Source organism: Marivita sp. NO-S04, assembly GCF_059070475.1.
In genome coordinates this window covers 1-108,559 of record NZ_JBKAEE010000004.1, presented here as the reverse complement: position 1 = coordinate 108,559, position 108,559 = coordinate 1, and the positions used below count along the sequence as shown (strand labels likewise).

The 108,559-nt window shown below is 61.8% G+C and carries 89 protein-coding genes, 6 pseudogenes and 4 other annotated features; of the genes and pseudogenes, 40 read left to right on the top strand and 55 right to left on the bottom strand.

What is annotated here, in order from left to right; all coding sequences use genetic code 11:
• Nucleotides 1–109: 109 nt before the first annotated feature.
• The 3 genes from ACK3EW_RS24315 to ACK3EW_RS24305 form a co-directional block, all read right to left on the bottom strand.
• Nucleotides 110–1,519, bottom strand: a complete 1,410-nt coding sequence (locus ACK3EW_RS24315) for a glycosyltransferase family 4 protein (RefSeq protein ID WP_493809947.1) — start codon at nt 1,517–1,519, stop codon at nt 110–112.
• Nucleotides 1,519–2,556, bottom strand: coding sequence for a hypothetical protein (locus ACK3EW_RS24310; RefSeq protein WP_493809946.1), 1,038 nt, complete (start codon nt 2,554–2,556; stop codon nt 1,519–1,521). The genes ACK3EW_RS24315 and ACK3EW_RS24310 overlap by 1 nt, the downstream gene beginning before the upstream one ends.
• 158 nt (nt 2,557–2,714) lie before the next feature.
• Complete coding sequence (locus ACK3EW_RS24305) at nt 2,715–3,683, bottom strand: hypothetical protein (RefSeq protein ID WP_493809945.1); 969 nt, start codon at nt 3,681–3,683, stop codon at nt 2,715–2,717.
• A 149-nt stretch (nt 3,684–3,832) separates the two neighbouring features.
• Here ACK3EW_RS24305 and ACK3EW_RS24300 point away from each other — a divergent pair, with 149 nt between their 5' ends.
• Nucleotides 3,833–6,268 carry a fasciclin domain-containing protein gene (locus ACK3EW_RS24300; protein ID WP_493809944.1) on the top strand — a complete coding sequence of 812 codons (2,436 nt, stop codon included), beginning with the start codon at nt 3,833–3,835 and terminating at the stop codon, nt 6,266–6,268.
• Nucleotides 6,269–6,428: 160 nt separating this feature from the next.
• Nucleotides 6,429–6,887 (top strand): hypothetical protein, encoded by a 459-nt coding sequence (locus ACK3EW_RS24295; protein ID WP_439119522.1) that lies wholly within the window; start codon nt 6,429–6,431, stop codon nt 6,885–6,887.
• 59 nt (nt 6,888–6,946) lie between these two features.
• Here ACK3EW_RS24295 and ACK3EW_RS24290 read toward each other — a convergent pair whose 3' ends face one another.
• Nucleotides 6,947–7,135: a PLDc N-terminal domain-containing protein gene (locus ACK3EW_RS24290; RefSeq protein WP_493809943.1), complete on the bottom strand. Its 189-nt coding sequence runs from the start codon at nt 7,133–7,135 to the stop codon at nt 6,947–6,949.
• Between the two features lie 114 nt (nt 7,136–7,249).
• Between ACK3EW_RS24290 and ACK3EW_RS24285 the strand changes: the two genes are divergently transcribed.
• From ACK3EW_RS24285 to ACK3EW_RS24275, 3 genes and pseudogenes are all read left to right on the top strand, one after another.
• A complete protein-coding gene (locus ACK3EW_RS24285; RefSeq protein WP_439119524.1) occupies nt 7,250–8,251 on the top strand; it encodes an arginase family protein in 1,002 nt (333 codons plus the stop codon).
• A gap of 12 nt (nt 8,252–8,263) precedes the next feature.
• Complete coding sequence (locus tag ACK3EW_RS24280; RefSeq protein ID WP_493809942.1) at nt 8,264–8,800, top strand: hypothetical protein; 537 nt, start codon at nt 8,264–8,266, stop codon at nt 8,798–8,800.
• A 1,141-nt stretch (nt 8,801–9,941) separates the two neighbouring features.
• Nucleotides 9,942–11,012 (top strand): annotated as a pseudogene (locus ACK3EW_RS24275) (ISNCY family transposase); the annotation flags it as partial.
• A gap of 40 nt (nt 11,013–11,052) precedes the next feature.
• On the opposite strand, the gene ACK3EW_RS24270 reads toward ACK3EW_RS24275, so the two are convergent.
• The 4 genes and pseudogenes from ACK3EW_RS24270 to ACK3EW_RS24255 form a co-directional block, all read right to left on the bottom strand.
• Nucleotides 11,053–12,287 (bottom strand): IS3 family transposase gene (locus ACK3EW_RS24270; protein ID WP_493808251.1). Its coding sequence is split into 2 segments (ribosomal slippage): nt 11,053–11,987 and nt 11,987–12,287, totalling 1,236 coding nucleotides; the frame shifts between segments, so codons are not numbered across the junction.
• Nucleotides 11,884–12,000: a sequence feature (AL1L pseudoknot), on the bottom strand. Its footprint overlaps the gene before it by 117 nt.
• 437 nt (nt 12,288–12,724) lie before the next feature.
• A complete protein-coding gene (gene istB / locus ACK3EW_RS24265; RefSeq protein ID WP_493806540.1) occupies nt 12,725–13,492 on the bottom strand; it encodes an IS21-like element helper ATPase IstB in 768 nt (255 codons plus the stop codon).
• A pseudogene (locus ACK3EW_RS24260) lies at nt 13,489–14,529 on the bottom strand (IS21/IS408/IS1162 family transposase); the annotation flags it as partial. The pseudogene ACK3EW_RS24260 and the gene istB (ACK3EW_RS24265), both read right to left, overlap by 4 nt.
• Before the next feature lie 76 nt (nt 14,530–14,605).
• On the bottom strand, nt 14,606–17,620 hold the full coding sequence (locus ACK3EW_RS24255; protein WP_493809913.1) for a Tn3 family transposase: 3,015 nt from the start codon (nt 17,618–17,620) through the stop codon (nt 14,606–14,608).
• A 108-nt stretch (nt 17,621–17,728) separates the two neighbouring features.
• On the opposite strand from ACK3EW_RS24255, the gene ACK3EW_RS24250 reads away from it, so the two are divergent.
• Nucleotides 17,729–18,304, top strand: a complete 576-nt coding sequence (locus ACK3EW_RS24250; RefSeq protein ID WP_493809912.1) for a recombinase family protein — start codon at nt 17,729–17,731, stop codon at nt 18,302–18,304.
• 108 nt (nt 18,305–18,412) lie between these two features.
• Here ACK3EW_RS24250 and ACK3EW_RS24245 read toward each other — a convergent pair.
• Nucleotides 18,413–18,892: pseudogene (locus ACK3EW_RS24245) on the bottom strand (IS21 family transposase); the annotation flags it as partial.
• Nucleotides 18,893–19,059: 167 nt separating this feature from the next.
• Here ACK3EW_RS24245 and ACK3EW_RS24240 point away from each other — a divergent pair.
• Together ACK3EW_RS24240 and ACK3EW_RS24235 are read left to right on the top strand one after the other, a co-directional pair.
• Nucleotides 19,060–19,356 (top strand): hypothetical protein, encoded by a 297-nt coding sequence (locus ACK3EW_RS24240; protein ID WP_493809941.1) that lies wholly within the window; start codon nt 19,060–19,062, stop codon nt 19,354–19,356.
• Nucleotides 19,353–19,577, top strand: a complete 225-nt coding sequence (locus tag ACK3EW_RS24235) for a hypothetical protein (RefSeq protein WP_493809940.1) — start codon at nt 19,353–19,355, stop codon at nt 19,575–19,577. The genes ACK3EW_RS24240 and ACK3EW_RS24235 overlap by 4 nt, the downstream gene beginning before the upstream one ends.
• A gap of 6 nt (nt 19,578–19,583) precedes the next feature.
• On the opposite strand, the gene ACK3EW_RS24230 is transcribed toward ACK3EW_RS24235, so the two are convergent.
• The 9 genes from ACK3EW_RS24230 to ACK3EW_RS24190 all read right to left on the bottom strand — a co-directional run bounded on the left by ACK3EW_RS24230 (nt 19,584) and on the right by ACK3EW_RS24190 (nt 28,648).
• On the bottom strand, nt 19,584–21,548 hold the full coding sequence (locus ACK3EW_RS24230; protein WP_493809939.1) for an ATP-binding response regulator: 1,965 nt from the start codon (nt 21,546–21,548) through the stop codon (nt 19,584–19,586).
• Complete coding sequence (locus ACK3EW_RS24225; protein WP_493809938.1) at nt 21,545–22,045, bottom strand: methanogen output domain 1-containing protein; 501 nt, start codon at nt 22,043–22,045, stop codon at nt 21,545–21,547. The genes ACK3EW_RS24230 and ACK3EW_RS24225 overlap by 4 nt, the downstream gene beginning before the upstream one ends.
• Before the next feature lie 345 nt (nt 22,046–22,390).
• Complete coding sequence (locus ACK3EW_RS24220; protein ID WP_493809937.1) at nt 22,391–23,491, bottom strand: sigma-54 interaction domain-containing protein; 1,101 nt, start codon at nt 23,489–23,491, stop codon at nt 22,391–22,393.
• A gap of 355 nt (nt 23,492–23,846) precedes the next feature.
• The gene (kdsA, locus tag ACK3EW_RS24215; RefSeq protein ID WP_493809936.1) at nt 23,847–24,665 is read right to left on the bottom strand and encodes a 3-deoxy-8-phosphooctulonate synthase; all 819 of its coding nucleotides are present in this window, start codon (nt 24,663–24,665) and stop codon (nt 23,847–23,849) included.
• Entirely contained in the window at nt 24,662–25,447 is a 786-nt protein-coding gene (locus tag ACK3EW_RS24210) for a 3-deoxy-manno-octulosonate cytidylyltransferase (protein ID WP_493809935.1), read from the bottom strand. Before ACK3EW_RS24210 ends, kdsA (ACK3EW_RS24215) begins: the two co-directional genes overlap by 4 nt.
• A complete protein-coding gene (locus ACK3EW_RS24205) occupies nt 25,444–26,394 on the bottom strand; it encodes a KpsF/GutQ family sugar-phosphate isomerase (protein WP_493809934.1) in 951 nt (316 codons plus the stop codon). The genes ACK3EW_RS24210 and ACK3EW_RS24205 overlap by 4 nt, the downstream gene beginning before the upstream one ends.
• A 134-nt stretch (nt 26,395–26,528) precedes the next feature.
• A complete protein-coding gene (locus ACK3EW_RS24200; RefSeq protein WP_493809933.1) occupies nt 26,529–27,395 on the bottom strand; it encodes a glycosyltransferase family 2 protein in 867 nt (288 codons plus the stop codon).
• Nucleotides 27,396–27,501: 106 nt separating this feature from the next.
• The gene (locus tag ACK3EW_RS24195; protein ID WP_493809932.1) at nt 27,502–28,428 is read right to left on the bottom strand and encodes a glycosyltransferase; all 927 of its coding nucleotides are present in this window, start codon (nt 28,426–28,428) and stop codon (nt 27,502–27,504) included.
• A 70-nt stretch (nt 28,429–28,498) separates the two neighbouring features.
• Nucleotides 28,499–28,648: a hypothetical protein gene (locus ACK3EW_RS24190; protein ID WP_493809931.1), complete on the bottom strand. Its 150-nt coding sequence runs from the start codon at nt 28,646–28,648 to the stop codon at nt 28,499–28,501.
• A gap of 173 nt (nt 28,649–28,821) precedes the next feature.
• Here ACK3EW_RS24190 and gmd (ACK3EW_RS24185) point away from each other — a divergent pair, with 173 nt between their 5' ends.
• The 4 genes from gmd (ACK3EW_RS24185) to ACK3EW_RS24170 are packed head-to-tail and all read left to right on the top strand — an operon-like array spanning nt 28,822 to nt 34,618.
• On the top strand, nt 28,822–29,910 hold the full coding sequence (gene gmd / locus ACK3EW_RS24185) for a GDP-mannose 4,6-dehydratase (protein ID WP_493809930.1): 1,089 nt from the start codon (nt 28,822–28,824) through the stop codon (nt 29,908–29,910).
• Nucleotides 29,897–32,344, top strand: coding sequence for a glycosyltransferase (locus ACK3EW_RS24180; protein WP_493809929.1), 2,448 nt, complete (start codon nt 29,897–29,899; stop codon nt 32,342–32,344). The genes gmd (ACK3EW_RS24185) and ACK3EW_RS24180 overlap by 14 nt, the downstream gene beginning before the upstream one ends.
• A complete protein-coding gene (locus ACK3EW_RS24175; protein ID WP_493809928.1) occupies nt 32,341–33,168 on the top strand; it encodes a hypothetical protein in 828 nt (275 codons plus the stop codon). The genes ACK3EW_RS24180 and ACK3EW_RS24175 overlap by 4 nt, the downstream gene beginning before the upstream one ends.
• Before the next feature lie 22 nt (nt 33,169–33,190).
• Nucleotides 33,191–34,618: a mannose-1-phosphate guanylyltransferase/mannose-6-phosphate isomerase gene (locus ACK3EW_RS24170; protein ID WP_493809927.1), complete on the top strand. Its 1,428-nt coding sequence runs from the start codon at nt 33,191–33,193 to the stop codon at nt 34,616–34,618.
• A gap of 26 nt (nt 34,619–34,644) precedes the next feature.
• Here the strand turns inward: ACK3EW_RS24170 and ACK3EW_RS24165 are convergent, their stop codons facing one another.
• Nucleotides 34,645–36,021 carry a phosphomannomutase gene (locus ACK3EW_RS24165; RefSeq protein WP_493809926.1) on the bottom strand — a complete coding sequence of 459 codons (1,377 nt, stop codon included), beginning with the start codon at nt 36,019–36,021 and terminating at the stop codon, nt 34,645–34,647.
• Nucleotides 36,022–36,297: 276 nt separating this feature from the next.
• On the opposite strand from ACK3EW_RS24165, the gene ACK3EW_RS24160 reads away from it, so the two are divergent.
• Nucleotides 36,298–37,371 carry a DUF2793 domain-containing protein gene (locus ACK3EW_RS24160; protein WP_493809925.1) on the top strand — a complete coding sequence of 358 codons (1,074 nt, stop codon included), beginning with the start codon at nt 36,298–36,300 and terminating at the stop codon, nt 37,369–37,371.
• 148 nt (nt 37,372–37,519) lie between these two features.
• Here ACK3EW_RS24160 and rfbA (ACK3EW_RS24155) read toward each other — a convergent pair whose 3' ends face one another.
• From rfbA (ACK3EW_RS24155) to ACK3EW_RS24135, 5 genes are all read right to left on the bottom strand, one after another.
• Nucleotides 37,520–38,329 carry a glucose-1-phosphate thymidylyltransferase RfbA gene (gene rfbA / locus ACK3EW_RS24155; RefSeq protein WP_493809952.1) on the bottom strand — a complete coding sequence of 270 codons (810 nt, stop codon included), beginning with the start codon at nt 38,327–38,329 and terminating at the stop codon, nt 37,520–37,522.
• An 83-nt stretch (nt 38,330–38,412) separates the two neighbouring features.
• A complete protein-coding gene (rfbD, locus tag ACK3EW_RS24150) occupies nt 38,413–39,252 on the bottom strand; it encodes a dTDP-4-dehydrorhamnose reductase (RefSeq protein ID WP_493809924.1) in 840 nt (279 codons plus the stop codon).
• A gap of 70 nt (nt 39,253–39,322) precedes the next feature.
• The gene (gene rfbB / locus ACK3EW_RS24145) at nt 39,323–40,363 is read right to left on the bottom strand and encodes a dTDP-glucose 4,6-dehydratase (protein ID WP_493809923.1); all 1,041 of its coding nucleotides are present in this window, start codon (nt 40,361–40,363) and stop codon (nt 39,323–39,325) included.
• A complete protein-coding gene (gene rfbC / locus ACK3EW_RS24140; RefSeq protein ID WP_493809951.1) occupies nt 40,360–40,920 on the bottom strand; it encodes a dTDP-4-dehydrorhamnose 3,5-epimerase in 561 nt (186 codons plus the stop codon). The genes rfbB (ACK3EW_RS24145) and rfbC (ACK3EW_RS24140) overlap by 4 nt, the downstream gene beginning before the upstream one ends.
• Before the next feature lie 2 nt (nt 40,921–40,922).
• Nucleotides 40,923–41,927, bottom strand: coding sequence for a replication initiator protein A (locus tag ACK3EW_RS24135; RefSeq protein WP_493809922.1), 1,005 nt, complete (start codon nt 41,925–41,927; stop codon nt 40,923–40,925).
• Between the two features lie 469 nt (nt 41,928–42,396).
• On the opposite strand from ACK3EW_RS24135, the gene ACK3EW_RS24130 reads away from it, so the two are divergent.
• From ACK3EW_RS24130 to ACK3EW_RS24120, 3 genes are all read left to right on the top strand, one after another.
• The gene (locus ACK3EW_RS24130; RefSeq protein ID WP_439119511.1) at nt 42,397–43,782 is read left to right on the top strand and encodes an AAA family ATPase; all 1,386 of its coding nucleotides are present in this window, start codon (nt 42,397–42,399) and stop codon (nt 43,780–43,782) included.
• A 146-nt stretch (nt 43,783–43,928) separates the two neighbouring features.
• A complete protein-coding gene (locus tag ACK3EW_RS24125; protein WP_493809921.1) occupies nt 43,929–44,954 on the top strand; it encodes a ParB/RepB/Spo0J family partition protein in 1,026 nt (341 codons plus the stop codon).
• Between the two features lie 194 nt (nt 44,955–45,148).
• Nucleotides 45,149–45,796: a hypothetical protein gene (locus ACK3EW_RS24120; protein WP_493809920.1), complete on the top strand. Its 648-nt coding sequence runs from the start codon at nt 45,149–45,151 to the stop codon at nt 45,794–45,796.
• Here ACK3EW_RS24120 and ACK3EW_RS24115 read toward each other — a convergent pair.
• Nucleotides 45,797–47,031 (bottom strand): IS3 family transposase gene (locus ACK3EW_RS24115; protein WP_493808251.1). Its coding sequence is split into 2 segments (ribosomal slippage): nt 45,797–46,731 and nt 46,731–47,031, totalling 1,236 coding nucleotides; the frame shifts between segments, so codons are not numbered across the junction.
• Nucleotides 46,628–46,744, bottom strand: a sequence feature (AL1L pseudoknot). It overlaps the preceding gene by 117 nt.
• A gap of 16 nt (nt 47,032–47,047) precedes the next feature.
• On the opposite strand from ACK3EW_RS24115, the gene ACK3EW_RS24110 reads away from it, so the two are divergent.
• Nucleotides 47,048–48,841 (top strand): glycosyltransferase, encoded by a 1,794-nt coding sequence (locus tag ACK3EW_RS24110; protein ID WP_493809919.1) that lies wholly within the window; start codon nt 47,048–47,050, stop codon nt 48,839–48,841.
• Between the two features lie 80 nt (nt 48,842–48,921).
• On the opposite strand, the gene ACK3EW_RS24105 is transcribed toward ACK3EW_RS24110, so the two are convergent.
• Complete coding sequence (locus ACK3EW_RS24105) at nt 48,922–49,653, bottom strand: ABC transporter permease (protein WP_493809950.1); 732 nt, start codon at nt 49,651–49,653, stop codon at nt 48,922–48,924.
• Nucleotides 49,654–49,748: 95 nt separating this feature from the next.
• On the opposite strand from ACK3EW_RS24105, the gene ACK3EW_RS24100 reads away from it, so the two are divergent.
• Together ACK3EW_RS24100 and ACK3EW_RS24095 are read left to right on the top strand one after the other, a co-directional pair.
• Complete coding sequence (locus tag ACK3EW_RS24100; RefSeq protein WP_493809918.1) at nt 49,749–50,969, top strand: KpsE/RkpR family capsule polysaccharide export protein; 1,221 nt, start codon at nt 49,749–49,751, stop codon at nt 50,967–50,969.
• Entirely contained in the window at nt 50,966–51,664 is a 699-nt protein-coding gene (locus tag ACK3EW_RS24095; protein ID WP_493809917.1) for an ABC transporter ATP-binding protein, read from the top strand. Before ACK3EW_RS24100 ends, ACK3EW_RS24095 begins: the two co-directional genes overlap by 4 nt.
• On the opposite strand, the gene ACK3EW_RS24090 is transcribed toward ACK3EW_RS24095, so the two are convergent.
• A complete protein-coding gene (locus tag ACK3EW_RS24090) occupies nt 51,609–52,505 on the bottom strand; it encodes a glycosyltransferase (RefSeq protein ID WP_493809916.1) in 897 nt (298 codons plus the stop codon). The two genes, ACK3EW_RS24095 and ACK3EW_RS24090, sit on opposite strands and share 56 nt — an antisense overlap.
• Before the next feature lie 222 nt (nt 52,506–52,727).
• Between ACK3EW_RS24090 and ACK3EW_RS24085 the strand changes: the two genes are divergently transcribed.
• Complete coding sequence (locus tag ACK3EW_RS24085; RefSeq protein WP_439119536.1) at nt 52,728–53,459, top strand: glycosyltransferase family 25 protein; 732 nt, start codon at nt 52,728–52,730, stop codon at nt 53,457–53,459.
• Between the two features lie 49 nt (nt 53,460–53,508).
• On the opposite strand, the gene ACK3EW_RS24080 is transcribed toward ACK3EW_RS24085, so the two are convergent.
• The 3 genes from ACK3EW_RS24080 to ACK3EW_RS24070 all read right to left on the bottom strand — a co-directional run bounded on the left by ACK3EW_RS24080 (nt 53,509) and on the right by ACK3EW_RS24070 (nt 57,964).
• Nucleotides 53,509–55,800, bottom strand: a complete 2,292-nt coding sequence (locus ACK3EW_RS24080) for a glycosyltransferase family 4 protein (protein WP_493809949.1) — start codon at nt 55,798–55,800, stop codon at nt 53,509–53,511.
• Entirely contained in the window at nt 55,800–56,837 is a 1,038-nt protein-coding gene (locus ACK3EW_RS24075; RefSeq protein WP_493809946.1) for a hypothetical protein, read from the bottom strand. Before ACK3EW_RS24075 ends, ACK3EW_RS24080 begins: the two co-directional genes overlap by 1 nt.
• Before the next feature lie 158 nt (nt 56,838–56,995).
• A complete protein-coding gene (locus ACK3EW_RS24070; protein ID WP_493809945.1) occupies nt 56,996–57,964 on the bottom strand; it encodes a hypothetical protein in 969 nt (322 codons plus the stop codon).
• Between the two features lie 149 nt (nt 57,965–58,113).
• Here ACK3EW_RS24070 and ACK3EW_RS24065 point away from each other — a divergent pair, with 149 nt between their 5' ends.
• Together ACK3EW_RS24065 and ACK3EW_RS24060 are read left to right on the top strand one after the other, a co-directional pair.
• A complete protein-coding gene (locus tag ACK3EW_RS24065; protein WP_493809944.1) occupies nt 58,114–60,549 on the top strand; it encodes a fasciclin domain-containing protein in 2,436 nt (811 codons plus the stop codon).
• 160 nt (nt 60,550–60,709) lie between these two features.
• Nucleotides 60,710–61,168 (top strand): hypothetical protein, encoded by a 459-nt coding sequence (locus ACK3EW_RS24060; RefSeq protein WP_439119522.1) that lies wholly within the window; start codon nt 60,710–60,712, stop codon nt 61,166–61,168.
• A 59-nt stretch (nt 61,169–61,227) separates the two neighbouring features.
• Here ACK3EW_RS24060 and ACK3EW_RS24055 read toward each other — a convergent pair whose 3' ends face one another.
• Nucleotides 61,228–61,416 carry a PLDc N-terminal domain-containing protein gene (locus ACK3EW_RS24055; protein ID WP_493809943.1) on the bottom strand — a complete coding sequence of 63 codons (189 nt, stop codon included), beginning with the start codon at nt 61,414–61,416 and terminating at the stop codon, nt 61,228–61,230.
• Between the two features lie 114 nt (nt 61,417–61,530).
• Between ACK3EW_RS24055 and ACK3EW_RS24050 the strand changes: the two genes are divergently transcribed.
• From ACK3EW_RS24050 to ACK3EW_RS24040, 3 genes and pseudogenes are all read left to right on the top strand, one after another.
• A complete protein-coding gene (locus tag ACK3EW_RS24050; protein ID WP_439119524.1) occupies nt 61,531–62,532 on the top strand; it encodes an arginase family protein in 1,002 nt (333 codons plus the stop codon).
• Between the two features lie 12 nt (nt 62,533–62,544).
• Nucleotides 62,545–63,081, top strand: a complete 537-nt coding sequence (locus ACK3EW_RS24045) for a hypothetical protein (protein ID WP_493809942.1) — start codon at nt 62,545–62,547, stop codon at nt 63,079–63,081.
• A 1,141-nt stretch (nt 63,082–64,222) separates the two neighbouring features.
• A pseudogene (locus tag ACK3EW_RS24040) lies at nt 64,223–65,293 on the top strand (ISNCY family transposase); the annotation flags it as partial.
• Nucleotides 65,294–65,333: 40 nt separating this feature from the next.
• On the opposite strand, the gene ACK3EW_RS24035 reads toward ACK3EW_RS24040, so the two are convergent.
• The 4 genes and pseudogenes from ACK3EW_RS24035 to ACK3EW_RS24020 form a co-directional block, all read right to left on the bottom strand.
• Nucleotides 65,334–66,568 (bottom strand): IS3 family transposase gene (locus tag ACK3EW_RS24035; protein ID WP_493808251.1). Its coding sequence is split into 2 segments (ribosomal slippage): nt 65,334–66,268 and nt 66,268–66,568, totalling 1,236 coding nucleotides; the frame shifts between segments, so codons are not numbered across the junction.
• Nucleotides 66,165–66,281 (bottom strand) — a sequence feature (AL1L pseudoknot). It overlaps the preceding gene by 117 nt.
• Before the next feature lie 437 nt (nt 66,569–67,005).
• Nucleotides 67,006–67,773, bottom strand: coding sequence for an IS21-like element helper ATPase IstB (istB, locus tag ACK3EW_RS24030; protein ID WP_493806540.1), 768 nt, complete (start codon nt 67,771–67,773; stop codon nt 67,006–67,008).
• A pseudogene (locus ACK3EW_RS24025) lies at nt 67,770–68,810 on the bottom strand (IS21/IS408/IS1162 family transposase); the annotation flags it as partial. The gene istB (ACK3EW_RS24030) and the pseudogene ACK3EW_RS24025, both read right to left, overlap by 4 nt.
• 76 nt (nt 68,811–68,886) lie before the next feature.
• Nucleotides 68,887–71,901 carry a Tn3 family transposase gene (locus ACK3EW_RS24020; RefSeq protein WP_493809913.1) on the bottom strand — a complete coding sequence of 1,005 codons (3,015 nt, stop codon included), beginning with the start codon at nt 71,899–71,901 and terminating at the stop codon, nt 68,887–68,889.
• Nucleotides 71,902–72,009: 108 nt separating this feature from the next.
• Between ACK3EW_RS24020 and ACK3EW_RS24015 the strand changes: the two genes are divergently transcribed.
• Nucleotides 72,010–72,585, top strand: coding sequence for a recombinase family protein (locus ACK3EW_RS24015; RefSeq protein WP_493809912.1), 576 nt, complete (start codon nt 72,010–72,012; stop codon nt 72,583–72,585).
• 108 nt (nt 72,586–72,693) lie between these two features.
• Here the strand turns inward: ACK3EW_RS24015 and ACK3EW_RS24010 are convergent.
• Nucleotides 72,694–73,173, bottom strand: a pseudogene (locus ACK3EW_RS24010) (IS21 family transposase); the annotation flags it as partial.
• Between the two features lie 167 nt (nt 73,174–73,340).
• Between ACK3EW_RS24010 and ACK3EW_RS24005 the strand changes: the two are divergent.
• A complete protein-coding gene (locus tag ACK3EW_RS24005) occupies nt 73,341–73,637 on the top strand; it encodes a hypothetical protein (RefSeq protein WP_493809941.1) in 297 nt (98 codons plus the stop codon).
• Nucleotides 73,634–73,858 carry a hypothetical protein gene (locus ACK3EW_RS24000; protein WP_493809940.1) on the top strand — a complete coding sequence of 75 codons (225 nt, stop codon included), beginning with the start codon at nt 73,634–73,636 and terminating at the stop codon, nt 73,856–73,858. Before ACK3EW_RS24005 ends, ACK3EW_RS24000 begins: the two co-directional genes overlap by 4 nt.
• 6 nt (nt 73,859–73,864) lie before the next feature.
• Here ACK3EW_RS24000 and ACK3EW_RS23995 read toward each other — a convergent pair whose 3' ends face one another.
• The 9 genes from ACK3EW_RS23995 to ACK3EW_RS23955 all read right to left on the bottom strand — a co-directional run bounded on the left by ACK3EW_RS23995 (nt 73,865) and on the right by ACK3EW_RS23955 (nt 82,929).
• Nucleotides 73,865–75,829 carry an ATP-binding response regulator gene (locus tag ACK3EW_RS23995; protein ID WP_493809939.1) on the bottom strand — a complete coding sequence of 655 codons (1,965 nt, stop codon included), beginning with the start codon at nt 75,827–75,829 and terminating at the stop codon, nt 73,865–73,867.
• Nucleotides 75,826–76,326, bottom strand: coding sequence for a methanogen output domain 1-containing protein (locus ACK3EW_RS23990; RefSeq protein WP_493809938.1), 501 nt, complete (start codon nt 76,324–76,326; stop codon nt 75,826–75,828). The genes ACK3EW_RS23995 and ACK3EW_RS23990 overlap by 4 nt, the downstream gene beginning before the upstream one ends.
• 345 nt (nt 76,327–76,671) lie before the next feature.
• Nucleotides 76,672–77,772: a sigma-54 interaction domain-containing protein gene (locus ACK3EW_RS23985; protein ID WP_493809937.1), complete on the bottom strand. Its 1,101-nt coding sequence runs from the start codon at nt 77,770–77,772 to the stop codon at nt 76,672–76,674.
• A gap of 355 nt (nt 77,773–78,127) precedes the next feature.
• Nucleotides 78,128–78,946, bottom strand: coding sequence for a 3-deoxy-8-phosphooctulonate synthase (kdsA, locus tag ACK3EW_RS23980; protein WP_493809936.1), 819 nt, complete (start codon nt 78,944–78,946; stop codon nt 78,128–78,130).
• The gene (locus ACK3EW_RS23975) at nt 78,943–79,728 is read right to left on the bottom strand and encodes a 3-deoxy-manno-octulosonate cytidylyltransferase (RefSeq protein WP_493809935.1); all 786 of its coding nucleotides are present in this window, start codon (nt 79,726–79,728) and stop codon (nt 78,943–78,945) included. Before ACK3EW_RS23975 ends, kdsA (ACK3EW_RS23980) begins: the two co-directional genes overlap by 4 nt.
• Nucleotides 79,725–80,675, bottom strand: a complete 951-nt coding sequence (locus tag ACK3EW_RS23970) for a KpsF/GutQ family sugar-phosphate isomerase (protein ID WP_493809934.1) — start codon at nt 80,673–80,675, stop codon at nt 79,725–79,727. Before ACK3EW_RS23970 ends, ACK3EW_RS23975 begins: the two co-directional genes overlap by 4 nt.
• Nucleotides 80,676–80,809: 134 nt before the next feature.
• Entirely contained in the window at nt 80,810–81,676 is an 867-nt protein-coding gene (locus tag ACK3EW_RS23965) for a glycosyltransferase family 2 protein (RefSeq protein WP_493809933.1), read from the bottom strand.
• Nucleotides 81,677–81,782: 106 nt separating this feature from the next.
• The gene (locus tag ACK3EW_RS23960) at nt 81,783–82,709 is read right to left on the bottom strand and encodes a glycosyltransferase (RefSeq protein ID WP_493809932.1); all 927 of its coding nucleotides are present in this window, start codon (nt 82,707–82,709) and stop codon (nt 81,783–81,785) included.
• A 70-nt stretch (nt 82,710–82,779) separates the two neighbouring features.
• Nucleotides 82,780–82,929, bottom strand: a complete 150-nt coding sequence (locus tag ACK3EW_RS23955) for a hypothetical protein (protein WP_493809931.1) — start codon at nt 82,927–82,929, stop codon at nt 82,780–82,782.
• Nucleotides 82,930–83,102: 173 nt separating this feature from the next.
• Between ACK3EW_RS23955 and gmd (ACK3EW_RS23950) the strand changes: the two genes are divergently transcribed.
• From gmd (ACK3EW_RS23950) to ACK3EW_RS23935, 4 genes are read left to right on the top strand one after another with little or no spacing between them, the layout of a single operon-like run.
• Nucleotides 83,103–84,191, top strand: coding sequence for a GDP-mannose 4,6-dehydratase (gmd, locus tag ACK3EW_RS23950; RefSeq protein ID WP_493809930.1), 1,089 nt, complete (start codon nt 83,103–83,105; stop codon nt 84,189–84,191).
• Nucleotides 84,178–86,625, top strand: coding sequence for a glycosyltransferase (locus ACK3EW_RS23945; RefSeq protein WP_493809929.1), 2,448 nt, complete (start codon nt 84,178–84,180; stop codon nt 86,623–86,625). The genes gmd (ACK3EW_RS23950) and ACK3EW_RS23945 overlap by 14 nt, the downstream gene beginning before the upstream one ends.
• A complete protein-coding gene (locus ACK3EW_RS23940; RefSeq protein WP_493809928.1) occupies nt 86,622–87,449 on the top strand; it encodes a hypothetical protein in 828 nt (275 codons plus the stop codon). Before ACK3EW_RS23945 ends, ACK3EW_RS23940 begins: the two co-directional genes overlap by 4 nt.
• A gap of 22 nt (nt 87,450–87,471) precedes the next feature.
• Nucleotides 87,472–88,899 carry a mannose-1-phosphate guanylyltransferase/mannose-6-phosphate isomerase gene (locus ACK3EW_RS23935; RefSeq protein WP_493809927.1) on the top strand — a complete coding sequence of 476 codons (1,428 nt, stop codon included), beginning with the start codon at nt 87,472–87,474 and terminating at the stop codon, nt 88,897–88,899.
• Between the two features lie 26 nt (nt 88,900–88,925).
• Here the strand turns inward: ACK3EW_RS23935 and ACK3EW_RS23930 are convergent, their stop codons facing one another.
• Nucleotides 88,926–90,302: a phosphomannomutase gene (locus ACK3EW_RS23930; protein WP_493809926.1), complete on the bottom strand. Its 1,377-nt coding sequence runs from the start codon at nt 90,300–90,302 to the stop codon at nt 88,926–88,928.
• Between the two features lie 276 nt (nt 90,303–90,578).
• Between ACK3EW_RS23930 and ACK3EW_RS23925 the strand changes: the two genes are divergently transcribed.
• Entirely contained in the window at nt 90,579–91,652 is a 1,074-nt protein-coding gene (locus ACK3EW_RS23925) for a DUF2793 domain-containing protein (protein ID WP_493809925.1), read from the top strand.
• A 148-nt stretch (nt 91,653–91,800) separates the two neighbouring features.
• Here ACK3EW_RS23925 and rfbA (ACK3EW_RS23920) read toward each other — a convergent pair whose 3' ends face one another.
• The 5 genes from rfbA (ACK3EW_RS23920) to ACK3EW_RS23900 form a co-directional block, all read right to left on the bottom strand.
• The gene (rfbA, locus tag ACK3EW_RS23920; protein ID WP_493809952.1) at nt 91,801–92,610 is read right to left on the bottom strand and encodes a glucose-1-phosphate thymidylyltransferase RfbA; all 810 of its coding nucleotides are present in this window, start codon (nt 92,608–92,610) and stop codon (nt 91,801–91,803) included.
• An 83-nt stretch (nt 92,611–92,693) separates the two neighbouring features.
• Complete coding sequence (gene rfbD, locus ACK3EW_RS23915; RefSeq protein ID WP_493809924.1) at nt 92,694–93,533, bottom strand: dTDP-4-dehydrorhamnose reductase; 840 nt, start codon at nt 93,531–93,533, stop codon at nt 92,694–92,696.
• 70 nt (nt 93,534–93,603) lie between these two features.
• On the bottom strand, nt 93,604–94,644 hold the full coding sequence (gene rfbB / locus ACK3EW_RS23910; RefSeq protein WP_493809923.1) for a dTDP-glucose 4,6-dehydratase: 1,041 nt from the start codon (nt 94,642–94,644) through the stop codon (nt 93,604–93,606).
• Nucleotides 94,641–95,201, bottom strand: coding sequence for a dTDP-4-dehydrorhamnose 3,5-epimerase (gene rfbC, locus ACK3EW_RS23905; RefSeq protein WP_493809951.1), 561 nt, complete (start codon nt 95,199–95,201; stop codon nt 94,641–94,643). The genes rfbB (ACK3EW_RS23910) and rfbC (ACK3EW_RS23905) overlap by 4 nt, the downstream gene beginning before the upstream one ends.
• A gap of 2 nt (nt 95,202–95,203) precedes the next feature.
• Nucleotides 95,204–96,208, bottom strand: coding sequence for a replication initiator protein A (locus ACK3EW_RS23900; protein ID WP_493809922.1), 1,005 nt, complete (start codon nt 96,206–96,208; stop codon nt 95,204–95,206).
• 469 nt (nt 96,209–96,677) lie between these two features.
• Between ACK3EW_RS23900 and ACK3EW_RS23895 the strand changes: the two genes are divergently transcribed.
• The 3 genes from ACK3EW_RS23895 to ACK3EW_RS23885 all read left to right on the top strand — a co-directional run bounded on the left by ACK3EW_RS23895 (nt 96,678) and on the right by ACK3EW_RS23885 (nt 100,077).
• Entirely contained in the window at nt 96,678–98,063 is a 1,386-nt protein-coding gene (locus ACK3EW_RS23895; protein WP_439119511.1) for an AAA family ATPase, read from the top strand.
• Nucleotides 98,064–98,209: 146 nt separating this feature from the next.
• On the top strand, nt 98,210–99,235 hold the full coding sequence (locus ACK3EW_RS23890; RefSeq protein WP_493809921.1) for a ParB/RepB/Spo0J family partition protein: 1,026 nt from the start codon (nt 98,210–98,212) through the stop codon (nt 99,233–99,235).
• Nucleotides 99,236–99,429: 194 nt separating this feature from the next.
• Entirely contained in the window at nt 99,430–100,077 is a 648-nt protein-coding gene (locus ACK3EW_RS23885; RefSeq protein ID WP_493809920.1) for a hypothetical protein, read from the top strand.
• Here the strand turns inward: ACK3EW_RS23885 and ACK3EW_RS23880 are convergent.
• A protein-coding gene (locus ACK3EW_RS23880; protein ID WP_493808251.1) for an IS3 family transposase occupies nt 100,078–101,312 on the bottom strand; the annotation gives its coding sequence in 2 pieces (ribosomal slippage) (nt 100,078–101,012 and nt 101,012–101,312; 1,236 coding nt in all). It abuts the gene before it with no gap.
• Nucleotides 100,909–101,025, bottom strand: a sequence feature (AL1L pseudoknot). Its footprint overlaps the gene before it by 117 nt.
• Before the next feature lie 16 nt (nt 101,313–101,328).
• Here ACK3EW_RS23880 and ACK3EW_RS23875 point away from each other — a divergent pair.
• Nucleotides 101,329–103,122, top strand: coding sequence for a glycosyltransferase (locus ACK3EW_RS23875; RefSeq protein ID WP_493809919.1), 1,794 nt, complete (start codon nt 101,329–101,331; stop codon nt 103,120–103,122).
• Between the two features lie 80 nt (nt 103,123–103,202).
• On the opposite strand, the gene ACK3EW_RS23870 is transcribed toward ACK3EW_RS23875, so the two are convergent.
• Nucleotides 103,203–103,934, bottom strand: a complete 732-nt coding sequence (locus ACK3EW_RS23870; protein WP_493809950.1) for an ABC transporter permease — start codon at nt 103,932–103,934, stop codon at nt 103,203–103,205.
• Nucleotides 103,935–104,029: 95 nt separating this feature from the next.
• On the opposite strand from ACK3EW_RS23870, the gene ACK3EW_RS23865 reads away from it, so the two are divergent.
• Both ACK3EW_RS23865 and ACK3EW_RS23860 read left to right on the top strand, forming a co-directional pair.
• Nucleotides 104,030–105,250, top strand: coding sequence for a KpsE/RkpR family capsule polysaccharide export protein (locus ACK3EW_RS23865; RefSeq protein ID WP_493809918.1), 1,221 nt, complete (start codon nt 104,030–104,032; stop codon nt 105,248–105,250).
• The gene (locus tag ACK3EW_RS23860; RefSeq protein ID WP_493809917.1) at nt 105,247–105,945 is read left to right on the top strand and encodes an ABC transporter ATP-binding protein; all 699 of its coding nucleotides are present in this window, start codon (nt 105,247–105,249) and stop codon (nt 105,943–105,945) included. Before ACK3EW_RS23865 ends, ACK3EW_RS23860 begins: the two co-directional genes overlap by 4 nt.
• On the opposite strand, the gene ACK3EW_RS23855 is transcribed toward ACK3EW_RS23860, so the two are convergent.
• The gene (locus tag ACK3EW_RS23855; protein WP_493809916.1) at nt 105,890–106,786 is read right to left on the bottom strand and encodes a glycosyltransferase; all 897 of its coding nucleotides are present in this window, start codon (nt 106,784–106,786) and stop codon (nt 105,890–105,892) included. The two genes, ACK3EW_RS23860 and ACK3EW_RS23855, sit on opposite strands and share 56 nt — an antisense overlap.
• 222 nt (nt 106,787–107,008) lie before the next feature.
• Here ACK3EW_RS23855 and ACK3EW_RS23850 point away from each other — a divergent pair, with 222 nt between their 5' ends.
• Nucleotides 107,009–107,740, top strand: coding sequence for a glycosyltransferase family 25 protein (locus ACK3EW_RS23850; protein WP_439119536.1), 732 nt, complete (start codon nt 107,009–107,011; stop codon nt 107,738–107,740).
• Between the two features lie 49 nt (nt 107,741–107,789).
• Here ACK3EW_RS23850 and ACK3EW_RS23845 read toward each other — a convergent pair whose 3' ends face one another.
• Nucleotides 107,790–108,500 carry a hypothetical protein gene (locus ACK3EW_RS23845; RefSeq protein ID WP_493809948.1) on the bottom strand — a complete coding sequence of 237 codons (711 nt, stop codon included), beginning with the start codon at nt 108,498–108,500 and terminating at the stop codon, nt 107,790–107,792.
• Nucleotides 108,501–108,559: the final 59 nt, after the last annotated feature.

Here is a 108,559-nt window from a genome sequence, read left to right as displayed (position 1 = left end):
CTGTGGCTGTGCGCTGAGGTGCGGGCCAGCAGCAGTCGGAGAAGACCCCAGCCGTTCGGTGGCCTTGAGTGGCCCGCCCTGTGCCAAGGCCCGGCCCAGATGTGTGGGTTCAGAAACAGCCGTGTTCAGCAAGTTTAGAGATACATATTGGGCCATTTCGCGCTCTGTGCAGGACCAGAGATCGGGAGGCATCAGCCCGCGCCCGGCCATCAGCCCAGCCATCACGCCGCGCACCAGCCTCAGGTACCAGTCGCGATCCTGCGGTTCCGCGCCTGGCGCTGCGGCTGTAGGCGAGGGCAGCGCGGCGGGTCATGCGAGCCTGTCCGGCATAGAGAAAGCGGGCCAGCCCGTCGGCATAGGCGGCGGCATCGCGCGGGCTCATGACGCGGGCGGCGGCGGTGCCGCGCCGGGTGATCTCGCGCGGGTCTTGGGCGATGGAGCGCAGGATGTCTGCCAATGCCTCGGTCCCGCTGCCTTGGGGCAGGTGCCAGCCGCAGGTGTCAGGCATTTCGGCAAAGCAGCCCGAGTTCTGCACGATGGCGGGTCGCCCGCTTGAGAGCTGTTCGGCCAGCGACAGAGATGCGCCTTCGGTGTTGGGGTGGCGCAGGTTGAGAAAGAGGTCGGCGTCCTGCATGACCGATGCAAAGCCCGATGCATCCGGGTCTGGCAGAAGGCGGAGTGTTTCTCCGAGGCCTTGCGCGCTGATCCGCCCTTCGAGCATCTGTAGATAGGTGGCATCGCTTGCATGGCCCGCAATGGTGACACGGTAGCGCTGCGCAAGATCGGGGGCGCTGGCCAGCGCGTCGATCAGCACCTCCAGCCCCTTTGTGGGGCCGATATGGCCTGTTGCCGCCAGCCGAAGTCGCGCGCCGGGACCGGGGCTGCGATCGGGCGGATCGACGGGCACATCGGGGCGGGGCATGAAAAGCGTCGTGCTGCTGCCGGGGTACTGCGCCCCGATGGCACGGGCGGCGAAGTCGGAATGGGTGACCACTCCGGTGGCCAGCCGCGCCAACACATCCGAGAGCGGCACCTGCGCGGCCCAGCTGCTTTCCCACGGCACATAAGACACCGCAGAGCTGGCCCGCAGCACGCCGCTGGCGGCGAGGTAGTCAAAGCCCGCAGCCCCTGACACAGCATGGATCAGCGCGCCGAAACCGGGGGCAGGTGCTATGCCGTCATGGTGCAGCCCCGCCAGCATGTGTTGGTACACATGGTCATGCAACACCACCGGACCGGGATGGGCCATCAGCGCCCGCAGGATCAACCCGTGATGTTGGTCGTTGTTGCCCATGTGGTAGAGCATCAGATCGAACATCTCGGGCAGGTCGGAGTCTATGAGCGCATCCGACAGCGGCAGGGTGGGGCAGGGCATGGGCAACCGGTCGACCTTGGGGCAGGGCGGGTGCAGCACCGTGACCTCAATCCCCTTGCGGCGGGTGAGGGCGCGCAGCACCGACCCGGCATAGGAGCCGACCCCTGTGCGTGACGAGATCGGGCAGACCCAGGCCAGGCGCATCAGGCGGCCTCGGCCGTGGGCAAGGGCGCGTCGAGCACGGCGTCGAAGCGTTTGAGTGCCTCGGCCCGCGCGCCTGCATTGGCGGCGGCAAAGCGGGCGCGTTCGGGGTTCTGGTCCATATTTTGGCCCGTATTTTGGCCTGTGCCTGTGCCTGTGCCTGTGCCTGCGGCGTGGATGGCGGTGAGCCTGTCCAGCATGGCGCGGGCGCGGGTTTCCAGCTCAGAGAGGCTGGGGGCCAGATCGCCATAGGAGCGCGCGGCACAGAGTGCACGCAACGCCTTGCCCGCGCCATGCCCCGGTGCGGGCAGGATCAGCGTATAGGCCCCTGAAAGCAGGCTGTCGGTGGGCGAAAGCCCCGCCACCGGACGGTCTGCCCCGTAGCCCAGATGCAGGTGCAGATCGGCGCTTGGTGCGGTGTCTGTGGGGGCGCTGTCATGGGTGATGCTGAGCAGGGGCAGGCCCAGTGCCTGTAGCGCCCGGCGCAGCACTTCTGCCTGACCTGTAGGGGCACCGTGATCAAGGATCAGGATGCGGGTGTCCGAGGTTGGGTTGGGGGCGTCTACCGGAAAGCCATCAGCCAGCGCCAGCGGCAGCCACGGGGCGAAACCAACGGAGGCTGCGACATCGGCCCGGTCTGTGAGAAGGGCGCGGGCATAGCCTTGCAGGACAAGTGGCAGAGTTCCTGCCGTCTCCCACGCGCCGGGGCCACCAAACGTCTCTAACGCAGCCGAAAGTGGCTGTGTGAGCAGCAGCGTGGCGGGGCCGTATTGCAGGGCGTGGGGCAGTCCGAGGCCCAAGGATGCGACTTGGGGCGCATGGGGCCGGGGTGGCAGAGCGGCAAGGGTTGCGGTGTCGGCAACCGCCTGTGGCCCGGTCTGGCAGGGCACGCAGGGCAGCAATATGTCACCGCGCCGTTGCAGATGGGCCCTCAGGGCCCGGTCGAGCAGCTGCCCGCGCAAGGTCAGGCTTTGGCTGTCTTGGGTGGGCAGGTGGATCAGCATGGGATGCGGGCTTTCCGGGATGGGCGTCCCGGTCATGTTTGCTTCATCAAGGTTAATGAAGGGTTACGAGCGGGAAGACGCGGTTGCGCGTTCGGAGTTTTCGTCGACGAAAACTCGGCACCTGGACGGTGTATCGGTGTGAGGGGTGGGACTGTGGTGTTTGCATATTTGTGAAAAGAAGAAGCAGGGGCGTGTCACTTGGGCCAGACCGGCAGGCGCTTTGCGTAGGGCAGGAAGGCCTTGTTGGTCTCGAGCGCCACTTGGGCGATCCGCGCCACGTCGGATTGCAGCGTGTCGAGGTTGGGGCAGGGCTGGCCCATGACACGCTCGGGCACCGGGCCGAGGTCGAGCCCGCGGGCCGTGAGGGCGGTGCGGTCGTGGGCGAAGAGTTTGGCCACCAGCGCTGCGGTGTCGGGTCCGGTTTCGAAGCGACCGCGAAAGCTGTCCTGCAGCTCGGCATAGGCGCCGAACTCATCGGGGATGGGGTGGGCATGGGCCTCGTCGTAGGTCATCACGTGGTTCAGCATGCGTTTGAAGAAGAGCAGATTGCCGGAGATCGTCAGGTTGCTGTCGGCTTTGGGCATGTCGATCCCGGCCACGCCTCCCATCTGCGCCAGCATGTCCTGTCGGATGTCGCCGCCGGGGAAGGCGTCGCGGCGGAAGGGGCGCAGGGTGATGGCAGCTGCCCCGTAGACCGCCTCCCAGCGTTTGAGGAAGCCTTCAAAAGGCTGCGGGAAGAGGCGGATGTAGTCGTCGAAACTGGCGGTCAGGTTCCGTTCCTGCACCGCTTGGGCGTACCAGCTGGCGAGATAGGACAGGTGTTCGCGCAGATAGAGCACGATACGGGTCTGATCCGGCGGAAAGAGCGTGGCGGCGGCCTCTGGCGGGACATTGCGGAAGAACAGTTCCGAGGAGATGACGTAAGCCATGCCGGGGTCGGCGGTTGCCTGTGCGAAGGCGGTGCGCCAGCCATCGGGTACGCCCCGCGTCGGATGCCCCGCCAGCGCATAGGCGAGCGGATGATGGGCGCAGTGGCTCAGGTGAAAATGTGGATAGACCCAGCCCGCGCAGGCCAGCGCTGGGGCGTTTGTGGCCAGCATGCGTTGGATCGAGGAGGTGCCGGTCTTGTTGGCACCGATATGGAGCAGGAACCGAGGAGCCATGGCGGGCAGGATAGCCGCTTAGCCTGTGGCATTCACTTCGCCGGATCGGGGGATAACGCGCGCTCACATTCATGTCAGGCGCTTGTCAGATTGGCATCCGGTTGGGAGCGCCCCCCGTAGCCTTGTCATGACCACAGGGAGTACTTGTAATGAATATTGTCGATATCGCCGCCGGATCCGAGGATTTCAGCATCCTCGTCACTGCGCTCAACACGGCTGGCCTGACCGATACGGTCCGGGCGGCTGATGACATCACTGTCTTTGCCCCGACCAATGCCGCCTTTGCCGCGCTGGCGACAGATCTGGGGTTTGACGGCGACCCGACCGATGCGGACGCGGTCTTTGGCTTTATTGCCGGGGCGCTGACCGATCTGGGGGGCGGAGACCCGATCCCGCTTCTGACGGATATCCTGCTTTATCACGTGGCGCCGGGCGCGCGCACCGAGCCGACGATCACCGGATCGGAGGGGATTGCGACGCTGCTCGAGGGGGTCGAAATTGCCCCATCCGACGGGGCTTTGGGCGATCTGGAGCCTGATCTGGCCAACCCGAGGATCGTCGCCCCGGACATCGCGGCGGACAATGGCATTATTCAGGGCATCGACCGCGTGCTTTTGCCGATCGATATTCCCGGCAACACCCCGCCCGAGGCTCCGAACATTGTCGATATCGCCGCGGGGTCGGATGATTTTGATATTCTGGTGATGGCGCTCAACACAGCCGGCCTGACCGATACGGTCCGCACCAGCACCGATATCACGGTGTTTGCCCCCACCGATGCGGCGTTTACCGCCCTGGCGGTGGATCTGGGCTTTGACGGGGATCAGACCGACGAGTCGGCGGTCTTTGGCTTCATTGCGCAGGCGCTGACCGATCTGGGCGGCGGCGATCCGATCCCGCTTTTGACCGATATCCTGCTCTATCACGTGTCGGGTGGGGCGAAATCCGAGGCCGATATCACTGCGGTGGGGTCTGTCGCCACGCTTCTGACGGGGGCAACCATCGCGCCTTCGGCAGGGGCGCTGGTGGATGGTGAGCCCGATCTTCTGGATCCGGTGATCGTGGTGTCGGATGTGGCGGCGTCGAACGGCACCATTCAGGGCATCGACCGGGTGTTGCTGCCCATCGATATCGCGGGCAATGACCGGGCCACGATTGCCGGGATCGTGGCTGAGAGCGGTGGCACCTTCGACAGCGATGCCAGTGATTTCGATCTGCTGCTGAACGCGTTGCAGGCGGCGGGGCTGGTGGGGGCGCTGGACAACCCCGACAGCAACCTGACGGTCTTTGCACCCAATGACGCGGCCTTTGTCGCCGCGGCACAGGCGCTGGGATATGAGGGCAGCGACGAGGCCGGGGCGTTCGAATATATTGTCGATGCGGTGACCTTGCTCAGCTTTGGCCGCGATCCGGTGCCGCTTTTGTCGGATATCCTGCTCTATCACGTGGCGCCCGGTGCGCTGGATTCGGGGGATGTTCTGGGATCGGCCAGCATCGACACGCTGCTGGGTGCGGCTCTGGGTGTCGACGGGGCGGCGCTGGTGGATGGCGAGCCGGACCTGCCCGATGCCAATATCATCGCCACCGACATCGCCGCATCGAACGGGTTTGTGCATGTCATCGACGGGGTGCTGGTGCCGGTTGACCTTTTGCCGTCGAACGGGGCCGAGGATGCGGTGGCCTTCGTGATCGGGGATGACACTGCCGAGACCTTCACGCTGGGCGACAATGACGATTACGTGTCGGCCGGTGGCGGGGATGACACGATCCTCGGTGATGATGGCAGCGATGTGATCCTGGGCGGGGACGGGGAAGACACCGCCGTGATTTCCGGGGATTTCAATGATTTCGAGTTTCTGTTCGGGCCGAACGGGGTGGCCGCCACCGACAAGACCGATGTCGCCGAAGGAACGGATTTCCTCAAGGATGTGGAATTCGTGCGGTTCGACGATGGCACGCTGGACCTGTCGGTGCTCACCGGGGCGGCGCAGCTTGCGCCGGACCAGCTGCAGATTCTGACCGAGCTTTACATTGCTTATTTCGACCGCGCCCCGGATGCGGGTGGGCTGCTCTTCTGGGGCACGTCGCTGGCCAATGGGGTGAGCCTGCCGGAGATTGCCGCGCTGTTCTTCGAGCAGCAGGAGACCCACGAGGCGCTGCCCGAGGATCTGACATCCGAGGCGTTTGTCACGCAGGCCTATAACAACTTCCTCGAACGCGACCCGGATGCCGAAGGTCTGAACTTCTGGGTCTCTGTTCTGGAGGCGGGTACGGTCACGCGGCCCGAATTCATGCTGGCGCTGATCGAAGGGGCGCGGGCGGATACCGGGTCACCGGACGATGTGCGCACGATTGAGGACAAGGGCGACATTGGCGTGTCCTTCGCGCTGATCAACGGTCTGAACAACGTGGATGACGCCGGGGCGGTGATGGCGGCCTATATGCTGGAGGACCGTGCTGCGGGTCTGGCCGAGGCGCAGAGTTTGATCGCCGAGGCGGCTGCGGATGCCAATGGTGCGGATGGCAGCACCGAGTTCACCTTCCAGCTGGTCGGTGTGATCGATGATCCGTTTGCGGTGGCCTGACTGTGTGAACCGACGGGCCGGGCAGTTCTGTCCGGCCTGTGACACGGGAGTGCGGCGCGCGCCGCCAGTCAGGAAAAACCAGTCTTGCCGGATGGGGGAGATTCGGGTGATCATGGACAGGTCTGTTTTGACGGACGATTGAATGGAGTGATGGGTCTCCATGTCATTGGATTGCGCTGCCGAAGATATTGCGGAACACGTGCTTTTTGAGACGGGCAAGTCCCTGTTCTCGGGCGATTTCGATCATTTTGCCGCCTATTTCTGCTTTCCGAATGTGATCGAGACTGCCGATAGCCGGACTGTGATCCGCGATCCTAAGGCGCTGCGGGCGGTGTTTGACGACATGCGTTGCTATTATCGGCAGATGCAGGTGATCGACATGGTGCGTGCGGTGGTAGATGCGCAGTTTCTCGATTCCGACACGGTGGCTGCGACCCATGTGACCAGCATGGTGCATGCCGATGGCGTGTCCCGGCGCAATCCCTATCCGATCTATTCGGTGCTTCGCCGGCATGATCCGCTGGAGTGGAAGTTCCAGTCGAGCCTTTATGTCATCCTCGATTGCGAGACCCACAATGCCATGCTGTCACCAAACGCGGGCTCGACGATCCGTATGTGAGGATGTGATCTCGGACGACACAGGCCGGGCTTTCGGGGCCCGGCCTGTTTTGGGGAGTGTTATGCGCTAACGCGGCCTGCACCTTTGGGGCCTGCGATGAACCAGATGATGAAGCCCAGCACGGGCAGCACGAGGATCAGCAGGGTCCAGAGCAGTTTCGCGCCAGTGGAGGCGCCGCTTTGCCAGGTTTTGACCAATGCGTAGATGTCCGCGATCAGGACGATGAGTCCAAGAAGTCCATATTCCATGTGAGGGTCGCCTTTCCTGTGTGTCTGACAAGGAAACCCCGGATCACGCGATATTGTTCCCGCGCCCTTCTGCGCCCTAGACTGGGGTGAAACCGCTCGGCAGAAAGGTGCCCCATGTCCGATCCCTATCAGGCCTCGATGATGCAGAACCTCTATTGGTGGGGGATTCCGACGCTGTTCCGCTGTCCCAACGAAGGGCCTGAGGGGGCGGATATCGCCTTGGTCGGCGTGCCGCATTCGACGGGAAATGGCACCACCGAGCGGGATCAGCATCTGGGGCCGCGCGCGCTGCGCAACGTGTCTTGCGTGCAGCGGCGGGTGCATGGGGGGTTCCAGCTTGATCCGTGGGAGGCGGCGCGGATCGTCGATGTGGGGGATGTGCCTTTGCCGCGGGCGAATGACAACGAGGCCTGCATTGCCGACATCACCGAGTTCTACAAAGGCATCGATGCAGCAGGGGCGCGGCCGATCTCCATCGGTGGCGACCATTCGATCACTGGTGGCATCGTGCAGGCTTTGGGCAAGGGGCAGATCACGCAAGGTGAGCCGGTCTGTTTTCTGCATCTGGATGCCCATACGGATGTGTTCACCAAGGTGGATCACTTTCTGGGGGCCAAGAAATCGGCGGCGCATTGGGGGGCCTATCTGGCCGATCAGGGACAGGTGGACCCGACCCGGTCGATGCAGATCGGGTTGCGCGGCCATCCGCGCACGCTGGACTGGCTGCAGCCGTCTTACGACTACGGCTACAACGTGGTGACGATGAAGGAGTTTCGGCAGCGTGGCCTCGCGGATGTGGTGGCGCAGGCGCGCGAGGTGCTGGCGGGACGGCCGGTCTATATCACCTTCGATCTGGATTGCCTCGATCCCACCATTGCGCCCGGTGTGTCGAACCTCGAGCCCGGTGAAAAGGGCTTTGACATCGACGAGGCGGTGGGGCTTTTGCACAGCGTGCGGGGGATGAACATCGTCGGCGCGGATGTGGTCTGCATGATGCCCACCAAGGACGCGCCCAACCAGATCACCGCGCTGACGGCGGCGGCGGTGATGTTCGAGATGATCTCTATGATGGCCGAAGGGGTGGGACAGGTTCGGACGTCGCTTACCGCAGGGTAAGGAAAACCTGTCTTGCCGGATGACGCGAAACGCGTGATTTTGATCAATGTCATTAGACGGGCGATGGAATGGGGTACGTATATCGCCATGTCACAGGATTGTGCCGCGGAAGAAATCGCTGATCTGTTGTTGTTCGAGACAGGAACAGCTTTGCTTGCCGGAGATTTTGATCGGTTCTCGGCCTGCTTCGGCTTGCCCCATGTGATCGAGACCGCCGACACACGCTCTGTGATCCGCGATCTGACCGGGCTGCGCAAAACGTTTGATGAACTGCGCCGCTATTACCGCGACACGCAGGTGGTCGACGTGGTGCGCACCGTGGTCGAGGCCCGCTTTATCGATTGCGACACGGTGGGGTCGACTCATGTGGCCAGCATCGTCCATGCCGACGGCGTGACCCGCCGCAAGCCCTACCCGGTCTACTCGGTGATCCGGCGGCATGATCCCTTGGACTGGAGGATCATGTCGAGCCTCTATGTCATCCTCGACAGCGAGACCCATAATGACGTGCTCTCGGTCTCCCTGCGGCCCTCGGAGGTGTCGGCGTAGGGGGTAGTGGTTTTGGCGAGGGGTTTTGACCGCGGTAAAGTGTTGGTTCTGTTGGGATAGACTCGTGGGATCAATAGGGGCCGTTTTTGACCCACCAGTTCTTGCGCTGCAAGCTAAGCTCAGTGATAAGATGCGCGACTGCTTGAAAGCCAAAGCTGCTCACATGAATTCGTTAACTCGACTCATTCGAAAGCTACTATGGGTTAATGCGATCTTTGCGATCTTATTGGTGGTGTTCATGCTGAGCGGGTTAGCCTCAAATCAAGCAATTTCCACGTTGGCAGTCGCTTTGAGCATGAGTCTGACTGTACTAGTCGCATTCAGAGTGGTGGAGTTCTTCATCCCAAAATAGGGAAATTATTTTGCATAGCGGAATATTATGCAAAGTATCCTGAGGTTAAAAAATGATCACTGATTGGGCCCAGTTCATTCTTGTCGCGTTTTGCCTGGTAGCTTTACCATTGAAGGGATCAGCGTCTAACCTCGAAGACGCTCAGGACACAATTGAAGCAATCCTTTCCAAGAACGATAGTAACAAGACTACCAAAGCTTCCCTTAACGGATGTATCCTTGAAATCGTAACGGACTACCATAAACCATGTATCGAACGATCTGAGTTCTCAGCTAAACGTGTAACAGAAGTTATTGAGTTGGAAACGGTACACCGAGTTACTGCAACAAGTTCAGACAGGACCACATTTATCCGTTTTTGGCCTGAGCGCCCTTCTGTGTTGAATTTTTTTACGCAAAGTACAGTGAGATCTGATACTTACATTCTCTACTGCAGCGGTGAAGAACATTCATCATCAAGTGTCGATAGCCCAAACATACATATACCCGGAAAAGTTTTCGATAGTGAAATCAATGCGCTAAACTATGCGCTTTCACATGCGTGTTAAATTCTGCTGATTTTCAGGAAGCTTTCATGAATGATCGCATATCCCTCAAGCAAGCGTAGGGTACATGCTCGCACGCACCACCCGACATACGAAAAAGGTGCGTGAGATCACGCACCCTACGGTAATGAAATTACATAAAACGCATTATGCGCAACTTAGATGTACGCGCAAAGCGATAATGTCACCCATGAGCAATTCAGGAATGTCACTCTCCTCGCAAACTGATGAGAGGATGAGCGGACATGGGATGGGTATTGATGAGCGAGCGCGAGTTGAACCGGGTTGAGGTTTTGGCGCAGGTCGATGACGGTCGGCTGAGCGTCGACAATGCGGCGAACATGTTGGACCTGACGCGTCGGCAGATATTCCGACTGTTGAAGCGGTATCGTCAGGACGGAGCTTCAGCGCTCCGGCACAAGTCGCGGGGGCGTTCGCCAAACAATCAAATCCACGCGGCTAAACGCGACTATGCTTTGAGCGTCATCAAAGAACAGTATCCTGACTTCGGGCCGACGCTTGCGGCTGAGATGCTGTCCGAACATCACGGGCTCACAGTCTCGCGCGAGACTGTGCGCAAGTGGATGGTTGAGGATGGCCTTTGGCTGTCCCGCAAACAGCGCCGCCAGTTTCATCGACCGCGCCTGCGCCGGGAATGCTATGGCGAGTTGATTCAGATCGATGGCTCGGATCATCGTTGGTTTGAAGACCGCGCGCCGCCTTGCACTCTACTGGTTTTTATTGACGACGCGACCAGCACCTTGATGGAGCTGCGGTTCGTGAAGTCGGAAAGTACATTCAGCTATTTCGAGGCTTTGGAGCGCTATCTGCAAACCCATGGGCGCCCTGTTGCATTCTATTCCGACAAGCACACGGTATTTCGCGTGGCCAAGGAAGACGCTAAGGGCGGCGCGCGAATGACCCAGTTTGGGCGCGCCTTGAGCGAGTTGAACATTGAGATTCTGTGCGCCAATTCGAGCCAAGCCAAAGGTCGTGTCGAGCGCGCGAACCGAACATTGCAGGACAGGTTGGTCAAGGAGCTCCGCCTGGCGGATATTTCTGACATGGAGGCTGGAAACGCCTATCTGCAGGGGTTCAAAGAGCGTCACAACGCCAAATTCGCCAAAGCTCCGGCCAAATCAGACAATCTGCACCGTGCTCTTAACGTAGAACCGGATCGTCTTGCGGACGTTTTGTGCTGGCGTGAGAACCGCTATGTCGGCAAGCAGTTGACGTTTTCCTATGAGCGCAAGCGCATCATGCTCGAAGAGAACGACCTCACGCGCGGTCTGGTCGGCAAATATGTGGACACCTATGAACCGCCCCGGGTTTACCGGAGAGTTTCTGGTTCAATAGTTAGGCTGCTTTTTCGTCAGCGTTCAAGCTTGCGTAGAATGCCTCCTCTGCTTCTTGTGGCGTGATGTAACCGACGGCGCTGTGAAGGCGGGTGTTGTTATACCAGTCGACCCATTTCAGAGTTTCCCATTCGACCTGACCGACCGACTTCCAGGGGCCGAGGAACTTGATGACCTCGGTCTTGAACAGGCCGATGATGCTTTCGGCGAGGGCATTATCATAGGAATCGCCGACGCTTCCGACCGAGGTATCGATGCCGGCCTCTGCGAGCCGCTCGGTGTATCGGATCGACAGGTATTGGCTGCCACGATCACTGTGATGGATCAATTTGTCAGCCTCAGACGGCGCCCTCTGGCAGATGGCCTGGTTCAGGGCATCCAAGACGAAACCAGTCGTCATCGAGGTCGAGACCCGCCAGCCAACGATCTTGCGGGCGAAGACGTCGATGATGAAAGCCACGTAGACCATTCCTTGCCAGCTGGAAACATAGGTGAAGTCGCTGACCCAAAGCTGGTTTGGCATGTCCGCCACGAAGGCTCGGTTTACCTTATCGTGCGGGCAAGGTTGTGCCGTATCGGGGTTGGTGGTGATCACCTTCTTGCCCCGCACAACGCCTTGTAATCCCATGACCTGCATCAACCTCTCCACCGTGCAGCGGGCGATATCATGGCCACTGCGGCGTAGCTGGTGCCAGACCTTGCGCGCGCCATATCGGCCCCGGCTGCCCTCGAAGGCCTGCTTGATCGCAGCCATGTCCAGCTGATCCTGCCTGGCCCGGTCCGATGCCAGATCCGGATCACGCTCCACGGCCTTGAAGGCGTAATAAGTCGATGGTGCGATCCCCAGAACCCGGCAGATCGGCCCGACACCATGGACACAACGGTGATCATCAATGAACGCGATCATTTGCGGAATGGGCGGTCGAGCTCCGCCGCTGCGAAATATGCGCTGGCCTTCTTCAGGATCTCGTTGGCCTGGCGCAGTTCACGGACCTCACGCTCAAGTTCCTTGATCCGATCCTTCTCGGCACTTGTCAGACCGGCCCGCTGCCCGGCATCGCGTTCGGCCTGCTGACACCAGACCCGCAGACTGTCCGGCGAACAGCCAAGCTTCGGCGCGATGGCCTTATAGGCGGCCGTATCGCTGGAATAATCGGTACGGTTCTCTCGAAACATCCGAACACCGCGTTCGCGAAGCTCGGCCGGATAGGCGGGGGTGAATCTCTGCTTTGTCATAGGGCTCATCCTTTGAGTGTTTTACTCTCCGGTAAACCCGGGGCGGTTCACTTTCACTGATCGCCGCAAGGCTTTTCAGCCCTGCGATAGTTGAAGTCTCCGGGCTCAAAAGCCTTGCTCCCCTCAGCGCATTTGGTGACATTTCTACTTTGCAAAACCGGTGACATTTCTACTTGGTTGCAACATTAGATGTACGCGCAAAGCGATAATGTCACCCATGAGCAATTCAGGAATGTCACTCTCCTCGCAAACTGATGAGAGGATGAGCGGAACTGTCAACGGCGGAGTAAAATTAGGCCACGGGGCGGCGCAAAACTGGGCCACTTTGGGTTTACGCGGGACGCGGGTGATGAGCGGCGGCCAGTCAGCCGCGCTCTCCATGTAGCTGGCGGGTGACTGGCCGCCTTGGACCGTCAGGTCCAAGTCTGGGCTTTGGATCAGTTGATGTTTTCGCCGGGCTTGCGTGCGCGGCTTTGCGCGAGGCGATAGCTTTCGCCGTTCATCTCGAGGATGTTGACGTGGTGGGTCAACCGGTCGAGGAGCGCGCCGGTCAGCCGCTCGGTGCCGAAGGTCTCGGTCCATTCATCGAAGGGCAGATTGCTGGTGATCAGCGTGGCGCCGCGCTCGTAGCGCTGGGAGATCATCTCAAAAAGCAGCTCGGCGCCGGTCTTGGACAGGGGCACGAATCCGAGCTCGTCGATGATCAGCAGCTTCACGGCAGCCATCTGCTTCTGGACGCGCAGCAGCCGACGTTCGTCTCGCGCCTCCATCAGCTCGTTGACCAGCGCGGCGGCGGTGGTGAAGCTGACAGACATGCCCTTCTGGCAGGCTGCCAGTCCCAAGCCCAGTGCAATGTGGGTTTTGCCGGTTCCGCTGGGCCCGAGGGCGATCACGTTCTCACGCCGGTCGATCCATTCGCAACGCCCCAGTTCCAGCACCTGCATCTTGTTCAGCTTCGGGATCGCCTTGAAGTCGAAGCTGTCGAGGCTTTTGGTGGCCGGGAACTTCGCGGCCTTGATGCGGCGCTCGACCATCCGCCGCTCGCGGTCAATGAGTTCCAGTTCCACGAGGCGCGACAGGAACTGGACATGGTCCAGTCCTTCGGCGGCGCATTGACGCGCAACCTTCTCGTGCTCCCGCAAGAATGTGGGCAGCTTCAGCGTCTTCAGATGGTGGGCAAGCAGGATCTTCGGGGCCTCGGTCATTCCGCCGCCTCCGACATCAAGGCCATGTAGCTGGCCGCCCGCGTCGTCTCGACATTCGCCCGCGGCAAGTAGGGGTAGACATCGAGATCAAGCCTCGGGGGGCGCTTCTCCACCTGACAAAGCACGAGGTGCTTCACGGCGTCGAAGCCGACCGCGCCCAGCTTCAGGGCCTTCTTCACGGCGGCATGCAGGTCATCCATCTCGAAGGTCTCGAGCAGACGCAGCACCTGCACATACTCGCGGCGCCCCATCTTGAGCATGCGCGCCTCCATCAGGCGGCGCAAAGTCTGGAACTCTTCGGGCAGGTCCCATTCCGCCAAGGGTGCGGCCTGGTCCAAGGCATTGATCTTGCGCTCGATCAGCGGGAGGTAGTGAACCGGATCAAAGATCATGTCCTCGCGATCGTAACAGCGCGGGTGTCGGGCGATCACCTCCCCGCGACAGCCGATCACGACCTCATCGACATAGCCGCGGATCCAGACATCCTGGTGGCCATAGGCGACCGGGACCGAGTAATCGTTGGTGTCATAGCGCACGAGAGACTGCGAGCTGACCCTGCCGCCCGCTTGGTCGCAGGCGTCGAACGGGGCGGCAGGCAGGGGGCGCATCGCGACCAGATCGCGCTGCAACCTCTCACCGATCGTCTCCTTGTGACCCCGAAGAATGCGCGTCAGGCGTGCGCGGCACTGCCCTTCAAGGTCTGCGTTGAAATCGTCCCAACTGGCAAAGTGGGGGATCGGCACCATGTGGTTGCGGCGGGCGTAGCCGACCATCCCCTCGACAGCGCCCTTGTCGTTCCCCTTCCCGGGCCGACCATAGCGATCCCGAAACAGGTAATGCGACTGCAAGCCGCTGAACAGCGCGGCGCGGATGCGCGTGCCGTCCGGTTGGATCTTCGACACCAGGCAGCGGTCGTTGTCGTAGAGCACCGACTGCGGCACCCCGCCGAAGAAGTCAAACGCGCGGACATGGCCGTCTATCCAGGCCTCCGCCGTCGCCGCTGGATAGGGGGTTCGTCGGCATAAAGGAACGTCTGGTCCCACAGGGATCGGTATAGGCGGCTAATTTATTGTGATTTTTCCTGTTTTATGTCCCCCTGATTTTGGCGATCTGTCATGCGGCTGATTTCAGGGGAAGGATTCCGAGCGCGTCACGGAGTTTGTCATCAGAGAAGTCGTATTCGCCGAGCATGTTGATGTGTGCCCAGGCCATTGGGGCGTGTGCGGCGATGACGCGTTTGAGTTCCTTCCTGGCTTCCTCGTCCGGTGCCGTTTGGAGTTGGTGAGCGAGGTAGAGATAATTCCAGCAGATGATGGAGTTCTTGATCAGCCGGTTGCAGGCTTCGGCGATCTCCTGTTCTTCCTTTTCGGCTTGGGTGAACTCGCGGGGATTGCCGACGGCGACGGCGCGGGTGAAGCGGTTGGCGAGTTCGACCTTGTTCAACTGGCGTTCGATGGCCTGACGCAGGGGAAGGTCATCGACATAGCGCAGGATGAACAGCGATTTGATGATCTGTCCGAAGGCCTTCAGAGTCTGATAGAGCGCATGTTGGCGGGAATAGGAATTGAGTCGCCGGAAGATGTCGGACGCGGTGTTTTCCTTGAGTTTGATGGTGGCGACGAGGCGCAGAAGCGCATCCCAGTTCTCGCGGATCAGGGTCTCATTGATGGTTTTGTCCGGGGCGATGATCCAATCATGATCCCTTGGCCGGTCCGGCTTGAAGATGTAGAGGGTCTGTTTTCCAATACCTTTGATCCGTGGGGCGAAGGAAAAGCCCAGCAGATGCGTCATCCCAAAGATGGCTTCATTATAGCCGTGGCTGTCGGTGGAATGAATGTTGCTCTTGACGACGTCATTGCACATGAGGCCGTCGATCACGAACGCGCTTTCCCGGTCGGCAGCGCTGATCATAAGGGAATGCCAGAGGATGTGGCGTTCATCGGCGAATGTGTAGGCGCTGACGCCTTGCCCCTGGCCAAAATACTTAAACGACCGGCTGGCAGCGAGGCTTTCGCCGCGCACCTCGAACTTTTGTCCATCACTGGCGGTATGCAGCTTGTCCGCCTCGTTTCGATAGATATTGGGCAGGTCCATCTCATCCATGGCTTTGACCACAGCGTCGTTCGCGGCGCGGATATTGTCGAGAGAAAACCGCCAATTGACGACATGTTCCAGTTCGCCCTCGGTCACGCGAGACGAGATCCTTGCCATTTTGCGAACGCCGATTCCACATCCAAGGCCCATGATCCCGGCCAGGAGTGCGGGGCGGGGTACAGCCTGACGGATGTGGGTCTGCTGCCAGTGTTCGAAAGCGCCGAGCATCCCGCAGTGATTATTGATCGTCTCAAGTACTTGTGCCAGTGGTACATCGTGCCGTTGAGGGAACAGTTCATTGGTTGGGCTGATGCCATCAGCCCCGGCTGCCGGGGTAGCGATGTGGAAGGTGCCATCGGCACGTAGCTTCAAGTGTGGATTGGCAGCAGCATTGGCGTTCGTACGCTGATATTGTTGTGTCAGCGCCTTCCGGAGGGTTGCCAGAACGGGTTCCGGGTCGGCAAACTCGGCCAATCCGGCCCGTTCCAACAGCTCCGGCTTCTCTCGCCTCCACCTGTCCGGATCAATCAGATAGGCGTCCATGGGGCGGTATTTATAGGACTGCGAGAGGTTGAGATCGCCGGATTTGATGGCGGCGGCAACATGCTGGAACAGAAAGACCTTGTAGAGCGAGGTTCGGAATGTTCCGTCACTGCGGATCAGTACTGCCCGCTCGTCTGTGTTGAGGAATTCCGTTGGCGCCCCTAGCCCGACCACGCCATCGTTGTGTTTGAACCGGTCGATGGCGGTGATGAGACTGGCGGCCCGGTTGTTCCGGTCGAACATGATCGCGCGAAGGATGGGACTAAGGCGATTTTGTAGTCGCAAGGACCCTGCCTCAAGCACATCGAACCAGCTTTCATCCCGCGCGGTTGCGGAAAGATCATCCTTCAGCTGCTCGAATGCGCTGAACCGACCTTTATCCAGCAAGGCTCGGATTGTGCTGACTTTCTGGGTGTCCGATATTCCATCCGCCTTGGTCACGCCGCGAATGTCGCGCAACAGGCCAAACACAGATGTGTCCAGGTCATTGATGACAGACTTGATCTGCTTTTGTTGTGCTGACCGGTTCTCCAGCAGCCAATCATTGTGATCGCGCGTCGCCTTTGCGTGAAAGGTCGCCGTGACGCTGAGCCAGAGATCGATCAGGTTGTCGTGCGTGCGGTAAAGCTGATGGGCAACAAAAGCAGCGGCATGGATACGCCGGTCATTGTCTGCGCGTTGCTTGAGCTGAAACAACCGTGAGCGCTGAACGCTGCCCGCGAAATATCGAATGCCGGCAGCCCCCAAATCGAGCGCCGATAGAGGGTCGGAAAGCTGGCCATGCAAATCGGCGAGCGTCTCAAAGTCAGTGATGGCTTCCTTAATCTTCGTCGGTCTTGCCGACTGCGACAGCTTCTTCAACAGGGTCAGGCGATACCGGTTCTGATCGTCTGGGGTCGTGAAGAGTTCGTCCAGCAAGGCGCGCGCGTCATCGGTGAGATGTGCATTCATCAGCGCGATGAGTTCTACTTTGCGGATCTGCAATCCGGATCGGATCAACTCAAGCAAAACACCCGATCTGGGAACCTGGATGCGCCGCTGGATCAAATAATCCACGCATCGATCAAAGATCAGGTGCGGCTTCAGATATGTTCGCGCCATCGTCGCAATCTCGGCGATCAGGTCTTTCCTGGCTTTCCGCCCGAATGGCATGAAGCCATAGAAATCCAGAATGAGATTACGATGGCGCGCGCGGGTCTGTTTGGGGTAGGCTGCTGGCGAGAACTCCGATCCTGTGAGCCCGGGAAGCTTTGCTGCCGCCTCAATATCCGGGGCGTGAAAATCGCGAGGATCGTAGAACGTCTTCGCCGCTTTGAAGTAAGCGCACATCACCAGAAAGCCGATCTGGCTGGCGGGTGAACGCAACTTGGTTGCGATGTCCAACAAGGGTTTTGGCAAATCGAAACATCGTTTGCGCTCGCGGAAGTCGAATACCGGCGGCTTGTCAAACGCCTTTTGCTCGGAGGATGACAGGATTTGCATTCGGGGCATGAGGCTCTCCGTCATAGTGGTGTCCGGGAAACGGTCGTTTGACGGCCCCGTGTTTTGTTGTCCGGCAATATGGCTTGACAACGGAATGTCGGACAAGATGATTGACGGATGGAAAAACGGACAAAGACTGCAGAATTAGTTGCGCCGATCGGATACGCGCGCATCTCAACGGCCGATCAATCGCTGGCCCCACAGGTTGACGCTCTGAAGGCTGCCGGTTGCGCCGAAATATTTGAAGACTGTGTATCTGGAGCCAAAACGGATCGGCCTGGACTAAATGAAGCGCTCGATCACCTACGTTCCGGCGACACTCTGATTGTCTGGAAGCTCGACCGTCTCGGGCGCAGCATGAGCCACCTGATTGATACGGTTCGCGATCTTGACCAGCGCGGCGTCGGATTCAGATCTCTGACTGAAGGCATCGACACGACAACGAGCGGGGGCACACTCGTCTTTCATTTGTTCGGTGCCCTTGCCCAGTTCGAACGCGACCTCATCCGAGAGAGAACGCGCGCTGGCCTGAGTGCCGCTGCCGCGCGCGGAAGAAAAGGCGGACGCAAGGCTGTCGTCACTCCTGAAAAACTGGCGCGGGCGAAAATGCTGATCGAAAAAGGCCTGACGGTTCGAGAGGCCGCGGCCCGCATCAAAGTTGGCAAAACCGCACTTTATGACGCGATCAAGTAGGAAACCTCACGAACCACGCCAGACTGATCCGTCGCCCCCCAAATTCAAAGGGACCGAAAACACGAACATTCCTATGGGACCTCACGTACCTTTATGCCGATAGACCCGATAGGCCCGGACGAAATAGGCATCGCTGTGCGGCAGGTCCATGACGAAGAAGTGCGCCTTCTGCTCGACACCGCCGATGACGACAACCGCTTCGCCAAAATCGGCCTGAGCATGGCCCGGCGGATGAGCCAGCGGCACAAACATCTCCCGGGTCCGCCGCTCGCGATCACGCACGTAATCCTTGACGATCGTATAGCCTCCGGTGAAGCCGTGCTCGGCCTGAAGCCGTTCCCATATCCGCTTGGCCGTATGACGCTGCTTGCGATGCACGACCTTGTCGGCTTCAAGCCAGGCGTCAATGAACTCGGTGAACCCGTCCAGCTTCGGCCGCCTGATCGGCTTGTCCCGCCGGTAGCCAGGCGGCACCGAAAAGGCCAACATCTTATCAACCGTCCCACGCGAAATGTTGAAATGCTTCGCCGCCGCCCGCGCGCTCATGCCCTCGGAACACGCCAAGCGAACCTTCTTGTAAAGTTCCACGGTATAGATCTCCCCGCCCTCCCTGCCGATGCAAGAAGGGAAAAGTGGCAGGATTTTACTCCGCCCGCAGCGAGACTATCCCGCCGCTACCATGGCCTAATTTTGCACCGCCGTTTCCAGATGGCCTCTGAATGACGGCACCTCACAATCATATGACGGATCCAGGCATGGCTGCCCGGATGAATCGATTGATCGCCAATCTGGACTCGGCCATCGAAGCCGATGACCTGTCGCGGATCGCCGGTGCAGACCACGCCCTGCGCAACGAAGTGATCGCGCTTATCGGCGGCACCGACCTGATGCAGGGCGACGCCTCCGAGCGGGTGGTCGTGCTCAATGATGCGCTGCTGGCCGTCCGACGGGCCATCGACGTGCTGTTGGACCGATCTGCCAAGCAGGCGGTGCAGAAAAAGGCGAAACTGATCTATCTGAACACCGAACGCGCCCGGAAACGGCCGGTATGATCGGCCAGACCGCATCGCGATGCAGCACATGCAGCAGGCTGCGCTGGTTTCTGACCTGTGCCGGGGCGGTGATTGTAGCCTTGTATCTGCAGCCCGACTGGGCGGTGCGGATCAGCGGACTTGTCCCGTCACCGATCGCCATCGGCTTGGGTATCTGCGGGCTTGGCAGCGTCGGCTTCGGGGTTGGTCTCTGGCGCATGCGCCGCGCACAGGACAGCTGATCCGGCTCAGGCGCGCCGGACCTCTCTGAGCGTCTGCGGTGCCGCGCTTGGCCCCGGCTTGAGATAGGTCTCCAGCGTCGCCGCGCTCAGGGGTTTCTGCTCGACACAATCCATCCCGGCCTGCGTCATGTCCCTGACAATCTCCTGATCGACATAAGCCGTCAGCCCGCAAATGAAGCATTCCCTGTCACGGAACCGGCTGCGGATGATCCGCGTGGTTTCCAAACCGTTCAGATCAGGCATGTTGCGGTCGATAAAGATCAGTTTCGGCCAGCTGTCCTGCGACGCCTTCAGGATGCGCAGGGCACCGGTTCCACCTGAGGCGGTCAGAACCTTATAGCCATAGGCCGTGAGCCGCGCGGACAGAATCTGAAGATTGACCATGTCATCATCGACAACAAGGATCGTATCACCGGGAACAAGCGTCGGGGTCTCTGGCGCCGGTGCCGCATCGTCCGGAACCACCTGCGCCACTGCGCCGTCGGCAAAGGGCAGCGTGACGGTGAACGTGGTGCCTTTGCCAAGCTCGGTGGCGAAATCGATGGTGCCCTTGCGGATCTCGACAGCCCGCTTGACCAGCGCCAATCCGACACCGACCCCTGACTGGATCTCCATCTCGGCGGCGGTGGTGACAAAAGCATCATAGATGCGCGGACGCAGCGCTTCGGAAATCCCGGTTCCGGTATCCCGGACCTGCAATTGGAGCGACCGGCTGTCCTCGAGCACAACGATGGAAAACAGCACCTCATCCCCGGCCTTTGTATGCTTGAGCGCATTCGACACCAGGTTGGTCATGATCAGGAACACGTCGGTCGCATCGACCGGCACCGAGGTTTGGCTGTTGCCGGTGACGGTCCCGTTCAGGTGAACCTGATGATGTTCTGCGATCAGAGCGTGCTGGCGCATCAGCCGATCAATCAGTTCTGCGGGACGGAAATGCACGATCTCACGCTTGCTGCCCCGGCTCAGACTGAGAATGGAACTGTACTGCAGAAGCGCATCCTTTGCCGCCTCTTCAATCATCGTGACATAGGGGTCGGCCTCGGCACCAAGCTTGCCGAAACTGCGTAGATTTTCCGCGATAGACACCAGTTTCGACAGCGGCGCGCGCATCTCGTGCGACATCAGGCGGTTGAATTCGTCCATCGCCTTGTTGGCCATGTCGAGTTCGGAATTGAGTTTCTTGACCTCGGCAAAACGCTGCGATTCCGTCAGGTCGCGCACAGTCAGGAAAAATTCCGGACAACTCTCCGACTCGTTCGATGTCAAAGTGATAGAGACAGGAATATCGCGATGCGCGCCCCGAAGCGTTGCATCGAATTTCGACGGTGTGATCCTGGACAGATCGACCCGAGAGGTTTCGGGATCGATGACCTGGGCCTCAACTGATTCTGCCGAGATCAGATCCAGAAACGTTCTTTGGCATATGGTGCAGGCGGTCCGCGTACACTCCGCACAAGTCTCCGTTGCAATGCCGGTCAGGCGCTGCAGGGCCGCATTGGCATGTACGAACTCTCCACTCCGGTTCAGGATGGCATTGCCGTCCTGCGCCGTCTTGAAAAACGCCTCGAAACGATCCCCCATCTGGCGCTTGTGATAGGCTTGCAGTGCTGCGCCCTCTTCGGATTGGCTGGCCATGGTAAAGGTGGCCATCCTTTTGCTTTGCCGGATCTTGACCAGCAGCAAGCACGCATCCGAGGCCGTGGTGATCCGGCGGATATTGGCCAACTCACGGCCCTTTGGCCCCATGAAGGAAAACGGCAGCGGCGTACTCTGATGCAATCCCGCCTTAAGCATGGCTTGCCCCACATCGCTCTCGAAATAAAGTGATAGCGCGCCAGAAACATCCAACTGATGCATGGCATGATTTTCGAAAAGGCAGGCGCCGTTTTCGTCGATCATCATGAACGGTGCAGAAGCATCGCGAATGAAATCACAAATGATCTGAATATGCTCGGAGCCCTGTGTCATACGAGAGCGAAATATCTTTTCCCGGGTGCTTCGGGCTGATTGAGGTAAACAACAACGCGGCAGCATGTATCTCCCGCAGCAATGGATTTCTGGATTTCGACATTCGCCTGCCCGGCCACCTGAGAGCTGATCGTTCCGAATACCGACGAAGTCATCATGCAAAGCGATCGACGACCAAGCGCCTTTTCTCCGAATGGGCATCGGGAATTAACCAGGGTGATTTTTCCATCTTCGATGGATTCAACTGAAAACCCTCCATCGATATGTGTCTTGAGATCGACCAGAACCTCGGCGATTTTCTCAGCCGGCAGGTCCGACAATCCGGCATCGGAACAATAGGCGGCATACAGATCCTGCCCCATTTCCGAGCCGACAAGGGCAAGATATCCCTCGGCATCAGCGTAACCGACAACGCGCTCAAGCGCGCTTGTCAGGCTTGCGATCATTTCCCGGTAAAACCCGGTTTGATTGAGTTCGTGCGTCCAATGTGACGGCATAGACCATCTCGCGTTGTTGCGTGCGCAAACCTCTCTGATGTGGGAACTGGTAACCGATTTACCGATGATCCGGCGGTACTGTTATGGTGCCGGATACAACTACGATATTCGGAAATTCCCAGAGAGTCTTGTGCAAAATATCCTAAAGGTTGCAGGCAGGACCGTGATGCAGGCTCGTCGTATTGCCTGATCTTCTTTCCCCGATGCGTTGTTTAAATTCCGGTCCAGCCGAGTTCCCCGGGGGCGGGGGAGTTTCGACTGGACCGGGCCGCGCCCCCACGAGTGTGGCGTGCGACATGCTGGCAGCGGAGGTGGCTCCGGTGATGCTCATGGTAGGGTCCGTCCTCAGGCGGCGGCGCGAAGCGGCAGGCTGGGCTCGGCGCCGGTCAGCAGCATGATGTGCTCGGCTCCGATCTCCATGCCTTCGGCCAGCACCAGCGCCCGCTGCATGACGTTTTCCAACTCGCGCACATTGCCCGGCCAGTCATGCGCCATCAGCACGGCAGACGCCGCCTCCGACAAAAGCTTGACCGGCTGGCCCGCGCCGTGACGCCGCAGCATCGCGCGCGCCAGAACCGGGATGTCCCGAGGGCGCGCTGCAAGCGGCAGTGTCTGCAGCGGGAACACGTTCAGACGGTAGAACAAATCCTCGCGGAACGTCCCCTTGGCCACTTCAGACGCCATGTGACGGTTCGAGGTCGCGATGACGCGGATATCCACAGGGGTCTCGGTCTGGCTGCCCAGAGGGGTCACCACCTTTTCCTGCAGCACCCGTAGCAGCTTGGCCTGCAGGCCCAGGGGAAGTTCGGAAATCTCGTCGAGCAGCAGCGTGCCGCCGCAGGCCGCCCGGATATAGCCCTTGTTCGGTGCGGTGGCCCCGGTAAAGGCCCCCTTCTCGTAGCCGAACAGGATCGCCTCCAGCATGCTTTCGGGAATGGCCGCGCAATTGATCGCGATGAACGGCTTGCCCGCCCGCGGCGAGGCATCATGAATAAAGCGCGACAGCACTTCCTTGCCGCTGCCCGTGGGGCCGTTGATGAACACGCTCACATCGAACCGCGCCACACGGCGCGCCATCGCCACCAGCGCTGCGGTCGAGGGATCAGCCGCCACCATCGCCCCAAAGGGGGCTGCCAGCAGATCGGCCAGCGCCAACAGCGCAGCGGTCTCACCGCAGGCAGGAAGGTCCACATGCAGAATACGGCCGCCCAATGTCTCGATCACGTCCCAGGTCTCGGCCTGCTGCCGGACCACCACAACCCGCTTTGCGCCCAGCTTGCGCGCCAGCTCTACCAATGCGGCCTGATCGGTCCCGGGACCACCCTGAACCAGCGTGTGACAGGTCGGACGGAACCCCAGACTGACCTCCAGACCCCGCTCAGAAAGCGCTGTATGAAGTGCTTCGGTAGCCTCGAAACGCGGCGCGGTGATGCAGATATCGGCCATGGGTAACCCTCTTCTTTTCTTAGCAAATTCACCCAAGCATGGATCGTGCCATCCGGCCAAAGACACCCAAGGGGCGCCCAAAACATCGATAACCGATCTCCGCAAACAGGCAGGTCTCAAATCCAAACGCCAATTGTCAGAAAACCGACGCTCACACCCCTTTCCTAGACGTCACATGTCGAACTGTCGTCGGGCCAAGCGGATCATCAAAGCTCTCTTAAGACGGAGCGAACGAGATTTTTCGCCGAACCGATCAAAGGAGATAAAATCTTATCAAAAGTGTGCAAAGCACGGCCCTGCATCCTGCCAAAACCGTGTCATGGCAGGGAAATGAACTAAAGTTTCCTGTGGCGGATCAGCCTTTTACGACCCTGTCGATCCGGCGCATCACCGAGAGCAGCCCTTCAAGCTGACCGATGGGCACCATGTTGGGGCCGTCGCAGGGCGCGTTGTCCGGATCATCATGGGTCTCGATGAACACGGCTGCACAGCCCACCGCCACGGCAGCCCGCGCCAAGGGCGGCACGAATTCACGTTGTCCACCCGAGGATGTCCCTTGCCCGCCGGGCAGTTGCACCGAATGGGTGGCGTCGAACACCACCGGGTAGCCGGTCTGCGCCATGATCGGCAGCGACCGCATGTCCGAGACCAGCATGTTGTAGCCGAAACTCGCACCGCGTTCGCAAAGCATAATGCGGGTGTTGCCGGTGCTGGCAATCTTGGCAGCAACGTTCTCCATCTCCCAGGGGGCGAGGAACTGGCCCTTCTTGACGTTGATCGCGGCACCGGTTTCACCGGCGGCCAGCAGCAGGTCGGTCTGGCGCGACAGGAAGGCGGGAATTTGCAGCACATCGACCGCTTGTGCCACGGGGGCGCATTGGTCGGACCCGTGCACGTCGGTCAGGACCGGCACGCCGAATTCGTCGCGGATCTTGGACAGGATCGTCAGGCCTTCGTCCATGCCCAGACCGCGCTTGCCTGACAGGGACGAACGGTTGGCCTTGTCATAGCTCGACTTGAAGATCCATGGCGTGTCTGTCGCCTGGGCAGCAGCCGCGATACGGGTCGCCATCATGCGCGCATGATCCAGGCTTTCAAGCTGGCACGGACCCGCGATAAGCGCAAACGGGGCAGTGTTGGAAACGGATATCTCGCCGATCTGGACGGTTTTCATGCGATCCCCTCGCGTTTCAGGACGGTTTCAATGCGGTCCACATCGACCGGGTTGTTCAACTCCCAAAACACCCGCCCCCGACCTTCGACCGGGACGCAGGTGATGGGTGTGCCGTTTTCGAGAAACCTGAGTTGCTCCAGCCCCTCGGCGCGTTCCAACGGGCCTTCCTCCCAGCCCGCATAGGCACGCAGGGCTGCAGCTGTGTAGGCATAGACCCCGACATGGTGCCAGACCTCGGGCGGGTTCTGCAGATCGCCTACGTAAGGCAGCACTTCTTTGGAGAAGTAGAGCGCGGTGCGGTCACTTCGCATGACAGCGGTGGTGCCGCCCACCCGGCCCTGCTGGCGGTCAGTGACGAAATTGGTCAGTGTCTCGGCATCGCATTTGACGACAGGCGTGGCCATCTGTGTGGTCCCGTTCATCGCACCAATGAGCGCCTCAACAAACCATGCGGGCGTCAGCGGCGCATCGCCCTGCAGGTTAATCACCACATCGGGGTCATGGTCCAACTGAGCCAGCCCTTCGGCACAGCGTTCCGACCCGTTGCGGGCCTCGGGGGAGGTCATCAGCACCTCTGCCCCAAACCCGGTGGCGGCATCAGCGATGCGGGTGTCATCGGTCAGCACGTAGACATTGGTTACGCCTGACACGGCCTGCGCCGCTTCCCATGCGCGCTGGATCAAGGTCTTTTTCTCGCCGGTCGCTCCGGTCAGTTCCACCAGCGGTTTGCCGGGATAGCGGGTCGAGGCGTAGCGGGCGGGGATGAAGACGACAACGCTCATGCAACACCTGCCCGCAGAAGATCATGGATGTGGATGAGGCCCACCAGACGGCCCGCATCAGTCACCATCAGCGCGCCGATCTTGTGCGTGTTCATCAGGGCCAAAGCCTCGGTCAGTAGTGCATCGGGGGCGATGGAGCGCGGGTTGTGTGTGGCGACCTCACCCGCGCTGCGCCCCGTCAGACCGTCGAGATTGCGCCGCAGATCCCCATCGGTGATGACGCCTTTCAGCGCCCCGTCAACCACCACGGCGGCGACGCCAAAACCCTTGGCACTCATCACCACCAAGGTCTCACCCATCGGTGTGTCGGGGCTGACCACAGGCAGGGCGTCATCCCGGTGCATGATCGCTGAAACCCGCAGCAGCTGTGCCCCCAGCGTGCCTCCGGGGTGGAAGGCGGCGTAGTGTTCGCGGTCAAAGCCGCGGTGACGCATCAGTGCCACGGCCAGCGCATCGCCAAGCGCCATGGTGAGCGTGGTCGAGGTGGTGGGTGCCATGCCGATGGCGCAGGCCTCGGGCGCGTCGGGCAGTTGCAAGACGTGCTCCGCAGCGCGGGCCAGCGTGCTGTCGGCGCGTTTGGTCACTGCAATGAGCGGGATGTCGAAGCGGGTGCAATAGGTGATCATGTCAGCCAGTTCGCGGGTCTCACCCGAGTTGGAGATCAGGATCACCACGTCATTGCGGGTGATCATGCCCAGATCGCCGTGCGACGCCTCGCCCGGATGCACCGCCTGTGCGGGCGTGCCGGTGGAGGCGAGCGTGGCCGCAATCTTGTTCGCCACATGGCCGGATTTGCCCATGCCCGACACGATCACCCGACCTTGAAGGGCCAGAATGCGGGACACCACAGCATCGAAATCAGCAGGCAATTCGGCGGCCAGCCGGGTCAGGGCGGCAGACTCGATGGCCAGCACGGTGCGCGCGATCTCGGAAGGGGTGTCGGTCATGGGAGCCTGCGGATTTGTCTGAGCGCGGTGATAGCGGGTGGGAGAGCCGGTGTCCAACGCGGGACAAGGCTTTTCGAAAAGCCTTACACGGGCCTTCGAAGGCCCATTCAAGCGGTTTCGAAACCGCTTCGGGCTCACACCTGCCGGGCACCACCATGGGGAATGGCCTCTTTGGCCCCACCCCAGATGTTCCAGCGTGACCGCATCAGCGTAATCGCCGCCGCATCCAGCTCCACCCGGCCCTTTTCCGCGACCCTGTGACGGTAGAGCGCGTCCTGCTGGTCTGCGGCGGTGGTCTTGGGTTCATATTGATCGGCCGCCAGCCAGATGCCGATGCCACTCCGGGCCAGTGCCCCCGACAGCCAGACATCGTCGACATGAAACGCATCCGCCGGGATGTCGAAGACCAGATCGTCAAAGAACTCGGGGCGCACCACCACGCCGCCATAGCCTTCGAACACATCGGCAAAGCCGGATTGCCCGATGATCCGGCGTGGCGGTTTCTGCGCCAAAGACACCTTGCTCTGTCCCGACAACATCTGCTTCAGACGCGCCCCCCGATAGGCCATGTCCCATGTCCGCGACCGGCGCTGATGACGGGGATGAACAAACGCATGGCGCGCACTCAGTCCGGCGATATCCCAACCGGCCAACGCCACCGCGCGATCCGGGTACCGGGCTGCCTCGGCCAGCAATCCCGCCGCCCAGCCGGGGCGATAATCGCGGTCATCATCGCAAAAAAGCAGTCGCACATCCTGACCTCGGTAGCGCTTGGCAGCACAGAGCACTTTGGTCGCGGGGCCGTAATCTGTTTCGCAACGGTGAATGGTAACACCTGCGGGCACGCTGGGCAGCGTGCCGTCCCAATCCGGGAACCGCCGGTAGCTTTGGGGCAGATACAGTTCAACGCCCTCTATCCCCGCCTGCGCCACAAGCGCCTCGAGTGTCGGGCCGATCAGCCCGAACCGGGGCGGAATAGACGAGAGGGTAATCAGGGTCATGTAAAAGGGCACTTCGAAACCGGGCGTGGTCTCAATAGGGGCAAGCCGGGATCCGTGCAAGCGACAGTGGCAAAGCCACGCCCATCACCCCGGACTGCCCGCCCTGTTACACCGCCTTGAGATGCCGGATCTTGGCAGGACGACTCGGGGCAACCAGGGCCGCCGCCGTTTCAACCCCGTGGAACAGCGCCTTGGCGCGATCCTCGTCTTTGTCACCCAGAAATCCGAACCATTTCGACAGGATCACCGACAGATCCGCATCTTTGACCGACGTATGGGTGCGGCGCATCATGGGATCATTGATGTTGAACGGGTAGCCTTCATGGCCGTCAATCTTGATCGACAAAGACCCCATCCCGGCATTGTCAACGACGGCCGGAAAGCGCTTGAGCATCGCTGCCGGGCCGAAGGAAAAGATCGTCCGGTCCCCCTGTACGCGGATCGCGGTGCCCACCGGGTGGAACGGCAGGTTGCCGCGGTAGACATGGGTGGCCTCATCCTCGGCATATGACGTCACCACAAGGCCGGTGGCGCGCGAATAGGCGATCGGCACCATATCCCCCAACCGCTGCATGTAGCGCCGCAGCTCCCGCACGTAATCGGCGGATAGGCAGTCGTCATCGTCGATGCGGAACTGCACCAGCGGGCGCGAGAGGAAGGAGTTGAGCCGCTTGATCTCGGGCATCAGCGCCTCGTGCACGGTGGTTTCGTCCGACACGATCAGCAACAGCCGCGCGTCGCTCTCACAGAGAGCGCGCAGACGCTTGAGATATTTGCCCGGCATGATGTCGGAGGTCAGGACGATCAGCACGAAATTGGGATCCTTCTGCGCCTTGAGCGACGGCAACAGGAAGGTTTCGAACAGGTGAAACCGCAGTGCCATGCGCGCGTCATCATAAAGCCGTTCGGCCTGCTCAAGGCGCAGCAGGTCAATATCGGTATCCGCATCGATAGCGGAATAGGCTGCCCAGTCGCCATTGCCACAAAAGGAAAACCGGCAGATGCCGATCACGGGTTCCAGAAGGTAATTCACTGCAGGCCTCATCTGTTATTTGTTTTTTCCAGAATACCGGAGTTTGAGGCGTTTTTGCGAAGGGAACCCGTCAGGACCGGGCCTTTCTCTGGGCATCGACATAGGCGCGCAGGACGGAATGCATGCGGGTCAGGTGACCTTTTGGGCCTTGGACTTCGACACAGTCGATGATGTCGGGGGCGACATGCAGCTTGACGGGCTGTTTGAAGCCCGTTGACACCCGACCCTTATCAAAGCGGTCCTTCGAAAGGCATGCCTGAAGGTTTTGTACATGCACAGTGAAGTCTCACCTTCATAACTTGGAAATTCTCGTTACCCGCCCATTAACCTTAACCCATTCTTTACGCCTCACCCCCGATAACGGGGCATGTTCCTTATGCCCGAGGCTTCGACATGACCCCCACAGCGCCCGCCGCGACCCTGCCCCAGACACATCCCTGTGCGTTTCTCCCCTCTGCCCACAGGACTGAAAAACGTGCCTTCATCACCGGGATCACCGGGCAGGACGGCGCCTATCTGGCGCAGCTTCTGCTGGACAAGGGCTACGAGGTGCATGGCGGGATGCGCCGCAATGCGCAGGCCGAACGGGCAAGGTTAGAGACACTTGGCATCGCGGATCAGGTCATCCTGCACGATCTCGACCTTTCGGAGATGACCAACATCTTCCGTCTGATCCGAGATGTGCGTGTGGATGAGTTCTACAACCTCGCAGCCCAAAGCTTTGTCGGTGCATCCTGGGACCAGCCGCTCTATACGGGTGACGTGAACGGTATGGGTGTGGCCCGGCTTCTGGACGCGTTGCGCACGCTGGCCCCCGAGACACGGTTCTACCAGGCGTCAACGTCCGAGATGTTCGGTCTGGTGCAGGCGGTGCCGCAGGCCGAAACCACGCCCTTTTATCCCCGTTCGCCTTATGGTGTGGCCAAAGCTTACGGTCACCACATCACCGTGAATTACCGCGAGAGCTTTGGCATGCACGCCTCCTGCGGAATTCTCTTCAACCATGAAAGCCCGCTTCGGGGCGAGGAATTCGTCACCCGCAAGATCACGCGGGGGCTGGCCCGGATCGCGTGCGGCGGCAATGCGCCCATCGCGTTGGGCAATCTCAGCGCCCGGCGTGACTGGGGCTTTGCCGGTGATTATGTCGAAGGCATGTGGCGGATGCTGCAACAGGACACCCCCGGCGATTACGTTCTGGCCACCGGTGTCACCACGCCGATCCGCGATTTCGTGAGCTTCGCCGCCGAGGCGCTGGACATGCCGCTGGACTGGCACGGCGAAGGTGTCGCCGAGGTGGCGACCGACCGGCGCACCGGGCGCCGCGTGATCGAGGTGAATCCAGCCTTCTTCCGCCCCGCCGAAGTGGACCTGCTGGTGGGCGATGCCAGCCGTGCCCAGCGACAGCTTGGCTGGCGGCCCAAGGTCGATGTACGCGGATTGGCCACGATGATGGCGCGCGCCGATTACGATGCCGTGGCCTAGACTCTTCCGCCGTCTAACTGGGCGGCGCGACTATCTCGACGGACTTCGCGACGGGGTCCTGCATGGTTGGGCCCTGCCAAAACCGGGGCACGGCCCAGTTCCGGTGGCGCTTTATGCCGGGCAGCAGCGTCTGGCCAACGCGCTGGCGTCGCAGTTCCGCGCCGATCTGCGCGATGCCGGGCTTGCGGGCGGCACCTGCGGCTTCAGCTTTCGGATCGACACCGACACGCCTCTGCTGCGGGTCTGTCGGATGGATGGCCCCCGCCCGGTCGAGATCGGAACGCTCCGCCAGAACGGCGCGAAACAGGCTCTGTCCAAGCCGAAACTGCCCCTCATGTCCTCGCACCCCATGTTGCGGGACGTATTGGGGCCGGGCCGTGCCGCGCTTCGTTCTGCACCCGAACCTATACGGGATCGCCCGGCGCGATTGAGCCCGCGACAAGCGCATCTTTTTGCGCAGACAGATCCAGCGACCGACCACCCGCTGCCCGATCCGCTATGCGCTTGGATGGCGTACCTGCACCCACGTCACCGGTTGGAGGCACAGTTCGATTGGGACGCGGCCCCCGAAGATGCGGCGCATTTTCTGAACTGGATAGTGACTAACTATGCCCCGATGCGTACCGGGCTACGCGTGCCACTGTCGCAGCCCACGATCCAGTGGCTGAATGCGCCGATGGTTGTGCCGGGACAGCGTACCAGCCTCAGCCGCGCCACATGGGCGGCGCTGCAGGGCGTGCCGCATCTGCGTCAAGGTATGGATTTCGGCAACCCCGACTGGGTGGATGCGATGATCACCTGGTGGTCCATCCATCAGGCCCATGCCATCGGCGCCGAGGATTGTCTCGTGCCGGATGGGTATGTGACCCGTCTGGCCGGGCTGCCATTGGATCAGGAAGAGCAGGCGTTTCCACTGTCGCGTCATCTCTTGCGATGGGCGGCCGAAACCCCTGCTCTGGCGCGGCTGTGTCCGGGCTGTGAGGAGGATCGTCGGCAGATAACGCTGGCAGCGATGGTCCGGGCGGCAGAGCGGCCCGATACGCTGAGATACGTCCCTTGGGCCAGTATAGAGACACTTCTGGAAGAGGATATGTACAGCCAGACCCCCTTGGGCACCTATCTGACCACGCTGGACCGATCCTCTGTCCCCATGTCCCGCAGCGATTATGTGGCCACCCTGCGCGGGCGCGGATACGACCTTGAGGCCCGGCGCTTTACCAGCCGCACCATAGAAGGGCACCGTCTTCACCCTGCCGCTCTGCCCGCCCCTGCGCTGCATGGCGCGCCACAGGTCGACGTGCAGGTGATCGGCCCTGTCACCAAGGCCAGCGGGTTGGGACAAGCCACCCGGGCGTCCGTGGCCGCCTTGGAGACCACTGGCCTGTCGGTGCAGGTCGTCAATTTCAGCCTCGACAACCCCGCTCCAGAGATCGACGTGCCACACACGCCACTCCAAAAGGCCCACGCGGCCCGGTTCACCCTGCTGCACCTGAACGCGGAATCCATTCCGCCGTTCTTTGCCTATTCGCCCGACATCACCGATGGGTCATATCTTTCTGCCTACATGTTCTGGGAACTCACCCGCCCTGCTGCCTGCCATGCGCTGGCCCTGCGCATGGTGGACGAGATCTGGACCGCCTCGGGTCATGGGCGCGCAATCTATGACGGTGCCTTTGACGGCCCCATCCGGGTGATGGGACTGGCCAATGATGTGGCTCCTCATCCCGACCCATTGGGCGCACGGGCCGAACTCATTGCCCGCACCGGGTTCAAGGCCGACAGCTTCCTCTGCATGGCAAGCTTTGACAGCTTTTCCTTCGTGCAGCGCAAAAACCCACTGGCCCTGATCCGCGCTTTTGCCGAGGCCTTTCCGCAAGGCGGCGCACAGCTTCTGCTCAAGACGCAGAACCGGACCCGTGTCAGCGACCCGGCACAGCGCACCATCTGGGCCGAGATCGACACGCTGACGGCAGGCGATCCACGCTTCCACGTCCTTGATGAGACCATGGGCCGCCCCGCGCTTCTGACCCTCACCGCCGGGGCTGATGCCTATCTTTCGCTGCACCGCGCCGAAGGCTGGGGGTTCGGCATGATCGAGGCGATGGCGCTTGGTGTGCCTGTGCTGGCCACGGGCACGTCCGGCAACCTCGCCTATTGCGACGACAGCACCGCATGGTTGGTCCCTGCGCAGGACGTGGCGCCCGCGCCGCAGGACTACATGTTCACCCCCAAAGGCGGGCTTTGGGGCGCGCCGGACCACGACACGGCAGTGACCCTGCTGCGCCAAATGGCCAAAGACCCTGCCACTCGCGCACGCCGGGCCAAGGCAGCCCAGACACGGGTCTTGCACGCGTTCAACCCCGAGGCCATCGGCACGCGCTACGCGGCGCGCATCGACACGGTGCTGCACCAGTCAAGGATCAGCGCGGCATGATGTTCCTCCGCTCGCGCGGCCATCCACCCTATGTCATCGGGGTCAGTTGGCCACGTTCAGGGCATCACCTTCTGGCGCGGCTGCTCAGGCTCTATTATGGCCCAAGTTTCACCTATTGCGGGTTCTATGGCCAAACCGAATGCTGTGGTCAGGTGCCCTGCACGCGGGCCGGAGCGATCCGTTATTCCAAAAACCACGACTTCGATGGTGCAGTGCCGCAGGATGGCGCACATCGCTACCTGATCCAGACCCGCGCCTTTGCGCCGTCGGTGGTGTCGAATTTTGAGCTCTATCTGCGCGAAGGTGGCAGCGATGATGCGCCCAGCTTTGCCCGCTTTGCCAGCGCACAATTCACCGCTTGGCGCGCCTTTCAGGACAGGTGGGTGTATTCCGATTTTGCGCGGTCACAGACCGTGATCCCCTACGAGGCGCTGATCCACGATCCTGCCTTGGCCATGACCTATGCATTAAGCAGCTTCGGCGACCCCGATCCCGATCCCTCGCGCCTGCGCCGCGCCATTGCGTGGGTGGACGGCGAAGAGGTGGCGCAGCGCCGCATCACCCCACGCCCCGGAAGCGGTGTTCATCCGCCACGGGATGTGACGCAATTTCGCCATTACGACGCCAAGCTCTTTGGCTATCTGGACAAACTGCGACTGACCCGACAGGAAGTAAACAGGCTGTTCCGCCACCATCTGGGCCGGGACGCTGCCGAGGCGAACATGCTTGCGCTGCAGGCCAGCCCATCGCTGGACACGCTCGAGCGGATGATCCTCGGCTCATCTGAATACACCACCCGGAGGCGGACGCTTCGGGTGGTTTGATCTGACTTGTGAGAGCGTAATCATGGCCGACCTTCCCCTCATCACTCCGGTTTTGTTGTGCGGAGGCTCCGGCACCCGGCTCTGGCCACTGTCGCGCAAGAGCTATCCCAAGCAGTTCGCGCAATTCCTGGGGGAAGAGAGCCTGTTTCAGGAAGCTGCCAAGCGCGTCTCGGGCGAAGGGTTTACCGCCCCGCTAGCCGTCACCGGCGACGGGTTCCGCTTCATCGTGGCCGAACAGCTCGACCATTGCGGACTGCGCCCGGCGGGCATCCTCATTGAACCCGAAGGCCGCAACACAGCCCCAGCCGCTGCGGCGGCCGCGTTGCATCTGGCAAAGACCAGCCCACAGGCGCTGATGCTGCTGGTGCCCGCCGATCACGCCATTCCCGATGCGCAGGCGTTCCGCGATGCGGTGATGACCGGTGCGCCTGCCGCAGCCGACGGCCAGATCGTGACCTTCGGCATCCAGCCCACCCGCGCTGAGACCGGCTATGGCTGGCTCGAGGCGGGGGCCGAAACCCTGCCCGGTGTGAATGCGCTGGAACGCTTCATCGAAAAGCCGGATCAGGCCAAGGCCGAGACACTCTTCGCCAATGACCGCTACCTGTGGAATGCGGGCCTGTTCCTGACAAGCGCCGACACGCTGATCGCCGCCTTCGAGGCACATGCCCCCGACATCCTTGAGGGCACCCGTGCCGCAATGGAGGCCGCCAAGACCGATCTGGGTTTTCTGCGCATCGACGCCCCGCTCTGGGGACAGGTCCGGGCCGAATCCATCGACTACGCCGTGATGGAACAGGCGAAAAACGTCAGCGTCGTGCGTTTTACCGGCGGCTGGTCTGATCTCGGAAGCTGGGAAGCGGTCTGGCAGGAAAGCCCGCAGGATGGCAGCGGCAACGCGCTGGCAGGGCTCTCCACGGCGATCGACTGCGAAAACACGCTGCTGCGCTCGGAAAGCGACGAGATCGAACTGGTGGGCATCGGCCTCAAGAACGTGGTCGCTGTCGCCATGCGCGACGCGGTGCTGGTGGCGGGCATGTCCGACAGCCAGAGCGTGCGCCGCGCCGTCGACCTCCTGAAAGCCCGCGAGGCGAAACAGGCGGTGCAATTGCCCGTCGATTACCGGCCTTGGGGTTGGTTCGAAACGCTCATTCTGGCGGACCGCTTCCAAGTGAAACGCATCCACGTGCATCCTGGTGCTGCGCTGTCGCTGCAAAGCCATGTTCACCGCTCGGAACACTGGATCGTGGTGGCTGGAACGGCCAAGGTCACGGTGGATGACGAGGTGAAACTGCTGACCGAGAACCAGTCGGTCTATATCCCGCTGGGCGCCGTGCACCGGATGGAGAACCCCGGCAAGGTGCCGATGGTTTTGATTGAGGTGCAGACCGGGACCTATCTTGGTGAGGATGACATCATCCGCTACGAGGACATCTATTCCCGAAGCTGATCGGGGACGCGTTGACGCGTCCGCCTCTAGCCTAGCCGTTTCGCCACAGCCTGAAGCGTCTCGCGCATCAAGACCTCTGCCCGCGCGACGCTCTCGGCCTCGGCGTAACACCGAAACTCCGGCGCATTGCCGGAGGGGCGCAGGTGGATCACGGTATCGTCGGCAAAAGACACACGCAGCCCGTCAGTCAGGTCAACGCCAGTCTCCTTGGCCCGTCCCGCAAAGAACGCCGCCCGTTCGGCGGCATCTTCGATCAGCTCTGCGATAAACGCCTTGGATGCCTCGGTCGGAATGCCCGCAATCCGGTCAGCCGCAGTAAAGCGTGGCGGCAGATCAGAGACCAATTCGGCCAAACTCACCCCCTTTGCACAAGCCATCGCCAAGGGTGCCACAATGGGCAACAGACAATCCCGGGTCATCAAGGGCGCCAGCTTGCCCGACGGGCCGTCCGCCGCGAAACCCAGCAAAAAGCCCCCATTGGCCTCATAGCCCACAACACGGCCCCCCACCTCTTCCATTGCGGCGATCACAAAGGGCGAGCCGATCATGGTGCGGATGACGGACCCGAAGTCCAACTGGTCGACAGCCGTGTTCGACGACACTGGCGTGCAGATGACCTCGGCCCCCAGCATCTGCGCCGTGAGCGGCCCCAACACATCGCCGGGCACCAACGTGCCGCTGGCATCCACCACCATCGGACGGTCGGCATCGCCATCGGTCGACACCAGCGCATCAAGCGCATGCTCGGCACACCAGCGCTTCAGCATCTCGCGCGTGTCCGCGTCCACCGCCTCGGTATCGACCGGGATGAAATGATCGGCACGGGCCAGCCGCACCACCTCGGCGCCCATCTGCATCAGCGCTTCCGCCAGCGCATCGCGCGCCACCGACGAATGTTCATAAACACCGATGCGCAACCCCTTGAGAGCATCCGCCCCAAACGCCTCGACATAGCGCGACACATAGGAAGGCACCGCACTTACCGCGCGCTGTACATCCCCCATTTCCACTGAAACAGAGACTGATCCCAGAGCCGCACCAATCGCCGCCTCGTCTATTTTCGCGATCTCTCCGCCGGGCAGGTAGAACTTCAACCCGTTGCGATCTGCCGGAATGTGGCTGCCTGTCACCATGATCGCCGCCTGCCCCGCCCCCATGGACGCCAGCGCCAGCGCAGGCGTGGGCAACACGCCATGATCCACCGCCCGGAGCCCCATCGCCCGCACCGCCGCGATCACCGCCGCCGCAATCCGTGGGGACGAGGCGCGCAGGTCCTGCCCAACATGCACCGAACCACCATGTGGGCAGGCGGTCAGGAAAGCACGTGTGTAGTCCGCGACCAGATCGTCGGTCAGTTCGGTGACAAGGCCGCGCAAGCCGCTGGTGCCGAATTTGGGGGGCATATCGTCTGTCCTTGTGCCTTGGAACCTCGCCCGCAGGTATGCCCTTGGCAGCGTCATGGGCGCAAGGACGACCGTGTCTCACGTGGCGCGGTCACGTTTTGCATATTTTCAAAAAGAAGAAGCACAGAGACAGCGCATCACTCGCTGCTTCTTCTTTTTCCAAATATGCACACACACGGCCCGCCACAGGGCGCAACGCCCGCAGGACTCACACCCCGTTTACCAAAGCGCCCCTAGCGTCCCGCCCGAATGCGGATCGCTGAAAGGGCCTGCCCGATGTCACAAATCTCCACCCTCTTGTCGCTGCCCTATATTCAACCGGCACAAGCACAGAAACACGTCACACATAACGAGGCCCTGCGCATACTGGATGCGCTGGTGCAACTGTCAGTCGAAAGCCGTGGCCTGAACGAGCCGCCGACCACCCCGACCGATGGCGCGCGCTATATCGTGGCCTCCGGCGCCACCGGGGGCTGGGCCGGACAGGACCACACCATCGCGCTGAACGCGGGCGGCGGGTGGATCTTCCTGCCCCCGAACACTGGTTGGCGCGCTTGGGTTGCGGATGAGGGCGCAGAAGTCATCTGGCAGAACGGTCTGTGGCAGGCGCAGGTTGCGGGCCTGCCCGATCGCCTTGGTTTGGGCACAAGTGCCGATCCGGTAACCAGGCTGAGCATCGCTTCACCGGACACGCTGCTCACCCATGAAGGGGGAGGGCATCAGCTCAAGGTGAACAAGGCCGCCACATCCGACACCGCCAGCCTGCTGTTCCAGTCGAACTGGACCGGCCATGCCGAGATGGGGCTGGCCGGTGAAGACGCGTTCTCGATCAAGGTCAGTGATGGGGCCGCATGGACCACTGCGCTGAGCTTTGATCCGATCACCGGCACGGCCAGTGGCGCAGCGGTGAGCAGCGGCCCGGAAGAAAGCAATCCCAACACGCTTGTGCGGGCGGGCGATGGGTACCTCAAAGGCACCATCCTCGGCACCGTGTTCAAAGACGCAAATGGCGTGCCCACCGGTGGCGTGATCGAGCGCGGTGCGAACGCCAATGGCGCGTATGTGCGCTTTGCCGATGGCACGCAGATCTGCACCAGCCCGGATATTCCCACCGGACCAATCAGCAATCAGGCCGGGGCGCTATGGCAGTCGAACCATCTCGCCTGGACCTTTCCGGTCCCCTTTGCGCCGGGGATGCCCCCGATCCTGACCGGAGAGAGTGGCAACACCGGCGCCTGGCCCACCTTTGCCCCACATGGGGTGCTGTCGACCGGGCTGAAGGCCACGGCGCTCATTCAGATCACCGTAGGGCTGAACCTGCGGATTTGTGCCATTGGGCGGTGGGCCTAAAGGCAACTCTTCAGCCCCTCATTCCCTGCATGAAGAGACTGCAACACCAATCCATCCGACGCTCACCTTTCCTTATCCGAATCGCCTTAGCGTGGCGGGCGGTAGGGAGAGGGAGGCCTTGGGTCTGATTGCGCGCGCAAAAGTACGCTCACTCCAACAGACTAAGCAGATAGGCCCCATAGTCGTTCTTGCCGAACATCTCGGCCCGCACGCGCAGGGCGTCATCGTCGATCCAGCCTTGGTGATAGGCGATCTCGTCGGGGCTGCCGATCTGTTGGCCCTGCCTGTCGCTGAGTGTGCGCACGAAGTTCCCGGCATCCAGAAGCGACCCGTGTGTGCCGGTGTCGAGCCAGGCATAGCCGCGTCCCATCAGCTCCACGCTCAGTTGACCATCGGCCAGATAGCTTTCCAGAAGCGAGGTGATCTCCAGCTCGCCCCGCTCTGACGGCTGGACCTTGGCCGCCCGCGCAGGGGCGGTCCCGTCGAGGAAATAGAGACCTGTCACCGCATAGGGGGACGGCGCTTTCAACGGCTTTTCGATGATCGTTTTCACTGTGCCATCAGGGGCAAAATCCACCACACCATAGCGTTCGGGGTCAGCAACACGGTAGCCAAATACCGTGCCGCCCGATGCCACCGCATCGGCGCTGGCCAGCACTTCGGGCAGGCCGTGGCCAAAGAAGATGTTGTCGCCCAGCACCATCGCGGAAGGCGCACCGTCGAGGAACTCTTCCGCCAGCAGATAGGCCTGTGCCAGACCATCGGGTGAGGGTTGTTCGATGAAGGTGAACGCGAGCCCCCATTGCGACCCGTCGCCCAGCAGGCGCTGGAACTGGTCCTGATCCTGCGGCGTGGTGATGATCGCGATCTCGCGGATGCCCGCCAGCATCAGCACCGACAGCGGATAATAGATCATCGGCTTGTCGTAGAGCGGCAACAGCTGCTTCGACAGCCCCATGGTGATCGGGTAAAGCCGGGTGCCCGACCCGCCTGCGAGGATGATGCCCTTGCGCGCACGCCGCGCAGCACTTTCGCTTTGGGTCACGGGTTCAACTCCTTGATCACGGTGTTCAGGCCACTCTGCCAGTCGGCAGGTCTGATCCCGAAATCCGTCGCCAGTTTGGCGCAATCAAGCCGGGAATTGAGCGGGCGGGTTGCAGGCGTTGGATAATCCGATGATGGGATGCCTGTCACCGCCACATCGCGCCCAGCCTGTTGGAAAATCTCCCGCGCAAAGTCCGCCCAGCTTGTGTGCGGCTCCCCGGCATAGTGGTACGTGCCGCCCTTCGCCCTATCACGCATGTGATCCGCGAGGATCAGCAGCGTCGCGGCAATATCTGCCGCCGGGGTTGGTCCGCCGATCTGGTCGTCCACCACGGTGAGCGCATCGCGCGTTTCACTGAGCCGCAACATAGTCTTCACGAAATTCGCCCCATGGGCGGAAAACACCCAGGCTGTGCGTAGGATGATGTGTCGTGCGCCCGCCGCACGGATCGCCTGCTCTCCAGCCAGCTTGGTCCGGCCATAGGCATTTTGCGGTGAAACAGGGTCTGACTCAGTCCATGCCCGCGTGCCGCTGCCGTCAAAGACGTAATCGGTCGAGACATGCAGGAAGGGAATATCCAGATGCGCACAGGCCCCCGCCATCGCACCGGGGCTTGCGGCGTTGATCCGTTGTGCCATCGCCTCTTCCTCTTCGGCCTTGTCGACGGCCGTGTAAGCCGCGGCATTGATGACGACACTGGGTTTGAGATCGGCGATGATGGCCGCGCAGGATTGCGGGTCGGACAGATCCGCTTGGTCACGCCCCAAGGCAGTGACATCCCCCTGTCGCTGCAATTCGGTGGCGACCTGGCCCGTCTTGCCAAAAACCAGGATCATGTGACCCATGCCCAGCGAGGGGCCAGCCCCTCGCGCTCCCCGGAGTTTATCTGGCAAGATGAAAGAGCAGTCATCCCTTCACCCCCAAACGCTGGCCCACCCCGTCGCGGTCCTGCAAGGCCTGCCACCAGGCGGCATTGTCGAGATACCAGCGCACCGTGCGCCGCAGACCTTCCTCCAATGTCACCGAAGGCTGCCAGCCCAGCTCACCGCGCATGCGCTTGGGATCAATCGCGTAGCGCAGGTCATGCCCGGGACGGTCGGTCACGAAGGTGATCAACTGCTCATGCGGCGCGCCGTTGGGCACCATCTCGTCCATCAGCGTGCAGATCATGCGGACAAGGTCGATATTGCGCGCCTCGTTCTCACCGCCGATATTGTAGGAGCGGCCCACCACACCGCGGGTGACCACCGTCAGCAACGCATCGGCATGATCTTCAACGAACAGCCAATCGCGCACATTCTCGCCCGCGCCGTAAACCGGGATCGGCTTGCCATGAAGCGCGTTCAGAATGACCACCGGGATCAGCTTTTCCGGAAAATGATAGGGCCCGTAATTGTTCGAACAGTTCGACAGCACCACGGGCAACCCGTAGGTGTGGTGCCACGCCATCACCAGATGATCACTGGCCGCCTTTGAGGCCGAATAGGGCGAGCGCGGATCGTAGGGGGTTTCCTCGGTGAACTGCCCCTCAGCCCCCAGAGACCCGAAGACCTCATCGGTCGAGATGTGGTGAAAGCGGAACGCTTGCGGTTTGCCCTGACGCTCCCAATAGCCCCTCGCGGCCTGCAATAGCGTATAGGTGCCCACCACGTTCGTATCGATGAACGCCCCCGGCCCGTCGATGGACCGGTCCACATGGGATTCAGCGGCCAGATGCATCACCGCATTGGGCGCATGTTCGGCAAATACAGTCTCTAACAAAGCGCCATCGCGGATATCACCCTGCACGAACCTATAGCCGGGCGCATCCGCCACAGAAGCCACATTGTCGAGGCAGGCCGCATAGGTCAGCGCATCGAGGTTCACGACCTCATGCCCCTGACCAATCGCCTGCCTGACCACCGCAGAGCCAATGAACCCGGCCCCACCTGTCACCAAAAGCTTCACGTGTTACTCCACTCAAATGGGCTGTCGATCTCAGTAAGTGCCGGCGCAACTGCATCCTTGTCCGACAAGATCGGATCGCCAGACACACCCCAGTCGATGCCAACGCTGTCCCACCGCACAGCGCCTTCGGCGTCAGGCGCGTAATACCCAGTGCATTTGTAGATGATCTCGGTGTCAGGCGCCCGCGTGACAAACCCGTGCGCAAAGCCTTCGGGCACCCAAAGCTGCCGACCGTTCTCAGCGGTCAGATCGACACCCACCCACTGTCCATAGGTCGGTGAGCCACGCCGGATATCCACCGCCACATCGTAAAGCGCCCCGCGCCCACAGCGCACCAGCTTGCCCTGCCCCTTGGGCGGCGCTTGGTAATGCAACCCGCGAATGGTCCCCACCTCGGCCGAGAGCGAATGGTTGTCCTGCACAAAGACCGGGTCAATCCCCGCCACCTCGGCCAATCGCGCCGCATTCCACGTCTCGGCAAAGAACCCCCGTGCATCGCCAAAGCGCCGCGGTGTCAGGATCAGCAGCCCTTCGAGAGCGGTCTTTTCAAAATCCAGCATCAGCCGTCCTTCTGCGTCTTCACCCAGGCCAGAAACGCCCGGTCAGGGTTCTGCAATCTGGGCCGTCCGGTTTCATCCCACCACGCGACCCAGCGCGCCTGCAAGGCGTAAACATCCGAACCGGGCCGCAGTTCGCGCACCATGGCAAGCGTGTCTTCCAACAGAACCGGGGCATCCATGGGGCGCGGTTTGGCCCGTCGCGTGACAACAAGCACATCACCCTCGCGCTCGGTGAGGGAATAATCGGGCAGGTGGTTCTCAGCGATCATCTTGCGCACAGCCGCCCGGAACACCCGCACCGGAGCCGCCGATCCCGATTTCAGATGCAGCACGGGCACCGAGATCGCCCATTCCGCCTGCCGCCCGCAATGCTTGCGCGCCAGCTCGTAGATCCGCCGCTCCAAGGGCTTCCTCAGCCGAAAGTAATCCCGGCTCAGCGTCAGCACCGACCGCGCACAGACCGCCCGATAAAGCCAGTCCGACAGGGTCACCGTCACGCTGATCATCCGCCCGCCGCGCGACTTGCGCAAAATCTCCCAGGACTCGATCAGGCCAAACCCCCGGGTCACCTCCACCCCGCCAGTGTCGATATTGGTGGTGATGCGCGTGCCCGCCAGCCGCTCGAACCCTTCGCGCAACCGCGAATAGCTCTCGCCGCCAGTATCGCGATTGGTCGCCACCAGAAGATCATGCGCGCGTAGCGTCAGCGTCCGCCCCACCTGCCGCCCGGCATTCATCGCCGCCACCAGCTGGCTGATGCAATAGATCAGGATGTCCTTGTCATGGATCGTCGCCCGACCCTTGACGCTCGGCACCACCTCCACCGCAACCCCGTTATGGGCATAAGACAACACCCGCCTGTCGGGCCGTGTGCTCAGCGAAAAGATGGGGTGTTCCATCGACGCCAGATCGTCCTTCGGGCTGGCGCCAAAGATATCGCAGACGAAAAAATCGCCCGTTGGGTGCCGGTCGGGCAACAGCCCGCCACTCATTGGTCCCGTCATTGGGGTCCGCCTGTATTTGCTCTGCTCGATCCCCGGTTGTTTTTTGAGGCCGGCTTTTATGCCGACTCGGCTTTCGGGGTTTCAGTGACACCCAACCTAAAGTTATCCACAGCGTGCGTCTATCCAAAGCTGGGATTTCAGCGGAGGATCGGAGTCGCTCTCTCGGGGGATTGGAGTCGCACAAACGGAGGATCAGAGTCACCACGATCGATTACATCGCAATTTTTCTCTTTAAAAAAAGATGCTTAGAAACAAGTTCAAAATCCCATAACATATAACTAACAGATTTTAACAAACCGGTTGGATCTGAACACCTCCTGCCCAAGCTCTGTTCTGGGTAGTTAAGTCTGTGAATCTGCTTAGAAAAGAAAAGAGTGTTGCAGTTTTTCTTCCATGTACGCATTTTTATGGTAGCCTGGTGAAAAGAGCGCACATAGAGGCGTAATTTTCAGGCAAAACCGGGCAGCACATGACACAAGACAACCCTCTTCCCCCCTACTTTAACATCAATCCCGACACCGCGCTCGATGCGCTTGGCGCGCCCACCACAACGGCGGATTTCGGCAACATCGCCCGCGCCTGCGAAGCCGGTCGTGCCGATCTGGCCAGCCGTGGTCTTGAGGAAAACGGCGCACGGCAATTGCGCCTGTTCTCCACCTGGGAAATCACCCGCTACCTGATCCCTGTCGCCACCGGGCATTTCCGCCGCGTGCTGAAACAGAACCCCGACCTGCCGCAGGGCCGATCCGAGACCACCAGCGGCGCCAAATGGTTCACCTTCGACGAGGTGCTGCGCCTGCGCGCCCATTTCGCCTCTGAGGGGTCCAAGACCAAGGAATACCTCCCCTACCGCCCCAAGGGGCAGCCCGCCAAGCTGGTCGCTGTTGCCAACTTCAAAGGCGGCGTAGGCAAGACCTCGACAGCAGCGCATCTCGCGATGTCCGCGGCCCTTGATGGCTACAAGGTTCTGGTTATCGATCTGGACAGCCAAGGCTCCATGACCTCAATCTTCGGCGGCAAGGTGCAGGACGAATGGTCCACCGTCTTCCCGCTGCTCGCCCGCCACTATGCGCGCCACCTGCAAGGCGAGAACCAGCGCCGCATGGACCGGGGTGAGGCCCCCACGCCGCTTGACGACACGCTGTCCGAGGCGCTCAAGTCGCGCAGCGAAACACTCGTGCAGAAAACCCACTGGCCCAATATCGACCTGATCGGCGCGCAGCTGAACCTCTACTGGGCCGAGTTCCAGATCCCTGTCTGGCGCATGGCCTCGCGCGGCTGGAAGCTCTGGGATGCGCTCACCGACTCGCTGTCGGAGGATGGCATCCTCGACCAATACGATGTGATCTTCCTCGACACGCCCCCCGCCCTTGGCTACCTCACCATCAACGGGCTGGCGGCTGCCGACATCCTGCTGGTGCCCCTCGGTGCATCCTTCCTCGAGTTTGACAGCACCGGCCGCTTCTTCGACATGCTGCACTCCACGTTCGGCTCCATCGAGGACGCCGAGAACATGGCCGCGCGCGCCTTGGGCCGCGATGGTCTGGCCTTCCAATGGGATGCAGTGCGCGCCGTGGTCACCCGTTATGACAGCGCCCAGCAGGCCGAACTGGCCGCCCTTATGCAGGCCTATCTTGGCCCCACCCTCTCGCCCCACCGGCAGGGCTTCACGGCTCTGATCGGACAAGCCGGCGAGCAAGTGCAGGGCATCTACGAGGCCGATTACCGCGATTTCAACCGCGAGACCTATGTGCGCGGCCGCGAAACCTTTGACGCGACCTATGCCGCCTTCAAACAGCTTCTCATCGGAAGCTGGCACCGCGACGTGCAACTGGCCCAGCAGGCGGCGGAGTGAGCCGATGTTCGCAGCGCAACACGCCCCCTTCATCTTGCCCGTAAACTCCGGGGTTTGGGGCAGCGCCCCAATCCACCGCACGCCACGGACACCAAAGTTTAACCAAACGCGCCAAACCTCCCGGCCGCAAAAGACAGGAGGCTTCCATGGCCAAGCGTAAACGCCTGACACCGCCAAACCCCACCTATCTCGACACGCCCCCGCTCGAGACCAAGTCGATGTTCGCAACCCCGCGCGCTGCGCCCATCGCAGATGTAGCGCGGGATGCGTCCAGCACCGCCGCGCTGAACGAACTGTCCGACAGCCTTGCACGCGCGCGCGAAGAGGGGCGCATGGTGGTGGACCTGCCGCTGGATCAGATCGTTGTCGACCACCTCGTGCGCGACCGTCTGGTGGTGGACGAGACCGAGATGCAGACGCTCAAGACCTCGCTGCGCCGCCGTGGCCAGCAGACGCCGGTCGAAGTGATGCAGCTGGGGGATGGGCGTTATGGGCTGATTTCCGGCTGGCGGCGTTGCCGGGCATTGGCCGAGATCGCCGAGGAAGACGGCAGATACGATCCCACCGTTCTGGCCCTCCTGCGCCGCCCCGAAGAGGCGTCGGATGCCTATCTCGCCATGGTCGAGGAAAACGAGATCCGCGTCGACCTGAGCTATTTCGAACGCGCCCGCATCGTCGTCAAAGCCGTGGATGAGGGGGTGTACGGCACGGAACGCACCGCGCTGCAGATGCTCTTCCACTCCGCCTCCCGCGCCAAGCGCTCCAAGATCGGCAGCTTCCTTCCGGTGGTCCGCGCGCTGGACGGTGCGTTGCATTTCCCTCAGGCATTGAGCGAACGGCTCGGGCTAAGCCTGTCACAGGCGCTGAATGATGATCCCGGTTTTGCCGACCGTCTGACCGCGCGGCTGGCTGCTGCCGAGATCGACAACCCCGAGACCGAAACTGCGCTTCTGACCAAGGCTCTGGCAGCGCAAAACCAGTCTCTAAAAGCCAAAACAGAGACAACATCGGCCAACCCGGAGCCGGCGTTTCGCGACGAAACCATCGGCGCGTTTACTCTGCGTCGTCACCGCGATGGCACACTCTCGATCTTGGGCGCGGCTTGGCCGGACAAGCTTGAACCGGATCTGAAGCGGTTGCTCAGCAACGCATCGGCTTACGTTCCAAAATAGGTCCGGTTCGGTCCTAATGTTTCGCACGCGAAACAATGGGTCCGTTTCGGACCTAAATCCACAGGGTGCCGACCGCGGCCACATCTTTGGTATGGCCTGGCGTGGGATCAACGCACTTCCTCCTTGGTTAAGCAGGCGTTAACCATCTTCGGTCAAGTCTGGGCGATGATCCGATCGTCCGGAAAGGACTGCCGATGTTCCTGCGTCTGGCGCAGCTCTATCGCCGCTATGCCCATCGTCATCTGTGCCTCTCGTTCTCCGGCGGGGCGGCAGCGCAGGGGTCTTTCGGTCCGGTCATCCTGCGGCGGGGGCGCGTCTGTGTCGACAGGAACGGGCGCATTTTGAGCGACGCAGACGCCGTTCTGCTGGAGCATGGCGGCGCGCAGATGTCGGGTCATGCGCCTTCTCTGCCCTATCTGTCAGGGGCATCGGTGCGGGTTTCGCTGCGAAACCCGGCGTCCGTGCCGGTTACCTTCCCTGCCCTGTCGCGTGTGCGTCTTTGTTGCGCCCATCTTTCGCTTTGGCCCGGCCTGCTTCGGCGGATGATCATGGTTCTGCCGCTTCTGCCCTATGCGCGCGATCCGCATGTCCGGTCCCGGGCGAAGGCGCGGCTTGGGCTGGGCGAGGATGCGCCAGCCCCCGTTCTGCATCTCGCCCCTCCCGATGCACCGCTCCACCCTTTGACGACAGGCATCGCGATCGTCTTGCCGGTCCACAACGCTGCCCCGCATGTCGCCCGTTGCCTTGATCGCATCGCGACCATGACCGATCTGCCGTGGAGCCTTGTGATCATCGAAGACGTGAACCGCCCCGGGTTTACCGGAGAGTTTCTGGTTCAATAGTTAGGCTGCTTTTTCGTCAGCGTTCAAGCTTGCGTAGAATGCCTCCTCTGCTTCTTGTGGCGTGATGTAACCGACGGCGCTGTGAAGGCGGGTGTTGTTATACCAGTCGACCCATTTCAGAGTTTCCCATTCGACCTGACCGACCGACTTCCAGGGGCCGAGGAACTTGATGACCTCGGTCTTGAACAGGCCGATGATGCTTTCGGCGAGGGCATTATCATAGGAATCGCCGACGCTTCCGACCGAGGTATCGATGCCGGCCTCTGCGAGCCGCTCGGTGTATCGGATCGACAGGTATTGGCTGCCACGATCACTGTGATGGATCAATTTGTCAGCCTCAGACGGCGCCCTCTGGCAGATGGCCTGGTTCAGGGCATCCAAGACGAAACCAGTCGTCATCGAGGTCGAGACCCGCCAGCCAACGATCTTGCGGGCGAAGACGTCGATGATGAAAGCCACGTAGACCATTCCTTGCCAGCTGGAAACATAGGTGAAGTCGCTGACCCAAAGCTGGTTTGGCATGTCCGCCACGAAGGCTCGGTTTACCTTATCGTGCGGGCAAGGTTGTGCCGTATCGGGGTTGGTGGTGATCACCTTCTTGCCCCGCACAACGCCTTGTAATCCCATGACCTGCATCAACCTCTCCACCGTGCAGCGGGCGATATCATGGCCACTGCGGCGTAGCTGGTGCCAGACCTTGCGCGCGCCATATCGGCCCCGGCTGCCCTCGAAGGCCTGCTTGATCGCAGCCATGTCCAGCTGATCCTGCCTGGCCCGGTCCGATGCCAGATCCGGATCACGCTCCACGGCCTTGAAGGCGTAATAAGTCGATGGTGCGATCCCCAGAACCCGGCAGATCGGCCCGACACCATGGACACAACGGTGATCATCAATGAACGCGATCATTTGCGGAATGGGCGGTCGAGCTCCGCCGCTGCGAAATATGCGCTGGCCTTCTTCAGGATCTCGTTGGCCTGGCGCAGTTCACGGACCTCACGCTCAAGTTCCTTGATCCGATCCTTCTCGGCACTTGTCAGACCGGCCCGCTGCCCGGCATCGCGTTCGGCCTGCTGACACCAGACCCGCAGACTGTCCGGCGAACAGCCAAGCTTCGGCGCGATGGCCTTATAGGCGGCCGTATCGCTGGAATAATCGGTACGGTTCTCTCGAAACATCCGAACACCGCGTTCGCGAAGCTCGGCCGGATAGGCGGGGGTGAATCTCTGCTTTGTCATAGGGCTCATCCTTTGAGTGTTTTACTCTCCGGTAAACCCGGGGCGGTTCAACGGCTCGACGGATGCGTCTCTGCGCCCGCTGCTGCAGGCATGGGTGACAACGCACCCCGAGGCCTCTCTGATTTGCCATGACAGCCCTCGGGGCTTCGCCGGCGCCGTCAATGCCGGGCTTGTGGTGCTTGGCGCCATCGACCGTCCTGTGGTGCTGCTCAACTCTGATGTCACTCTGCCGCAGGGCTGGGCCTCGCGCCTTGTGGCGCCGCTCTTGACCGATGCAGCCATCGCCAGCGTCACGCCGCTCTCGAACGAGGGTGAACTGATGGGTGTCCCGCACCCCTGTGCCGGTGTTTCGTTGCGAAACACCGAGGCTGATATGGTTGATGCCGCTCTCGCGCCGTTTGCACGTTGCTCTGCCCTGCCCTCTTTGCCCACCGGGTCGGGGTTCTGCATGGCGCTGTCCCCCCATTGGCTGGCCAAGGTACCGCGCTTCGACGAAGGCTTTGGCCGTGGCTATGGCGAAGAGGTGGATTGGTGCCAGCGGACCCGTGCGCGTGGTGGGCGTCACGTCTGCCAGCCGGGGATATTCGTTGGCCATGTCGGTGCTGCCAGTTTCGGCGTGGAACAGAGACGCACATTGCGAGCCCGTAGCGCCCCTGTCCTGTCCCGCCGTTGGCCTCGGTTCGATGCCGAGGTGGCTCAGGCGAAGGCTTCGGATCCGCTTGTCGCAGACCGCCTGCGCGCCGGGCTGCTTTGGGCCAAGGTGCGATTGGATGGGGTGCCCCTACCCGTCTACGTGGCGCACAGTCTTGGTGGCGGCACCTCGCGCTGGCTGGGCCAGCGTCTTGCAACCCACGAGGTCGCCTTGGTGCTGCGCGTCGGTGGGTCGCTGCGGTGGCAGATGGAACTGCACACTCAGGCTGGGGTCACGCGTGGCGCAACGGCGCGGTTTGCGGTGATACAGACTCTGTTGCGCCACTCTGGTCCGCGTCACGTGATCTATGTCTGCGCCGTGGGCGACCCCATGCCAGAAGAGATCCCGTTTCGCCTGCTCGACCTCTGCGCGGGTGGGCATCGCCTCGAGATGATGTTCCACGATTATTTCCCGCTGAGCCGTGATTACACGTTTCGCAGCGAAACCTATCCCGAATGGCAGGCGCTTTGGCGGCCCGCGCTGGATCGCGCGGAACAGCTGACTGTGTTTTCAGACGCCTCATCCAGGATTGTCGCTGGAGAGCATCCCGATCTTGCTCACAAGATCCGTCTGTCGCCACATGGTCCGCTTGGGCCTGTGCCGCGCCTGTCACCTGCACCCTTGGGACAAATGGTTCTCGCGGTGCCGGGGGATCTCAATGTGCAGAAAGGGGCTGCGGTGGTGCGTGCTTTGGCGGCCATCTTTGCCCAGACTCAGGAGGCGAGGCTTGTGGTTCTGGGAGAGGTTGCCCCGGACTGCCCGTTGCCGCGCGCGGTGAAGGTGCTGGGTGGTTACCAATTGGAGGACCTGCCGCATCTGGTGGCGCGGCATGGGATTGGGGCATGGCTGATCCCGTCGCTGTGGCCAGAGACGTTTTCCTATGTGACGCAGGAATCACTGGCGACCGGTTTGCCGTGCATCGGCTTTGATTTGGGCGGGCAAGGTGACGCGCTGCGCCGTGCCGGGAATGGCCATGTGGTTTCGTTGCGAAACAGTGCCACGCCGGATCTAGACGCGCTGCTGCGCGGCTTGCGTGCGGTGCCGGGGTGGCCGGATCAGGTGGGCGAAACAGCCGTTCTACCGTCGCGGCACTGGTCGTTTCGAAAGATGCGGGCATGAGTCTTGTGGGTCCTGAAATAGGTCCGGATCGGTCCTATTGTTTCGCGCGCGAAACATTGGGTCCGTTTCGGACCTATCTCTCAGAGGTCACTGAGGATGTCCCGATGCCAGCGCATCAGCCCGACCCCTGCCAGCAGCGCAACACCCAACGCCAGCGCCATTACATAGATCGGGCTGGCATAGGCCGCGTCATAGCCGGGATACAGACCGCGCCGCACAAGGCCTGTCACATGGATCAGCGGGTTCCACCACAGGATCTCGCGCCAGGGCAGGGGAACCGCCTGATAGGTAAAGAACACGCCCGAGATCAGGAACATCGGGCGCATTGCGATGGACCAGACCCGTTGCCAGAGCGGCATCAACCCGATCAGAAGGCAGTTCATCATGCCCAGTCCAAGGCTCAGCGTAGCAAGCAGCCCGGCGGCTTGCGCCAGAACCGCCAGATCCGGGGTGGCGCGTGTTTCGCTGAGAAACAGGATGCCCCCCAAGAGCAGGCTGGCCATGGCAAGCTGGGTCAGCACCGCAAGGACAAACCGCGCAAGGATCGCGTCGAACACACCTACCGCCGGATAGGCAAACAGTGGGCGCGAGAAGTTCAACGCTTGGGCCAGTTTGCCGGTGATGTCCGAAAACGCGAGAAAGGGGAGCAACCCCGTGGCGTAGAACAGTGGAAAGCTGGTGCCGAGGGCAGGGGCGTGAAAGCCAATGGCAAAGATCACCGACAAAAGCGCGATGCCCGCCAAGGGTTCGGCCACGGCCCAGAGGTAACCTCCGGGCACGCGGCCGTGAGTGGTGGTCATTTCCCGCAGCATCAAGGCACCAATTGCCCGCCACAGGGTAGGACGGGCGGTTGGTGTCATCGACGTGTTCCGCTGCGAAATTCCCGCATAAGGAGAAATGATACGGCATGACTCAGCTAAATGCAATCAAAAGTAATCCGGCTGTCCCGTTTCATGGAGTCACGCTGCCTGCGGCGCAGGTGATCCCGCACTGGCCCTTTGCCCAGTCTCGCCGTGCGGGGCGGCATGTGGCGGTGACGCTGTCCTTTGCGGTTTGTGTGCTGCTGCCAGTGTGTCTTGCCGCGTGGTATCTTTGGGCGCGGGCGGCGGATCAATACGCCTCCGAGGCTGGCTTCGCGGTGCGCCGGGAAGAGACCGGTGCGGCGGTCGAGATGCTGGGCGGTCTGGCGGGTCTGTCAGGGGTGAGTTCGCGCGATACGGATATTCTTTACGAATTTCTGTCGTCGCGCCGTCTGGTGGCTGAGCTGGCGGCGGATCTGGATCTTGCCAACCTTTGGGCCAAACCGGGCACAGACCTGTTTCGCGGTGAAACAGACCCTGTTTTTGCCTTTTCCAAAGACGGATCGCCCGAGGCGTTGCACCGCTATTGGCGCCACCGCGTGCAGGTGGCTTATGACAGCCGCGCCGGGCTGATCTCGCTCCGGGTGACGGCGTTTGCGCCCGAGGATGCGCAGGCCATCACCCAAGGTATCGTGCAACGGGCGACTGCGCTCATCAACGAGTTGAGCGATGTGGCGCGGGACGATGCGATCCGCGATGCGGCCATGACATTGGAGGCGGCGGAAACTCGGCTGCGGCTGTCGCGCACGCAGGTGACGGCGTTTCGCAACATGCATCAATTGGTCGATCCGGCAGCGGATGTGCAGGCGCGGGCGGGGCTGCTGGGCAATTTGCAGGGGCAGTTGGCCGAAGCGCTGATCGCGCTGGACCTGTTGCGCGACGCCACCCGTGCGGGTGACCCACGGCTTGCGCAGGGCGCACGCCGTGTGGCGGTGATCGAGGACCGGATTGCGGCGGAACGGGCCAAGCTGGGGTTTGAGGGCGACGGAGAGGCCTTTGCCAGTGTGGTGGGCCAGTTCGAGGCGCTGATGGCGGATCGGGATTTTGCCGAAGCTGCCTATATGGCTGCGCGGACCACCTATGATCTGGCGCAGGCCGAGGCGCAGCGGCAGAGCCGCTACCTTGCTGCATGGCAACAACCGACCCTGCCCGAGAGTGCAGAATACCCGCGTCGGGTGCGCTGGCTGGTCGGGATCGCAGGTTTTGCGCTGTTGTTCTGGGGGTTGGCTGTGCTGTCGGTTTATGCCGCGTTGGATCGGCGCGGATGATCGTGCTCGACGACCTGTGGAAGCGGTTTCCATCTGGGCCGCTGGTGGCGCAGGGGATCACTGCCACGTTCCCGGCGGGGCAGGCGACGGCGCTTTTGGGGCGGAATGGTGCCGGAAAATCATCGCTGCTGGCGATGATTGCAGGGACGCTGCGGCCCGATGCGGGCCGGGTGGTGCGGAATGGGACCGTTTCCTGGCCTGTGGGCTTTGCGGGCGCGTTTCATCCCGATCTGACGGGCGCACAGAACACGCGGTTTGTGGCGCGGGTCTATGGTGTCGATAGTCCGGCGGTGTTGGAGTTCGTGCGCGCGGTGTCCGGGTTGGGGGAGGCGATGCGCCAGCCGGTGCGGCGCTATTCCAGTGGTATGCGCGCGCGGCTGGGATTCGCGATCTCCATGGGCATTCCGTTCGACATGTATCTGGTGGACGAGGTCACGGCGGTGGGGGATGCCGCGTTTCGCCGCGAAACATCCGAGCTGCTCAAGGCGCGGCTGGGGCAGGCGGGGGCCATTGTGGTGAGCCATGCGCCTGCGCAGTTGCGGGGGCTGTGTAGCGCGGGGGCTGTGCTTGAGGAGGGGCGCTTGCGGATGTTCGACGATCTGGACGAGGCGATTTCGGTGTATCAGGCGGGCGGGGCTGTTATGCCGCCAGCCACAGGGCCAGTCGGTCTCGGCGCCAGTGGCGATACGCGCTGAGTTGGCGCAGGCGGGGGCCGGGGGCAAGGGAGAGGGCGTGGCGCAGGATGTTTTGATTGGTGGGGGTCAGATGGTTCATATGTGGCTCTAACATCGCCAAATTCGTGCATACCCAGTTTCGGTAGGTGCCGTCTCTGAGCTTGTTCATCCGCCAGAGTGCAGCCCGCAGACCCGCCCGTGGCCCAAGGTGATTGCCTGCATGGGCGCGATAGAACAGGCCGGGGCGGGCGTCTTGCAGAACATCGGTCCCTGCACCGGTCAGTAGGAGGATCAGCCACCAGTCCCAGAACGGGGCATCGACCATGCCGACGCTGCGGGCGAGTGCCACGGCGGTCGCATCAAGCATCAGCCCGCTGCCGGGCATCCGACATTCCACCAGTGCGTTGCGAAACGTGGCCGGGGCCTGACCCCGCCAGCGCATGACGCGCGGTGCCTGTCCGTCGCGCAGAAGCATCCTGTGGGCGCAATAGACCTGTCCGGCGGGTGTGCTGGTGCTGTCTTGCGCCAATGCGGTCAGGCCGCGTGCCAGGTGGTGTGGCAGCCAGAGGTCGTCCTGATCGGCAAAGGCAACCGGGCCTGGGGGCAGGTCTGGGTGACAGAGCAGGCCGAGATAATTCGCCGTCATGCCCTGCTGCGGGCCGCGCAGGAGCATAACCGGATTGGGCTGGTCCTGCGCGAAGGCGCGGATCAGGGCGCGAGTGCCGTCGGTTGATCCGTCATCACTGATCCAGAGCGACCAGTGGGGATGGTCCTGCGCGGCAAGGCTGGCCAGTTGCGACCGCAGGAACGCGCCGCCGTTGCGGGTGCCCATGAGCACGGTGATATGGGGCAGGGGGGCCATGTTAGGATCATGGCGCGGTTGAGTGAGTTTTACAACCTAAAGTAGATCCTTGGTCAGGTGTCGGCATGATACGAAGGATGGCGTGGTTTTGCCCACACTCCGCGAGCGGCTGACGGCGATCCACCGGGATCGCTTGAGGCAATGTCCCATCCGCATTAAGGTCAGGCTCAGGCCCCGACCGGGACGCCAGATGCCAGTTTCGATGACAAGGGTCCCCCAGTGATGGAGTTTCCTCCGATCTATATCCTGAGCCTCGAGGGGGCGCAGCGCTTTGCGGCGCTTGCCGAGGCACTGGAGGCGCGTGGGTTGGCCTATGAGGTGATCTGGGGCATCGACGGTCGCACGCGCCTTCCCCAAGAGCATGAACACCGGGTGGACCGCACCGGGGCCGAGGCGCGTATGGGGCGGCCGATGACGGACGGAGAGTTCGCCTGCGCCCTGTCGCACCGGAAGATCTATGAGCGGATCGCTGCCGGGGATGCACCTTCGGCCATCGTGCTGGAGGATGATGCCGATCCGTCGTTGCCGTTCTTCGATCTGGGGCCCGCGCTGGTCGATCCACCCTGCGGGTTGCTGCTGTTTGATCACAAGAACACCTATGTGAAGGTGCGCGACCGGCTGATTCTGCCCGGTGGGGTGCGCGCCTACCGGGTGGCGCTGCCGCCTTTTCTGGCCACCGGTTACATGGTGTCGCGCGAAGTGGCGGCGCATCTGGCGTTCCGCAATGGTCCCGTTGTGCAGCCCTCGGATTGGCCCGATGCGATCCTGCAATTCGACAGCTATGCTTGTGATCCGCGCGTGGTCACCCAGCGCGGACGTACAGCAGGCAATTCCAGCCTCGAGGCCGGACGGCGCAAGCATGGGCATCGTCAGCGCAAGAGCCTGCGACGTCTGCTTTATAAATCCTATTGGCGGCGCTGGGTGACCAAGCGGCTGGCGCGCAAGCTGGCGTAACCGGAACGGGCGCGGGGTATGTGCAAGCGCGCCGCCCGCAGATTGCATCCTATTCAGCGGCGGCAAGTCGGGGTGGGGCGCTTTCCATTCGCAGACTGTGCAGCAGCAGCCCCAAGGGCCGCGGATCGGCAGAGGCGCCCAGATCGCGTGGGCTGTGGCAGGTGGGCAGGCTGAGGTCGATGCGCAACGGGCCGCTGAACTGTGGCAGGGGCAGATCCCAATCGAGTGCGGGATCGCTGCCGCGGGTGCGGGTGTCGGACCATGTGGCGCGGCGTCCGGTACGTTCTTCGATTGCGGTGATTGTGAGCGTCAGTGTCTCATGCGCCAGTGCCGCCTCAAGCAGGGCGGCTGTGCCCGCAAGCCGCGTCACCGGATGATCGGGGTCTGACAGGGCGCGGATGCTGGCCTGCGGTCGGGCGGTCCAGATGCCCGTATCTTCGGGCGCATGAAACCCATCAAGATGCAGTGCGACCTGATCGGGCTCGCGGGCGACGCGGATCAGGTCGGTCTCGGAGGTGAGCGGAGGCAGGGGGCGCAATGTGCCCGCCTCTGGGGGGTGCAGCATGTCCTGAATTGCGGTCATGTCGGCCCGGTCGAGCAGTGCATCGCCGCGCCCGTCGAGCCAGGTGGTCAGCGCGGACCCGGTGCCGCGGCGACAGGCCAGATCGGTGAGCTGTGCCTGCGCCTCGGGTGGGGTGCGCTGCCCCAGCGCCTGAAGCCCCATCGGGAGGCCCAGCCCGGGTGGCAGGCAGAGGATCACGGCCCAGAGCGCCGGATCACGGATCGGCAGGGCGAGATCCGACAGGTGATGCCCGGTCTCTGTGGCTGTGCCGCAGGTGCGGGCCAGCAGCAGTCGCAGAAGACCCAGCCGTTCGGTGGCCTTGAGTGGCCCGCCCTGTGCCAAGGCCCGGCCCAGATGTGTGGGTTCAGAAACAGCCGTGTTCAGCAAGTTTAGAGATACATATTGGCCGATCTCGCGCTCTGTGCAGGACCAGAGATCGGGAGGCATCAGCCCGCGCCCGGCCATCAGCCCAGCCATCACGCCGCGCACCTGCGCATAGCTCAGGTACCAGTCGCGATCCTGCGGTTCCGCGCCTGTGCTGCGGCTGTAGGCGAGGGCAGCGCGGCGGGTCATGCGAGCCTGTCCGGCATAGAGAAAGCGGGCCAGCCCGTCGGCATAGGCGGCGGCATCGCGCGGGCTCATGACGCGGGCGGCGGCGGTGCCGCGCCGGGTGATCTCGCGCGGGTCTTGGGCGATGGAGCGCAGGATGTCTGCCAATGCCTCGGTCCCGCTGCCTTGGGGCAGGTGCCAGCCGCAGGTGTCAGGCATTTCGGCAAAGCAGCCCGAGTTCTGCACGATGGCGGGTCGCCCGCTTGAGAGCTGTTCGGCCAGCGACAGAGATGCGCCTTCGGTGTTGGGGTGGCGCAGGTTGAGAAAGAGGTCGGCGTCCTGCATGACCGATGCAAAGCCCGATGCATCCGGGTCTGGCAGAAGGCGGAGTGTTTCTCCGAGGCCTTGCGCGCTGATCCGCCCTTCGAGCATCTGTAGATAGGTGGCATCGCTTGCATGGCCCGCAATGGTGACACGGTAGCGCTGCGCAAGATCGGGGGCGCTGGCCAGCGCGTCGATCAGCACCTCCAGCCCCTTTGTGGGGCCGATATGGCCTGTTGCCGCCAGCCGAAGTCGCGCGCCGGGACCGGGGCTGCGATCGGGCGGATCGACGGGCACATCGGGGCGGGGCATGAAAAGCGTCGTGCTGCTGCCGGGGTACTGCGCCCCGATGGCACGGGCGGCGAAGTCGGAATGGGTGACCACTCCGGTGGCCAGCCGCGCCAACACATCCGAGAGCGGCACCTGCGCGGCCCAGCTGCTTTCCCACGGCACATAAGACACCGCAGAGCTGGCCCGCAGCACGCCGCTGGCGGCGAGGTAGTCAAAGCCCGCAGCCCCTGACACAGCATGGATCAGCGCGCCGAAACCGGGGGCAGGTGCTATGCCGTCATGGTGCAGCCCCGCCAGCATGTGTTGGTACACATGGTCATGCAACACCACCGGACCGGGATGGGCCATCAGCGCCCGCAGGATCAACCCGTGATGTTGGTCGTTGTTGCCCATGTGGTAGAGCATCAGATCGAACATCTCGGGCAGGTCGGAGTCTATGAGCGCATCCGACAGCGGCAGGGTGGGGCAGGGCATGGGCAACCGGTCGACCTTGGGGCAGGGCGGGTGCAGCACCGTGACCTCAATCCCCTTGCGGCGGGTGAGGGCGCGCAGCACCGACCCGGCATAGGAGCCGACCCCTGTGCGTGACGAGATCGGGCAGACCCAGGCCAGGCGCATCAGGCGGCCTCGGCCGTGGGCAAGGGCGCGTCGAGCACGGCGTCGAAGCGTTTGAGTGCCTCGGCCCGCGCGCCTGCATTGGCGGCGGCAAAGCGGGCGCGTTCGGGGTTCTGGTCCATATTTTGGCCCGTATTTTGGCCTGTGCCTGTGCCTGTGCCTGTGCCTGCGGCGTGGATGGCGGTGAGCCTGTCCAGCATGGCGCGGGCGCGGGTTTCCAGCTCAGAGAGGCTGGGGGCCAGATCGCCATAGGAGCGCGCGGCACAGAGTGCACGCAACGCCTTGCCCGCGCCATGCCCCGGTGCGGGCAGGATCAGCGTATAGGCCCCTGAAAGCAGGCTGTCGGTGGGCGAAAGCCCCGCCACCGGACGGTCTGCCCCGTAGCCCAGATGCAGGTGCAGATCGGCGCTTGGTGCGGTGTCTGTGGGGGCGCTGTCATGGGTGATGCTGAGCAGGGGCAGGCCCAGTGCCTGTAGCGCCCGGCGCAGCACTTCTGCCTGACCTGTAGGGGCACCGTGATCAAGGATCAGGATGCGGGTGTCCGAGGTTGGGTTGGGGGCGTCTACCGGAAAGCCATCAGCCAGCGCCAGCGGCAGCCACGGGGCGAAACCAACGGAGGCTGCGACATCGGCCCGGTCTGTGAGAAGGGCGCGGGCATAGCCTTGCAGGACAAGTGGCAGAGTTCCTGCCGTCTCCCACGCGCCGGGGCCACCAAACGTCTCTAACGCAGCCGAAAGTGGCTGTGTGAGCAGCAGCGTGGCGGGGCCGTATTGCAGGGCGTGGGGCAGTCCGAGGCCCAAGGATGCGACTTGGGGCGCATGGGGCCGGGGTGGCAGAGCGGCAAGGGTTGCGGTGTCGGCAACCGCCTGTGGCCCGGTCTGGCAGGGCACGCAGGGCAGCAATATGTCACCGCGCCGTTGCAGATGGGCCCTCAGGGCCCGGTCGAGCAGCTGCCCGCGCAAGGTCAGGCTTTGGCTGTCTTGGGTGGGCAGGTGGATCAGCATGGGATGCGGGCTTTCCGGGATGGGCGTCCCGGTCATGTTTGCTTCATCAAGGTTAATGAAGGGTTACGAGCGGGAAGACGCGGTTGCGCGTTCGGAGTTTTCGTCGACGAAAACTCGGCACCTGGACGGTGTATCGGTGTGAGGGGTGGGACTGTGGTGTTTGCATATTTGTGAAAAGAAGAAGCAGGGGCGTGTCACTTGGGCCAGACCGGCAGGCGCTTTGCGTAGGGCAGGAAGGCCTTGTTGGTCTCGAGCGCCACTTGGGCGATCCGCGCCACGTCGGATTGCAGCGTGTCGAGGTTGGGGCAGGGCTGGCCCATGACACGCTCGGGCACCGGGCCGAGGTCGAGCCCGCGGGCCGTGAGGGCGGTGCGGTCGTGGGCGAAGAGTTTGGCCACCAGCGCTGCGGTGTCGGGTCCGGTTTCGAAGCGACCGCGAAAGCTGTCCTGCAGCTCGGCATAGGCGCCGAACTCATCGGGGATGGGGTGGGCATGGGCCTCGTCGTAGGTCATCACGTGGTTCAGCATGCGTTTGAAGAAGAGCAGATTGCCGGAGATCGTCAGGTTGCTGTCGGCTTTGGGCATGTCGATCCCGGCCACGCCTCCCATCTGCGCCAGCATGTCCTGTCGGATGTCGCCGCCGGGGAAGGCGTCGCGGCGGAAGGGGCGCAGGGTGATGGCAGCTGCCCCGTAGACCGCCTCCCAGCGTTTGAGGAAGCCTTCAAAAGGCTGCGGGAAGAGGCGGATGTAGTCGTCGAAACTGGCGGTCAGGTTCCGTTCCTGCACCGCTTGGGCGTACCAGCTGGCGAGATAGGACAGGTGTTCGCGCAGATAGAGCACGATACGGGTCTGATCCGGCGGAAAGAGCGTGGCGGCGGCCTCTGGCGGGACATTGCGGAAGAACAGTTCCGAGGAGATGACGTAAGCCATGCCGGGGTCGGCGGTTGCCTGTGCGAAGGCGGTGCGCCAGCCATCGGGTACGCCCCGCGTCGGATGCCCCGCCAGCGCATAGGCGAGCGGATGATGGGCGCAGTGGCTCAGGTGAAAATGTGGATAGACCCAGCCCGCGCAGGCCAGCGCTGGGGCGTTTGTGGCCAGCATGCGTTGGATCGAGGAGGTGCCGGTCTTGTTGGCACCGATATGGAGCAGGAACCGAGGAGCCATGGCGGGCAGGATAGCCGCTTAGCCTGTGGCATTCACTTCGCCGGATCGGGGGATAACGCGCGCTCACATTCATGTCAGGCGCTTGTCAGATTGGCATCCGGTTGGGAGCGCCCCCCGTAGCCTTGTCATGACCACAGGGAGTACTTGTAATGAATATTGTCGATATCGCCGCCGGATCCGAGGATTTCAGCATCCTCGTCACTGCGCTCAACACGGCTGGCCTGACCGATACGGTCCGGGCGGCTGATGACATCACTGTCTTTGCCCCGACCAATGCCGCCTTTGCCGCGCTGGCGACAGATCTGGGGTTTGACGGCGACCCGACCGATGCGGACGCGGTCTTTGGCTTTATTGCCGGGGCGCTGACCGATCTGGGGGGCGGAGACCCGATCCCGCTTCTGACGGATATCCTGCTTTATCACGTGGCGCCGGGCGCGCGCACCGAGCCGACGATCACCGGATCGGAGGGGATTGCGACGCTGCTCGAGGGGGTCGAAATTGCCCCATCCGACGGGGCTTTGGGCGATCTGGAGCCTGATCTGGCCAACCCGAGGATCGTCGCCCCGGACATCGCGGCGGACAATGGCATTATTCAGGGCATCGACCGCGTGCTTTTGCCGATCGATATTCCCGGCAACACCCCGCCCGAGGCTCCGAACATTGTCGATATCGCCGCGGGGTCGGATGATTTTGATATTCTGGTGATGGCGCTCAACACAGCCGGCCTGACCGATACGGTCCGCACCAGCACCGATATCACGGTGTTTGCCCCCACCGATGCGGCGTTTACCGCCCTGGCGGTGGATCTGGGCTTTGACGGGGATCAGACCGACGAGTCGGCGGTCTTTGGCTTCATTGCGCAGGCGCTGACCGATCTGGGCGGCGGCGATCCGATCCCGCTTTTGACCGATATCCTGCTCTATCACGTGTCGGGTGGGGCGAAATCCGAGGCCGATATCACTGCGGTGGGGTCTGTCGCCACGCTTCTGACGGGGGCAACCATCGCGCCTTCGGCAGGGGCGCTGGTGGATGGTGAGCCCGATCTTCTGGATCCGGTGATCGTGGTGTCGGATGTGGCGGCGTCGAACGGCACCATTCAGGGCATCGACCGGGTGTTGCTGCCCATCGATATCGCGGGCAATGACCGGGCCACGATTGCCGGGATCGTGGCTGAGAGCGGTGGCACCTTCGACAGCGATGCCAGTGATTTCGATCTGCTGCTGAACGCGTTGCAGGCGGCGGGGCTGGTGGGGGCGCTGGACAACCCCGACAGCAACCTGACGGTCTTTGCACCCAATGACGCGGCCTTTGTCGCCGCGGCACAGGCGCTGGGATATGAGGGCAGCGACGAGGCCGGGGCGTTCGAATATATTGTCGATGCGGTGACCTTGCTCAGCTTTGGCCGCGATCCGGTGCCGCTTTTGTCGGATATCCTGCTCTATCACGTGGCGCCCGGTGCGCTGGATTCGGGGGATGTTCTGGGATCGGCCAGCATCGACACGCTGCTGGGTGCGGCTCTGGGTGTCGACGGGGCGGCGCTGGTGGATGGCGAGCCGGACCTGCCCGATGCCAATATCATCGCCACCGACATCGCCGCATCGAACGGGTTTGTGCATGTCATCGACGGGGTGCTGGTGCCGGTTGACCTTTTGCCGTCGAACGGGGCCGAGGATGCGGTGGCCTTCGTGATCGGGGATGACACTGCCGAGACCTTCACGCTGGGCGACAATGACGATTACGTGTCGGCCGGTGGCGGGGATGACACGATCCTCGGTGATGATGGCAGCGATGTGATCCTGGGCGGGGACGGGGAAGACACCGCCGTGATTTCCGGGGATTTCAATGATTTCGAGTTTCTGTTCGGGCCGAACGGGGTGGCCGCCACCGACAAGACCGATGTCGCCGAAGGAACGGATTTCCTCAAGGATGTGGAATTCGTGCGGTTCGACGATGGCACGCTGGACCTGTCGGTGCTCACCGGGGCGGCGCAGCTTGCGCCGGACCAGCTGCAGATTCTGACCGAGCTTTACATTGCTTATTTCGACCGCGCCCCGGATGCGGGTGGGCTGCTCTTCTGGGGCACGTCGCTGGCCAATGGGGTGAGCCTGCCGGAGATTGCCGCGCTGTTCTTCGAGCAGCAGGAGACCCACGAGGCGCTGCCCGAGGATCTGACATCCGAGGCGTTTGTCACGCAGGCCTATAACAACTTCCTCGAACGCGACCCGGATGCCGAAGGTCTGAACTTCTGGGTCTCTGTTCTGGAGGCGGGTACGGTCACGCGGCCCGAATTCATGCTGGCGCTGATCGAAGGGGCGCGGGCGGATACCGGGTCACCGGACGATGTGCGCACGATTGAGGACAAGGGCGACATTGGCGTGTCCTTCGCGCTGATCAACGGTCTGAACAACGTGGATGACGCCGGGGCGGTGATGGCGGCCTATATGCTGGAGGACCGTGCTGCGGGTCTGGCCGAGGCGCAGAGTTTGATCGCCGAGGCGGCTGCGGATGCCAATGGTGCGGATGGCAGCACCGAGTTCACCTTCCAGCTGGTCGGTGTGATCGATGATCCGTTTGCGGTGGCCTGACTGTGTGAACCGACGGGCCGGGCAGTTCTGTCCGGCCTGTGACACGGGAGTGCGGCGCGCGCCGCCAGTCAGGAAAAACCAGTCTTGCCGGATGGGGGAGATTCGGGTGATCATGGACAGGTCTGTTTTGACGGACGATTGAATGGAGTGATGGGTCTCCATGTCATTGGATTGCGCTGCCGAAGATATTGCGGAACACGTGCTTTTTGAGACGGGCAAGTCCCTGTTCTCGGGCGATTTCGATCATTTTGCCGCCTATTTCTGCTTTCCGAATGTGATCGAGACTGCCGATAGCCGGACTGTGATCCGCGATCCTAAGGCGCTGCGGGCGGTGTTTGACGACATGCGTTGCTATTATCGGCAGATGCAGGTGATCGACATGGTGCGTGCGGTGGTAGATGCGCAGTTTCTCGATTCCGACACGGTGGCTGCGACCCATGTGACCAGCATGGTGCATGCCGATGGCGTGTCCCGGCGCAATCCCTATCCGATCTATTCGGTGCTTCGCCGGCATGATCCGCTGGAGTGGAAGTTCCAGTCGAGCCTTTATGTCATCCTCGATTGCGAGACCCACAATGCCATGCTGTCACCAAACGCGGGCTCGACGATCCGTATGTGAGGATGTGATCTCGGACGACACAGGCCGGGCTTTCGGGGCCCGGCCTGTTTTGGGGAGTGTTATGCGCTAACGCGGCCTGCACCTTTGGGGCCTGCGATGAACCAGATGATGAAGCCCAGCACGGGCAGCACGAGGATCAGCAGGGTCCAGAGCAGTTTCGCGCCAGTGGAGGCGCCGCTTTGCCAGGTTTTGACCAATGCGTAGATGTCCGCGATCAGGACGATGAGTCCAAGAAGTCCATATTCCATGTGAGGGTCGCCTTTCCTGTGTGTCTGACAAGGAAACCCCGGATCACGCGATATTGTTCCCGCGCCCTTCTGCGCCCTAGACTGGGGTGAAACCGCTCGGCAGAAAGGTGCCCCATGTCCGATCCCTATCAGGCCTCGATGATGCAGAACCTCTATTGGTGGGGGATTCCGACGCTGTTCCGCTGTCCCAACGAAGGGCCTGAGGGGGCGGATATCGCCTTGGTCGGCGTGCCGCATTCGACGGGAAATGGCACCACCGAGCGGGATCAGCATCTGGGGCCGCGCGCGCTGCGCAACGTGTCTTGCGTGCAGCGGCGGGTGCATGGGGGGTTCCAGCTTGATCCGTGGGAGGCGGCGCGGATCGTCGATGTGGGGGATGTGCCTTTGCCGCGGGCGAATGACAACGAGGCCTGCATTGCCGACATCACCGAGTTCTACAAAGGCATCGATGCAGCAGGGGCGCGGCCGATCTCCATCGGTGGCGACCATTCGATCACTGGTGGCATCGTGCAGGCTTTGGGCAAGGGGCAGATCACGCAAGGTGAGCCGGTCTGTTTTCTGCATCTGGATGCCCATACGGATGTGTTCACCAAGGTGGATCACTTTCTGGGGGCCAAGAAATCGGCGGCGCATTGGGGGGCCTATCTGGCCGATCAGGGACAGGTGGACCCGACCCGGTCGATGCAGATCGGGTTGCGCGGCCATCCGCGCACGCTGGACTGGCTGCAGCCGTCTTACGACTACGGCTACAACGTGGTGACGATGAAGGAGTTTCGGCAGCGTGGCCTCGCGGATGTGGTGGCGCAGGCGCGCGAGGTGCTGGCGGGACGGCCGGTCTATATCACCTTCGATCTGGATTGCCTCGATCCCACCATTGCGCCCGGTGTGTCGAACCTCGAGCCCGGTGAAAAGGGCTTTGACATCGACGAGGCGGTGGGGCTTTTGCACAGCGTGCGGGGGATGAACATCGTCGGCGCGGATGTGGTCTGCATGATGCCCACCAAGGACGCGCCCAACCAGATCACCGCGCTGACGGCGGCGGCGGTGATGTTCGAGATGATCTCTATGATGGCCGAAGGGGTGGGACAGGTTCGGACGTCGCTTACCGCAGGGTAAGGAAAACCTGTCTTGCCGGATGACGCGAAACGCGTGATTTTGATCAATGTCATTAGACGGGCGATGGAATGGGGTACGTATATCGCCATGTCACAGGATTGTGCCGCGGAAGAAATCGCTGATCTGTTGTTGTTCGAGACAGGAACAGCTTTGCTTGCCGGAGATTTTGATCGGTTCTCGGCCTGCTTCGGCTTGCCCCATGTGATCGAGACCGCCGACACACGCTCTGTGATCCGCGATCTGACCGGGCTGCGCAAAACGTTTGATGAACTGCGCCGCTATTACCGCGACACGCAGGTGGTCGACGTGGTGCGCACCGTGGTCGAGGCCCGCTTTATCGATTGCGACACGGTGGGGTCGACTCATGTGGCCAGCATCGTCCATGCCGACGGCGTGACCCGCCGCAAGCCCTACCCGGTCTACTCGGTGATCCGGCGGCATGATCCCTTGGACTGGAGGATCATGTCGAGCCTCTATGTCATCCTCGACAGCGAGACCCATAATGACGTGCTCTCGGTCTCCCTGCGGCCCTCGGAGGTGTCGGCGTAGGGGGTAGTGGTTTTGGCGAGGGGTTTTGACCGCGGTAAAGTGTTGGTTCTGTTGGGATAGACTCGTGGGATCAATAGGGGCCGTTTTTGACCCACCAGTTCTTGCGCTGCAAGCTAAGCTCAGTGATAAGATGCGCGACTGCTTGAAAGCCAAAGCTGCTCACATGAATTCGTTAACTCGACTCATTCGAAAGCTACTATGGGTTAATGCGATCTTTGCGATCTTATTGGTGGTGTTCATGCTGAGCGGGTTAGCCTCAAATCAAGCAATTTCCACGTTGGCAGTCGCTTTGAGCATGAGTCTGACTGTACTAGTCGCATTCAGAGTGGTGGAGTTCTTCATCCCAAAATAGGGAAATTATTTTGCATAGCGGAATATTATGCAAAGTATCCTGAGGTTAAAAAATGATCACTGATTGGGCCCAGTTCATTCTTGTCGCGTTTTGCCTGGTAGCTTTACCATTGAAGGGATCAGCGTCTAACCTCGAAGACGCTCAGGACACAATTGAAGCAATCCTTTCCAAGAACGATAGTAACAAGACTACCAAAGCTTCCCTTAACGGATGTATCCTTGAAATCGTAACGGACTACCATAAACCATGTATCGAACGATCTGAGTTCTCAGCTAAACGTGTAACAGAAGTTATTGAGTTGGAAACGGTACACCGAGTTACTGCAACAAGTTCAGACAGGACCACATTTATCCGTTTTTGGCCTGAGCGCCCTTCTGTGTTGAATTTTTTTACGCAAAGTACAGTGAGATCTGATACTTACATTCTCTACTGCAGCGGTGAAGAACATTCATCATCAAGTGTCGATAGCCCAAACATACATATACCCGGAAAAGTTTTCGATAGTGAAATCAATGCGCTAAACTATGCGCTTTCACATGCGTGTTAAATTCTGCTGATTTTCAGGAAGCTTTCATGAATGATCGCATATCCCTCAAGCAAGCGTAGGGTACATGCTCGCACGCACCACCCGACATACGAAAAAGGTGCGTGAGATCACGCACCCTACGGTAATGAAATTACATAAAACGCATTATGCGCAACTTAGATGTACGCGCAAAGCGATAATGTCACCCATGAGCAATTCAGGAATGTCACTCTCCTCGCAAACTGATGAGAGGATGAGCGGACATGGGATGGGTATTGATGAGCGAGCGCGAGTTGAACCGGGTTGAGGTTTTGGCGCAGGTCGATGACGGTCGGCTGAGCGTCGACAATGCGGCGAACATGTTGGACCTGACGCGTCGGCAGATATTCCGACTGTTGAAGCGGTATCGTCAGGACGGAGCTTCAGCGCTCCGGCACAAGTCGCGGGGGCGTTCGCCAAACAATCAAATCCACGCGGCTAAACGCGACTATGCTTTGAGCGTCATCAAAGAACAGTATCCTGACTTCGGGCCGACGCTTGCGGCTGAGATGCTGTCCGAACATCACGGGCTCACAGTCTCGCGCGAGACTGTGCGCAAGTGGATGGTTGAGGATGGCCTTTGGCTGTCCCGCAAACAGCGCCGCCAGTTTCATCGACCGCGCCTGCGCCGGGAATGCTATGGCGAGTTGATTCAGATCGATGGCTCGGATCATCGTTGGTTTGAAGACCGCGCGCCGCCTTGCACTCTACTGGTTTTTATTGACGACGCGACCAGCACCTTGATGGAGCTGCGGTTCGTGAAGTCGGAAAGTACATTCAGCTATTTCGAGGCTTTGGAGCGCTATCTGCAAACCCATGGGCGCCCTGTTGCATTCTATTCCGACAAGCACACGGTATTTCGCGTGGCCAAGGAAGACGCTAAGGGCGGCGCGCGAATGACCCAGTTTGGGCGCGCCTTGAGCGAGTTGAACATTGAGATTCTGTGCGCCAATTCGAGCCAAGCCAAAGGTCGTGTCGAGCGCGCGAACCGAACATTGCAGGACAGGTTGGTCAAGGAGCTCCGCCTGGCGGATATTTCTGACATGGAGGCTGGAAACGCCTATCTGCAGGGGTTCAAAGAGCGTCACAACGCCAAATTCGCCAAAGCTCCGGCCAAATCAGACAATCTGCACCGTGCTCTTAACGTAGAACCGGATCGTCTTGCGGACGTTTTGTGCTGGCGTGAGAACCGCTATGTCGGCAAGCAGTTGACGTTTTCCTATGAGCGCAAGCGCATCATGCTCGAAGAGAACGACCTCACGCGCGGTCTGGTCGGCAAATATGTGGACACCTATGAACCGCCCCGGGTTTACCGGAGAGTTTCTGGTTCAATAGTTAGGCTGCTTTTTCGTCAGCGTTCAAGCTTGCGTAGAATGCCTCCTCTGCTTCTTGTGGCGTGATGTAACCGACGGCGCTGTGAAGGCGGGTGTTGTTATACCAGTCGACCCATTTCAGAGTTTCCCATTCGACCTGACCGACCGACTTCCAGGGGCCGAGGAACTTGATGACCTCGGTCTTGAACAGGCCGATGATGCTTTCGGCGAGGGCATTATCATAGGAATCGCCGACGCTTCCGACCGAGGTATCGATGCCGGCCTCTGCGAGCCGCTCGGTGTATCGGATCGACAGGTATTGGCTGCCACGATCACTGTGATGGATCAATTTGTCAGCCTCAGACGGCGCCCTCTGGCAGATGGCCTGGTTCAGGGCATCCAAGACGAAACCAGTCGTCATCGAGGTCGAGACCCGCCAGCCAACGATCTTGCGGGCGAAGACGTCGATGATGAAAGCCACGTAGACCATTCCTTGCCAGCTGGAAACATAGGTGAAGTCGCTGACCCAAAGCTGGTTTGGCATGTCCGCCACGAAGGCTCGGTTTACCTTATCGTGCGGGCAAGGTTGTGCCGTATCGGGGTTGGTGGTGATCACCTTCTTGCCCCGCACAACGCCTTGTAATCCCATGACCTGCATCAACCTCTCCACCGTGCAGCGGGCGATATCATGGCCACTGCGGCGTAGCTGGTGCCAGACCTTGCGCGCGCCATATCGGCCCCGGCTGCCCTCGAAGGCCTGCTTGATCGCAGCCATGTCCAGCTGATCCTGCCTGGCCCGGTCCGATGCCAGATCCGGATCACGCTCCACGGCCTTGAAGGCGTAATAAGTCGATGGTGCGATCCCCAGAACCCGGCAGATCGGCCCGACACCATGGACACAACGGTGATCATCAATGAACGCGATCATTTGCGGAATGGGCGGTCGAGCTCCGCCGCTGCGAAATATGCGCTGGCCTTCTTCAGGATCTCGTTGGCCTGGCGCAGTTCACGGACCTCACGCTCAAGTTCCTTGATCCGATCCTTCTCGGCACTTGTCAGACCGGCCCGCTGCCCGGCATCGCGTTCGGCCTGCTGACACCAGACCCGCAGACTGTCCGGCGAACAGCCAAGCTTCGGCGCGATGGCCTTATAGGCGGCCGTATCGCTGGAATAATCGGTACGGTTCTCTCGAAACATCCGAACACCGCGTTCGCGAAGCTCGGCCGGATAGGCGGGGGTGAATCTCTGCTTTGTCATAGGGCTCATCCTTTGAGTGTTTTACTCTCCGGTAAACCCGGGGCGGTTCACTTTCACTGATCGCCGCAAGGCTTTTCAGCCCTGCGATAGTTGAAGTCTCCGGGCTCAAAAGCCTTGCTCCCCTCAGCGCATTTGGTGACATTTCTACTTTGCAAAACCGGTGACATTTCTACTTGGTTGCAACATTAGATGTACGCGCAAAGCGATAATGTCACCCATGAGCAATTCAGGAATGTCACTCTCCTCGCAAACTGATGAGAGGATGAGCGGAACTGTCAACGGCGGAGTAAAATTAGGCCACGGGGCGGCGCAAAACTGGGCCACTTTGGGTTTACGCGGGACGCGGGTGATGAGCGGCGGCCAGTCAGCCGCGCTCTCCATGTAGCTGGCGGGTGACTGGCCGCCTTGGACCGTCAGGTCCAAGTCTGGGCTTTGGATCAGTTGATGTTTTCGCCGGGCTTGCGTGCGCGGCTTTGCGCGAGGCGATAGCTTTCGCCGTTCATCTCGAGGATGTTGACGTGGTGGGTCAACCGGTCGAGGAGCGCGCCGGTCAGCCGCTCGGTGCCGAAGGTCTCGGTCCATTCATCGAAGGGCAGATTGCTGGTGATCAGCGTGGCGCCGCGCTCGTAGCGCTGGGAGATCATCTCAAAAAGCAGCTCGGCGCCGGTCTTGGACAGGGGCACGAATCCGAGCTCGTCGATGATCAGCAGCTTCACGGCAGCCATCTGCTTCTGGACGCGCAGCAGCCGACGTTCGTCTCGCGCCTCCATCAGCTCGTTGACCAGCGCGGCGGCGGTGGTGAAGCTGACAGACATGCCCTTCTGGCAGGCTGCCAGTCCCAAGCCCAGTGCAATGTGGGTTTTGCCGGTTCCGCTGGGCCCGAGGGCGATCACGTTCTCACGCCGGTCGATCCATTCGCAACGCCCCAGTTCCAGCACCTGCATCTTGTTCAGCTTCGGGATCGCCTTGAAGTCGAAGCTGTCGAGGCTTTTGGTGGCCGGGAACTTCGCGGCCTTGATGCGGCGCTCGACCATCCGCCGCTCGCGGTCAATGAGTTCCAGTTCCACGAGGCGCGACAGGAACTGGACATGGTCCAGTCCTTCGGCGGCGCATTGACGCGCAACCTTCTCGTGCTCCCGCAAGAATGTGGGCAGCTTCAGCGTCTTCAGATGGTGGGCAAGCAGGATCTTCGGGGCCTCGGTCATTCCGCCGCCTCCGACATCAAGGCCATGTAGCTGGCCGCCCGCGTCGTCTCGACATTCGCCCGCGGCAAGTAGGGGTAGACATCGAGATCAAGCCTCGGGGGGCGCTTCTCCACCTGACAAAGCACGAGGTGCTTCACGGCGTCGAAGCCGACCGCGCCCAGCTTCAGGGCCTTCTTCACGGCGGCATGCAGGTCATCCATCTCGAAGGTCTCGAGCAGACGCAGCACCTGCACATACTCGCGGCGCCCCATCTTGAGCATGCGCGCCTCCATCAGGCGGCGCAAAGTCTGGAACTCTTCGGGCAGGTCCCATTCCGCCAAGGGTGCGGCCTGGTCCAAGGCATTGATCTTGCGCTCGATCAGCGGGAGGTAGTGAACCGGATCAAAGATCATGTCCTCGCGATCGTAACAGCGCGGGTGTCGGGCGATCACCTCCCCGCGACAGCCGATCACGACCTCATCGACATAGCCGCGGATCCAGACATCCTGGTGGCCATAGGCGACCGGGACCGAGTAATCGTTGGTGTCATAGCGCACGAGAGACTGCGAGCTGACCCTGCCGCCCGCTTGGTCGCAGGCGTCGAACGGGGCGGCAGGCAGGGGGCGCATCGCGACCAGATCGCGCTGCAACCTCTCACCGATCGTCTCCTTGTGACCCCGAAGAATGCGCGTCAGGCGTGCGCGGCACTGCCCTTCAAGGTCTGCGTTGAAATCGTCCCAACTGGCAAAGTGGGGGATCGGCACCATGTGGTTGCGGCGGGCGTAGCCGACCATCCCCTCGACAGCGCCCTTGTCGTTCCCCTTCCCGGGCCGACCATAGCGATCCCGAAACAGGTAATGCGACTGCAAGCCGCTGAACAGCGCGGCGCGGATGCGCGTGCCGTCCGGTTGGATCTTCGACACCAGGCAGCGGTCGTTGTCGTAGAGCACCGACTGCGGCACCCCGCCGAAGAAGTCAAACGCGCGGACATGGCCGTCTATCCAGGCCTCCGCCGTCGCCGCTGGATAGGGGGTTCGTCGGCATAAAGGAACGTCTGGTCCCACAGGGATCGGTATAGGCGGCTAATTTATTGTGATTTTTCCTGTTTTATGTCCCCCTGATTTTGGCGATCTGTCATGCGGCTGATTTCAGGGGAAGGATTCCGAGCGCGTCACGGAGTTTGTCATCAGAGAAGTCGTATTCGCCGAGCATGTTGATGTGTGCCCAGGCCATTGGGGCGTGTGCGGCGATGACGCGTTTGAGTTCCTTCCTGGCTTCCTCGTCCGGTGCCGTTTGGAGTTGGTGAGCGAGGTAGAGATAATTCCAGCAGATGATGGAGTTCTTGATCAGCCGGTTGCAGGCTTCGGCGATCTCCTGTTCTTCCTTTTCGGCTTGGGTGAACTCGCGGGGATTGCCGACGGCGACGGCGCGGGTGAAGCGGTTGGCGAGTTCGACCTTGTTCAACTGGCGTTCGATGGCCTGACGCAGGGGAAGGTCATCGACATAGCGCAGGATGAACAGCGATTTGATGATCTGTCCGAAGGCCTTCAGAGTCTGATAGAGCGCATGTTGGCGGGAATAGGAATTGAGTCGCCGGAAGATGTCGGACGCGGTGTTTTCCTTGAGTTTGATGGTGGCGACGAGGCGCAGAAGCGCATCCCAGTTCTCGCGGATCAGGGTCTCATTGATGGTTTTGTCCGGGGCGATGATCCAATCATGATCCCTTGGCCGGTCCGGCTTGAAGATGTAGAGGGTCTGTTTTCCAATACCTTTGATCCGTGGGGCGAAGGAAAAGCCCAGCAGATGCGTCATCCCAAAGATGGCTTCATTATAGCCGTGGCTGTCGGTGGAATGAATGTTGCTCTTGACGACGTCATTGCACATGAGGCCGTCGATCACGAACGCGCTTTCCCGGTCGGCAGCGCTGATCATAAGGGAATGCCAGAGGATGTGGCGTTCATCGGCGAATGTGTAGGCGCTGACGCCTTGCCCCTGGCCAAAATACTTAAACGACCGGCTGGCAGCGAGGCTTTCGCCGCGCACCTCGAACTTTTGTCCATCACTGGCGGTATGCAGCTTGTCCGCCTCGTTTCGATAGATATTGGGCAGGTCCATCTCATCCATGGCTTTGACCACAGCGTCGTTCGCGGCGCGGATATTGTCGAGAGAAAACCGCCAATTGACGACATGTTCCAGTTCGCCCTCGGTCACGCGAGACGAGATCCTTGCCATTTTGCGAACGCCGATTCCACATCCAAGGCCCATGATCCCGGCCAGGAGTGCGGGGCGGGGTACAGCCTGACGGATGTGGGTCTGCTGCCAGTGTTCGAAAGCGCCGAGCATCCCGCAGTGATTATTGATCGTCTCAAGTACTTGTGCCAGTGGTACATCGTGCCGTTGAGGGAACAGTTCATTGGTTGGGCTGATGCCATCAGCCCCGGCTGCCGGGGTAGCGATGTGGAAGGTGCCATCGGCACGTAGCTTCAAGTGTGGATTGGCAGCAGCATTGGCGTTCGTACGCTGATATTGTTGTGTCAGCGCCTTCCGGAGGGTTGCCAGAACGGGTTCCGGGTCGGCAAACTCGGCCAATCCGGCCCGTTCCAACAGCTCCGGCTTCTCTCGCCTCCACCTGTCCGGATCAATCAGATAGGCGTCCATGGGGCGGTATTTATAGGACTGCGAGAGGTTGAGATCGCCGGATTTGATGGCGGCGGCAACATGCTGGAACAGAAAGACCTTGTAGAGCGAGGTTCGGAATGTTCCGTCACTGCGGATCAGTACTGCCCGCTCGTCTGTGTTGAGGAATTCCGTTGGCGCCCCTAGCCCGACCACGCCATCGTTGTGTTTGAACCGGTCGATGGCGGTGATGAGACTGGCGGCCCGGTTGTTCCGGTCGAACATGATCGCGCGAAGGATGGGACTAAGGCGATTTTGTAGTCGCAAGGACCCTGCCTCAAGCACATCGAACCAGCTTTCATCCCGCGCGGTTGCGGAAAGATCATCCTTCAGCTGCTCGAATGCGCTGAACCGACCTTTATCCAGCAAGGCTCGGATTGTGCTGACTTTCTGGGTGTCCGATATTCCATCCGCCTTGGTCACGCCGCGAATGTCGCGCAACAGGCCAAACACAGATGTGTCCAGGTCATTGATGACAGACTTGATCTGCTTTTGTTGTGCTGACCGGTTCTCCAGCAGCCAATCATTGTGATCGCGCGTCGCCTTTGCGTGAAAGGTCGCCGTGACGCTGAGCCAGAGATCGATCAGGTTGTCGTGCGTGCGGTAAAGCTGATGGGCAACAAAAGCAGCGGCATGGATACGCCGGTCATTGTCTGCGCGTTGCTTGAGCTGAAACAACCGTGAGCGCTGAACGCTGCCCGCGAAATATCGAATGCCGGCAGCCCCCAAATCGAGCGCCGATAGAGGGTCGGAAAGCTGGCCATGCAAATCGGCGAGCGTCTCAAAGTCAGTGATGGCTTCCTTAATCTTCGTCGGTCTTGCCGACTGCGACAGCTTCTTCAACAGGGTCAGGCGATACCGGTTCTGATCGTCTGGGGTCGTGAAGAGTTCGTCCAGCAAGGCGCGCGCGTCATCGGTGAGATGTGCATTCATCAGCGCGATGAGTTCTACTTTGCGGATCTGCAATCCGGATCGGATCAACTCAAGCAAAACACCCGATCTGGGAACCTGGATGCGCCGCTGGATCAAATAATCCACGCATCGATCAAAGATCAGGTGCGGCTTCAGATATGTTCGCGCCATCGTCGCAATCTCGGCGATCAGGTCTTTCCTGGCTTTCCGCCCGAATGGCATGAAGCCATAGAAATCCAGAATGAGATTACGATGGCGCGCGCGGGTCTGTTTGGGGTAGGCTGCTGGCGAGAACTCCGATCCTGTGAGCCCGGGAAGCTTTGCTGCCGCCTCAATATCCGGGGCGTGAAAATCGCGAGGATCGTAGAACGTCTTCGCCGCTTTGAAGTAAGCGCACATCACCAGAAAGCCGATCTGGCTGGCGGGTGAACGCAACTTGGTTGCGATGTCCAACAAGGGTTTTGGCAAATCGAAACATCGTTTGCGCTCGCGGAAGTCGAATACCGGCGGCTTGTCAAACGCCTTTTGCTCGGAGGATGACAGGATTTGCATTCGGGGCATGAGGCTCTCCGTCATAGTGGTGTCCGGGAAACGGTCGTTTGACGGCCCCGTGTTTTGTTGTCCGGCAATATGGCTTGACAACGGAATGTCGGACAAGATGATTGACGGATGGAAAAACGGACAAAGACTGCAGAATTAGTTGCGCCGATCGGATACGCGCGCATCTCAACGGCCGATCAATCGCTGGCCCCACAGGTTGACGCTCTGAAGGCTGCCGGTTGCGCCGAAATATTTGAAGACTGTGTATCTGGAGCCAAAACGGATCGGCCTGGACTAAATGAAGCGCTCGATCACCTACGTTCCGGCGACACTCTGATTGTCTGGAAGCTCGACCGTCTCGGGCGCAGCATGAGCCACCTGATTGATACGGTTCGCGATCTTGACCAGCGCGGCGTCGGATTCAGATCTCTGACTGAAGGCATCGACACGACAACGAGCGGGGGCACACTCGTCTTTCATTTGTTCGGTGCCCTTGCCCAGTTCGAACGCGACCTCATCCGAGAGAGAACGCGCGCTGGCCTGAGTGCCGCTGCCGCGCGCGGAAGAAAAGGCGGACGCAAGGCTGTCGTCACTCCTGAAAAACTGGCGCGGGCGAAAATGCTGATCGAAAAAGGCCTGACGGTTCGAGAGGCCGCGGCCCGCATCAAAGTTGGCAAAACCGCACTTTATGACGCGATCAAGTAGGAAACCTCACGAACCACGCCAGACTGATCCGTCGCCCCCCAAATTCAAAGGGACCGAAAACACGAACATTCCTATGGGACCTCACGTACCTTTATGCCGATAGACCCGATAGGCCCGGACGAAATAGGCATCGCTGTGCGGCAGGTCCATGACGAAGAAGTGCGCCTTCTGCTCGACACCGCCGATGACGACAACCGCTTCGCCAAAATCGGCCTGAGCATGGCCCGGCGGATGAGCCAGCGGCACAAACATCTCCCGGGTCCGCCGCTCGCGATCACGCACGTAATCCTTGACGATCGTATAGCCTCCGGTGAAGCCGTGCTCGGCCTGAAGCCGTTCCCATATCCGCTTGGCCGTATGACGCTGCTTGCGATGCACGACCTTGTCGGCTTCAAGCCAGGCGTCAATGAACTCGGTGAACCCGTCCAGCTTCGGCCGCCTGATCGGCTTGTCCCGCCGGTAGCCAGGCGGCACCGAAAAGGCCAACATCTTATCAACCGTCCCACGCGAAATGTTGAAATGCTTCGCCGCCGCCCGCGCGCTCATGCCCTCGGAACACGCCAAGCGAACCTTCTTGTAAAGTTCCACGGTATAGATCTCCCCGCCCTCCCTGCCGATGCAAGAAGGGAAAAGTGGCAGGATTTTACTCCGCCCGCAGCGAGACTATCCCGCCGCTACCATGGCCTAATTTTGCACCGCCGTTTCCAGATGGCCTCTGAATGACGGCACCTCACAATCATATGACGGATCCAGGCATGGCTGCCCGGATGAATCGATTGATCGCCAATCTGGACTCGGCCATCGAAGCCGATGACCTGTCGCGGATCGCCGGTGCAGACCACGCCCTGCGCAACGAAGTGATCGCGCTTATCGGCGGCACCGACCTGATGCAGGGCGACGCCTCCGAGCGGGTGGTCGTGCTCAATGATGCGCTGCTGGCCGTCCGACGGGCCATCGACGTGCTGTTGGACCGATCTGCCAAGCAGGCGGTGCAGAAAAAGGCGAAACTGATCTATCTGAACACCGAACGCGCCCGGAAACGGCCGGTATGATCGGCCAGACCGCATCGCGATGCAGCACATGCAGCAGGCTGCGCTGGTTTCTGACCTGTGCCGGGGCGGTGATTGTAGCCTTGTATCTGCAGCCCGACTGGGCGGTGCGGATCAGCGGACTTGTCCCGTCACCGATCGCCATCGGCTTGGGTATCTGCGGGCTTGGCAGCGTCGGCTTCGGGGTTGGTCTCTGGCGCATGCGCCGCGCACAGGACAGCTGATCCGGCTCAGGCGCGCCGGACCTCTCTGAGCGTCTGCGGTGCCGCGCTTGGCCCCGGCTTGAGATAGGTCTCCAGCGTCGCCGCGCTCAGGGGTTTCTGCTCGACACAATCCATCCCGGCCTGCGTCATGTCCCTGACAATCTCCTGATCGACATAAGCCGTCAGCCCGCAAATGAAGCATTCCCTGTCACGGAACCGGCTGCGGATGATCCGCGTGGTTTCCAAACCGTTCAGATCAGGCATGTTGCGGTCGATAAAGATCAGTTTCGGCCAGCTGTCCTGCGACGCCTTCAGGATGCGCAGGGCACCGGTTCCACCTGAGGCGGTCAGAACCTTATAGCCATAGGCCGTGAGCCGCGCGGACAGAATCTGAAGATTGACCATGTCATCATCGACAACAAGGATCGTATCACCGGGAACAAGCGTCGGGGTCTCTGGCGCCGGTGCCGCATCGTCCGGAACCACCTGCGCCACTGCGCCGTCGGCAAAGGGCAGCGTGACGGTGAACGTGGTGCCTTTGCCAAGCTCGGTGGCGAAATCGATGGTGCCCTTGCGGATCTCGACAGCCCGCTTGACCAGCGCCAATCCGACACCGACCCCTGACTGGATCTCCATCTCGGCGGCGGTGGTGACAAAAGCATCATAGATGCGCGGACGCAGCGCTTCGGAAATCCCGGTTCCGGTATCCCGGACCTGCAATTGGAGCGACCGGCTGTCCTCGAGCACAACGATGGAAAACAGCACCTCATCCCCGGCCTTTGTATGCTTGAGCGCATTCGACACCAGGTTGGTCATGATCAGGAACACGTCGGTCGCATCGACCGGCACCGAGGTTTGGCTGTTGCCGGTGACGGTCCCGTTCAGGTGAACCTGATGATGTTCTGCGATCAGAGCGTGCTGGCGCATCAGCCGATCAATCAGTTCTGCGGGACGGAAATGCACGATCTCACGCTTGCTGCCCCGGCTCAGACTGAGAATGGAACTGTACTGCAGAAGCGCATCCTTTGCCGCCTCTTCAATCATCGTGACATAGGGGTCGGCCTCGGCACCAAGCTTGCCGAAACTGCGTAGATTTTCCGCGATAGACACCAGTTTCGACAGCGGCGCGCGCATCTCGTGCGACATCAGGCGGTTGAATTCGTCCATCGCCTTGTTGGCCATGTCGAGTTCGGAATTGAGTTTCTTGACCTCGGCAAAACGCTGCGATTCCGTCAGGTCGCGCACAGTCAGGAAAAATTCCGGACAACTCTCCGACTCGTTCGATGTCAAAGTGATAGAGACAGGAATATCGCGATGCGCGCCCCGAAGCGTTGCATCGAATTTCGACGGTGTGATCCTGGACAGATCGACCCGAGAGGTTTCGGGATCGATGACCTGGGCCTCAACTGATTCTGCCGAGATCAGATCCAGAAACGTTCTTTGGCATATGGTGCAGGCGGTCCGCGTACACTCCGCACAAGTCTCCGTTGCAATGCCGGTCAGGCGCTGCAGGGCCGCATTGGCATGTACGAACTCTCCACTCCGGTTCAGGATGGCATTGCCGTCCTGCGCCGTCTTGAAAAACGCCTCGAAACGATCCCCCATCTGGCGCTTGTGATAGGCTTGCAGTGCTGCGCCCTCTTCGGATTGGCTGGCCATGGTAAAGGTGGCCATCCTTTTGCTTTGCCGGATCTTGACCAGCAGCAAGCACGCATCCGAGGCCGTGGTGATCCGGCGGATATTGGCCAACTCACGGCCCTTTGGCCCCATGAAGGAAAACGGCAGCGGCGTACTCTGATGCAATCCCGCCTTAAGCATGGCTTGCCCCACATCGCTCTCGAAATAAAGTGATAGCGCGCCAGAAACATCCAACTGATGCATGGCATGATTTTCGAAAAGGCAGGCGCCGTTTTCGTCGATCATCATGAACGGTGCAGAAGCATCGCGAATGAAATCACAAATGATCTGAATATGCTCGGAGCCCTGTGTCATACGAGAGCGAAATATCTTTTCCCGGGTGCTTCGGGCTGATTGAGGTAAACAACAACGCGGCAGCATGTATCTCCCGCAGCAATGGATTTCTGGATTTCGACATTCGCCTGCCCGGCCACCTGAGAGCTGATCGTTCCGAATACCGACGAAGTCATCATGCAAAGCGATCGACGACCAAGCGCCTTTTCTCCGAATGGGCATCGGGAATTAACCAGGGTGATTTTTCCATCTTCGATGGATTCAACTGAAAACCCTCCATCGATATGTGTCTTGAGATCGACCAGAACCTCGGCGATTTTCTCAGCCGGCAGGTCCGACAATCCGGCATCGGAACAATAGGCGGCATACAGATCCTGCCCCATTTCCGAGCCGACAAGGGCAAGATATCCCTCGGCATCAGCGTAACCGACAACGCGCTCAAGCGCGCTTGTCAGGCTTGCGATCATTTCCCGGTAAAACCCGGTTTGATTGAGTTCGTGCGTCCAATGTGACGGCATAGACCATCTCGCGTTGTTGCGTGCGCAAACCTCTCTGATGTGGGAACTGGTAACCGATTTACCGATGATCCGGCGGTACTGTTATGGTGCCGGATACAACTACGATATTCGGAAATTCCCAGAGAGTCTTGTGCAAAATATCCTAAAGGTTGCAGGCAGGACCGTGATGCAGGCTCGTCGTATTGCCTGATCTTCTTTCCCCGATGCGTTGTTTAAATTCCGGTCCAGCCGAGTTCCCCGGGGGCGGGGGAGTTTCGACTGGACCGGGCCGCGCCCCCACGAGTGTGGCGTGCGACATGCTGGCAGCGGAGGTGGCTCCGGTGATGCTCATGGTAGGGTCCGTCCTCAGGCGGCGGCGCGAAGCGGCAGGCTGGGCTCGGCGCCGGTCAGCAGCATGATGTGCTCGGCTCCGATCTCCATGCCTTCGGCCAGCACCAGCGCCCGCTGCATGACGTTTTCCAACTCGCGCACATTGCCCGGCCAGTCATGCGCCATCAGCACGGCAGACGCCGCCTCCGACAAAAGCTTGACCGGCTGGCCCGCGCCGTGACGCCGCAGCATCGCGCGCGCCAGAACCGGGATGTCCCGAGGGCGCGCTGCAAGCGGCAGTGTCTGCAGCGGGAACACGTTCAGACGGTAGAACAAATCCTCGCGGAACGTCCCCTTGGCCACTTCAGACGCCATGTGACGGTTCGAGGTCGCGATGACGCGGATATCCACAGGGGTCTCGGTCTGGCTGCCCAGAGGGGTCACCACCTTTTCCTGCAGCACCCGTAGCAGCTTGGCCTGCAGGCCCAGGGGAAGTTCGGAAATCTCGTCGAGCAGCAGCGTGCCGCCGCAGGCCGCCCGGATATAGCCCTTGTTCGGTGCGGTGGCCCCGGTAAAGGCCCCCTTCTCGTAGCCGAACAGGATCGCCTCCAGCATGCTTTCGGGAATGGCCGCGCAATTGATCGCGATGAACGGCTTGCCCGCCCGCGGCGAGGCATCATGAATAAAGCGCGACAGCACTTCCTTGCCGCTGCCCGTGGGGCCGTTGATGAACACGCTCACATCGAACCGCGCCACACGGCGCGCCATCGCCACCAGCGCTGCGGTCGAGGGATCAGCCGCCACCATCGCCCCAAAGGGGGCTGCCAGCAGATCGGCCAGCGCCAACAGCGCAGCGGTCTCACCGCAGGCAGGAAGGTCCACATGCAGAATACGGCCGCCCAATGTCTCGATCACGTCCCAGGTCTCGGCCTGCTGCCGGACCACCACAACCCGCTTTGCGCCCAGCTTGCGCGCCAGCTCTACCAATGCGGCCTGATCGGTCCCGGGACCACCCTGAACCAGCGTGTGACAGGTCGGACGGAACCCCAGACTGACCTCCAGACCCCGCTCAGAAAGCGCTGTATGAAGTGCTTCGGTAGCCTCGAAACGCGGCGCGGTGATGCAGATATCGGCCATGGGTAACCCTCTTCTTTTCTTAGCAAATTCACCCAAGCATGGATCGTGCCATCCGGCCAAAGACACCCAAGGGGCGCCCAAAACATCGATAACCGATCTCCGCAAACAGGCAGGTCTCAAATCCAAACGCCAATTGTCAGAAAACCGACGCTCACACCCCTTTCCTAGACGTCACATGTCGAACTGTCGTCGGGCCAAGCGGATCATCAAAGCTCTCTTAAGACGGAGCGAACGAGATTTTTCGCCGAACCGATCAAAGGAGATAAAATCTTATCAAAAGTGTGCAAAGCACGGCCCTGCATCCTGCCAAAACCGTGTCATGGCAGGGAAATGAACTAAAGTTTCCTGTGGCGGATCAGCCTTTTACGACCCTGTCGATCCGGCGCATCACCGAGAGCAGCCCTTCAAGCTGACCGATGGGCACCATGTTGGGGCCGTCGCAGGGCGCGTTGTCCGGATCATCATGGGTCTCGATGAACACGGCTGCACAGCCCACCGCCACGGCAGCCCGCGCCAAGGGCGGCACGAATTCACGTTGTCCACCCGAGGATGTCCCTTGCCCGCCGGGCAGTTGCACCGAATGGGTGGCGTCGAACACCACCGGGTAGCCGGTCTGCGCCATGATCGGCAGCGACCGCATGTCCGAGACCAGCATGTTGTAGCCGAAACTCGCACCGCGTTCGCAAAGCATAATGCGGGTGTTGCCGGTGCTGGCAATCTTGGCAGCAACGTTCTCCATCTCCCAGGGGGCGAGGAACTGGCCCTTCTTGACGTTGATCGCGGCACCGGTTTCACCGGCGGCCAGCAGCAGGTCGGTCTGGCGCGACAGGAAGGCGGGAATTTGCAGCACATCGACCGCTTGTGCCACGGGGGCGCATTGGTCGGACCCGTGCACGTCGGTCAGGACCGGCACGCCGAATTCGTCGCGGATCTTGGACAGGATCGTCAGGCCTTCGTCCATGCCCAGACCGCGCTTGCCTGACAGGGACGAACGGTTGGCCTTGTCATAGCTCGACTTGAAGATCCATGGCGTGTCTGTCGCCTGGGCAGCAGCCGCGATACGGGTCGCCATCATGCGCGCATGATCCAGGCTTTCAAGCTGGCACGGACCCGCGATAAGCGCAAACGGGGCAGTGTTGGAAACGGATATCTCGCCGATCTGGACGGTTTTCATGCGATCCCCTCGCGTTTCAGGACGGTTTCAATGCGGTCCACATCGACCGGGTTGTTCAACTCCCAAAACACCCGCCCCCGACCTTCGACCGGGACGCAGGTGATGGGTGTGCCGTTTTCGAGAAACCTGAGTTGCTCCAGCCCCTCGGCGCGTTCCAACGGGCCTTCCTCCCAGCCCGCATAGGCACGCAGGGCTGCAGCTGTGTAGGCATAGACCCCGACATGGTGCCAGACCTCGGGCGGGTTCTGCAGATCGCCTACGTAAGGCAGCACTTCTTTGGAGAAGTAGAGCGCGGTGCGGTCACTTCGCATGACAGCGGTGGTGCCGCCCACCCGGCCCTGCTGGCGGTCAGTGACGAAATTGGTCAGTGTCTCGGCATCGCATTTGACGACAGGCGTGGCCATCTGTGTGGTCCCGTTCATCGCACCAATGAGCGCCTCAACAAACCATGCGGGCGTCAGCGGCGCATCGCCCTGCAGGTTAATCACCACATCGGGGTCATGGTCCAACTGAGCCAGCCCTTCGGCACAGCGTTCCGACCCGTTGCGGGCCTCGGGGGAGGTCATCAGCACCTCTGCCCCAAACCCGGTGGCGGCATCAGCGATGCGGGTGTCATCGGTCAGCACGTAGACATTGGTTACGCCTGACACGGCCTGCGCCGCTTCCCATGCGCGCTGGATCAAGGTCTTTTTCTCGCCGGTCGCTCCGGTCAGTTCCACCAGCGGTTTGCCGGGATAGCGGGTCGAGGCGTAGCGGGCGGGGATGAAGACGACAACGCTCATGCAACACCTGCCCGCAGAAGATCATGGATGTGGATGAGGCCCACCAGACGGCCCGCATCAGTCACCATCAGCGCGCCGATCTTGTGCGTGTTCATCAGGGCCAAAGCCTCGGTCAGTAGTGCATCGGGGGCGATGGAGCGCGGGTTGTGTGTGGCGACCTCACCCGCGCTGCGCCCCGTCAGACCGTCGAGATTGCGCCGCAGATCCCCATCGGTGATGACGCCTTTCAGCGCCCCGTCAACCACCACGGCGGCGACGCCAAAACCCTTGGCACTCATCACCACCAAGGTCTCACCCATCGGTGTGTCGGGGCTGACCACAGGCAGGGCGTCATCCCGGTGCATGATCGCTGAAACCCGCAGCAGCTGTGCCCCCAGCGTGCCTCCGGGGTGGAAGGCGGCGTAGTGTTCGCGGTCAAAGCCGCGGTGACGCATCAGTGCCACGGCCAGCGCATCGCCAAGCGCCATGGTGAGCGTGGTCGAGGTGGTGGGTGCCATGCCGATGGCGCAGGCCTCGGGCGCGTCGGGCAGTTGCAAGACGTGCTCCGCAGCGCGGGCCAGCGTGCTGTCGGCGCGTTTGGTCACTGCAATGAGCGGGATGTCGAAGCGGGTGCAATAGGTGATCATGTCAGCCAGTTCGCGGGTCTCACCCGAGTTGGAGATCAGGATCACCACGTCATTGCGGGTGATCATGCCCAGATCGCCGTGCGACGCCTCGCCCGGATGCACCGCCTGTGCGGGCGTGCCGGTGGAGGCGAGCGTGGCCGCAATCTTGTTCGCCACATGGCCGGATTTGCCCATGCCCGACACGATCACCCGACCTTGAAGGGCCAGAATGCGGGACACCACAGCATCGAAATCAGCAGGCAATTCGGCGGCCAGCCGGGTCAGGGCGGCAGACTCGATGGCCAGCACGGTGCGCGCGATCTCGGAAGGGGTGTCGGTCATGGGAGCCTGCGGATTTGTCTGAGCGCGGTGATAGCGGGTGGGAGAGCCGGTGTCCAACGCGGGACAAGGCTTTTCGAAAAGCCTTACACGGGCCTTCGAAGGCCCATTCAAGCGGTTTCGAAACCGCTTCGGGCTCACACCTGCCGGGCACCACCATGGGGAATGGCCTCTTTGGCCCCACCCCAGATGTTCCAGCGTGACCGCATCAGCGTAATCGCCGCCGCATCCAGCTCCACCCGGCCCTTTTCCGCGACCCTGTGACGGTAGAGCGCGTCCTGCTGGTCTGCGGCGGTGGTCTTGGGTTCATATTGATCGGCCGCCAGCCAGATGCCGATGCCACTCCGGGCCAGTGCCCCCGACAGCCAGACATCGTCGACATGAAACGCATCCGCCGGGATGTCGAAGACCAGATCGTCAAAGAACTCGGGGCGCACCACCACGCCGCCATAGCCTTCGAACACATCGGCAAAGCCGGATTGCCCGATGATCCGGCGTGGCGGTTTCTGCGCCAAAGACACCTTGCTCTGTCCCGACAACATCTGCTTCAGACGCGCCCCCCGATAGGCCATGTCCCATGTCCGCGACCGGCGCTGATGACGGGGATGAACAAACGCATGGCGCGCACTCAGTCCGGCGATATCCCAACCGGCCAACGCCACCGCGCGATCCGGGTACCGGGCTGCCTCGGCCAGCAATCCCGCCGCCCAGCCGGGGCGATAATCGCGGTCATCATCGCAAAAAAGCAGTCGCACATCCTGACCTCGGTAGCGCTTGGCAGCACAGAGCACTTTGGTCGCGGGGCCGTAATCTGTTTCGCAACGGTGAATGGTAACACCTGCGGGCACGCTGGGCAGCGTGCCGTCCCAATCCGGGAACCGCCGGTAGCTTTGGGGCAGATACAGTTCAACGCCCTCTATCCCCGCCTGCGCCACAAGCGCCTCGAGTGTCGGGCCGATCAGCCCGAACCGGGGCGGAATAGACGAGAGGGTAATCAGGGTCATGTAAAAGGGCACTTCGAAACCGGGCGTGGTCTCAATAGGGGCAAGCCGGGATCCGTGCAAGCGACAGTGGCAAAGCCACGCCCATCACCCCGGACTGCCCGCCCTGTTACACCGCCTTGAGATGCCGGATCTTGGCAGGACGACTCGGGGCAACCAGGGCCGCCGCCGTTTCAACCCCGTGGAACAGCGCCTTGGCGCGATCCTCGTCTTTGTCACCCAGAAATCCGAACCATTTCGACAGGATCACCGACAGATCCGCATCTTTGACCGACGTATGGGTGCGGCGCATCATGGGATCATTGATGTTGAACGGGTAGCCTTCATGGCCGTCAATCTTGATCGACAAAGACCCCATCCCGGCATTGTCAACGACGGCCGGAAAGCGCTTGAGCATCGCTGCCGGGCCGAAGGAAAAGATCGTCCGGTCCCCCTGTACGCGGATCGCGGTGCCCACCGGGTGGAACGGCAGGTTGCCGCGGTAGACATGGGTGGCCTCATCCTCGGCATATGACGTCACCACAAGGCCGGTGGCGCGCGAATAGGCGATCGGCACCATATCCCCCAACCGCTGCATGTAGCGCCGCAGCTCCCGCACGTAATCGGCGGATAGGCAGTCGTCATCGTCGATGCGGAACTGCACCAGCGGGCGCGAGAGGAAGGAGTTGAGCCGCTTGATCTCGGGCATCAGCGCCTCGTGCACGGTGGTTTCGTCCGACACGATCAGCAACAGCCGCGCGTCGCTCTCACAGAGAGCGCGCAGACGCTTGAGATATTTGCCCGGCATGATGTCGGAGGTCAGGACGATCAGCACGAAATTGGGATCCTTCTGCGCCTTGAGCGACGGCAACAGGAAGGTTTCGAACAGGTGAAACCGCAGTGCCATGCGCGCGTCATCATAAAGCCGTTCGGCCTGCTCAAGGCGCAGCAGGTCAATATCGGTATCCGCATCGATAGCGGAATAGGCTGCCCAGTCGCCATTGCCACAAAAGGAAAACCGGCAGATGCCGATCACGGGTTCCAGAAGGTAATTCACTGCAGGCCTCATCTGTTATTTGTTTTTTCCAGAATACCGGAGTTTGAGGCGTTTTTGCGAAGGGAACCCGTCAGGACCGGGCCTTTCTCTGGGCATCGACATAGGCGCGCAGGACGGAATGCATGCGGGTCAGGTGACCTTTTGGGCCTTGGACTTCGACACAGTCGATGATGTCGGGGGCGACATGCAGCTTGACGGGCTGTTTGAAGCCCGTTGACACCCGACCCTTATCAAAGCGGTCCTTCGAAAGGCATGCCTGAAGGTTTTGTACATGCACAGTGAAGTCTCACCTTCATAACTTGGAAATTCTCGTTACCCGCCCATTAACCTTAACCCATTCTTTACGCCTCACCCCCGATAACGGGGCATGTTCCTTATGCCCGAGGCTTCGACATGACCCCCACAGCGCCCGCCGCGACCCTGCCCCAGACACATCCCTGTGCGTTTCTCCCCTCTGCCCACAGGACTGAAAAACGTGCCTTCATCACCGGGATCACCGGGCAGGACGGCGCCTATCTGGCGCAGCTTCTGCTGGACAAGGGCTACGAGGTGCATGGCGGGATGCGCCGCAATGCGCAGGCCGAACGGGCAAGGTTAGAGACACTTGGCATCGCGGATCAGGTCATCCTGCACGATCTCGACCTTTCGGAGATGACCAACATCTTCCGTCTGATCCGAGATGTGCGTGTGGATGAGTTCTACAACCTCGCAGCCCAAAGCTTTGTCGGTGCATCCTGGGACCAGCCGCTCTATACGGGTGACGTGAACGGTATGGGTGTGGCCCGGCTTCTGGACGCGTTGCGCACGCTGGCCCCCGAGACACGGTTCTACCAGGCGTCAACGTCCGAGATGTTCGGTCTGGTGCAGGCGGTGCCGCAGGCCGAAACCACGCCCTTTTATCCCCGTTCGCCTTATGGTGTGGCCAAAGCTTACGGTCACCACATCACCGTGAATTACCGCGAGAGCTTTGGCATGCACGCCTCCTGCGGAATTCTCTTCAACCATGAAAGCCCGCTTCGGGGCGAGGAATTCGTCACCCGCAAGATCACGCGGGGGCTGGCCCGGATCGCGTGCGGCGGCAATGCGCCCATCGCGTTGGGCAATCTCAGCGCCCGGCGTGACTGGGGCTTTGCCGGTGATTATGTCGAAGGCATGTGGCGGATGCTGCAACAGGACACCCCCGGCGATTACGTTCTGGCCACCGGTGTCACCACGCCGATCCGCGATTTCGTGAGCTTCGCCGCCGAGGCGCTGGACATGCCGCTGGACTGGCACGGCGAAGGTGTCGCCGAGGTGGCGACCGACCGGCGCACCGGGCGCCGCGTGATCGAGGTGAATCCAGCCTTCTTCCGCCCCGCCGAAGTGGACCTGCTGGTGGGCGATGCCAGCCGTGCCCAGCGACAGCTTGGCTGGCGGCCCAAGGTCGATGTACGCGGATTGGCCACGATGATGGCGCGCGCCGATTACGATGCCGTGGCCTAGACTCTTCCGCCGTCTAACTGGGCGGCGCGACTATCTCGACGGACTTCGCGACGGGGTCCTGCATGGTTGGGCCCTGCCAAAACCGGGGCACGGCCCAGTTCCGGTGGCGCTTTATGCCGGGCAGCAGCGTCTGGCCAACGCGCTGGCGTCGCAGTTCCGCGCCGATCTGCGCGATGCCGGGCTTGCGGGCGGCACCTGCGGCTTCAGCTTTCGGATCGACACCGACACGCCTCTGCTGCGGGTCTGTCGGATGGATGGCCCCCGCCCGGTCGAGATCGGAACGCTCCGCCAGAACGGCGCGAAACAGGCTCTGTCCAAGCCGAAACTGCCCCTCATGTCCTCGCACCCCATGTTGCGGGACGTATTGGGGCCGGGCCGTGCCGCGCTTCGTTCTGCACCCGAACCTATACGGGATCGCCCGGCGCGATTGAGCCCGCGACAAGCGCATCTTTTTGCGCAGACAGATCCAGCGACCGACCACCCGCTGCCCGATCCGCTATGCGCTTGGATGGCGTACCTGCACCCACGTCACCGGTTGGAGGCACAGTTCGATTGGGACGCGGCCCCCGAAGATGCGGCGCATTTTCTGAACTGGATAGTGACTAACTATGCCCCGATGCGTACCGGGCTACGCGTGCCACTGTCGCAGCCCACGATCCAGTGGCTGAATGCGCCGATGGTTGTGCCGGGACAGCGTACCAGCCTCAGCCGCGCCACATGGGCGGCGCTGCAGGGCGTGCCGCATCTGCGTCAAGGTATGGATTTCGGCAACCCCGACTGGGTGGATGCGATGATCACCTGGTGGTCCATCCATCAGGCCCATGCCATCGGCGCCGAGGATTGTCTCGTGCCGGATGGGTATGTGACCCGTCTGGCCGGGCTGCCATTGGATCAGGAAGAGCAGGCGTTTCCACTGTCGCGTCATCTCTTGCGATGGGCGGCCGAAACCCCTGCTCTGGCGCGGCTGTGTCCGGGCTGTGAGGAGGATCGTCGGCAGATAACGCTGGCAGCGATGGTCCGGGCGGCAGAGCGGCCCGATACGCTGAGATACGTCCCTTGGGCCAGTATAGAGACACTTCTGGAAGAGGATATGTACAGCCAGACCCCCTTGGGCACCTATCTGACCACGCTGGACCGATCCTCTGTCCCCATGTCCCGCAGCGATTATGTGGCCACCCTGCGCGGGCGCGGATACGACCTTGAGGCCCGGCGCTTTACCAGCCGCACCATAGAAGGGCACCGTCTTCACCCTGCCGCTCTGCCCGCCCCTGCGCTGCATGGCGCGCCACAGGTCGACGTGCAGGTGATCGGCCCTGTCACCAAGGCCAGCGGGTTGGGACAAGCCACCCGGGCGTCCGTGGCCGCCTTGGAGACCACTGGCCTGTCGGTGCAGGTCGTCAATTTCAGCCTCGACAACCCCGCTCCAGAGATCGACGTGCCACACACGCCACTCCAAAAGGCCCACGCGGCCCGGTTCACCCTGCTGCACCTGAACGCGGAATCCATTCCGCCGTTCTTTGCCTATTCGCCCGACATCACCGATGGGTCATATCTTTCTGCCTACATGTTCTGGGAACTCACCCGCCCTGCTGCCTGCCATGCGCTGGCCCTGCGCATGGTGGACGAGATCTGGACCGCCTCGGGTCATGGGCGCGCAATCTATGACGGTGCCTTTGACGGCCCCATCCGGGTGATGGGACTGGCCAATGATGTGGCTCCTCATCCCGACCCATTGGGCGCACGGGCCGAACTCATTGCCCGCACCGGGTTCAAGGCCGACAGCTTCCTCTGCATGGCAAGCTTTGACAGCTTTTCCTTCGTGCAGCGCAAAAACCCACTGGCCCTGATCCGCGCTTTTGCCGAGGCCTTTCCGCAAGGCGGCGCACAGCTTCTGCTCAAGACGCAGAACCGGACCCGTGTCAGCGACCCGGCACAGCGCACCATCTGGGCCGAGATCGACACGCTGACGGCAGGCGATCCACGCTTCCACGTCCTTGATGAGACCATGGGCCGCCCCGCGCTTCTGACCCTCACCGCCGGGGCTGATGCCTATCTTTCGCTGCACCGCGCCGAAGGCTGGGGGTTCGGCATGATCGAGGCGATGGCGCTTGGTGTGCCTGTGCTGGCCACGGGCACGTCCGGCAACCTCGCCTATTGCGACGACAGCACCGCATGGTTGGTCCCTGCGCAGGACGTGGCGCCCGCGCCGCAGGACTACATGTTCACCCCCAAAGGCGGGCTTTGGGGCGCGCCGGACCACGACACGGCAGTGACCCTGCTGCGCCAAATGGCCAAAGACCCTGCCACTCGCGCACGCCGGGCCAAGGCAGCCCAGACACGGGTCTTGCACGCGTTCAACCCCGAGGCCATCGGCACGCGCTACGCGGCGCGCATCGACACGGTGCTGCACCAGTCAAGGATCAGCGCGGCATGATGTTCCTCCGCTCGCGCGGCCATCCACCCTATGTCATCGGGGTCAGTTGGCCACGTTCAGGGCATCACCTTCTGGCGCGGCTGCTCAGGCTCTATTATGGCCCAAGTTTCACCTATTGCGGGTTCTATGGCCAAACCGAATGCTGTGGTCAGGTGCCCTGCACGCGGGCCGGAGCGATCCGTTATTCCAAAAACCACGACTTCGATGGTGCAGTGCCGCAGGATGGCGCACATCGCTACCTGATCCAGACCCGCGCCTTTGCGCCGTCGGTGGTGTCGAATTTTGAGCTCTATCTGCGCGAAGGTGGCAGCGATGATGCGCCCAGCTTTGCCCGCTTTGCCAGCGCACAATTCACCGCTTGGCGCGCCTTTCAGGACAGGTGGGTGTATTCCGATTTTGCGCGGTCACAGACCGTGATCCCCTACGAGGCGCTGATCCACGATCCTGCCTTGGCCATGACCTATGCATTAAGCAGCTTCGGCGACCCCGATCCCGATCCCTCGCGCCTGCGCCGCGCCATTGCGTGGGTGGACGGCGAAGAGGTGGCGCAGCGCCGCATCACCCCACGCCCCGGAAGCGGTGTTCATCCGCCACGGGATGTGACGCAATTTCGCCATTACGACGCCAAGCTCTTTGGCTATCTGGACAAACTGCGACTGACCCGACAGGAAGTAAACAGGCTGTTCCGCCACCATCTGGGCCGGGACGCTGCCGAGGCGAACATGCTTGCGCTGCAGGCCAGCCCATCGCTGGACACGCTCGAGCGGATGATCCTCGGCTCATCTGAATACACCACCCGGAGGCGGACGCTTCGGGTGGTTTGATCTGACTTGTGAGAGCGTAATCATGGCCGACCTTCCCCTCATCACTCCGGTTTTGTTGTGCGGAGGCTCCGGCACCCGGCTCTGGCCACTGTCGCGCAAGAGCTATCCCAAGCAGTTCGCGCAATTCCTGGGGGAAGAGAGCCTGTTTCAGGAAGCTGCCAAGCGCGTCTCGGGCGAAGGGTTTACCGCCCCGCTAGCCGTCACCGGCGACGGGTTCCGCTTCATCGTGGCCGAACAGCTCGACCATTGCGGACTGCGCCCGGCGGGCATCCTCATTGAACCCGAAGGCCGCAACACAGCCCCAGCCGCTGCGGCGGCCGCGTTGCATCTGGCAAAGACCAGCCCACAGGCGCTGATGCTGCTGGTGCCCGCCGATCACGCCATTCCCGATGCGCAGGCGTTCCGCGATGCGGTGATGACCGGTGCGCCTGCCGCAGCCGACGGCCAGATCGTGACCTTCGGCATCCAGCCCACCCGCGCTGAGACCGGCTATGGCTGGCTCGAGGCGGGGGCCGAAACCCTGCCCGGTGTGAATGCGCTGGAACGCTTCATCGAAAAGCCGGATCAGGCCAAGGCCGAGACACTCTTCGCCAATGACCGCTACCTGTGGAATGCGGGCCTGTTCCTGACAAGCGCCGACACGCTGATCGCCGCCTTCGAGGCACATGCCCCCGACATCCTTGAGGGCACCCGTGCCGCAATGGAGGCCGCCAAGACCGATCTGGGTTTTCTGCGCATCGACGCCCCGCTCTGGGGACAGGTCCGGGCCGAATCCATCGACTACGCCGTGATGGAACAGGCGAAAAACGTCAGCGTCGTGCGTTTTACCGGCGGCTGGTCTGATCTCGGAAGCTGGGAAGCGGTCTGGCAGGAAAGCCCGCAGGATGGCAGCGGCAACGCGCTGGCAGGGCTCTCCACGGCGATCGACTGCGAAAACACGCTGCTGCGCTCGGAAAGCGACGAGATCGAACTGGTGGGCATCGGCCTCAAGAACGTGGTCGCTGTCGCCATGCGCGACGCGGTGCTGGTGGCGGGCATGTCCGACAGCCAGAGCGTGCGCCGCGCCGTCGACCTCCTGAAAGCCCGCGAGGCGAAACAGGCGGTGCAATTGCCCGTCGATTACCGGCCTTGGGGTTGGTTCGAAACGCTCATTCTGGCGGACCGCTTCCAAGTGAAACGCATCCACGTGCATCCTGGTGCTGCGCTGTCGCTGCAAAGCCATGTTCACCGCTCGGAACACTGGATCGTGGTGGCTGGAACGGCCAAGGTCACGGTGGATGACGAGGTGAAACTGCTGACCGAGAACCAGTCGGTCTATATCCCGCTGGGCGCCGTGCACCGGATGGAGAACCCCGGCAAGGTGCCGATGGTTTTGATTGAGGTGCAGACCGGGACCTATCTTGGTGAGGATGACATCATCCGCTACGAGGACATCTATTCCCGAAGCTGATCGGGGACGCGTTGACGCGTCCGCCTCTAGCCTAGCCGTTTCGCCACAGCCTGAAGCGTCTCGCGCATCAAGACCTCTGCCCGCGCGACGCTCTCGGCCTCGGCGTAACACCGAAACTCCGGCGCATTGCCGGAGGGGCGCAGGTGGATCACGGTATCGTCGGCAAAAGACACACGCAGCCCGTCAGTCAGGTCAACGCCAGTCTCCTTGGCCCGTCCCGCAAAGAACGCCGCCCGTTCGGCGGCATCTTCGATCAGCTCTGCGATAAACGCCTTGGATGCCTCGGTCGGAATGCCCGCAATCCGGTCAGCCGCAGTAAAGCGTGGCGGCAGATCAGAGACCAATTCGGCCAAACTCACCCCCTTTGCACAAGCCATCGCCAAGGGTGCCACAATGGGCAACAGACAATCCCGGGTCATCAAGGGCGCCAGCTTGCCCGACGGGCCGTCCGCCGCGAAACCCAGCAAAAAGCCCCCATTGGCCTCATAGCCCACAACACGGCCCCCCACCTCTTCCATTGCGGCGATCACAAAGGGCGAGCCGATCATGGTGCGGATGACGGACCCGAAGTCCAACTGGTCGACAGCCGTGTTCGACGACACTGGCGTGCAGATGACCTCGGCCCCCAGCATCTGCGCCGTGAGCGGCCCCAACACATCGCCGGGCACCAACGTGCCGCTGGCATCCACCACCATCGGACGGTCGGCATCGCCATCGGTCGACACCAGCGCATCAAGCGCATGCTCGGCACACCAGCGCTTCAGCATCTCGCGCGTGTCCGCGTCCACCGCCTCGGTATCGACCGGGATGAAATGATCGGCACGGGCCAGCCGCACCACCTCGGCGCCCATCTGCATCAGCGCTTCCGCCAGCGCATCGCGCGCCACCGACGAATGTTCATAAACACCGATGCGCAACCCCTTGAGAGCATCCGCCCCAAACGCCTCGACATAGCGCGACACATAGGAAGGCACCGCACTTACCGCGCGCTGTACATCCCCCATTTCCACTGAAACAGAGACTGATCCCAGAGCCGCACCAATCGCCGCCTCGTCTATTTTCGCGATCTCTCCGCCGGGCAGGTAGAACTTCAACCCGTTGCGATCTGCCGGAATGTGGCTGCCTGTCACCATGATCGCCGCCTGCCCCGCCCCCATGGACGCCAGCGCCAGCGCAGGCGTGGGCAACACGCCATGATCCACCGCCCGGAGCCCCATCGCCCGCACCGCCGCGATCACCGCCGCCGCAATCCGTGGGGACGAGGCGCGCAGGTCCTGCCCAACATGCACCGAACCACCATGTGGGCAGGCGGTCAGGAAAGCACGTGTGTAGTCCGCGACCAGATCGTCGGTCAGTTCGGTGACAAGGCCGCGCAAGCCGCTGGTGCCGAATTTGGGGGGCATATCGTCTGTCCTTGTGCCTTGGAACCTCGCCCGCAGGTATGCCCTTGGCAGCGTCATGGGCGCAAGGACGACCGTGTCTCACGTGGCGCGGTCACGTTTTGCATATTTTCAAAAAGAAGAAGCACAGAGACAGCGCATCACTCGCTGCTTCTTCTTTTTCCAAATATGCACACACACGGCCCGCCACAGGGCGCAACGCCCGCAGGACTCACACCCCGTTTACCAAAGCGCCCCTAGCGTCCCGCCCGAATGCGGATCGCTGAAAGGGCCTGCCCGATGTCACAAATCTCCACCCTCTTGTCGCTGCCCTATATTCAACCGGCACAAGCACAGAAACACGTCACACATAACGAGGCCCTGCGCATACTGGATGCGCTGGTGCAACTGTCAGTCGAAAGCCGTGGCCTGAACGAGCCGCCGACCACCCCGACCGATGGCGCGCGCTATATCGTGGCCTCCGGCGCCACCGGGGGCTGGGCCGGACAGGACCACACCATCGCGCTGAACGCGGGCGGCGGGTGGATCTTCCTGCCCCCGAACACTGGTTGGCGCGCTTGGGTTGCGGATGAGGGCGCAGAAGTCATCTGGCAGAACGGTCTGTGGCAGGCGCAGGTTGCGGGCCTGCCCGATCGCCTTGGTTTGGGCACAAGTGCCGATCCGGTAACCAGGCTGAGCATCGCTTCACCGGACACGCTGCTCACCCATGAAGGGGGAGGGCATCAGCTCAAGGTGAACAAGGCCGCCACATCCGACACCGCCAGCCTGCTGTTCCAGTCGAACTGGACCGGCCATGCCGAGATGGGGCTGGCCGGTGAAGACGCGTTCTCGATCAAGGTCAGTGATGGGGCCGCATGGACCACTGCGCTGAGCTTTGATCCGATCACCGGCACGGCCAGTGGCGCAGCGGTGAGCAGCGGCCCGGAAGAAAGCAATCCCAACACGCTTGTGCGGGCGGGCGATGGGTACCTCAAAGGCACCATCCTCGGCACCGTGTTCAAAGACGCAAATGGCGTGCCCACCGGTGGCGTGATCGAGCGCGGTGCGAACGCCAATGGCGCGTATGTGCGCTTTGCCGATGGCACGCAGATCTGCACCAGCCCGGATATTCCCACCGGACCAATCAGCAATCAGGCCGGGGCGCTATGGCAGTCGAACCATCTCGCCTGGACCTTTCCGGTCCCCTTTGCGCCGGGGATGCCCCCGATCCTGACCGGAGAGAGTGGCAACACCGGCGCCTGGCCCACCTTTGCCCCACATGGGGTGCTGTCGACCGGGCTGAAGGCCACGGCGCTCATTCAGATCACCGTAGGGCTGAACCTGCGGATTTGTGCCATTGGGCGGTGGGCCTAAAGGCAACTCTTCAGCCCCTCATTCCCTGCATGAAGAGACTGCAACACCAATCCATCCGACGCTCACCTTTCCTTATCCGAATCGCCTTAGCGTGGCGGGCGGTAGGGAGAGGGAGGCCTTGGGTCTGATTGCGCGCGCAAAAGTACGCTCACTCCAACAGACTAAGCAGATAGGCCCCATAGTCGTTCTTGCCGAACATCTCGGCCCGCACGCGCAGGGCGTCATCGTCGATCCAGCCTTGGTGATAGGCGATCTCGTCGGGGCTGCCGATCTGTTGGCCCTGCCTGTCGCTGAGTGTGCGCACGAAGTTCCCGGCATCCAGAAGCGACCCGTGTGTGCCGGTGTCGAGCCAGGCATAGCCGCGTCCCATCAGCTCCACGCTCAGTTGACCATCGGCCAGATAGCTTTCCAGAAGCGAGGTGATCTCCAGCTCGCCCCGCTCTGACGGCTGGACCTTGGCCGCCCGCGCAGGGGCGGTCCCGTCGAGGAAATAGAGACCTGTCACCGCATAGGGGGACGGCGCTTTCAACGGCTTTTCGATGATCGTTTTCACTGTGCCATCAGGGGCAAAATCCACCACACCATAGCGTTCGGGGTCAGCAACACGGTAGCCAAATACCGTGCCGCCCGATGCCACCGCATCGGCGCTGGCCAGCACTTCGGGCAGGCCGTGGCCAAAGAAGATGTTGTCGCCCAGCACCATCGCGGAAGGCGCACCGTCGAGGAACTCTTCCGCCAGCAGATAGGCCTGTGCCAGACCATCGGGTGAGGGTTGTTCGATGAAGGTGAACGCGAGCCCCCATTGCGACCCGTCGCCCAGCAGGCGCTGGAACTGGTCCTGATCCTGCGGCGTGGTGATGATCGCGATCTCGCGGATGCCCGCCAGCATCAGCACCGACAGCGGATAATAGATCATCGGCTTGTCGTAGAGCGGCAACAGCTGCTTCGACAGCCCCATGGTGATCGGGTAAAGCCGGGTGCCCGACCCGCCTGCGAGGATGATGCCCTTGCGCGCACGCCGCGCAGCACTTTCGCTTTGGGTCACGGGTTCAACTCCTTGATCACGGTGTTCAGGCCACTCTGCCAGTCGGCAGGTCTGATCCCGAAATCCGTCGCCAGTTTGGCGCAATCAAGCCGGGAATTGAGCGGGCGGGTTGCAGGCGTTGGATAATCCGATGATGGGATGCCTGTCACCGCCACATCGCGCCCAGCCTGTTGGAAAATCTCCCGCGCAAAGTCCGCCCAGCTTGTGTGCGGCTCCCCGGCATAGTGGTACGTGCCGCCCTTCGCCCTATCACGCATGTGATCCGCGAGGATCAGCAGCGTCGCGGCAATATCTGCCGCCGGGGTTGGTCCGCCGATCTGGTCGTCCACCACGGTGAGCGCATCGCGCGTTTCACTGAGCCGCAACATAGTCTTCACGAAATTCGCCCCATGGGCGGAAAACACCCAGGCTGTGCGTAGGATGATGTGTCGTGCGCCCGCCGCACGGATCGCCTGCTCTCCAGCCAGCTTGGTCCGGCCATAGGCATTTTGCGGTGAAACAGGGTCTGACTCAGTCCATGCCCGCGTGCCGCTGCCGTCAAAGACGTAATCGGTCGAGACATGCAGGAAGGGAATATCCAGATGCGCACAGGCCCCCGCCATCGCACCGGGGCTTGCGGCGTTGATCCGTTGTGCCATCGCCTCTTCCTCTTCGGCCTTGTCGACGGCCGTGTAAGCCGCGGCATTGATGACGACACTGGGTTTGAGATCGGCGATGATGGCCGCGCAGGATTGCGGGTCGGACAGATCCGCTTGGTCACGCCCCAAGGCAGTGACATCCCCCTGTCGCTGCAATTCGGTGGCGACCTGGCCCGTCTTGCCAAAAACCAGGATCATGTGACCCATGCCCAGCGAGGGGCCAGCCCCTCGCGCTCCCCGGAGTTTATCTGGCAAGATGAAAGAGCAGTCATCCCTTCACCCCCAAACGCTGGCCCACCCCGTCGCGGTCCTGCAAGGCCTGCCACCAGGCGGCATTGTCGAGATACCAGCGCACCGTGCGCCGCAGACCTTCCTCCAATGTCACCGAAGGCTGCCAGCCCAGCTCACCGCGCATGCGCTTGGGATCAATCGCGTAGCGCAGGTCATGCCCGGGACGGTCGGTCACGAAGGTGATCAACTGCTCATGCGGCGCGCCGTTGGGCACCATCTCGTCCATCAGCGTGCAGATCATGCGGACAAGGTCGATATTGCGCGCCTCGTTCTCACCGCCGATATTGTAGGAGCGGCCCACCACACCGCGGGTGACCACCGTCAGCAACGCATCGGCATGATCTTCAACGAACAGCCAATCGCGCACATTCTCGCCCGCGCCGTAAACCGGGATCGGCTTGCCATGAAGCGCGTTCAGAATGACCACCGGGATCAGCTTTTCCGGAAAATGATAGGGCCCGTAATTGTTCGAACAGTTCGACAGCACCACGGGCAACCCGTAGGTGTGGTGCCACGCCATCACCAGATGATCACTGGCCGCCTTTGAGGCCGAATAGGGCGAGCGCGGATCGTAGGGGGTTTCCTCGGTGAACTGCCCCTCAGCCCCCAGAGACCCGAAGACCTCATCGGTCGAGATGTGGTGAAAGCGGAACGCTTGCGGTTTGCCCTGACGCTCCCAATAGCCCCTCGCGGCCTGCAATAGCGTATAGGTGCCCACCACGTTCGTATCGATGAACGCCCCCGGCCCGTCGATGGACCGGTCCACATGGGATTCAGCGGCCAGATGCATCACCGCATTGGGCGCATGTTCGGCAAATACAGTCTCTAACAAAGCGCCATCGCGGATATCACCCTGCACGAACCTATAGCCGGGCGCATCCGCCACAGAAGCCACATTGTCGAGGCAGGCCGCATAGGTCAGCGCATCGAGGTTCACGACCTCATGCCCCTGACCAATCGCCTGCCTGACCACCGCAGAGCCAATGAACCCGGCCCCACCTGTCACCAAAAGCTTCACGTGTTACTCCACTCAAATGGGCTGTCGATCTCAGTAAGTGCCGGCGCAACTGCATCCTTGTCCGACAAGATCGGATCGCCAGACACACCCCAGTCGATGCCAACGCTGTCCCACCGCACAGCGCCTTCGGCGTCAGGCGCGTAATACCCAGTGCATTTGTAGATGATCTCGGTGTCAGGCGCCCGCGTGACAAACCCGTGCGCAAAGCCTTCGGGCACCCAAAGCTGCCGACCGTTCTCAGCGGTCAGATCGACACCCACCCACTGTCCATAGGTCGGTGAGCCACGCCGGATATCCACCGCCACATCGTAAAGCGCCCCGCGCCCACAGCGCACCAGCTTGCCCTGCCCCTTGGGCGGCGCTTGGTAATGCAACCCGCGAATGGTCCCCACCTCGGCCGAGAGCGAATGGTTGTCCTGCACAAAGACCGGGTCAATCCCCGCCACCTCGGCCAATCGCGCCGCATTCCACGTCTCGGCAAAGAACCCCCGTGCATCGCCAAAGCGCCGCGGTGTCAGGATCAGCAGCCCTTCGAGAGCGGTCTTTTCAAAATCCAGCATCAGCCGTCCTTCTGCGTCTTCACCCAGGCCAGAAACGCCCGGTCAGGGTTCTGCAATCTGGGCCGTCCGGTTTCATCCCACCACGCGACCCAGCGCGCCTGCAAGGCGTAAACATCCGAACCGGGCCGCAGTTCGCGCACCATGGCAAGCGTGTCTTCCAACAGAACCGGGGCATCCATGGGGCGCGGTTTGGCCCGTCGCGTGACAACAAGCACATCACCCTCGCGCTCGGTGAGGGAATAATCGGGCAGGTGGTTCTCAGCGATCATCTTGCGCACAGCCGCCCGGAACACCCGCACCGGAGCCGCCGATCCCGATTTCAGATGCAGCACGGGCACCGAGATCGCCCATTCCGCCTGCCGCCCGCAATGCTTGCGCGCCAGCTCGTAGATCCGCCGCTCCAAGGGCTTCCTCAGCCGAAAGTAATCCCGGCTCAGCGTCAGCACCGACCGCGCACAGACCGCCCGATAAAGCCAGTCCGACAGGGTCACCGTCACGCTGATCATCCGCCCGCCGCGCGACTTGCGCAAAATCTCCCAGGACTCGATCAGGCCAAACCCCCGGGTCACCTCCACCCCGCCAGTGTCGATATTGGTGGTGATGCGCGTGCCCGCCAGCCGCTCGAACCCTTCGCGCAACCGCGAATAGCTCTCGCCGCCAGTATCGCGATTGGTCGCCACCAGAAGATCATGCGCGCGTAGCGTCAGCGTCCGCCCCACCTGCCGCCCGGCATTCATCGCCGCCACCAGCTGGCTGATGCAATAGATCAGGATGTCCTTGTCATGGATCGTCGCCCGACCCTTGACGCTCGGCACCACCTCCACCGCAACCCCGTTATGGGCATAAGACAACACCCGCCTGTCGGGCCGTGTGCTCAGCGAAAAGATGGGGTGTTCCATCGACGCCAGATCGTCCTTCGGGCTGGCGCCAAAGATATCGCAGACGAAAAAATCGCCCGTTGGGTGCCGGTCGGGCAACAGCCCGCCACTCATTGGTCCCGTCATTGGGGTCCGCCTGTATTTGCTCTGCTCGATCCCCGGTTGTTTTTTGAGGCCGGCTTTTATGCCGACTCGGCTTTCGGGGTTTCAGTGACACCCAACCTAAAGTTATCCACAGCGTGCGTCTATCCAAAGCTGGGATTTCAGCGGAGGATCGGAGTCGCTCTCTCGGGGGATTGGAGTCGCACAAACGGAGGATCAGAGTCACCACGATCGATTACATCGCAATTTTTCTCTTTAAAAAAAGATGCTTAGAAACAAGTTCAAAATCCCATAACATATAACTAACAGATTTTAACAAACCGGTTGGATCTGAACACCTCCTGCCCAAGCTCTGTTCTGGGTAGTTAAGTCTGTGAATCTGCTTAGAAAAGAAAAGAGTGTTGCAGTTTTTCTTCCATGTACGCATTTTTATGGTAGCCTGGTGAAAAGAGCGCACATAGAGGCGTAATTTTCAGGCAAAACCGGGCAGCACATGACACAAGACAACCCTCTTCCCCCCTACTTTAACATCAATCCCGACACCGCGCTCGATGCGCTTGGCGCGCCCACCACAACGGCGGATTTCGGCAACATCGCCCGCGCCTGCGAAGCCGGTCGTGCCGATCTGGCCAGCCGTGGTCTTGAGGAAAACGGCGCACGGCAATTGCGCCTGTTCTCCACCTGGGAAATCACCCGCTACCTGATCCCTGTCGCCACCGGGCATTTCCGCCGCGTGCTGAAACAGAACCCCGACCTGCCGCAGGGCCGATCCGAGACCACCAGCGGCGCCAAATGGTTCACCTTCGACGAGGTGCTGCGCCTGCGCGCCCATTTCGCCTCTGAGGGGTCCAAGACCAAGGAATACCTCCCCTACCGCCCCAAGGGGCAGCCCGCCAAGCTGGTCGCTGTTGCCAACTTCAAAGGCGGCGTAGGCAAGACCTCGACAGCAGCGCATCTCGCGATGTCCGCGGCCCTTGATGGCTACAAGGTTCTGGTTATCGATCTGGACAGCCAAGGCTCCATGACCTCAATCTTCGGCGGCAAGGTGCAGGACGAATGGTCCACCGTCTTCCCGCTGCTCGCCCGCCACTATGCGCGCCACCTGCAAGGCGAGAACCAGCGCCGCATGGACCGGGGTGAGGCCCCCACGCCGCTTGACGACACGCTGTCCGAGGCGCTCAAGTCGCGCAGCGAAACACTCGTGCAGAAAACCCACTGGCCCAATATCGACCTGATCGGCGCGCAGCTGAACCTCTACTGGGCCGAGTTCCAGATCCCTGTCTGGCGCATGGCCTCGCGCGGCTGGAAGCTCTGGGATGCGCTCACCGACTCGCTGTCGGAGGATGGCATCCTCGACCAATACGATGTGATCTTCCTCGACACGCCCCCCGCCCTTGGCTACCTCACCATCAACGGGCTGGCGGCTGCCGACATCCTGCTGGTGCCCCTCGGTGCATCCTTCCTCGAGTTTGACAGCACCGGCCGCTTCTTCGACATGCTGCACTCCACGTTCGGCTCCATCGAGGACGCCGAGAACATGGCCGCGCGCGCCTTGGGCCGCGATGGTCTGGCCTTCCAATGGGATGCAGTGCGCGCCGTGGTCACCCGTTATGACAGCGCCCAGCAGGCCGAACTGGCCGCCCTTATGCAGGCCTATCTTGGCCCCACCCTCTCGCCCCACCGGCAGGGCTTCACGGCTCTGATCGGACAAGCCGGCGAGCAAGTGCAGGGCATCTACGAGGCCGATTACCGCGATTTCAACCGCGAGACCTATGTGCGCGGCCGCGAAACCTTTGACGCGACCTATGCCGCCTTCAAACAGCTTCTCATCGGAAGCTGGCACCGCGACGTGCAACTGGCCCAGCAGGCGGCGGAGTGAGCCGATGTTCGCAGCGCAACACGCCCCCTTCATCTTGCCCGTAAACTCCGGGGTTTGGGGCAGCGCCCCAATCCACCGCACGCCACGGACACCAAAGTTTAACCAAACGCGCCAAACCTCCCGGCCGCAAAAGACAGGAGGCTTCCATGGCCAAGCGTAAACGCCTGACACCGCCAAACCCCACCTATCTCGACACGCCCCCGCTCGAGACCAAGTCGATGTTCGCAACCCCGCGCGCTGCGCCCATCGCAGATGTAGCGCGGGATGCGTCCAGCACCGCCGCGCTGAACGAACTGTCCGACAGCCTTGCACGCGCGCGCGAAGAGGGGCGCATGGTGGTGGACCTGCCGCTGGATCAGATCGTTGTCGACCACCTCGTGCGCGACCGTCTGGTGGTGGACGAGACCGAGATGCAGACGCTCAAGACCTCGCTGCGCCGCCGTGGCCAGCAGACGCCGGTCGAAGTGATGCAGCTGGGGGATGGGCGTTATGGGCTGATTTCCGGCTGGCGGCGTTGCCGGGCATTGGCCGAGATCGCCGAGGAAGACGGCAGATACGATCCCACCGTTCTGGCCCTCCTGCGCCGCCCCGAAGAGGCGTCGGATGCCTATCTCGCCATGGTCGAGGAAAACGAGATCCGCGTCGACCTGAGCTATTTCGAACGCGCCCGCATCGTCGTCAAAGCCGTGGATGAGGGGGTGTACGGCACGGAACGCACCGCGCTGCAGATGCTCTTCCACTCCGCCTCCCGCGCCAAGCGCTCCAAGATCGGCAGCTTCCTTCCGGTGGTCCGCGCGCTGGACGGTGCGTTGCATTTCCCTCAGGCATTGAGCGAACGGCTCGGGCTAAGCCTGTCACAGGCGCTGAATGATGATCCCGGTTTTGCCGACCGTCTGACCGCGCGGCTGGCTGCTGCCGAGATCGACAACCCCGAGACCGAAACTGCGCTTCTGACCAAGGCTCTGGCAGCGCAAAACCAGTCTCTAAAAGCCAAAACAGAGACAACATCGGCCAACCCGGAGCCGGCGTTTCGCGACGAAACCATCGGCGCGTTTACTCTGCGTCGTCACCGCGATGGCACACTCTCGATCTTGGGCGCGGCTTGGCCGGACAAGCTTGAACCGGATCTGAAGCGGTTGCTCAGCAACGCATCGGCTTACGTTCCAAAATAGGTCCGGTTCGGTCCTAATGTTTCGCACGCGAAACAATGGGTCCGTTTCGGACCTAAATCCACAGGGTGCCGACCGCGGCCACATCTTTGGTATGGCCTGGCGTGGGATCAACGCACTTCCTCCTTGGTTAAGCAGGCGTTAACCATCTTCGGTCAAGTCTGGGCGATGATCCGATCGTCCGGAAAGGACTGCCGATGTTCCTGCGTCTGGCGCAGCTCTATCGCCGCTATGCCCATCGTCATCTGTGCCTCTCGTTCTCCGGCGGGGCGGCAGCGCAGGGGTCTTTCGGTCCGGTCATCCTGCGGCGGGGGCGCGTCTGTGTCGACAGGAACGGGCGCATTTTGAGCGACGCAGACGCCGTTCTGCTGGAGCATGGCGGCGCGCAGATGTCGGGTCATGCGCCTTCTCTGCCCTATCTGTCAGGGGCATCGGTGCGGGTTTCGCTGCGAAACCCGGCGTCCGTGCCGGTTACCTTCCCTGCCCTGTCGCGTGTGCGTCTTTGTTGCGCCCATCTTTCGCTTTGGCCCGGCCTGCTTCGGCGGATGATCATGGTTCTGCCGCTTCTGCCCTATGCGCGCGATCCGCATGTCCGGTCCCGGGCGAAGGCGCGGCTTGGGCTGGGCGAGGATGCGCCAGCCCCCGTTCTGCATCTCGCCCCTCCCGATGCACCGCTCCACCCTTTGACGACAGGCATCGCGATCGTCTTGCCGGTCCACAACGCTGCCCCGCATGTCGCCCGTTGCCTTGATCGCATCGCGACCATGACCGATCTGCCGTGGAGCCTTGTGATCATCGAAGACGTGAACCGCCCCGGGTTTACCGGAGAGTTTCTGGTTCAATAGTTAGGCTGCTTTTTCGTCAGCGTTCAAGCTTGCGTAGAATGCCTCCTCTGCTTCTTGTGGCGTGATGTAACCGACGGCGCTGTGAAGGCGGGTGTTGTTATACCAGTCGACCCATTTCAGAGTTTCCCATTCGACCTGACCGACCGACTTCCAGGGGCCGAGGAACTTGATGACCTCGGTCTTGAACAGGCCGATGATGCTTTCGGCGAGGGCATTATCATAGGAATCGCCGACGCTTCCGACCGAGGTATCGATGCCGGCCTCTGCGAGCCGCTCGGTGTATCGGATCGACAGGTATTGGCTGCCACGATCACTGTGATGGATCAATTTGTCAGCCTCAGACGGCGCCCTCTGGCAGATGGCCTGGTTCAGGGCATCCAAGACGAAACCAGTCGTCATCGAGGTCGAGACCCGCCAGCCAACGATCTTGCGGGCGAAGACGTCGATGATGAAAGCCACGTAGACCATTCCTTGCCAGCTGGAAACATAGGTGAAGTCGCTGACCCAAAGCTGGTTTGGCATGTCCGCCACGAAGGCTCGGTTTACCTTATCGTGCGGGCAAGGTTGTGCCGTATCGGGGTTGGTGGTGATCACCTTCTTGCCCCGCACAACGCCTTGTAATCCCATGACCTGCATCAACCTCTCCACCGTGCAGCGGGCGATATCATGGCCACTGCGGCGTAGCTGGTGCCAGACCTTGCGCGCGCCATATCGGCCCCGGCTGCCCTCGAAGGCCTGCTTGATCGCAGCCATGTCCAGCTGATCCTGCCTGGCCCGGTCCGATGCCAGATCCGGATCACGCTCCACGGCCTTGAAGGCGTAATAAGTCGATGGTGCGATCCCCAGAACCCGGCAGATCGGCCCGACACCATGGACACAACGGTGATCATCAATGAACGCGATCATTTGCGGAATGGGCGGTCGAGCTCCGCCGCTGCGAAATATGCGCTGGCCTTCTTCAGGATCTCGTTGGCCTGGCGCAGTTCACGGACCTCACGCTCAAGTTCCTTGATCCGATCCTTCTCGGCACTTGTCAGACCGGCCCGCTGCCCGGCATCGCGTTCGGCCTGCTGACACCAGACCCGCAGACTGTCCGGCGAACAGCCAAGCTTCGGCGCGATGGCCTTATAGGCGGCCGTATCGCTGGAATAATCGGTACGGTTCTCTCGAAACATCCGAACACCGCGTTCGCGAAGCTCGGCCGGATAGGCGGGGGTGAATCTCTGCTTTGTCATAGGGCTCATCCTTTGAGTGTTTTACTCTCCGGTAAACCCGGGGCGGTTCAACGGCTCGACGGATGCGTCTCTGCGCCCGCTGCTGCAGGCATGGGTGACAACGCACCCCGAGGCCTCTCTGATTTGCCATGACAGCCCTCGGGGCTTCGCCGGCGCCGTCAATGCCGGGCTTGTGGTGCTTGGCGCCATCGACCGTCCTGTGGTGCTGCTCAACTCTGATGTCACTCTGCCGCAGGGCTGGGCCTCGCGCCTTGTGGCGCCGCTCTTGACCGATGCAGCCATCGCCAGCGTCACGCCGCTCTCGAACGAGGGTGAACTGATGGGTGTCCCGCACCCCTGTGCCGGTGTTTCGTTGCGAAACACCGAGGCTGATATGGTTGATGCCGCTCTCGCGCCGTTTGCACGTTGCTCTGCCCTGCCCTCTTTGCCCACCGGGTCGGGGTTCTGCATGGCGCTGTCCCCCCATTGGCTGGCCAAGGTACCGCGCTTCGACGAAGGCTTTGGCCGTGGCTATGGCGAAGAGGTGGATTGGTGCCAGCGGACCCGTGCGCGTGGTGGGCGTCACGTCTGCCAGCCGGGGATATTCGTTGGCCATGTCGGTGCTGCCAGTTTCGGCGTGGAACAGAGACGCACATTGCGAGCCCGTAGCGCCCCTGTCCTGTCCCGCCGTTGGCCTCGGTTCGATGCCGAGGTGGCTCAGGCGAAGGCTTCGGATCCGCTTGTCGCAGACCGCCTGCGCGCCGGGCTGCTTTGGGCCAAGGTGCGATTGGATGGGGTGCCCCTACCCGTCTACGTGGCGCACAGTCTTGGTGGCGGCACCTCGCGCTGGCTGGGCCAGCGTCTTGCAACCCACGAGGTCGCCTTGGTGCTGCGCGTCGGTGGGTCGCTGCGGTGGCAGATGGAACTGCACACTCAGGCTGGGGTCACGCGTGGCGCAACGGCGCGGTTTGCGGTGATACAGACTCTGTTGCGCCACTCTGGTCCGCGTCACGTGATCTATGTCTGCGCCGTGGGCGACCCCATGCCAGAAGAGATCCCGTTTCGCCTGCTCGACCTCTGCGCGGGTGGGCATCGCCTCGAGATGATGTTCCACGATTATTTCCCGCTGAGCCGTGATTACACGTTTCGCAGCGAAACCTATCCCGAATGGCAGGCGCTTTGGCGGCCCGCGCTGGATCGCGCGGAACAGCTGACTGTGTTTTCAGACGCCTCATCCAGGATTGTCGCTGGAGAGCATCCCGATCTTGCTCACAAGATCCGTCTGTCGCCACATGGTCCGCTTGGGCCTGTGCCGCGCCTGTCACCTGCACCCTTGGGACAAATGGTTCTCGCGGTGCCGGGGGATCTCAATGTGCAGAAAGGGGCTGCGGTGGTGCGTGCTTTGGCGGCCATCTTTGCCCAGACTCAGGAGGCGAGGCTTGTGGTTCTGGGAGAGGTTGCCCCGGACTGCCCGTTGCCGCGCGCGGTGAAGGTGCTGGGTGGTTACCAATTGGAGGACCTGCCGCATCTGGTGGCGCGGCATGGGATTGGGGCATGGCTGATCCCGTCGCTGTGGCCAGAGACGTTTTCCTATGTGACGCAGGAATCACTGGCGACCGGTTTGCCGTGCATCGGCTTTGATTTGGGCGGGCAAGGTGACGCGCTGCGCCGTGCCGGGAATGGCCATGTGGTTTCGTTGCGAAACAGTGCCACGCCGGATCTAGACGCGCTGCTGCGCGGCTTGCGTGCGGTGCCGGGGTGGCCGGATCAGGTGGGCGAAACAGCCGTTCTACCGTCGCGGCACTGGTCGTTTCGAAAGATGCGGGCATGAGTCTTGTGGGTCCTGAAATAGGTCCGGATCGGTCCTATTGTTTCGCGCGCGAAACATTGGGTCCGTTTCGGACCTATCTCTCAGAGGTCACTGAGGATGTCCCGATGCCAGCGCATCAGCCCGACCCCTGCCAGCAGCGCAACACCCAACGCCAGCGCCATTACATAGATCGGGCTGGCATAGGCCGCGTCATAGCCGGGATACAGACCGCGCCGCACAAGGCCTGTCACATGGATCAGCGGGTTCCACCACAGGATCTCGCGCCAGGGCAGGGGAACCGCCTGATAGGTAAAGAACACGCCCGAGATCAGGAACATCGGGCGCATTGCGATGGACCAGACCCGTTGCCAGAGCGGCATCAACCCGATCAGAAGGCAGTTCATCATGCCCAGTCCAAGGCTCAGCGTAGCAAGCAGCCCGGCGGCTTGCGCCAGAACCGCCAGATCCGGGGTGGCGCGTGTTTCGCTGAGAAACAGGATGCCCCCCAAGAGCAGGCTGGCCATGGCAAGCTGGGTCAGCACCGCAAGGACAAACCGCGCAAGGATCGCGTCGAACACACCTACCGCCGGATAGGCAAACAGTGGGCGCGAGAAGTTCAACGCTTGGGCCAGTTTGCCGGTGATGTCCGAAAACGCGAGAAAGGGGAGCAACCCCGTGGCGTAGAACAGTGGAAAGCTGGTGCCGAGGGCAGGGGCGTGAAAGCCAATGGCAAAGATCACCGACAAAAGCGCGATGCCCGCCAAGGGTTCGGCCACGGCCCAGAGGTAACCTCCGGGCACGCGGCCGTGAGTGGTGGTCATTTCCCGCAGCATCAAGGCACCAATTGCCCGCCACAGGGTAGGACGGGCGGTTGGTGTCATCGACGTGTTCCGCTGCGAAATTCCCGCATAAGGAGAAATGATACGGCATGACTCAGCTAAATGCAATCAAAAGTAATCCGGCTGTCCCGTTTCATGGAGTCACGCTGCCTGCGGCGCAGGTGATCCCGCACTGGCCCTTTGCCCAGTCTCGCCGTGCGGGGCGGCATGTGGCGGTGACGCTGTCCTTTGCGGTTTGTGTGCTGCTGCCAGTGTGTCTTGCCGCGTGGTATCTTTGGGCGCGGGCGGCGGATCAATACGCCTCCGAGGCTGGCTTCGCGGTGCGCCGGGAAGAGACCGGTGCGGCGGTCGAGATGCTGGGCGGTCTGGCGGGTCTGTCAGGGGTGAGTTCGCGCGATACGGATATTCTTTACGAATTTCTGTCGTCGCGCCGTCTGGTGGCTGAGCTGGCGGCGGATCTGGATCTTGCCAACCTTTGGGCCAAACCGGGCACAGACCTGTTTCGCGGTGAAACAGACCCTGTTTTTGCCTTTTCCAAAGACGGATCGCCCGAGGCGTTGCACCGCTATTGGCGCCACCGCGTGCAGGTGGCTTATGACAGCCGCGCCGGGCTGATCTCGCTCCGGGTGACGGCGTTTGCGCCCGAGGATGCGCAGGCCATCACCCAAGGTATCGTGCAACGGGCGACTGCGCTCATCAACGAGTTGAGCGATGTGGCGCGGGACGATGCGATCCGCGATGCGGCCATGACATTGGAGGCGGCGGAAACTCGGCTGCGGCTGTCGCGCACGCAGGTGACGGCGTTTCGCAACATGCATCAATTGGTCGATCCGGCAGCGGATGTGCAGGCGCGGGCGGGGCTGCTGGGCAATTTGCAGGGGCAGTTGGCCGAAGCGCTGATCGCGCTGGACCTGTTGCGCGACGCCACCCGTGCGGGTGACCCACGGCTTGCGCAGGGCGCACGCCGTGTGGCGGTGATCGAGGACCGGATTGCGGCGGAACGGGCCAAGCTGGGGTTTGAGGGCGACGGAGAGGCCTTTGCCAGTGTGGTGGGCCAGTTCGAGGCGCTGATGGCGGATCGGGATTTTGCCGAAGCTGCCTATATGGCTGCGCGGACCACCTATGATCTGGCGCAGGCCGAGGCGCAGCGGCAGAGCCGCTACCTTGCTGCATGGCAACAACCGACCCTGCCCGAGAGTGCAGAATACCCGCGTCGGGTGCGCTGGCTGGTCGGGATCGCAGGTTTTGCGCTGTTGTTCTGGGGGTTGGCTGTGCTGTCGGTTTATGCCGCGTTGGATCGGCGCGGATGATCGTGCTCGACGACCTGTGGAAGCGGTTTCCATCTGGGCCGCTGGTGGCGCAGGGGATCACTGCCACGTTCCCGGCGGGGCAGGCGACGGCGCTTTTGGGGCGGAATGGTGCCGGAAAATCATCGCTGCTGGCGATGATTGCAGGGACGCTGCGGCCCGATGCGGGCCGGGTGGTGCGGAATGGGACCGTTTCCTGGCCTGTGGGCTTTGCGGGCGCGTTTCATCCCGATCTGACGGGCGCACAGAACACGCGGTTTGTGGCGCGGGTCTATGGTGTCGATAGTCCGGCGGTGTTGGAGTTCGTGCGCGCGGTGTCCGGGTTGGGGGAGGCGATGCGCCAGCCGGTGCGGCGCTATTCCAGTGGTATGCGCGCGCGGCTGGGATTCGCGATCTCCATGGGCATTCCGTTCGACATGTATCTGGTGGACGAGGTCACGGCGGTGGGGGATGCCGCGTTTCGCCGCGAAACATCCGAGCTGCTCAAGGCGCGGCTGGGGCAGGCGGGGGCCATTGTGGTGAGCCATGCGCCTGCGCAGTTGCGGGGGCTGTGTAGCGCGGGGGCTGTGCTTGAGGAGGGGCGCTTGCGGATGTTCGACGATCTGGACGAGGCGATTTCGGTGTATCAGGCGGGCGGGGCTGTTATGCCGCCAGCCACAGGGCCAGTCGGTCTCGGCGCCAGTGGCGATACGCGCTGAGTTGGCGCAGGCGGGGGCCGGGGGCAAGGGAGAGGGCGTGGCGCAGGATGTTTTGATTGGTGGGGGTCAGATGGTTCATATGTGGCTCTAACATCGCCAAATTCGTGCATACCCAGTTTCGGTAGGTGCCGTCTCTGAGCTTGTTCATCCGCCAGAGTGCAGCCCGCAGACCCGCCCGTGGCCCAAGGTGATTGCCTGCATGGGCGCGATAGAACAGGCCGGGGCGGGCGTCTTGCAGAACATCGGTCCCTGCACCGGTCAGTAGGAGGATCAGCCACCAGTCCCAGAACGGGGCATCGACCATGCCGACGCTGCGGGCGAGTGCCACGGCGGTCGCATCAAGCATCAGCCCGCTGCCGGGCATCCGACATTCCACCAGTGCGTTGCGAAACGTGGCCGGGGCCTGACCCCGCCAGCGCATGACGCGCGGTGCCTGTCCGTCGCGCAGAAGCATCCTGTGGGCGCAATAGACCTGTCCGGCGGGTGTGCTGGTGCTGTCTTGCGCCAATGCGGTCAGGCCGCGTGCCAGGTGGTGTGGCAGCCAGAGGTCGTCCTGATCGGCAAAGGCAACCGGGCCTGGGGGCAGGTCTGGGTGACAGAGCAGGCCGAGATAATTCGCCGTCATGCCCTGCTGCGGGCCGCGCAGGAGCATAACCGGATTGGGCTGGTCCTGCGCGAAGGCGCGGATCAGGGCGCGAGTGCCGTCGGTTGATCCGTCATCACTGATCCAGAGCGACCAGTGGGGATGGTCCTGCGCGGCAAGGCTGGCCAGTTGCGACCGCAGGAACGCGCCGCCGTTGCGGGTGCCCATGAGCACGGTGATATGGGGCAGGGGGGCCATGTTAGGATCATGGCGCGGTTGAGTGAGTTTTACAACCTAAAGTAGATCCTTGGTCAGGTGTCGGCATGATACGAAGGATGGCGTGGTTTTGCCCACACTCCGCGAGCGGCTGACGGCGATCCACCGGGATCGCTTGAGGCAATGTCCCATCCGCATTAAGGTCAGGCTCAGGCCCCGACCGGGACGCCAGATGCCAGTTTCGATGACAAGGGTCCCCCAGTGATGGAGTTTCCTCCGATCTATATCCTGAGCCTCGAGGGGGCGCAGCGCTTTGCGGCGCTTGCCGAGGCACTGGAGGCGCGTGGGTTGGCCTATGAGGTGATCTGGGGCATCGACGGTCGCACGCGCCTTCCCCAAGAGCATGAACACCGGGTGGACCGCACCGGGGCCGAGGCGCGTATGGGGCGGCCGATGACGGACGGAGAGTTCGCCTGCGCCCTGTCGCACCGGAAGATCTATGAGCGGATCGCTGCCGGGGATGCACCTTCGGCCATCGTGCTGGAGGATGATGCCGATCCGTCGTTGCCGTTCTTCGATCTGGGGCCCGCGCTGGTCGATCCACCCTGCGGGTTGCTGCTGTTTGATCACAAGAACACCTATGTGAAGGTGCGCGACCGGCTGATTCTGCCCGGTGGGGTGCGCGCCTACCGGGTGGCGCTGCCGCCTTTTCTGGCCACCGGTTACATGGTGTCGCGCGAAGTGGCGGCGCATCTGGCGTTCCGCAATGGTCCCGTTGTGCAGCCCTCGGATTGGCCCGATGCGATCCTGCAATTCGACAGCTATGCTTGTGATCCGCGCGTGGTCACCCAGCGCGGACGTACAGCAGGCAATTCCAGCCTCGAGGCCGGACGGCGCAAGCATGGGCATCGTCAGCGCAAGAGCCTGCGACGTCTGCTTTATAAATCCTATTGGCGGCGCTGGGTGACCAAGCGGCTGGCGCGCAAGCTGGCGTAACCGGAACGGGCGCGGGGTATGTGCAAGCGCGCCGCCCGCAGATTGCATCCTATTCAGCGGCGGCAAGTCGGGGTGGGGCGCTTTCCATTCGCAGACTGTGCAGCAGCAGCCCCAAGGGCCGCGGATCGGCAGAGGCGCCCAGATCGCGTGGGCTGTGGCAGGTGGGCAGGCTGAGGTCGATGCGCAACGGGCCGCTGAACTGTGGCAGGGGCAGATCCCAATCGAGTGCGGGATCGCTGCCGCGGGTGCGGGTGTCGGACCATGTGGCGCGGCGTCCGGTACGTTCTTCGATTGCGGTGATTGTGAGCGTCAGTGTCTCATGCGCCAGTGCCGCCTCAAGCAGGGCGGCTGTGCCCGCAAGCCGCGTCACCGGATGATCGGGGTCTGACAGGGCGCGGATGCTGGCCTGCGGTCGGGCGGTCCAGATGCCCGTATCTTCGGGCGCATGAAACCCATCAAGATGCAGTGCGACCTGATCGGGCTCGCGGGCGACGCGGATCAGGTCGGTCTCGGAGGTGAGCGGAGGCAGGGGGCGCAATGTGCCCGCCTCTGGGGGGTGCAGCATGTCCTGAATTGCGGTCATGTCGGCCCGGTCGAGCAGTGCATCGCCGCGCCCGTCGAGCCAGGTGGTCAGCGCGGACCCGGTGCCGCGGCGACAGGCCAGATCGGTGAGCTGTGCCTGCGCCTCGGGTGGGGTGCGCTGCCCCAGCGCCTGAAGCCCCATCGGGAGGCCCAGCCCGGGTGGCAGGCAGAGGATCACGGCCCAGAGCGCCGGATCACGGATCGGCAGGGCGAGATCCGACAGGTGATGCCCGGTCT

What these genes read in the sequence shown, in the direction of transcription:
- ACK3EW_RS24235 (WP_493809940.1), top strand. Translation starts at nt 19,353, where the DNA reads ATGATCGGCCAGACCGCATCGCGATGCAGCACATGCAGCAGGCTGCGC.
- ACK3EW_RS24065 (WP_493809944.1), top strand. Translation starts at nt 58,114, where the DNA reads ATGAATATTGTCGATATCGCCGCCGGATCCGAGGATTTCAGCATCCTC.
- rfbA (WP_493809952.1), bottom strand. Translation starts at nt 38,329, where the DNA reads ATGGGGCTGTCGAAGCAGCTGTTGCCGCTCTACGACAAGCCGATGATC.
- ACK3EW_RS24225 (WP_493809938.1), bottom strand. Translation starts at nt 22,045, where the DNA reads ATGCCGTCACATTGGACGCACGAACTCAATCAAACCGGGTTTTACCGG.
- ACK3EW_RS23985 (WP_493809937.1), bottom strand. Translation starts at nt 77,772, where the DNA reads ATGGCCGATATCTGCATCACCGCGCCGCGTTTCGAGGCTACCGAAGCA.
- ACK3EW_RS24310 (WP_493809946.1), bottom strand. Translation starts at nt 2,556, where the DNA reads ATGACCGGGACGCCCATCCCGGAAAGCCCGCATCCCATGCTGATCCAC.
- ACK3EW_RS23930 (WP_493809926.1), bottom strand. Translation starts at nt 90,302, where the DNA reads ATGCCCCCCAAATTCGGCACCAGCGGCTTGCGCGGCCTTGTCACCGAA.
- ACK3EW_RS24055 (WP_493809943.1), bottom strand. Translation starts at nt 61,416, where the DNA reads ATGGAATATGGACTTCTTGGACTCATCGTCCTGATCGCGGACATCTAC.
- ACK3EW_RS24015 (WP_493809912.1), top strand. Translation starts at nt 72,010, where the DNA reads ATGGAAAAACGGACAAAGACTGCAGAATTAGTTGCGCCGATCGGATAC.
- ACK3EW_RS24090 (WP_493809916.1), bottom strand. Translation starts at nt 52,505, where the DNA reads ATGGCCCCCCTGCCCCATATCACCGTGCTCATGGGCACCCGCAACGGC.
- ACK3EW_RS24250 (WP_493809912.1), top strand. Translation starts at nt 17,729, where the DNA reads ATGGAAAAACGGACAAAGACTGCAGAATTAGTTGCGCCGATCGGATAC.
- ACK3EW_RS24130 (WP_439119511.1), top strand. Translation starts at nt 42,397, where the DNA reads ATGACACAAGACAACCCTCTTCCCCCCTACTTTAACATCAATCCCGAC.
- istB (WP_493806540.1), bottom strand. Translation starts at nt 13,492, where the DNA reads ATGACCGAGGCCCCGAAGATCCTGCTTGCCCACCATCTGAAGACGCTG.
- istB (WP_493806540.1), bottom strand. Translation starts at nt 67,773, where the DNA reads ATGACCGAGGCCCCGAAGATCCTGCTTGCCCACCATCTGAAGACGCTG.
- ACK3EW_RS24180 (WP_493809929.1), top strand. Translation starts at nt 29,897, where the DNA reads ATGCCGTGGCCTAGACTCTTCCGCCGTCTAACTGGGCGGCGCGACTAT.
- ACK3EW_RS24135 (WP_493809922.1), bottom strand. Translation starts at nt 41,927, where the DNA reads ATGACGGGACCAATGAGTGGCGGGCTGTTGCCCGACCGGCACCCAACG.
- ACK3EW_RS23925 (WP_493809925.1), top strand. Translation starts at nt 90,579, where the DNA reads ATGTCACAAATCTCCACCCTCTTGTCGCTGCCCTATATTCAACCGGCA.
- ACK3EW_RS23895 (WP_439119511.1), top strand. Translation starts at nt 96,678, where the DNA reads ATGACACAAGACAACCCTCTTCCCCCCTACTTTAACATCAATCCCGAC.
- ACK3EW_RS24125 (WP_493809921.1), top strand. Translation starts at nt 43,929, where the DNA reads ATGGCCAAGCGTAAACGCCTGACACCGCCAAACCCCACCTATCTCGAC.
- ACK3EW_RS23900 (WP_493809922.1), bottom strand. Translation starts at nt 96,208, where the DNA reads ATGACGGGACCAATGAGTGGCGGGCTGTTGCCCGACCGGCACCCAACG.
- ACK3EW_RS24170 (WP_493809927.1), top strand. Translation starts at nt 33,191, where the DNA reads ATGGCCGACCTTCCCCTCATCACTCCGGTTTTGTTGTGCGGAGGCTCC.
- ACK3EW_RS24205 (WP_493809934.1), bottom strand. Translation starts at nt 26,394, where the DNA reads ATGACCGACACCCCTTCCGAGATCGCGCGCACCGTGCTGGCCATCGAG.
- ACK3EW_RS24285 (WP_439119524.1), top strand. Translation starts at nt 7,250, where the DNA reads ATGTCCGATCCCTATCAGGCCTCGATGATGCAGAACCTCTATTGGTGG.
- ACK3EW_RS23885 (WP_493809920.1), top strand. Translation starts at nt 99,430, where the DNA reads ATGTTCCTGCGTCTGGCGCAGCTCTATCGCCGCTATGCCCATCGTCAT.
- ACK3EW_RS23860 (WP_493809917.1), top strand. Translation starts at nt 105,247, where the DNA reads ATGATCGTGCTCGACGACCTGTGGAAGCGGTTTCCATCTGGGCCGCTG.
- ACK3EW_RS23865 (WP_493809918.1), top strand. Translation starts at nt 104,030, where the DNA reads ATGACTCAGCTAAATGCAATCAAAAGTAATCCGGCTGTCCCGTTTCAT.
- rfbD (WP_493809924.1), bottom strand. Translation starts at nt 39,252, where the DNA reads ATGATCCTGGTTTTTGGCAAGACGGGCCAGGTCGCCACCGAATTGCAG.
- ACK3EW_RS23975 (WP_493809935.1), bottom strand. Translation starts at nt 79,728, where the DNA reads ATGAGCGTTGTCGTCTTCATCCCCGCCCGCTACGCCTCGACCCGCTAT.
- ACK3EW_RS24295 (WP_439119522.1), top strand. Translation starts at nt 6,429, where the DNA reads ATGTCATTGGATTGCGCTGCCGAAGATATTGCGGAACACGTGCTTTTT.
- ACK3EW_RS24095 (WP_493809917.1), top strand. Translation starts at nt 50,966, where the DNA reads ATGATCGTGCTCGACGACCTGTGGAAGCGGTTTCCATCTGGGCCGCTG.
- ACK3EW_RS23965 (WP_493809933.1), bottom strand. Translation starts at nt 81,676, where the DNA reads ATGACCCTGATTACCCTCTCGTCTATTCCGCCCCGGTTCGGGCTGATC.
- ACK3EW_RS23940 (WP_493809928.1), top strand. Translation starts at nt 86,622, where the DNA reads ATGATGTTCCTCCGCTCGCGCGGCCATCCACCCTATGTCATCGGGGTC.
- ACK3EW_RS24290 (WP_493809943.1), bottom strand. Translation starts at nt 7,135, where the DNA reads ATGGAATATGGACTTCTTGGACTCATCGTCCTGATCGCGGACATCTAC.
- kdsA (WP_493809936.1), bottom strand. Translation starts at nt 24,665, where the DNA reads ATGAAAACCGTCCAGATCGGCGAGATATCCGTTTCCAACACTGCCCCG.
- ACK3EW_RS24070 (WP_493809945.1), bottom strand. Translation starts at nt 57,964, where the DNA reads ATGGCTCCTCGGTTCCTGCTCCATATCGGTGCCAACAAGACCGGCACC.
- ACK3EW_RS24160 (WP_493809925.1), top strand. Translation starts at nt 36,298, where the DNA reads ATGTCACAAATCTCCACCCTCTTGTCGCTGCCCTATATTCAACCGGCA.
- gmd (WP_493809930.1), top strand. Translation starts at nt 83,103, where the DNA reads ATGACCCCCACAGCGCCCGCCGCGACCCTGCCCCAGACACATCCCTGT.
- ACK3EW_RS24175 (WP_493809928.1), top strand. Translation starts at nt 32,341, where the DNA reads ATGATGTTCCTCCGCTCGCGCGGCCATCCACCCTATGTCATCGGGGTC.
- ACK3EW_RS24050 (WP_439119524.1), top strand. Translation starts at nt 61,531, where the DNA reads ATGTCCGATCCCTATCAGGCCTCGATGATGCAGAACCTCTATTGGTGG.
- ACK3EW_RS24240 (WP_493809941.1), top strand. Translation starts at nt 19,060, where the DNA reads ATGGCTGCCCGGATGAATCGATTGATCGCCAATCTGGACTCGGCCATC.
- ACK3EW_RS23870 (WP_493809950.1), bottom strand. Translation starts at nt 103,934, where the DNA reads ATGCTGCGGGAAATGACCACCACTCACGGCCGCGTGCCCGGAGGTTAC.
- ACK3EW_RS23935 (WP_493809927.1), top strand. Translation starts at nt 87,472, where the DNA reads ATGGCCGACCTTCCCCTCATCACTCCGGTTTTGTTGTGCGGAGGCTCC.
- ACK3EW_RS24315 (WP_493809947.1), bottom strand. Translation starts at nt 1,519, where the DNA reads ATGCGCCTGGCCTGGGTCTGCCCGATCTCGTCACGCACAGGGGTCGGC.
- ACK3EW_RS23890 (WP_493809921.1), top strand. Translation starts at nt 98,210, where the DNA reads ATGGCCAAGCGTAAACGCCTGACACCGCCAAACCCCACCTATCTCGAC.
- ACK3EW_RS24000 (WP_493809940.1), top strand. Translation starts at nt 73,634, where the DNA reads ATGATCGGCCAGACCGCATCGCGATGCAGCACATGCAGCAGGCTGCGC.
- ACK3EW_RS24230 (WP_493809939.1), bottom strand. Translation starts at nt 21,548, where the DNA reads ATGACACAGGGCTCCGAGCATATTCAGATCATTTGTGATTTCATTCGC.
- rfbD (WP_493809924.1), bottom strand. Translation starts at nt 93,533, where the DNA reads ATGATCCTGGTTTTTGGCAAGACGGGCCAGGTCGCCACCGAATTGCAG.
- ACK3EW_RS24300 (WP_493809944.1), top strand. Translation starts at nt 3,833, where the DNA reads ATGAATATTGTCGATATCGCCGCCGGATCCGAGGATTTCAGCATCCTC.
- ACK3EW_RS24220 (WP_493809937.1), bottom strand. Translation starts at nt 23,491, where the DNA reads ATGGCCGATATCTGCATCACCGCGCCGCGTTTCGAGGCTACCGAAGCA.
- ACK3EW_RS24100 (WP_493809918.1), top strand. Translation starts at nt 49,749, where the DNA reads ATGACTCAGCTAAATGCAATCAAAAGTAATCCGGCTGTCCCGTTTCAT.
- rfbA (WP_493809952.1), bottom strand. Translation starts at nt 92,610, where the DNA reads ATGGGGCTGTCGAAGCAGCTGTTGCCGCTCTACGACAAGCCGATGATC.
- ACK3EW_RS24020 (WP_493809913.1), bottom strand. Translation starts at nt 71,901, where the DNA reads ATGCCCCGAATGCAAATCCTGTCATCCTCCGAGCAAAAGGCGTTTGAC.
- ACK3EW_RS24060 (WP_439119522.1), top strand. Translation starts at nt 60,710, where the DNA reads ATGTCATTGGATTGCGCTGCCGAAGATATTGCGGAACACGTGCTTTTT.
- ACK3EW_RS23995 (WP_493809939.1), bottom strand. Translation starts at nt 75,829, where the DNA reads ATGACACAGGGCTCCGAGCATATTCAGATCATTTGTGATTTCATTCGC.
- ACK3EW_RS24120 (WP_493809920.1), top strand. Translation starts at nt 45,149, where the DNA reads ATGTTCCTGCGTCTGGCGCAGCTCTATCGCCGCTATGCCCATCGTCAT.
- ACK3EW_RS23990 (WP_493809938.1), bottom strand. Translation starts at nt 76,326, where the DNA reads ATGCCGTCACATTGGACGCACGAACTCAATCAAACCGGGTTTTACCGG.
- ACK3EW_RS23970 (WP_493809934.1), bottom strand. Translation starts at nt 80,675, where the DNA reads ATGACCGACACCCCTTCCGAGATCGCGCGCACCGTGCTGGCCATCGAG.
- ACK3EW_RS24075 (WP_493809946.1), bottom strand. Translation starts at nt 56,837, where the DNA reads ATGACCGGGACGCCCATCCCGGAAAGCCCGCATCCCATGCTGATCCAC.
- ACK3EW_RS24085 (WP_439119536.1), top strand. Translation starts at nt 52,728, where the DNA reads ATGGAGTTTCCTCCGATCTATATCCTGAGCCTCGAGGGGGCGCAGCGC.
- ACK3EW_RS23850 (WP_439119536.1), top strand. Translation starts at nt 107,009, where the DNA reads ATGGAGTTTCCTCCGATCTATATCCTGAGCCTCGAGGGGGCGCAGCGC.
- ACK3EW_RS24080 (WP_493809949.1), bottom strand. Translation starts at nt 55,800, where the DNA reads ATGCGCCTGGCCTGGGTCTGCCCGATCTCGTCACGCACAGGGGTCGGC.
- ACK3EW_RS24005 (WP_493809941.1), top strand. Translation starts at nt 73,341, where the DNA reads ATGGCTGCCCGGATGAATCGATTGATCGCCAATCTGGACTCGGCCATC.
- ACK3EW_RS24105 (WP_493809950.1), bottom strand. Translation starts at nt 49,653, where the DNA reads ATGCTGCGGGAAATGACCACCACTCACGGCCGCGTGCCCGGAGGTTAC.
- ACK3EW_RS24255 (WP_493809913.1), bottom strand. Translation starts at nt 17,620, where the DNA reads ATGCCCCGAATGCAAATCCTGTCATCCTCCGAGCAAAAGGCGTTTGAC.
- gmd (WP_493809930.1), top strand. Translation starts at nt 28,822, where the DNA reads ATGACCCCCACAGCGCCCGCCGCGACCCTGCCCCAGACACATCCCTGT.
- ACK3EW_RS24165 (WP_493809926.1), bottom strand. Translation starts at nt 36,021, where the DNA reads ATGCCCCCCAAATTCGGCACCAGCGGCTTGCGCGGCCTTGTCACCGAA.
- ACK3EW_RS23855 (WP_493809916.1), bottom strand. Translation starts at nt 106,786, where the DNA reads ATGGCCCCCCTGCCCCATATCACCGTGCTCATGGGCACCCGCAACGGC.
- ACK3EW_RS24210 (WP_493809935.1), bottom strand. Translation starts at nt 25,447, where the DNA reads ATGAGCGTTGTCGTCTTCATCCCCGCCCGCTACGCCTCGACCCGCTAT.
- ACK3EW_RS24200 (WP_493809933.1), bottom strand. Translation starts at nt 27,395, where the DNA reads ATGACCCTGATTACCCTCTCGTCTATTCCGCCCCGGTTCGGGCTGATC.
- kdsA (WP_493809936.1), bottom strand. Translation starts at nt 78,946, where the DNA reads ATGAAAACCGTCCAGATCGGCGAGATATCCGTTTCCAACACTGCCCCG.
- ACK3EW_RS24305 (WP_493809945.1), bottom strand. Translation starts at nt 3,683, where the DNA reads ATGGCTCCTCGGTTCCTGCTCCATATCGGTGCCAACAAGACCGGCACC.
- ACK3EW_RS23945 (WP_493809929.1), top strand. Translation starts at nt 84,178, where the DNA reads ATGCCGTGGCCTAGACTCTTCCGCCGTCTAACTGGGCGGCGCGACTAT.